We start from the raw sequence: 83,038 nt of genomic DNA on the forward strand, positions 1-83,038 counted from the left end.
CCCCCCCCCCCCCCCCCCCCCCCCCCCCCCCCCCCCCCCCCCCCCCCCCCCCCCCCCCCCCCCCCCCCCCCCCCCCCCCCCCCCCCCCCCCCCCCACCGCCATGTCTGCTTCACGCGGTCCCTCTGAGACTTTCGGCGATCTCCCGCAACGCCGCCGTCGTACGGACCAGCAGACCGGGCCCGAACGTGATGCGCGTGGCGCCGAGTCGGCCGAGATCCGACAGGGAAGGACCGTCCGGCTTCGCGCCCACATTGACGGGGCCGTCGATACCCGCCCGCAGCCGCGGCAGCACCTCGGGCGGCGCGAAGATCGGATAGACGCAGTCCGCGCCCGCCGCCACGTAGAGACGCGCCCGTTCGACGGCCTGCGCGGGGTCCGCGACACCCCGGACGAACGTGTCCACCCGGGCGTTGATGAACACCCGGTCGCCCGCGACGGAACGTACCTCCGCCAGCCAGTCCGCCTGCTCGCGCGGATCCTTCAGGGCCCCGCCCGACGAGTCCTCCAGGTTGCAGCCGACCGCGCCCGTCTCCAGGAGCCGCTCCACCAGCTCCTTCGGCGCCAGGCCGTAGCCGTCCTCGATGTCCGCGGACACCGGCACGGACGCGGAGACCGACCGCACGATCCGGGCCACCGCCGCGAACATCTCGTCCGGCGGCACCTCACCGTCCGCGTACCCCAGCGACGCCGCGACCCCCGCGCTCGGCGTGGCGAGGGCCGGGAATCCGGCCTCCTCGAAGACCCGCGCGCTGGCCGCGTCCCACGGCCCGGGAAGGACCAGCGGGTCACCGGGCGCGCGCCCCTGATGCAGCGAGCGGAAATCGTCCACGAGGCTCATGGCGTGTACCCGCCCGGCTCGATGCGGCGGCTGACCATCAGCCGGTTCCAGCTGTTGATGACGGTGATCACCCCGATGAGATGGGCGAGTTCGGCCTCGTCGAAGTGCTTGGCCGCCGCCTCGTACGCCTCGTCAGGGACGAACCCGTCCGTCAGGACGGTGACCGCCTCGGTCAGCGCGAGGGCGGCCCGCTCGCGCTCGCTGAAGAGCGCACCCGCCTCCGACCAGGCGTTGAGCAGCGCGATCCGCTTCGGCGTCTCGCCGTTCTTCACGGCGATGTCCATGTGCATGTCCAGGCAGAACGCGCAGGCGTTGATCTGCGAGGCCCGCATCATCACGAGCTCGGCGAGCACGGGGTCGCCGAGACCGCGCTTCGCGGCGGCGCTCACCCCGGCGAGGGCGGTCCCGACGCCCTTGTCGAGGTGGGAGGTCCGGGTGGGGGAGGCGTTGGCGCTCACTTGTGGTCTCCGGCCGTGTAGTGGCCCGGCGCCTGGCGCGTCGAGACGCCGAAGCGGTTCCACGCGTTGATGACCGTGATCGCGGCGATGAGCTGCGTCAGCTCCTCCTCCTTGAAGAGGGCCGCGGCCTTGTCGTACACGGCGTCCGGCACGAAGCCGTCCGTCAGGACGGTGATCGCCTCGGTCAGCTCAAGGGCGGCGATCTCCTTCGCCGTGTAGTAGTGCAGCGACTCCTCCCAGGCGCTGAGCTGGATGATCCGCTCGACGCTCTCGCCCGCCGCCAGGGCGTCCTTGCTGTGCATGTCGAGGCAGAGCGCGCAGTGGTTGAGCTGCGAGGCACGGATCTTGACGAGCTCCAGGATCACCGGGTCGACGCCCTTACGGGCGGCCGCGTCGAGCCGGACCATCGCTTTGAAGACCTCGGGGGCGTGCTGGTGCCAGTCGAGGCGGGGCGCGTGCTCGTGGAGGTATTCCGTGCTCTGTTCTTCGGTCCGTTCTTCAGTCCGTTCTTCGGTCCGGGTGTTCTCGTTCGTCGTCATGCCATCGACCGTACGACTCCAGTAGCCCAACGGTATGGTCCATTCTCATGGAAGATTCTTGGGCCACTTTGGGCGTCGACCTCCACTTGGAGACGAGCGGCGACGCGACGCGCTCCGGCGTGCGCAAGGGCCTCACGGACGCCCTGCGCGAGGCCGTGCGCGGCGGCAGGCTCGCCCCCGGAACGCGCCTGCCCTCGTCCCGCTCCCTCGCCGTCGACCTGGGCATCGCCCGCAACACCGTCGCCGACGCGTACGCGGACCTCGTCGCCGAGGGCTGGCTCACCGCCCGCCAGGGCTCGGGCACCCGCGTCGCCGAACGGGACGTGCCGCGCCCCGTCGAACCCGCACCGCGCCGCAGGGCCGCCGGCGGCCCGACGTACGACCTGAAGCCGGGCACCCCCGACCTCGCCTCCTTCCCGCGCGCCGCCTGGCTCAAGGCCGCCCGCCGGGCCATGTCCGCCGCCCCGAACGACGCGCTCGGCTACGGCGACCCGCGCGGCCGGATCGAGCTGCGCACCGCCCTCGCCGACTACCTCGCCCGAGCGCGCGGCGTGCACACGGACCCGGACCGCATCGTCATCTGCGCCGGGTTCGCGCAGGGGCTGAGGCTGCTCGGCGGTGTGCTGCGGGCGCGGGGCCTGCGGGAGATGGCGGTCGAGTCGTACGGCCTCGATGTGCACTGGAATCTGCTGAAGCGGGCGGGGCTGCGGACGAGGCCACTGGCTTTCGATGAACTTGGTACGTCTACGACTGAGTTGGGGTTGGGGTTGGGGTCCGGGGCGAGGACTGGGGCAGGCTCCGGCTCCGGTTCGGCGAAGGTGGCGCTCCTGACGCCCGCACATCAGTTCCCGATGGGGGACCCGCTGCACCCCGACCGGCGTGCGGCCGCCGTCGACTGGGCGCGGCGCGAGGGCGGACTGATCCTGGAGGACGACTACGACGGGGAGTTCCGCTACGACAGGCAGCCGGTGGGCGCGCTTCAGGGACTCGACCCCGACCGCGTGGTCTACCTCGGCACGGCGAGCAAGTCCCTGGCCCCCGGTCTCCGGCTCGGCTGGATGGTCCTTCCCGCGCCGATCGCCGCCGAGGTCATCGAGGCGAAGGGGGGCGCGGAATGGGAGTGCGGGGCGCTGGACCAGCTGACGCTCGCGGAGTTCATCACGTCGGGTGCGTACGACCGTCATGTGCGGGGCGCCCGCCTGCGCTACCGGCGCCGCCGGGACCAACTGGTCGCCGCTCTGGCCGCACGGGCGCCGGAGGTACGGGCCACGGGGATCGCAGCGGGCCTGCACGCGGTGCTCGAACTGCCGCCGGGAACCGAAAAGTCGGTGGTACAGGCGGCGAGCTGGCAACGCCTCGGAGTGCAGGGCCTGTCCGCCTTCCGCCACCCGGCCGCGCGGGTTCCGGGGCGGGACGCGCTGGTGGTGGGCTACGGGACGCCGCCGGATCATGCGTGGGCGGGGGCGTTGGACGCGTTGTGCAGGGTACTGCCGTAGGGCTTGGCACTCACTGGTGGCTGGGCCGGGATCGGGGGAACGCCCCGCAGGGATCGCCCTTACGCCCTTACGCCCTTACGTCCTTACGTCGCCTCCTCCACCGGCGAGCTCTCCGCAGGAGTCGGCGCCTCCCCGAACCGCGCCAACGCCAGCGCCCCCACCACGGCAACCACAAACCCGAGCACCGCGAGCCACTCAAGCCCGCCCCGAGTCCGATCCCCCAACCACACCACGCCCACCACCGCGGGCCCGATCGTCTCCCCGATGACCATTCCCGCGGTAGCGGTCGTCACCGACCCCCGCTGCAACGCGGAGGTGAGCAACAGAAACGCCGCGCCCCCACCCACCAGCAACGCGTAGCAGGCAGGGTTCCTCACCAACGCCCCCGGCGAGACGTCGTCGATCAGCCGCACCGCCACCTCCACGACCCCGAACCCGAGCCCGGCGCCGAGCCCCAGAGCCAGCGCCCGCCCCCGCCCGGGCAACCGCCCCGCCACCGCGCCGAGCAACAGCACTCCCACCGCCACGCCCAGCATCACGTACCGCAGAGTCGTCGACCCGACGCCCGCGCCCTCGTCCCCCGAAGCGAGCCCCAGCATCGCGAGCCCCGCGCACACCACCCCCACGGCCGCCCACTCCACCCCGCTCAACCGCACCCGCAGCAACCGCGAGGCCACCACAGCCGTGACGGCGAGGCTGGCGGCGAGCGCCGCCCCGACGGCGTAGATCGGGATGGAGCGCAACGCCACGATCTGCAGCAGGAACCCGAGCCCGTCGAGCCCGAGCCCCACGACGTACCGCCACTGCCTCACCGCGCGCAGCAGCAGCGCGGGATCGACCCCGGACCCCGTCCCCGGCGCCGTGGCGCGGGCGGCGACGGCCTGGAAGACGGAGGCCGTGCCGAAGCAGACCGCTGAACCGAGCGCGCAAATCATCCCAAGAGACACGAAGTGACTCTAGAGGAAAGGGATTCGCTTGAGCCGTTTGGCATGGCCATGGGCACCTCCCTACGCTGAGCGCCGATCACGTACGTCAACGGGGGAGAGGCAGAGCAAGTGGCAGCGGAGCAGAGGCAAGAACAGGAACAGGAACAGGAACAGAAGAGGCCGCCGCGGCGCAGGCTGCGGTCCAGCACGGTCGTGCTCGGCGGAATGGGCGTCCTCGCGGCGGCCCTGACCTCGTGCGGCTCGGATCCGGACAAGCGGTGCGTGGACCGCGACAGCTACAACTCGCTCACCGGTTACAAGATCGTCGCCGACAAGAACTGCAAGAGCGGTACGTCCTCCTCGAAGGGCAAGGGAGGCAGTTCCTACGGATCGGGCACGGGCACGGGCTCAGGCACCGGCAAGTCCGGCCGCACGGACGCCGACTGGTACTACGACAGCGACGTCGACGGCCGCTACGCCGACGACGGCACCTTCAGCCGCAGCGAGGCCGTCGACCGCGACGGCTTCGGCTGCTCGGGCAGCGGCGGCGGCTGAGACCATGGAACGCCGCACCCTCACCCCTCGCCCAGGCTGGCAGCAGACCGTCGAGGACCAGGGGCTCATCTACCCCCTCACCCGCTACCCCGACGACTCCCTGCGCCCCTACTGGGACGAGTCCGCCTGCTACGTCTTCTCGCTGCCCGAGGTCGAAGCCCTCGAAGAGGTCGTGGAGGAGCTGCACGCGATGTGCCTGGCGGCGGCCGAGCACATCGTCAAGTACGACCGCCTCACCGACCTCGGCATCACGGACCCCCGAGTGGCCGAAGCGGTCACCGAGGCCTGGCACCGCCGAGCCGAACTCCCTTCCCTCTACGGGCGCTTCGACCTGCATTACGACGGCACCAGCGGCCCGGCCAAGATGCTGGAGTACAACGCCGACACCCCCACCTCCCTGGTCGAGGCCGCAAGCCCCCAGTGGTTCTGGATGGAGGAGTGCTTCCCGGGCGCCGACCAGTGGAACTCCCTCCACGAGCGCCTCGTCGACGCCTGGAAGAAGCAGGCCTCGCTGCTCCCGCCCGGCGGTCCGCTGTACTTCGCGCACTCGGCGGGCGACGAGCTCGGCGAGGATCTGATGACGGTCGCGTATCTGCGCGAGACCGCGCAGCAGGCCGGGCTCGACACCGAGGCGATCTCCATGGAGGACATCGGCTGGGACCGGCTCTCGCGGCGCTTCGTCGACAAGAAGCTCGGCTTCATCCGCAGCTGCTTCAAGCTCTATCCGTGGGAGTGGCTGACCACCGACCGATTCGCCCCGCACGTCCTTCAGACCCTCGACAACGGCGGCGGCACCGGTTCCACCCTGTGGATCGAGCCCGCCTGGAAGATGCTCCTCTCCAACAAGGCGCTGCTCGCCATCCTTTGGGAGCTGTACCCCGGCCACCCCAACCTCCTCCCCGCCTACCTGGACGGCCCGCGTGAGCTGGCTTCCGGGCGGGGCTACGTCGCCAAGCCTCTCCTCGGCCGCGAGGGCGCCGGAGTCACGATCCATCCACCGGGCGCCGAAACCCCCGTACCCGTCGAACCCGTCGTACCCGTCGAGCCCGTCGTACGGGAGGAGGCCTGCTGCTACCAGGAGTTGGCGCCGCTGCCCGATTTCGACGGCAACCGTGTGGTGCTCGGCGCGTGGGTCGTCGAGGGCGAGGCGGCGGGTCTTGGCATCCGGGAGTCGGCGGGGCTGATCACGGACGAGTACGCGAGGTTCCTGCCGCACGTGATTCTCTGAGGTCCGGCCCACGGCCGCGCCAAGTCCCCCGAGTACGCTGCCGTTTGAACGAGATGACGCACTCGGAGGCGGAGCGACCATGGCCGACAGCAGGATCAACACCACGCAGCCTCACACGGCCAGGATCTGGAACTACTGGCTCGGCGGTAAGGACAACTACCCCGTCGATCAGGCCGCCGGGGACCAGATCCGCACGCTGCACCCCGGTATCGGCGCGTACGCGCTCGCCGACCGGCAGTTCCTCGGGCGCGCCGTGAGCCACCTCGTGACCGAGTGCGGCATCCGGCAGTTCCTCGACATCGGCACCGGCCTGCCGACCGCCGACAACACCCACGAGGTCGCCCAGCGGCTCGCCCCCGAGTCCCGCGTCGTCTACGTGGACAACGACCCGTTGGTCCTCACCCACGCGCGCGCCCTGCTCACCAGCACCCCCGAGGGCAGGACGGACTACCTCGACGAGGATCTGCGCAATGTGGAGGCGATCCTCGAACACGCGGCCAAGACCCTGGACTTCGACCAGCCGGTGGCGCTGATCCTGCTCGGAGTCGTCATCTTCATCGAGGACGACTCCGAGGCGTACGGCATCGTGCGCCGCCTGCTCGACGCGCTGCCTGCCGGTAGCCACCTGGTCCTCTCGCACACGATCACAAGCCCGGAGATGCCCGACGTGGACGAGGCGGTGGCGTTCTGGAACGAGAACGGCACACCCAGGCTCACGCAGCGCACCCCCGGGCAAGTCGCCGCGTTCTTCGAGGGCCTGGACCTCCTCGAACCCGGCGTGGTGTCGTGCAACCGCTGGCGCACGGAGAGCGCACCCGGCGTCGAGGACGTGGCCATGTTCGGCGGGGTCGGCGTCAAGCACTGACGCCGAACCCGATCACGCGATCACCCGATCACCTGATCACCCGATCGCCCCCGGAACTACGCCAGCACCCCCCGCAGCTGATCGAGCCCCCAGTCCAAGTCCTCCTTGCTGATCACCAGCGGCGGAGCGATCCGGATCGTAGAGCCGTGGGTGTCCTTGACGAGGACACCCCGGCCCATCAGCTTCTCGGAGATCTCGCGGCCCGTGCCGTGCGACGGGTCGATGTCGACGCCCGCCCACAGCCCGCGGCCCCGCACCTGTGTCACCGCGCCCGTCCCGGCGAGCAGCCCCAGTTCGGCGTGCAGATGCTCGCCCAGCTCGGTGGCCCGCTGCTGGAACTCGCCCGAGCTCAGCATGGCGACGACCTCCAGGGCCACCGCGCACGCCAGTGGATTGCCGCCGAACGTCGAGCCGTGCTCACCCGGCTTGAACACGCCGAGGACATCCGCGTCCGCCACCACCGCGGACACCGGCACGACACCCCCGCCGAGCGCCTTGCCCAGGATGTACACGTCCGGCACCACGCCCTCGTGCTCGCAAGCGAACGTCCTGCCCGTCCTGCCGAGCCCCGACTGGATCTCGTCCGCCATGAAGAGGACGTTCCGCTCCCGCGTCAACTCCCGTACGCCCGCGAGATATCCGGCCGGGGGTACGAGGACCCCCGCCTCACCCTGGATCGGCTCCAGGAGCACGGCGACGGTGTTCTCCGTGACCGCGGCCCGCATCGCCGTCAGGTCGCCGTACGGCACGATCTCGAATCCCGGCGTGTACGGACCGAAGTCCGCCCGCGCCTCGGCGTCCGTCGAGAAGCTGACGATGGTCGTGGTCCGCCCATGGAAGTTGTCGCGCGCGACAACGATCTTCGCCCGGCCGTCGGGCACGCCCTTGACCTGGTACCCCCACTTCCTGGCGGTCTTCACGGCCGTCTCCACCGCCTCGGCGCCGGTGTTCATCGGCAGCACCATCTCCTTGCCGCACAGCTCGGCGAGGCGCGTACAGAACTCGGCGAACCGGTCGTGGTGGAAGGCCCGCGAGGTGAGCGTCACCCGCTCCAACTGCTCCTTGGCCGCGTCGATCAGACGGCGGTTGCCGTGCCCGAAATTCAGGGCCGAGTACCCGGCGAGCATGTCGAGGTAGCGGCGCCCCTCGACGTCGGTCATCCAGGCGCCGTCGGCCGACGCGACCACGATGGGCAGCGGGTGGTAGTTGTGCGCGCTGTGGGCTTCGGCCGAGGTGATGAACTCTTCGGTAGTCGACACGGGGTCTCCGTTCGTCCTGCGGCGGCGGGCGGGTGTGGTGCCCAGTTTCTATCGTCGCTCGGATCGCGGACGAAGAAACCTGCCGCGGCGGCGTGCCCGCTAGGCTGGCCGCTACAGCACGGCGACTGGCGCACGGGGAACAGACCCCGGGGAAGCCGTGCGAGGCACGACCTTCGAGGTGCCGTCCGCCTGGGCACCCCGGGACCACGACCGGACACTGACCGCTCGCCCCGGAGGACGCCGTATGAGTCACCCTCTTTCCTCGGATCTCCCGAACACCCCGGACACCCCGGATGTCACGAACACCCTCAGCCATCCCGCGCTCGCCGCCGAGGACTCCGAACTGGCCGCTCTCATCGCGGCCGAGGAGCAGCTCCAGGCCGACACCCTGCGCCTGATCCCCAGCGAGAACTACGTCTCCACCGCCGTCCTCGAAGCCTCCGGCACGGTCCTGCAGAACAAGTACAGCGAGGGCTACCCGGGCCGCCGCTACTACGAGGGCCAGCAGAACATCGACCCCGTCGAGCGCCTCGCCGTCGCCCGCGCCAAGTCCGTCTTCGGCGTCGAGCACGCGAACGTGCAGCCCTACTCCGGCTCCCCGGCCAACCTCGCCGTCTACCTCGCCTTCGCCGAGCCCGGCGACACCGTGATGGGCATGGCCCTGCCCATGGGCGGCCACCTCACCCACGGCTGGGGCGTCTCCGCCACGGGCAAGTGGTTCCGCGGCGTCCAGTACGGCGTCCGTCACGACACCGGCCTGATCGATTTCGACGAGGTGCGCGACCTCGCCCTCAAGGAGCGCCCGAAGCTGATCTTCTGCGGTGGCACCGCCCTGCCCCGCACCATCGACTTCGCCGCCTTCGCCGAGATCGCCCGCGAGGCGGGGGCCGTCCTCGTCGCCGACATCGCGCACATCGCGGGCCTGATCGCGGGCGGCGCCCACCCCTCACCGGTGCCGTACGCCGACGTGATCTCCACGACCACCCACAAGACCCTGCGCGGCCCGCGCGGCGCGATGCTGATGTCGCGCGAAGAGCACGCCAAGGCCATCGACAAGGCGGTCTTCCCCGGTCTGCAGGGCGGCCCGCACAACCAGACCACCGCGGCCATCGCCGTCGCCCTGCACGAGGCGGCGCGGCCCTCCTTCCGCGACTACGCCCACGCCGTCGTCGCCAACGCACAGGCCCTCGCCGGGGCCCTGCTCGCCCGCGGCTTCGACCTGGTCTCCGGCGGTACCGACAACCACCTGATCCTGATGGACCTCACCCCCAAGGACGTACCGGGCAAGATCGCCGCCAAGGCCCTGGACCGGGCCGGGATCGTCGTCAACCACAACACCGTGCCCTACGACCCGAGGAAGCCGTTCGACCCCTCCGGCGTCCGCATCGGCACCCCCTCGCTCACCTCCCGGGGCCTGGGAACGCAGCACATGCCGGCCGTCGCCGACTGGATCGACCGAGGCGTCGCCGCGGCCCGTACCGGTGACGAGGACGCCCTGACGAAGATCCGGTCCGAGGTCGCCGACCTGATGGCCGCCCATCCCGCTCCGGGTCTGCCGACCCACTGATCCGAGGGCCCCTGAACGCACTGTGTTCCTCGTCTCACCGGAGACGAGGAACACAGTGACGGACTGGGAGAAACAGCAGCGACGGACTGGAGAAACAGCAGCGACGGGCTGGAGGAACAGCAGTACGGACTGAACGCCCAAGCGTCGGATCACAAGATCGCGGCACACCCGTCACACGACTGTTTCCGAGCTATGAGAGTCACCTGAGAGAATGAGCCTCATGGCCATTGATCGTCCTCGCGTGCTCTCCGGAATCCAGCCCACCGCAGGCTCGTTCCACCTCGGCAACTACCTTGGCGCGGTCCGCCAGTGGGTGGCGCTGCAGGAGTCTCACGACGCCTTCTACATGGTGGTGGACCTGCACGCGATCACGATCCCGCAGGACCCGGCCGAGCTGCGGGCCAACACCCGGCTCGCCGCCGCCCAGCTCCTGGCCGCGGGACTCGACCCCGAGCGCTGCACGCTCTTCGTCCAGAGCCACGTCCCCGAGCACGCCCAGCTCGGCTGGGTCATGAACTGCCTCACGGGCTTCGGCGAGGCGTCGCGCATGACGCAGTTCAAGGACAAGGCGGCCAAGCAGGGTGCGGACCGCGCCTCCGTGGGCCTCTTCACGTACCCGGTCCTCCAGGTCGCGGACATCCTGCTCTACCAGGCGAATCAGGTTCCCGTCGGCGAGGACCAGCGCCAGCACATCGAGCTGACCCGCGACCTCGCGGAGCGGTTCAACGGCCGCTTCGGCGAGACGTTCACCGTTCCGGCGGCGTACATCCTCAAGGAGACGGCGAAGATCTTCGATCTCCAGGACCCGGCGATCAAGATGAGCAAGTCGGCGTCCACCCCGAAGGGCCTGATCAACCTCCTCGACGAGCCCAAGGCCACCGCCAAGAAGGTCAAGAGCGCGGTCACCGACACCGACACGGTCGTGCGCTACGACACGGCGGAGAAGCCGGGTGTCAGCAACCTCCTCAGCATCTACTCCACGCTCACGGGCACCGGTATTCCGGAACTGGAGCAGAAGTACGCCGGCAAGGGCTACGGTGCGCTGAAGACCGACCTCGCCGACGTCATGGTCGACTTCGTGACTCCCTTCCGGGACCGCACCCAGGCCTACCTGGACGACCCGGAGACGCTCGACTCGATCCTGGCCAAGGGCGCGGAGAAGGCGCGCGCCGTCGCCGCGGAGACACTTGCCCAGGCGTACGACAAGGTGGGCCTCCTGCCCGCCAAGCACTGAGCCACACCGCCCCGCACCACCCCAGGCACAGCAGCGCCCTCTGCCCGCCGTCCGACGCCCGCCATCCGACCGACAGGAGTACGACGTGGGGACCGTAACGATCGGTGTGTCGATCGCGGTCCCGGAGCCTCATGGCAGCCTGCTCCAGGAGCGGCGCGCGGGCTTCGGGGACCCCGCGGCGCACGGCATCCCCACCCACGTCACGCTGCTGCCGCCGACCGAGGTGGACGCCACGGCGCTGCCCGCCGTCGAGGCGCACCTGGGGGCCGTCGCCGCCGCCGGGCGCCCCTTCCCGATGCGGCTCTCCGGGACGGGCACGTTCCGTCCGCTGTCGCCCGTCGTCTTCGTCCAGGTGATGTCGGGCGGCGCGGCCTGCGGCTGGCTGCAGGAGCGGGTGCGGGACGCCTCCGGGCCCATGGCGCGCGAGCTGCAGTTCCCGTACCACCCGCACGTCACGGTGGCCCACGGCATCTCCGAGGAAGCCATGGACCGGGCGTACGCGGAGCTTGCGGATTACACGGCCGAGTGGCCCTGCACCGGCTTCGCGCTCTACGAACAGGGCGCCGACGGCGTGTGGCGCAAGCTGCGCGAGTTCGCCTTCGGCGGTGGCGGCCCGGTGGTGCCTCCGCAGGCCACGGCACCGGCCGCGCACAGCAAGCTGCCCGCTCGCTGATCCGGGCCTGCCTGTACGCGCGTAGGTGGCCTCACACCGGAAGCCGCCGGAACACCGTCCGCGGCACGTGACGCAGCGCCGACATGACCACCCGCAGCGCGCCGGGCACCCACACCGTCTCCGAGCGCCGCCGAAGGCCCGTCTCGATGGCAAGCGCGACCGCCTCCGGAGTGGTCGCCATCGGAGCCTCCTCCAGGCCCGCCGTCATCTTGGAACGTACGAATCCGGGGCGCACGACCATCACGTGCACCCCCGTGCCGTGCAGCGCGTCGCCCAGGCCCTGGGCGAAGGCGTCCAGGCCCGCCTTGCTCGACCCGTAGATGAAGTTCGTGCGCCGTGCCCGCTCGCCCGCGACCGACGAGAGCACCACCAGGGAGCCGTGCCCCTGGGCCTGGAGCGAGCGCGCGCAGACCAGACCCGCGGAAACCGCGCCGGTGTAGTTCGTCTGCGCGACCCGCACCGCCGACAGCGGCTCGTCCTCGTCGCGTGCCTGGTCGCCGAGGACGCCGAAGGCAAGCAGGACCATGTCGATGTCGCCCTCGGCGAAGATCTTGCCGAGCGTGGCCTCGTGGGACTCGGAGTCGAGCGCGTCGAAGGCGACGGTGCGGACGTCCGCCCCCAGCTCGCGCAGGCCCGCGGCGGCCTCCTCCAGGCCCGGCGAAGGACGGCCGGCCAGCCACACCGTGCGGGTGCGCCGCGCGACCAGGCGGCGGGCGGTGGCGAGACCGATCTCGGAGGTGCCGCCGAGTACGAGCAGGGACTGGGGGGTGCCGAAGGCGTCCTTCATGGGACCAACTCCTTGAGGTGCTAGAGGGCGAGGCGGCGCGAGAGGTCCGAGCGGAACACGCCGCGCGGGTCGAGGTCCGCCCGCAGCGCGCGGAAGTCGTCGAGCCGCGGATACATCGCGGCGAGCATGTCGGGCCGCAGGCGGGAGTCCTTGGCGAGGTAGACGCGGCCGTCACAGGCGGCGACCTCCTCGTCGAGCTCGTCGAGGAACGCGCCGAGGCCCGGCAGGTTCGCCGGGATGTCCAGGGCGAGGGTCCAGCCGGGCATCGGGAAGGAGAGCCAGCCCGGATCGCCCTCTCCGAAGCGCTTCAGTACGGCGAGGAAGGACGGGCAGCCGCGGTCCGAGATGCGCCGCACGATGCGCCGCAGGGACTCCTCCTCGCCGTACCCGACGACGAATTGGTACTGCACGAAGCCGCCGCGGCCGTACACGCGGTTCCAGTGCGGTACGCCGTCCAGGGGGTGGAAGAACGTCGACATCTTCTGGAGTTCGCCCACCCGCAGGCGCGGTGCCCTGCGGTACCAGAGCTCGTTGAAGAGGCCCACCGACTTCCGGCCGAGCAGCCCTTCGGGCAGAAAGCGCGGGGCGGACGGCAGCTGGCCGGGGCGGAACGTCAACGGGGCTCTGCGCGCGCGTGGCGGCAGGGCGTCGAGGGGAGCGTGATCGCCGCGCGTGAGCACCGCGCGCCCCATCGACACACCGCGCGCGAGGAGGTCGATCCACGCGACCGAGTAGCGGTAGCGGTGGTCGGTGGCGGTGAGGCGGGCCATCAGGTCGTCCAGGTCGGTGGCGCGCTCCGTGTCCACCGTCATCAACGACGTCTCGACCGGTTGCAGTCGCAGCGTCGCGGCGAGGATCACGCCGGTCAGACCCATGCCGCCCGCCGTCGCGTCGAACAGGGGAGTGCCGCTCTCTACCGCCTGCACCGCGCCGTCGGCGGTGAGCAGTTCCACGGCCATCACATGGCGCGAGAACGAACCGGACCCGTGGTGGTTCTTGCCGTGGATGTCCGCGCCGATCGCGCCGCCCACGGTCACATACCGGGTCCCCGGCGTGACCGGCACGAACCAGCCGAGCGGGAGCAGCACCTCCATCAGGTGGTGCAGGGAGACCCCGGCGTCGCACAGAACGGTGCCCGCGTCCGCGTCGATGGCGTGGATGCGGTCCATGCCGGTCATGTCGAGGACCGCGCCGCCCGCGTTCTGCGCGGCGTCCCCGTAGGCCCGCCCCAAGCCTCTGGCGATGCCGCCGCGCTCCCCGCAGGCCTGGAGGGCGGCCACGGCCTCCTCGGGCGTACGGGGGCGGATCAGGCGGGCGGTGGTGGGGGCGGTGCGCCCCCACCCCGACACGGAGACGGCCTCGGCGGGCGGAGCGGAGTCGGCAGGCATAGGCGTGACCGTATCGTCCATGCAAGCGCAGTTTGCCCATATTCATCCAAGCTCTCACCGAAATGGGTGATTGATGGAGTGTCGTCGTATATTGCCGTAAATATTGAGAGGTCGCCTAGAAGAGTCGGGAGGGAGGTCAGGTCCTCGAAGTCCCCGGAGAAGGAGGCCACATGCACGACCTGGACCACCGGCTCCTGTCGGCCCTGCGCGACTGCGGCTCCGACACGCGCGTGGCCGCCGCCGCACGGACCCTGTCCTGGGCCGGCGAGCACGGTGCCCTCTGGATCGCCGCGGGACTCGCGGGCGCCGCGGTCGACCGCGGGCGGCGCGGCGCGTGGCTGCGCGGCACGGCGCTGACCGCCGCGGCGCACCTGGCCAGCATGGGCGTCAAGCGGGTCGTGCGGCGCCCGCGCCCCGGCGACACGGGCGTGCGGCCCCTCGTCAGGACCGCGGGACGGCACTCCTTCCCCAGTTCGCACGCCACTTCGGCCGCCGCGGCCACCGTCGCGTACGGCGCGCTGAGCCCCGTCGGAGCCCGCGTCGTCCCGCCGCTCGCCGCCGCGATGTGCGTCTCGCGGATGGTCGTCGGCGTCCACTACCCCAGTGACGTGGCGGCCGGCGCGGCCCTCGGCGCCCTCACCGCGCGCGTGGGCTCCGCCTGGATGAACGGGGGCCGCACGCATGGCTGACCGCACCGCCCTGCTCGAACGCCCCCAGCCGCCAGGCCCGTCGGGGCCGACGTCCCTCGCCCTGCCGCTCGGACTCCTGAAGACCGCGCGCCCCCGCCAGTGGGTGAAGAACGTCCTGGTCGTCGCGGCCCCCGCCGCCGCCGGCGAGCTCTTCTCGCGCCACTCGCTGATCCAACTCGCCGTGGTCTTCGCGCTGTTCACGGCCGCCGCGTCCGCCGTCTACCTCATCAACGACGCGCGCGACGCCGACGCCGACCGCGCCCACCCCACCAAGTGCCGCAGGCCGGTCGCCGCGGGGCAGGTGCCGGTGGCGGTCGCGTACGCGGTCGGCGGGCTGCTCGCCGTGCTCGCGCCCGTGGCCGCCGCCGCGCTCTGCACGCCCCTGACGGCGGGACTCATCGCCGCCTACGTAGTGATGCAACTGGCCTACTGCGTCAGCCTCAAGCACGTCCTCGTCGTCGATCTCGCCGTCGTCACCACGGGCTTCCTCATGCGGGCGATGATCGGGGGAGTGGCCCTCGGCATCCCGCTCTCGCGCTGGTTCCTGATCACCACGGGCTTCGGCGCGCTCTTCATGGTCTCCGCCAAGCGCTACTCCGAAGCTGTCCAGATGTCCGGGAGCGCCGAGAAGCTGGGCGCCACGCGCGCGTTGCTCACCGAATACACCACCGGCTACCTCCGCTTCGTCTGGCAGCTCGCCGCCGGGGTCGCCGTTCTCGCGTACTGCCTGTGGGCCATGGAGAGCGGCGGCACCGCCAACGGCAGCTCGCTGCCCTGGCGGCAGCTGTCGATGGCCGCCTTCGTCCTCGCGGTCCTGCGGTACGCCGTCTTCGCCGACCGGGGCACGGCGGGCGAGCCCGAGGACGTCGTCCTGCGCGACCGCGCGCTCGCCGTCATCGGCCTGGTGTGGATCGCCATGTACGGCCTCGCGGTCGCCGACTGGTGAGCGCCCTCAGGGAGCGCCTTCGGGCCATGGGCCCCGAGCTGCTCGGCTTCGCCGCCGCCGGGATCTGCGCGTACGCCGCCGACCTCGGCCTCTTCATCTGGCTGCGCGGACCCGTCGGCCTCGACCCGCTGACCGCGAAGGCGCTCTCCTTCGTGGCCGGTTGCTCGGTCGCGTACGCGGGCAACGCGCTCGGCACCTACCGGCGGCGCGAGGGGGCCGCCGTCTCGCGCCTTCGCCAGTACGGGATCTTCTTCGCCGTCAACATCGCGGGCGCCCTGGTGCAACTGCTCTGCATCGCGGTGTCTCACTACGGCCTAGGCCTCACCTCACAGCGCGCCGACACTGTTTCCGGTGCGGGAGTCGGTATGGCACTCGCCACGGTTCTGCGTTTTTGGGGTACCCGGACCTTGGTCTTCCGTTCTGTGGGCAGGGAGGCAACATGGACTGGCTGAAAAAGCTCCCCGGCATCGGACCCCAGGTGGAGCGTCTGATGCGCACGCACGCGTGGAGCGCGTACGAACGGCTCGACAGTGTGCACTGGACCCGCCTGGCGGCCGCGATGACGTTCATCAGCTTCCTCGCGCTCTTCCCGCTGATCACCGTCGCCGCCGCGATCGCCGCCGCGACGCTCTCCAAGGGGCAGCAGAACAAGCTCGAGGACACCATCTCGAAGCAGGTCCCCGGCATCTCCGATCAGCTGAACCTCGATGCCCTGGTCGCCAACGCGGGCACCATCGGTCTCGTCGCGGGCGCCCTGCTGCTCTTCACCGGCATCGGCTGGGTCGGCTCGATGAGGGAGTGTCTGCGGGCCGTCTGGGAGCTGGAGGACATCGAAGAGAACCCGGTCATGCGCAAGATCAAGGACGCCGGGGTGCTCTTCGGGCTCGGTGGCGCGGGCCTCGCATCCGTCGCCGCGTCGACCCTCGCCTCGACCGCCGTCGGCTGGAGCGCCGACCTGCTCGGGGTCTCCGAGAACGGCTGGGGCGGGGTGCTGCTGCAGGCGGTCGCGTTCGCCATCGCCGTCTTCGCGGACTTCCTGCTGCTGCTCTACGTCCTGACGCTGCTGCCGGACGTCCAGCCGCCGCGCCGGCACCTGATCACCGCCGGACTGATCGGCGCGGCAGGCTTCGAGCTGCTCAAGCTGCTGCTCGGCGGCTATATGAAGGGCGTCGCGTCGAAGAGCATGTACGGCGCCTTCGGAGTGCCCATCGCGCTCCTGCTGTGGATCAACTTCACGGCAAAGCTTCTGCTGTTCTGCGCCGCCTGGACGGCGACGCGGAAGCAGGAACGTACGGAACAGGAACGTGCAGAAGAAGAGCAGCAGGAGCAGCAGGAGCAGCGGGAGGAGGGCGGCGACGTCAGCGGCGGCTCTTCCGCCGCACCAGGTCCGGCAGCGGCATCCGGCGGCTGATCACGAACCATCCGGCGGCGATGAGCGCCAGGACGCCGCCCGCGACGCCGAGCGCGATGCCGACACCGCCCGAGCCCTTGTCGGAGGCGTGCGCCACGCTCTTGGCCGCGCTCGAATCGCTCTTTCCGGCGCCGGGAGCTCCCTTGCCGCTGCCCGTACCGGCACCCTTCGGGGCGACGAGTTCGCCCACCGGTTCGACCTTGCCCGAGGCCTTGAAGCCCCAGTCGAGGAGGCGCTCGGTCTCCTTGTAGACCGCGTGCTGCTCCCCGGAGTCGGGGTTCATGACGGTGACGAGCAGCACCTTGCCGTCGCGCTCGGCGACACCGGTGAAGGTGTTGCCCGCGTTCGTGGTGCTGCCGTTCTTGACGCCCGCGATGCCCTTGTAGGCGTCGAGACCGATGTCTCCCGTGAGGAGCCGGTTGGTGTTCTGGATCGCGAAGGACTCGCGCTTCTTCTTGCCCTTGTCCTTGCCCTTCGTGATCTTCTTGGTCTCGCCGGGGAACTGGGCGGTGGCCGTCGAGCAGTACTCGCGGAAGTCCTTCTTCTGCAGCCCGGAGCGGGCGAACAGCGTCAGGTCGTACGCGGAGGAGACCTGCCCCTTCTCGTCGTAGCCGTCCGGGCTGACCACGTGCGTGTCCAGGGCCTGCAGCTCCTCGGCGTGCGACTGCATGTCCTTGACGGTCTGCGGGACACCGCCGTTCATCGCGGAGAGGACGTGCACCGCGTCATTGCCCGACCGCAGGAAGACGCCGAGCCACAGGTCGTGGACCGAGTACGTCTCGTTCTCCTTGACGCCGACCATGCTGCTGCCCGCGCCGATGCCCGCCAGGTCGGAGAGCGCGACCTTGTGCTTCTGCGACTTGGGGAACTTCGGCAGGACCGTGTCCGCGAAGAGCATCTTCAGTGTGCTCGCCGGGGGCAGCCGCCAGTGCGAGTTGTGCGAGGCGAGCACCTCGCCGGTCTCGGCGTCGGAGACGAGCCAGGAGCGCGCCGACAGTTCCTTGGGGAGTACGGGGGCGCCCGCCTTCAGGCTCACCTGGGTGCCGGGCTCGCCGAGCTTGGCACCGCCGACGGTCGACATGGAGGCGGGTGGCTTGGGTTTGTCCCCGTTTCCCGGCTTGTCGTCCGCCCATGCGGGAGCTGTGGTCGACATGGTCAGCAATGCGGCGGAAGTGACCAACAAGGCGGTCTTTTTTAGGGCAGGCACGGACGAGAACGTACAGGGCGCTGCTGTGGAAGTCGCCGCCGAGGTGGGCTGAGTGTCGGGCTCCCCACCCCGGCGGCGCCGCGGAAGGGAGGCTCGCGATACTGAACGTATGAAGCTCAGCCGCCCGGTCTCCTGGTTCCTGCTCGCCTTCGGTGTGTGGAGCTGGTTCATCTGGATCACTTTCGTCAAGAACCTGTGGAAGGACGGCAGTGGGCTCGCCTTCGATGACGCAGGCGACCCGACCGCGTACTTCTGGGTCCACCTGACGCTCGCCGTCGCCTCCTTTGTCTTGGGGACGGTGGTAGGGACCATCGGGTTCCGCGGAGTGCGTGCTCTGCGCCGTACGTCATAGCCGTACGTCACAGCGGTACGTCAAAACCGACCGGTCACTGTTGAGGGGCTAGCTCCGTGGTCATCCTGTTCGTGCTGGCCGGTCTCGCCGCGTTCGCGGTCCTCGCCGGGATGCAGTGGTACATGTGGCGTCGCCTGGTGCGGGACACGACGGCGCGGCCCGGATTCGTCCGGCGCGCGGGCGCCGTGATCTTCGTGGTGGGGCCGCTGCTGATGTTCGCGGGGGTCGCGAGCGAGCGGGCCGGGGCGCCGTTCTGGCTGCAGAAGGTGCTCACCTGGCCGGGCTTCATGTGGATGGCGCTTTCGATCTATCTCGTGCTCGCGCTGCTTGTGGGGGAGCTCGTACGGCCCCTCTTCTTGAGGCTCCTCTTGAGGCGTCGTTCAAAACTCACCCCTACGGAGGACCCCGGTTCGGGGGAGGCCCTCTCCGTAGAGGCGGAGGCCCTCCCGGTAGAGGCGGAAGCCCGCCCCGAAGAGGGTAAAGAGGGCGAAGGGCGCGAAGAGGGCAAAGAGGGCGCAGGGGCTTCGGAGCGAACAGATCCGGCCACCCCCTCGCGCCGCCTCTTCGTCTCCCGGATCGTCGGCGGGACCGCCGCGGCCGTCGCCGTCGGAACGGTCGGCCACGGAACGTACGGCGTCCTGCGCGGGCCCCGGGTCAAGCGCGTCACCGTGCCGCTCGCCAAGCTGCCGCGCGGGGCGCACGGGTTCCGGATCGCCGTGGTCAGCGACATCCACCTGGGGCCGATCCTCGGACGCGGCTTCACCCAGCGGGTGGTCGACACGATCAACGGCACACAGCCCGACCTCATCGCGGTCGTCGGCGACCTGGTCGACGGCAGCGTCGAGGACCTCGGGCCCGCCGCCGCGCCGCTCGCACAGCTTCGGGCGCGGCACGGAACGTACTTCGTGACCGGCAACCACGAGTACTTCTCGGGGGCCGCGCAGTGGGTCGATCACGTACGCGAACTGGGCCTGCGTCCCCTGGAGAACGCCCGCACCGAACTGCCCGGCTTCGACCTCGCGGGCGTGGACGACGTGGCGGGCGAGAGCGAGGGGCACGGGCCGGACTTCGCCAAGGCGCTGGGCGACCGGGACCGCTCGCGGGCCTCCGTCCTCCTCGCCCACCAGCCGGTCGTCATCCATGACGCCGTCAAGCACGGCGTCGACCTCCAGCTCTCCGGGCACACCCACGGCGGACAGCTGTGGCCAGGCAATCTCATCGCCGACCTGGCCAACCCGACACTCGCGGGACTGGAGCGGTACGGCGACACCCAGCTGTACGTGACGCGTGGCGCCGGGGCGTGGGGGCCGCCGGTGCGGGTCGGGGCGCCGTCCGACGTCACGGTCGTCGAACTGGCCTCCCGTCAGGCGTGATCGGGCATCGGTTCGACGCGGTACGGACCTGGCTGGATCCGGTCGGACCGCACGGTGACGGTGTGACACCAAGCGCTTCCTCTGCGCAGCATTAAGTGTCGGAAGTGTGTGCGGTTATTGGCGCTTTGGTGTGCCAAAGGGGGAACGGTGTTGAGACGTCAGGCTTTCCGGCTGCCACCGCATCCGGCGTCCGTCTCGCTCGCCCGGGGCCGTGTACGTGATCATCTCGCCGCCTGGGGGCACAAGGAGGAGAGCGCGGCGCTCGACGACGCCGTACTCCTCGTCTCGGAGCTGGTGACGAACGCCGTCTGCCACGGCCGTGTCCAGGAGCGGGAGTTCGAGGTCGCGATCACCGTGCTCTCCGACGGCGACTGCTTCATCGAAGTCTCCGACGAGTCTCCGGTCGGCCCGGAGATACGGGACATGGGCCCCCTGGCGGAGAGCGGTCGCGGCCTGCGCCTGCTCGACACGCTCGCCGAGGCGTGGGGCGTCTGGCAGCGGGGGCGGAGCGGGAAGACGGTGTGGGCGCTGGTACGGGCTTGAACCGTGTACTCCTGACTGCTGTGTCCCCGGCCGCTGTACTGCCGTACTGCTGTGCCGCTGTACCGCTGTACCGCTGTACTGGGGACCCGCCGGTACGTCTCCCGCAGCACCCTCACTCCGCCGCCTGCGCGGGCAACGTGACCGTCACCGTGAGCCCCGCCCCCGGCGCGGTCTCCACCCCCACCTCACCACCGTGCGCCACGACGACCCCCTGCACGATCGCCATACCGAGCCCGCTGCCCGCACCCCCGCCCGCGCGGAAGAACCGGTCGAACACGCGCGCCGCGTCCTCCTCCGCGAGACCGGGCCCCCGGTCCGCGACGCGCAGCCGCACCACCCCGCCCCGCCGCTCCACGCCCAGCGTGACCGGCGCGTCGGCGGGTGTGTGGACGCGTACGTTGCCCAGGAGATTGCCGAGCACCTGGCGCAGCCCCGACTCGTCCGCGCGGACAAGGACCGCCCCGTCGGCGCGGACCGTCAGCGGGCGCTCCGGCTCCTGCATCCGCAGATCGTCGGCGGCATCCCGTACCAGGCGGCTCAGATCCACGTTCCTGAAGCGCAGCTCCGGCTCCTTGTCCAGGCGGGCCAGGGTGAGCAGCTCGTCGACGAGGCGTCCCATCCGGTCGGTCTCGGCGATGACGCGGCTCCACGCGCGCGTGCGCTCCGCCGGATCGCGGAGCATCCCCTTCTCGTACAGCTGGAGATAGCCGCGGATCGCCGACAGGGGCGTACGCAGCTCGTGCGAGGCGTCGGCGACGAAGCGGCGCAGCTGTGCCGAGCTGCGTTCGCGGGTCTCGAAGGCCGACTCGACCTGGTGGAGCATGGAGTTGAGGGCCAGACGCAGCTGCTCGGTCTCCATCGCCGGGGCGCGGCTCGACGGAACGCGCCGGGTCAGGTCGCCCTCGGCGATGGCGGACGCGGTCTCGACCATGTCCTCCAGGGGGCGGAGGCGGTGGTGCGCGGAGATCATCGTCAGGACGGCGAGCAGCCCCAACAGGACCACTCCGAAGGCGGCGTCGAGCTTGAGCGCCTTCTTGATGCCCGATTCCACGTTCTGCGTGGCCGCCGCCATCAGGACCGTCGTGCCGTCGGCGAGCTTCGCGCCCACCATGCGGTGCGCGTCGCCGTCCAGGGTGACGTCCTGCGGCTCGGACTCGCCCGCGACCGCTTCGGGGTCGTCGACGGCCGCGGCCAGGGTGCGCTGGCGCGGGGTCGGGGCGAGCGCTCCGATGGAGACGGCGTCGCCGCGCTCGTCCACCGCCACGAACACCGAGTCCCCGCCCGGCAGCGCGCTCGCGTGCTCCTTGCTGCCGGGCGTGAGCCTGTCGAGCGCGATCCCCAGTTCACTCAGCCGCTCGATGTCCTTCATGGTGAGCCCGGTGCTCAGCAGCGAACTGCGCGACTGCGTCAGCTCGGAGTCCACGCTGTCGAGCAGATAGTGGCGCATGCCCATGACACTCACGCCGGTCGCCACGACGACACCGAGGGCGAGCAGCGCCACGTTCACCCACGTGAGCTTGGCCCGCAGCGAGCTCATGCCGCGACGCGCACGCCTCACGCGAGGCCGTATCCGACACCACGCCGGGTCGTGATCACCGGCGGTCCGAGCGCGGCCAGTTTGCGCCGCAGATAGCTGATGTAGGTCTCCACGACGGTCGACTCGGCCGGGTGCTCGTACTGCCACACATGGCGAAGGAGCTGCTCCTTGGGCACCACACGGCCGCCGTTGCGGACCAGGAAGCGCAGCAGGGCGTACTCGGTGGGCGTGAGCTGCGCCGTGCGGCCCGCGCGGCGCACCACGTACGTCGTCTCGTCGAGCTCCAGGTCGCCGTAGCGCAGCGGCGGGCGCTGGGGGAGCACGTCGCCCGCCCTGGTGCGGCGCAGGACAGCGCCGACGCGGGCGATGACCTCGTCGATGTTGAACGGCTTGGTGATGTAGTCGTCGCCGAAGCCGAGCGCGCCCACGACCTCCGACGGCGCGTCCCGCGCGGTCAGGAAGAGCAGGGCCATCTCGGGGCGCCGGGCGCGCAGCTCCCTGGCCAGGGCGCGGCCGTCGCCGTCCGGCAGCATCACGTCGAGGAGCGCCACGTCGGGCCGGGTGCGCTCGTTGAACGCGAGGGCGTCGCGCACGGTGCCCGCCACCATGACGTCGAAGTGGTGGTAGCGCAGGGCGATGGCGAGGACGTCGGCGATGCTCGGCTCGTCCTCGACGACGAGGACGGTGGCTCCGGTGTCCGGGCCGTGGCCGTGGCCGTGGCCGTGGCCGGGTCCTGGGCCGGGTCCTGGGCCGGGGCCCACTGAAACATCTGTTCCCTGCTGGCCTTCGGCGTGGCTCATGCCCCCAGTATCGGCGCGCCCGTTGTACGAAGTCTCGGTCGGTGCCTTGGAGTTACTTGAGAATCATGGCCGCGCCGCGCCACCGGAGCCCGGCGCCGCCGATGCTGAGGCCCCTGAAGGCACGGACCCGGGGGACCTGGCGACGCGGAGGAGAGTGGATTGTGGAGGCATTGGCGCGTTGGTGCTACCGGCACCGGCTGGTGGTCCTTGTGCTGTGGGTGGGGGCCTTGTTCGGTCTGGGGGCGGCGGGGACCTCGGCGGGCACCGACTACTCGAATGTGTTCTCGCTGCCGGACACGGACTCCAAACGCGCGTACGACCTGATGACGAAAGCCTTCCCGGAGAGCGCCGGAGACACCGACACGGTCGTCTGGCGCGTCGACGAGGGTGCTTCGGCTCGTGACGCGGACGTACGTTCCCGTATCGAGCCCGCGCTCAAGGAGATCGCCGGCATGAAGGGCGTCGGCGAGGTCGCGGGCCCGTACACGTCCAAGGAGGCGGGCGCCGCACAGATCAGCGAGAACGGGCGCATCGCCTACGCCCAGGTGACCTTCGCCAAGGAGGCCAACTCGGTGCCCAAGGGCCTCGTCCAGGACGTCGTGGACACGGCTCAGCGGGCCGAACGCTCCGGCCTGCAGGTCGAACTGGGCGGCCAGGCGATCACCCGTACCCAGGAGCCGCCCACCGGCATCGCCGAAACGGTCGGCATCGCGGCCGCGGCCGTCGTCCTCTTCCTGGCCTTCGGCTCGCTCTTCGCGATGGTCCTGCCGATCGTCATCGCCGTCTTCGGAGTGGGCCTCGGCATGCTGTCGACGATGCTGCTCAGCCACGTCACGGACATCCCCGAAGTGGCCCCGCTGCTCGGCTCCCTGATCGGCCTGGGCGTCGGCATCGACTACGCCCTCTTCATCGTCACCCGGCACCGGCGCGGCATCCTGCGCGGCATGGAGCCCGAGAAGTCCGCGGTGCAGGCCCTGAACACCTCGGGCCGCGCGGTGCTCTTCGCGGGCGGCACGGTGTGCATCGCGCTCGCCGGGATGCTGGTGATGAACATGCGCTTCTTGGACGGCGTGGTCATCGCCGCATCGCTGACGGTCGTCCTGAGCGTCCTCGCGGCCATCACCCTGCTGCCCTCGCTCCTCGGGCTGCTCGGCTCCCGGGTGCTCAGCCGCAGGCAGCGGCGGCACCTCGCGGCGACGGGACCGGAGCCCGCGGAGGCGAGCGGCCTCGCGGCGCGCTGGTCCTGGTACGTCCAGAAGCGCCCGCGCTCGATCGCGGCACTCGCCGTCGTGGTGATGGCCTTCCTGGCGCTGCCGCTGCTCTCCCTGCGGCTCGGCGCGACCGACCAGGGAAACCACCAGGAGTCGACGACGACCCGGCAGGCGTACGACATGCTGGCCGACGGATTCGGTCCGGGCTTCAACGGCCCGCTACAAGTAGTGGCCGAAGAAGCCCACACCACCAACACCACCGACACCACCGAAATCGGTGGCCTGGTGGCGGCCATCCGCGGGACGGAGGGCGTGGCAAGGGTGGCGGCGGCCCCGCCCGCGGACGGCATCGCGGTCATCAACGTCGTCCCGACATCGTCCCCCCAATCCGAGCAGACGGATCAACTCATCGACCGTCTACGGGGAGAGGTGATTCCGGAAGCCGGGGTCGACGCCCACGTGGGCGGTGTCACGGCCGTCTTCAAGGACTTCGCCTCGGTGACGGGCGACCGACTGCCCTACTTCGTAGGGGCGATCATCGCGCTCGGCTTCCTCCTGCTGCTGATCGCGTTCCGCTCCTTCGTGGTGCCGCTGACGGCGGCCCTGATGAACCTGATCGCGGCGGCGGCGTCCTTCGGCGTGCTCGTGGCGGTCTTCCAGTGGGGCTGGGGCACGGAGCTCCTCGGCATCGGCAAGGAGGGCCCGATCACCGCCTTCCTGCCCGTCATCATGCTGTCGCTGCTCTTCGGGCTCTCGATGGACTACCAGGTGTTCCTGGTGAGCCGCATGCACGAGGAATGGGTGCACACGAAGGACAACGCCCGCGCGGTGAGGGTGGGTCTCGCCGAGACGAGCAGGGTCATCAACTGCGCCGCCCTGATCATGATCTGCGTCTTCTCCGCGTTCGTCCTGAGCGGCGACATGGAGGGCGCGATGGCGGGCATCGGCCTGGCGGCGGCGGTCGCCCTGGACGCGTTCATCCTGCGCACGGCTCTCGTCCCTGCCGCCATGCACCTGCTCGGCCGCTCCAACTGGTGGCTGCCCGCAGGCCTGGAGAAGCGCCTCCCGCACCTGGCGGTGGAGCCGAGGGAGCCCGGGCGGACAACCGCGTCACCGGCGGAAACCGTCCCCCACGCGCGCGTGGCGGAGTCCGACGGCGAAGGCGGCGCCTCCGTAGTGCACGGTTTCATCCGCACCGCGGAGGGCGAACCGGTGGACGGCGCGACCCTGACCCTCCTCTCCAAGGGGGGCCGCCGACTGGACCGCGTCGTCTCCCTGGCCGACGGTTCGTACATCGTCGCGGCCCCGTCGGCAGGCGCGTACCTCCTTGCCGTCTCGGCCTCCGGATACGCGGCCCGCGCGCGGCACATCGCGGTCGCGAACGAACCGCTGGTGTACGACGTGGAGCTGGCGCTCGGCGAGATGGACGCGGACGCGGTGAGCTGAACGGGGCGCTCGGGGCGTCCGGGGCCTTGTCTCAGGCTGTGGCCCGGACCGGGACCCGGACCCGGGGCAGCCCCGTCACGGACATCACGAGCGAGTAGAGCGAGGTCGTCGCCGCGATGAAGAGCCGGTTGTTCTTCGGCCCGCCGAAGGCGATGTTGGCGACGGCCTCGGGGACGGTGACGCGCCCGATGAGGGTGCCGTCGGGGTCGTAACAGTGCACCCCGTCCCCAAGGGCGGCGGCCCACAACCGCCCCCCGTCGTCGAAGCGGATGTTGTCGAACCCGGATTCCTTGGACTCGGCGAAGACGACCCCGTCCGACAGCGTGCCGTCGTCACGCACGTCAAAGGCGCGGATCTGAGCGGCGCGGGAGTCGGACACGTACAACTGCCGCTCGTCGGGCGAGAAGACGAGCCCGTTCGGCCCCTCGAAGCCGTCGGCGACGATCCGCACGGCACCGGTGACGGGGTCGATCCGGTAGACGTTGCAGCCACCGATCTCGGCGGGCGCGCGGAAGCCCTCGTAGTCACTGGTGATCCCGAAGTCGGGATCGGAGAACCAGACCGATCCGTCCGAACGGACCACGGCGTCGTTCGGGCTGTTGAACCGCTTGCCATCGAAGCGGTCGGCGAGGACGGTCACGCGGCCGTCGTGCTCGGTGCGGGTGACGCGCCGGTTGCCCTGCTCGCAGCAGATCAACCGGCCTTCCCGGTCGAGGGTGTTGCCGTTGACGTATCCGGCGGGCGTACGGAAGACGCCGACGGTGCCGGTGGCCTCGTCCCAGCGAAGGAGCCGGTCGTTGGGAATGTCGCTCCAGACGAGCTGGCGCCAGGCGGGCAGGTAGAGCGGCCCTTCGGCCCACCGGCAGTCGTCGTAGAGGACTTCCAGCTTGGAGTCCCCGTTGGCGCACCGGCCGGTGCGGAAACGCTCGTCCAGAATCTCGTACGACGTCGGGAACTTCTGGGAAGACATGAGGGCCCCTGTCTGACGCGTGAATGAATAACATTCGGCGCACAGACGATAACGCAGTACAAGATATGGTGTACACAAGTGCTACTACGCCCACTACGCCCACTACGCCTACCACCCCTACGAACCACCCCTAGGAAGCGCGGGAGCGGCACAGCTGATGGACGACACGGACCGAGAACTGCTGATACTGCTGCAAGAGGACGCCACCCAGCCCTATGCGGCCCTGGGCAAGGCGGTGGGCCTCTCGGCGGGCGCGACCCACGAGCGGGTACGCAAGCTGCGCGAGCGCGGGGTGATCCGCCGCACGACGGTCGACGTGGACCCGGCGGCCGTGGGCCAGGGTGTGCTGGCCTTCGTCATGGTCGACTCGACGGCATGGATGGGGGACAGGGCCGAGGACTTCGCCGCGATCCCCGAGATCCAGGAGGCACACGTCATCGCGGGCGCGGCGAGCGTCCTGGTGAAGGTCCGCACGTCGACGACGGGGCAGCTCCAGGACGTGCTGCGGCGTCTTTACGCGATCGAGGGCGTGAGCGGGACTCAGGCGACGGTGTCGCTGGAGACGTTCTTCGAGAGGCCGGTGTCGCCTTCCTTCGGGACGGGAGCGAACTGAACCTCTTCGTAGAGGGCTTGTTTCCGGTCGTCGACCCCGAAGCGCCGCACTCCCGGCACCGCCGCTGTCCCGGCGCAGGCGACGCCCACCACGGCCGCGGCGATCCACAGCGGGGTCGCCGCTCCCCACGCATCCGCCGCGAGCGGCCCGAGGACGTAGGCGACGGGCATCGCGGCCAGCGACAGCAGCCAGTCGTACGAGGTGACGCGGGCCAGCACGCCGGCCGGTATCGCCGCCTGGACCGACGTCTGCCAGACGGGGCTGAGGAAACCGAGGCCGGCCTGGGCGAGTCCGTAGGCGGCGATCACGGCCGGTGCGGGGGCCTCGGCCGCGAGGAGGGCGAGGGGCAGGGCGTACGTGGCGAGGCCGAGGTTGGCCACGAGGACCGGACGCTTCGGCCGGGCGCGCCCGGCGAGCAGGGAGCCGGCGAGGAGGCCGACGGCACCCACCTGGAGGACCGCGATCCAGGTGCCTTCACCGCCCAACTCCTCGATGGCGATGACGGGTCCGAGCGTCGTGAGGACGGCCGCGGCGCCGTTCCACGCGGAGTGCGCGACGAGGCTGGTCCAGTACCAGTCGCGGCTGCGCACCTCGTGCCAGCCCTCGGCGAGGTCCTGGCGAAGGGAGCGGCGCGCGGTGGGTTCTTCGGCCGTGCGGTGGGTGCGGACGGCCGCGAGGAGGCATGCGCTGACGGCGAAGGAGACGCCGTCGAGGATGAACGCCCAGCCGGGGCCCGCGACCAGGATCAGCAGCCCGGCGAGTGCGGGGCCGCCCAGGCGTGAACCGCTGCTGACGACGCCCAGGGCGGCGTTGGCCGCGTGCCGGTCCTTCGGGGCGACCGTCCCCGTGATGAGCGGCGAGAGCGTCGGCATGGCGAAGGCGGACGCGGCGCCGCCGATCGCTTCGGCCAGGGCGATGTTCCACAGCTGCGGATCACCACTGAGCAGTTGTACGCCGACGAACAGCTGGCTCGCGCATCGCACCAGGTCGGAGACGAGGGCCACGGTGCGGGCGTTGAACCGGTCGCCCACGACCCCGCCGAGCGGCAGCAACAGCAGCTTCGTTCCTATCGCGCAGCCCAGTAGCAGCGCGAGCGCGGAGGCGGACCCGGTCGCCCGGACGACGGCGAGAGCGAGGGCGGCCGGGATGACGGCGTCGCCGATGAGGGACAGGGAGCGGCCGACGAAGAACAGCCGGAAGGAGCGGTTGCGCAGCAGGGGGTGCGACAGCATGGAGAGGACTGTATTTCGGTGCCGAACTATTCGTCAACGAAATATCTGTCACCGAACCATGCCGACGTAGGCTGCGACCATGGCGAAGAGGCGCGAGAAGAACAATGCGGGCGCGGTGGACGGGGAGGAGAGGGAGAGCGGTGCGGCGCGCGACTGGACCGACGATCACGTGGAGCGCTGGCTTCCCGTACTCCCTGCGCTCGACCCGGACGTCGAGGGCGCGGTCACCCGCATGAAGAAGCTCACCGTCCATCTGCGCCGGGTCCGCGAGCAGTCCCTGGTCGACTTCGACCTGGAACGCCACGAGTTCGACACCCTCCACAAACTCGCGGGCCGGGGCGGTCGCGCGACCCCCTCCGAACTGGCCGCCGACCTGGACCTGGCCCCCGCCTCGGTGACGGGCCGCCTGGACGGCCTGGAGAAGCGGGGTCTGCTCCACCGCACCCCGTCGAAGGCGGACCGCCGCCGCGTGGACGTGGAACTCACCGACTCCGGCCGGTCGATCTGGCTGGGCGCGATGGATGTCCTCGGCCATGAGGAGTACCGCCTGATGGGCGTGCTCTCGCGCGAGGAGCGTGCTCAGTTCTCCGACATGCTGCGCCGGATCATGGTGGTGGCGGAGGAAGGCGGCGGGGCGCGCTGGGCGTGACGCGCGCCCCTCTGATGCCGCGGCTCAACTCCGCGCCAGCTCCGGCCGCTTGCGGTAGTCGGTGAACCCGACGACGTTCCCCCACGGATCGGCGACCTCGACGGTCCACCCGGTGGCCACGGAGGAGGGTGGCGCGAGCGCCTTGATCCCGGCGGCCTCCAGCGCACGCCCGGCGGCCCGCGCGTCCCCCACTTCGAGCCATACCCGAGGCGTGGCCCAGGCGGACGGTCGATGCTCGATGCCGTCCTCCACCCGCAACAGAATCCCGGGGGTCTCTTTCCCCACCTTCAGGATCGCGAGCCCGATCTCGTCGATCCGATGGCTCACCGGAAAGCCGGCACGCTCGTAGAAGCTGACGGCCTCCGCGAGATCGCCGACGGGGAAGAGGACGTTGTCGAAGCCGAGCAGTTCGGTCGACGAGTCGCTCGCCGAGGGTTGCTCACCGGATTGACGAACGGGCCGCTCAACGGACAGGCCGACCGACTGGTTGTCTGACATTCCGTCAGGGTAGGTCGAACGGTCCGAATTAAGCCGTACTGTCACTGTTTGACGGCCGTGTGGGTGTGGGTGTCACCCGCCTGGAGTGCTCGGTGGCTGATCGATTGGATCCGCTGGATGTGTCGCAACGAGCCCCTTGGCGGAGGAGCCGCCCTTGCCGCCGCTGACCCGAGCGACCTTGATGCTCGTTTTGCCGACCCCGGCGTTCAGCATGTTGTTGTCCGCGCCGCCCGAAGGCCCCGGCGGATTCTGGTTGTTCTTGTACCCGATGGCGCACGCCGCCGTCGAGGAGAATCCCAGGGCGAGGGCCGCGGCGAGCAAGTAGGTACCGGCCTTCACGGTGGTACGCACTACTTGCACACGCCCGGGATGGTCTCAAGGGAGACGGTCTGCCACACGCCCCGCGAGGACTTGGTGAGCCCGGCACGGTACTGCAGCACGGAGTCCGGAGTGTCGGGGGTGGCGGTGACCTTCTCGGTCTTGCGGTTCTTCGTGGACGACTTGCGCTCGTCGACGCAGTAGAAGAACACCGCAGCGTCCTTGCCGCTGACGTTGACCTTGGGGGCGTAGGCCTTGACCTCACCGATCAGGCTGTCGTCGGTCTCGGTGAAGCCCTTGATCCACTTGCGGGCCGTGGTGAGAGAGGAGCCCGAGTCGTAGAACGCCACCGCGTCCGAATTCGGATTTGACTCGATGATCGCCGCGTACTTCGCCCGCAGCTCCTCCTTGCCGTCGTCCAGGACCTCTTGGATCTTCGGGTCACTGTTCGTCCAGCCCGTGAAGTTCGCCTCGAACTCGGCCGGGAGCTTGATTTCTGGCCGCTCAGCCCCGCCCGGCTTTGCCGACGGGCTTGCGGAAGTCTTCGCACCCCCGCCTCCCGCCCCCTCGATCTTGTCCGGAGAGTCGCCCTCGCCCCCTGATCCGCAGGCGGTCAACAGCAGGGCCGCGGACGCGGTGAGTGTGGCCGTCAGGAGACGGATGAGGCGGTTCACTCGGGACTCCCGTGAGGTGGGGGGGGGTAACTGAAGCGAACCAACGCTATCTCTGGGGTGAGTGGGGGACACCAGGCGGATTCCGTCAGCCTGGTGTGCCTTTGTGTCGTTTGCGACCTATTGATCGACAGCCCCAGGGTCAGTGACATTTGCCTTCGCGGGCTTCGCGGGCCCCGCTGACCGGCCCCGCCCGATGACCGGCTGTCGGGCTGGCACTCAACTGCCGCCCTGCGCAGGCTTACCCGCATCCAAGACCTCCGTCACGTCCAGCGTGATCTTCGCGCCGATCGACTCGGGCAGGATGACCAGCTGGCCGGGGGCGTGGACCTGGTGGGTCGTGTACTCGCCGCCGGACGGGTCCATGAGGGTGTGGAGGCGTCCGTGCTTGCGGTCGACGATGACGTAGACCGGGATGCCGGCGTCTGCGTACGCCGTGACCTTCGCGCGGAGGTCGTTCTGGTAGTTGCTGGAGGTGACTTCCAGGACGAGGCGGAAGCAGAGGGGGTCATAGCAGTTGTTCTCGATGAGGTGCTCGTCGATGTCGGCATCGACGACGACGAGATCGGGGATCGCGTAGTCCTCGGCGCCCGTGGGAAGCCAGAGTCCGACGCCTTCGAGCACCTCGGCCTCTCCGCCGTCGAGCCCGGCCGTGGCGAAGGGGCGCCGCAGCCGGGAGAGGGCGCGGGCATGTGCCACGTCCGGGGGAGGGGTCACGGTGATCTGGCCTCCGATGATCTCGACGCGGTGGCCCGGGTTGCGATCCATGAGCAGGTTCGCCTCGGCGAGCAGGGACCGCTCGCCGGACGGGTCGCCATGGGGCCGCTCGGCAGCTGCTGCGGACATCGCGTGCCTCCTGAGGGCTGGTGTCGAGAGCATCATCGTAGGACGGGGGAGGGGGCGGAGGCCGGTCTCGACGCGTTCACCGGTATGGGTGGGCGAGGCCCTGGTCGGCTGCAGGTGCTCGCGCGTCGGCTCGTTTATCGCTCCATGCCTGGGGTGCCGAGGGCCCCTTGGCGTATCGCCTCCAGGAGAGGCGTGAGGGAGGCGGTTCGCAGGGGCAGGTTGATCGCCGGTTCGTCGGATTCGCGCAGGCGCGTTGTGTTGTCCGGTGTGGTGGTTAGTTCGACGCAGTTGCTCCCCTCGCTGCTGTAGGACGACTTCTGCCAGTGGAGGGTGGTCACTTCGCTGCCTTTCAGAGGTCGCGGATGATCGTGTGGATGATGTCGCGTGAAGCGGCCTCCTTGAGGGCTACCGCTTCGAAGTAGGTCATGAAGGTGCGGTACTTCTCCAACTGGAGGTCCGCATGCAGGAATACGGATCCATGTTCGGCGTCGAGCTGCACGGCGTCGAGCTGCACGGTGTCCAGGTGGGGGGGACAGGGCCCTCCGCGTACAGCACGGTCTGTCCCGCCCCGGGACGGCCATGCCCGAACTCGCCCTGAAGCGGCAACCCGTCTCCCACGCCGACGAAGACTGGGAGTACGCCCTCCGCATCCCCCACACCCCCCTCGGCCCCGGCATCGTCCGGGCCCACGTGCGCGCCGTCCTCACCCGCTACCGCGTACGCCCCGCCGTCCTCGACAACGTCCAGCTCGTCGCCTCGGAGTTGGTCACCAACTCCCTGGCCTGGACGTGCGATTCCGTCGCCGTGCGACTTGCCCGTACGCACAGTCGGCTCCGCCTCGGTGTCTGGGACAGCAGCCCGCAGCTACCGCCGACGCCCCTCGGAGTCAGCGACGCCGACTCCGAGGGAGGTCGCGGCCTCTGGCTCCTTCGTCGTTGCGCCGATGACTGGGGGCATTACGTCCTCATTAACGGGCTCCGCGCCACCGGCGGCAAGGAGGTCTGGGCGGAGTGGCACGCCCCGTACTCGAATGAGTGAGGCCCTGGGATTCCCGCTCGGTACTCTGAGGCGCAAGGCGAGACTCCGTCGCATGGGAGCAATCATGAGCGCCGAATCCGGGAACGGGCTCGAAGACGAGTCGGCGTACCGCTGGCCGATCCCGCCCGCCGAGGGCTGGACCGCTGACGACCTCGACCGGATCCCGGGCCTCCCGCCGCACACGGAGTTGATCGACGGGAGTCTCGTCTTCATGAGTCCGCAGACCCGGTTCCACATGCGCTGCATGCGCCTGCTGGAGCACAGCCTCCTCCAGCAGGCGCCGGATCATCTGGATGTCGACCGGGAGTTCACGATCAAGCTCGATTCCCGGAATCGACTGGAGCCTGACATCTTGGTGGTTCCTGTCGAGGCGGACGCTGGTTCGAATCAGACCTGGCACAAGCCGGAAGACGTCCTCCTCGCCGTCGAAGTGGTCTCTCCCGACTCCCGCGAACGCGACCGTGAGGTCAAGCCCCGCAAATACGCCCAAGCAGGAGTCCCGCATTTCTGGCGTGTCGAGCAGGACGAGGAGAAGGGTCTCCCCGTCGTCTACGTCTTCGAACTCGACCCTGCCACGAAGTCCTACGGGCTCACCGGCATCTTCCACGACCGGCTCAAGGTCTCCTCGCCCTTCGACGTCGAGATCGACCTGACCGCCGTGAACCGCCGCCCCGGGCGGCCCTGACGGCGAAGGCCCCGCCCCCGGTGCGAAACCAGGAGCGGGGCCCAAGTCGATCAACGTACAGACGTCGATCAACGTACAGACGTCGATCAACGTACCGACGAAGAAAGAATCAGAAGCGACGCGTGATCAGCGCCCGCTTCACTTCCTGGATCGCCTTCGTGACCTCGATGCCACGCGGGCACGCGTCCGTGCAGTTGAACGTCGTGCGGCAGCGCCACACGCCGTCCTTGTCGTTCAGGATCTCCAGGCGCTGCTCGCCCGCCTCGTCACGCGAGTCGAAGATGAAGCGGTGCGCGTTGACGATCGCCGCCGGGCCGAAGTACTGGCCGTCGTTCCAGAAGACCGGGCACGACGACGTGCACGCCGCGCACAGAATGCACTTCGTCGTGTCGTCGAACCGCTCGCGGTCCTCCGGCGACTGGAGGCGCTCGCGGGTCGGCTCGTTGCCCGACGTGACCAGGAACGGCATGACGTCGCGGTACGCCTGGAAGAACGGGTCCATGTCGACGACCAGGTCCTTGAGGACCGTCAGCCCCTTGATGGCCTCGACCGTGATCGGCTTGGACGGGTTGATGTCCTTGATCAGGGTCTTGCAGGCCAGGCGGTTGCGGCCGTTGATGCGCATGGCATCCGAGCCGCAGATGCCGTGGGCGCAGGAGCGGCGGAAGGTCAGCGACCCGTCCAGCTCCCACTTGATCTTGTGGAGGGCGTCGAGGACACGCTCCTTGGGGTCGATCTCCACCTGGAAGTCTTCCCAGGTCGCGTCCGCCGAGATCTCCGGGTTGAAGCGGCGGATGCGGAAGGTGACCGTGATGTACGGGGAGTCGGCGAAGCCGGCCTCGGGCTTGGCGTCTTCCTTGTCGAGGGTCGGGGTTGCCATCAGTACTTACGCTCCATCGGCTGGTAGCGGGTCTGCACGACCGGCTTGTAGTCGAGCCGGATCGACTCGGCGCCGTCGTCGCCTACCTCGCGGTACGCCATGGTGTGGCGCATGAAGTTGACGTCGTCGCGGTTCGGGTAGTCCTCGCGGTAGTGACCGCCGCGCGACTCCTTGCGGGCCAGGGCCGACTGCGCCATGACCTCGGCCAGGTCGAGCAGGTTGCCCAGCTCGATGGCCTCGAGGAGGTCGGTGTTGAAGCGCCTGCCCTTGTCCTGGATCGAGACGTTGAGGTAGCGCTCGCGGAGCTCCGCGACCTTCTCCACCGCCGTCTTGATCGTCTGCTCCGTGCGGAACACCATGACGTTGGCGTCCATGGTCTCCTGAAGCTCCTTGCGGAGCTCGGCGACCCGCTCGTTGCCCGAGGCGTCGCGCAGGCGCTCCACCTGGGCGACGACGAGCTCCTCGGCGTTCTCCGGGAGCTCGACGAAGTCGTTCTTCGCCGCGTACTCCGCGGCGGCGACGCCCGCGCGCTTGCCGAAGACGTTGATGTCCAGGAGCGAGTTCGTGCCCAGGCGGTTGGCGCCGTGGACCGAGACGCAGGCCACCTCGCCCGCCGCGTACAGGCCCGGGACGACCGTGGTGTTGTCCGCGAGGACCTCACCCTGGACGTTCGTCGGGATGCCGCCCATGGCGTAGTGCGCGGTCGGCTGGATCGGGATCGGGTCCGTGTAGGGCTCGATGCCGAGGTACGTACGCGCGAACTCCGTGATGTCGGGAAGCTTCGCGTCCAGCTGCTCCGGCGGGAGGTGCGTGAGGTCCAGGTACACGTGGTCGCCCTCGGGGCCGCAGCCGCGGCCCTCTCGGATCTCCGTGTAGATGGAGCGCGAGACGACGTCACGCGACGCGAGGTCCTTCATGACCGGCGCGTACTTCTCCATGAAGCGCTCGCCGTCCTTGTTACGGAGGATGCCGCCCTCACCACGGGCGCCTTCCGTAAGGAGGATGCCCATGCGCCAGATGCCGGTCGGGTGGAACTGGAAGAACTCCATGTCCTCAAGCGGCAGGCCACGGCGGTAGCAGGCCGCCTGGCCGTCACCCGTCAGCGTGTGCGCGTTCGACGTCACCTTGAAGAACTTGCCGGTGCCGCCCGACGCGTAGACCACGGACTTCGCCTGGAAGAGGTGGATCTCGCCGGTCGCGAGTTCGTAGGCGACGACGCCCGCGCTCTTCTTGACGCCGTCGACCTCCACCAGGAGCTGGTCGAGGACGTAGAACTCGTTGAAGAACTCCACGCCCTCCTTGATGCAGTTCTGGTAGAGGGTCTGGAGGATCATGTGGCCGGTGCGGTCGCCCGAGTAGCAGGCACGGCGGACAGGAGCCTCGCCGTGGTTGCGGGAGTGACCGCCGAAACGGCGCTGGTCGATCTCACCCTTGGGCGTACGGCCGAACGGCAGGCCCATCTTCTCCAGGTCGAGGACCGCGTCGATGGCCTCCTTCGCCAGGATCTCGGCGGCGTCCTGGTCGACCAGGTAGTCGCCGCCCTTGATCGTGTCGAAGGTGTGCCACTCCCAGTTGTCCTCCTCCACGTTGGCGAGCGCGGCGGCCATGCCGCCCTGCGCCGCGCCCGTGTGGGAGCGGGTCGGGTAGAGCTTCGTCAGGACCGCGGTCCGGCTGCGCTTCGTCGACTCGATGGCCGCGCGCATGCCCGCGCCGCCGGCGCCGACGATGACAGTGTCGTACTTGTGAATCTTCACTGGGTTCGCCTCGGCTTTAGCGGATGTTCGGGTCGAAGGTGAAGATCACCAGCGTGCCCAGAAGGATGGTGAACACCGTGGCGGTGTACAGCAGGCCCTTGAGCCACAGGCGCGTGTTGGCGCGCTCCGCGTAGTCGTTGATGACCGTGCGCAGGCCGTTGGCCCCGTGCAGCATCGCGAGCCACAGCATCAGCAGATCCCAGACCTGCCAGAACGGCGAGGCCCAGCGACCGGCGACGAACGCGAAGCCGATCTTGCTCACGCCGCCGTCGAGCACCAGCTGGATCAGCAGGTGACCCAGGACCAGGACGACCAGGACGACGCCGGACAGGCGCATGAAGAGCCACGCGGCCATCTCGAAGTTGCCGCGGGTCGAGCGCGGGGTCTTGGAGGTGCGCTTGCGCGGGGCCTCGATGAGGGGAGCCGGGTTGTCGGCGTCGTAGAGCGAGGCGCCTTCGACGGGACCCACTCCGGACCCGCCGGACTTCTCGAGCGTGGTGTCGGACATCAGGCGTCAGCTCCCGAAGACTTCGCGGACGGCGTGGCCGAGGACCGGGTAGAGCGCCCCGACCATCAGGACGACCCAGATGCCCACGACGGTCCAGAGCATCTGCTTCTGGAAACGCGGGCCCTTCGACCAGAAGTCGACGGCGATGACACGCAGGCCGTTCAGGGCGTGGAAGAGGATGGCGGCGACCAGGCCGTACTCAAGGAGTGCGACGAGGGGCGTCTTGTAGGTGCTGACGACATCGTCGTACGCCTCAGGAGAGACGCGGACGAGAGCGGTGTCCAGCACATGCACGAACAGGAAGAAGAAGATGAGGACGCCGGTGACTCGGTGAGCCACCCAGGACCACATTCCTTCCCGGCCGCGGTACAGCGTTCCAGCCGGCACGGCAGAACCCTCCGGGAGCGGGGATTGGGGCCAGCCGGCTTGGGTGGTCGGACGGGCCCGGCCGGGTACGGTCCACCGGCCGCTCGTCATCGTATCGACGAGTTGTCGGTTCGTTCGCGCGGGGTAGCCAGGTGTGATCAAACAGGCAATCAAACAGGCACGTACGGGCTATTCAGGTCGTGCACGAGTCGGGTGAGTCGGCCGCGGACCAGCTTCCTCAGTTCCTCGGCCGCGAGCACCCGCTCCTCCTCCGGGTCATTGGCGAGGCGGGCCCGGATTCCGGCGAGCAGATGGTTCAACGCCTGGCTCGGCCGGACCTCGTCCAGGCAGATCACGAAGACGTGACCGAAGCGGCTCTCGTACGCGGCGTGCGCGGCCCGCAGGGCGGTGTGGGCGGCGGAGTACGTGCCCTGGCCGGGCACGTACGGACGCAGAGGTTCGCAGGCCAGGGCCTCGGCGAGGTCCGCGAGCGGGAGGTCGTACGCCGCTTCGTCGGACGCGGCGAGCAGGGCGTCCAGGTCGGGGTACGGCCGGTGGGCGACCAGGCGGCGGGCCCACAGATGGCTGCCGCAGCAGGTGAGCAGCGCGGCTTCGGCCGCGTCGGGCTCTGCGCTGTTCAGCTGCTCGGGGGTGCTTGGCGAACGGTGCGGGGACAGCGGGGGCTCCTGGGCAGGGGGCATCGGCGAGGCAAGAAGTGGGGGAGGTGGGGGTTTTGTCGTAACGCTATCGAGGTGAGGTGGCGGCTGTCGGACGGATGCGTGAATTTCACCCGGATGGGAGAGTTTCGCTTCGCGTTGTGGACGGGGCGGCCACGGGCCCCGCCTTACCGTGGGCGGATGTTGGCTCTGACTGCTGCTGATGTCCCTGGCGCCCGCCCCGCCCGGCGGGGGGCTCGCTGTGCCGCCGCTTCGCGGCGGATCTCTCCCTGCCCCTCACCCGTTTGCCCCGCATCAGGCGGTAACCAGTGATCCCCCGCCGCATCGCCCTCGCCTCCGCCGCGGCCGTGGCCGCCGGAGCCGTCGCCCTGACCGTGGCCGTCTGGGCGGACGACGGGGACGGCGGGAACGGAGCGCCCTCGTCCAGTGCGTCGCCGCCCTCCGACAGCAAGTCCGCCGCCTCCCCGACCCCCTCGAAGTCGTACGCCCTCTCCAAGGCCCCCGCCACCATCCCCGCCGTACGCGAGCACACCGCGGCGCGCGGACCGGGCTGGAAGCCTAAGGACGGCGGGCGTGTCGTCGTCGGCGACGACGACCTCGCGGACGAGGGCAAGCTGCTCGCCGGTGAGCTGAAACTCAAGTACGCCGGTGACGCCGACCCCCGCAAGGGCGACGTGGAACTCGCGCTCACCCCGGAGAAGGCCGACGCCTCCGAGGGCAGGGACGAGTCGTACACCCTGTCCGTGAAGGGGCAACGGGTCAAGATCAGCGCCCCCGCCGAAACGGGCGTCTTCTACGGGACCCGCACCCTGAAGCAGGAGGTGCGCGGCGACCGGACCGCGCCCGAAGGCGTCGTACGCGACCGTCCCGCCAAGCCCCAGCGCGGATTCATGATCGACATCGCGCGCAAGCACTTCGACGCGGAGTGGATCGAGGACCGCATCCGGGAGATCGGCGACCTCAAGTACAACCAGCTCGGCCTGCACTTCTCCGACGACCAGGCCTTCCGCATCGAGTCGGACTCGCACCCCGAGATCGTCTCCCGCGACCACCTCAGCAAGGCGCAGGTCCGCCGCATCCTCAAGCTCGCGGCGAGCCGCCACATCACCGTGGTGCCCGAGATCGACTCACCGGGCCACCTCGGCGCGGTCATCGCCGCGCACCCCTCGCTCCAGCTCCGCGACACCCGTGGCGTCGCTGCGCGCGGCGCCGTCGACATCTCCAAGCCGCAGGCGGCGGAGATCGTCGACGACCTCCTGGAGGAGTACGCGGACCTCTTCCCCGGCCGCTACTGGCATCTGGGCGCCGACGAGTACCAAGCCCTCACGGTCGACAACCCGGAGGCCAGCTACCCGCAACTGGCTTCCGCCGCCCGCGAGAAGTACGGGTCCGGCGCCCGCGTCCAGGATCTGGCGACCGGCTGGCTCAACGACCGTGCCGAGACCATGCGCCCCTACGAGCGCGGGCTCAAGGCCTGGAACGACGGATTCTTCCGCGGCGGTGTCGAGAAGGCCGACGACGACCTCGAAGTCGCGTACTGGACCGGCAAGGAGATCGGGGCGAGGGAGCCGACCGAGTACCTGAAGGCGGGCCGGAAGGTCGTCAATTACAACGACGAGTACCTCTACTACGTCCTCGGCCAGCCCAACACCTTCCGCTATCCCACCGGGCAGCGGATCTACGAGCAGTGGACCCCGCGGGTGATCCGCGGGACGAAGCCGGTGAGCGCGGAGTACGACGACCAGATCCTCGGCGGCACCTTCGCGGTCTGGTGCGACCTCGCGGGGTCGCAGACGCAGGCGCAGGTCGCCCAGGGGGTCCGGATGCCGCTGCGGGCGACGTCGCAGAAGCTGTGGGATGCACGCAAACCGGGTCCGTCCTGGGGAGAATTCGTGAAGCTGGCCGACCAGGTGGGATAAGTTCCGGAGGCCGCCGACGCCCTGGGGAGGGACGTGGGCGGCCTCTGTCGTCCTGTCCGGCTGGCTTGTCCGTCCGTCTGGTCCGTCCGTCTGGTCCGTCTCTCCAGTCGGTCTGTCCAGTCGGTCTGCCTAGTGGGTCTGTCCAGTCGGTCTGTCTTGTTCGTTCTCTTGTTCCTGTGTTCCTGGTGAACCCGTGGGGGGTCGCTCAGCCATGCTGTGCACGCAATGTCAGTTCAATACGGCGACGACATCGGACGGCCTCTGCGGCATCTGTGTCACGGCCGCCGCACACGCGCAGCCGGCGCCTCGTCCCGGGTACGCGTCCAACGGGAACCTCGCCTATCTCCGCTCGCCGGTCGCACTGGCCCGGGCGACCGTCGCGCTGCTCGTCGGCGTCATCGCCGCGGACCTGTACTCGCTGTGGGCGGGCACGGTCATCCAGGGTGTGATGGACGACCTGATGAGCCTGGACCGCGGGGTGGGCTACGGGGTGGTGGGCCAGGGAACGGATCTGGTGCGGGAGGCCGAGCGCGCCGACACCCTCTACGCCGTCTCCGGCTGGCTCCAGACCGCCGTGCTCGTGGCCACCTGCGTCGTCTTCCTCTGCTGGTTCTACCGCGTCCGCGTGAACGCCGAGGTGTTCGAGCCGTACATCCACGGCAAGACGCGCGGCTGGGCGGTGGGCGGCTGGTTCGTGCCCTTCGTGAACCTGTGGGTCCCGCGCCGGATCACGCTGGACATCTGGGACGCGAGCGGCGACCGCTCCGTGGCCCTTGACCGCACGATGACCCTCGGCGACGCATCGGCCCGCGCCACGCACCCGCTCGTCAACGGCTGGTGGACGCTGTGGGTGGCGAGCATCCTCGTCGGGCGGTGGGCGTCGGCGGGGTACTGGGACGCGGAGGAGGCGGACGAGATCGACGCGGCGGTCTCCGGGATGATGTTCGCGGACGTCGTGGACATCGCGGCCGCGGTGCTTGCGATCCTCGTCGTACGCCGCCTGACGCGGATGCAGGACGCGAAGGCCAGGTCTGGGCCAGTGGCCGGCGGTGTGCACTCGGTCTGAGGGGGCGGGTCTGAGGGGTCGGGTCTGAGCGGTCAGACCTGGAGGATTTCCGGCTCAGAGAGTTCCTCTGAGAGGCCCGCGGGGAGATTCCGTCTGAGAGGCCCGCGAGATCCGCTTTCGGCTTTTTGGTGGCGAACTTGCATACGTCTGTGGTGTATTCGCCCAAAGCCGATCGAAGCCGTACACGGGGAGACGCGAGCATGGGCTACTGGGGTTACTACGTCGTGGGCAGGAGCGAGCGGCCGCTCGTGGAGCTCGCGGCGGTGGCGGCGGTGCGGGACGAGCTCAGTCTCCTCGTGCAGCGGGACGACGGCTGGCAGGTGTGGGAGGTGCCGGGCGGCGACGGCGCGCGCGACGTCGGCAACATGAACACCCTGGCCCTGGAGACGGGTTCGCCCGCGCTCTTCGGCTACGTCATGGACAGCGATTGCGTGGTCGTCGAGGCGGCGGCCCCGGAGAGCGGCGCGTGGACCACGTGCCTGGCCCGCGAGGCGATGACCGCGTACCTCGGCGACGACGGCCTGAGCCTTGACGACTACTTCCTGGAGCCGCGCGACGCTGCGGACCGTGCGGTGACGTGGGCGGCGGAGTCGGGCAGGACGGTGAAGGCGGGGCCGCTCCTGGACGTGCTGAAGGCCGCGGCGGAGCCCTCGGCGGAGGAGCTCTTCTTCCGCTTCCTCGACCGGCTCGGCGTAGTGCCGCAGTGACGTTCCTGGGCGCCCGGACGCAGTACCGAACGCAGTAGGGGACGCGCGTGGGGCGGGTGTGGGACGTGTGGGGGACGTGCACCGTCCGCGCATTGTCCGTTGCTCGTTGTCCGTTGTCCGTTGTCCGCGAACAGGAGGCGTGCACCATGGGTGGCCCGAGTCTGGTCGAGCTGATGGCCGAAGCGGACGAGAGGGGTCTGGCGGCGAGCGGGCTCGCCTGCCTCGACCGCTGCGTACCGCTTCTCGGAGGCGGAGGCGGAGGCGGAGGCGGCGGTGGCGGCGGCGGTGACGACGTACTGCGTCCGCTGTGGGCGAGCCTCGCGGAGGGCAGGGCCTGGGACGTGGCGCTCGCCGATGCCCGGATGACGCTGGGCGGTGCGGACGTACTGGAGGACTCCTCCGCGGACGAGGCCGCCACCCTCGCCTACCGCATGCTCGGCGCCGTGCCCTCCACGCGGTCCGCCGCCGAGCTGCGGGAGTGGGCCGACGCCTGCTCCGTGGCCGCGCTGCAGATCCATCGGCTGCTCGACACCGTCCTCGACGGCGGCGCCCGGCCGCTGCCCGTGAGCGCGAGGCGTGAGGGACGTACGGAGGGGATGTCGCCGCTGGTCGCCGCCGAGTTGCGGCGCCAGGTACGCATCCTGGAGCTGCTCGCCACCCCGGGCACGGCCACCGGCGCCCTGCGCCAGGCCCTGGACGTAACCACCGAGGGCCGCCGGACGCTACGGGCGGTGGTCTCACGCCGGGCCCGGGGGATGAGGGTGTGATGGCAGGAAAGTCCCGAAAACCCCGCCCGAAATCGGCGTGTTGCCGGGACTTTCCTGCAATCCCCAGAGGGACCGGGTGTTACGGCGTCAGCGTCTGGCCCAGGTGGGCCGCAGCCGGAGTGCCCAGCTGCGTTCGGCCGTAGTAGGCGCCGGTCGTCGTGGAGACGCCGGATGCGGTGCTGTCCAGCTGGAGGATGGTGCCGTTGCCCTCGTCCTCGCCGTCCACGCCGATGGCGAGGTCGGCGCGGCCGTAGCCCGACAGGTCCGCGAGCATGACCGATGAGCCCAGGCGGTCCGCCGACTCCGTGGAGCCCGTGATGCCCTCCGTGTCCTGGCTGAACGCCTGCGCGCCCGTGCCCGTCAGGCCCGACGACGTGCCCTTCAGGAGGAGTGACGTGCCCGCGTCCTTCTTCGCCGAACCGGCGCGCGTGATGTCCTCGTTCGGGGCGCCCGTCAGGACGTCCGCGTAACCGTCCAGGTTGAAGTCGCCCGCCGAGACCGACCAGCCCATCGCGTCGCCCGACTCGGCGGCGCCCGGGACTCCGGACGTGTCCTGGTGGACCGTCTTCATGCCGGTGGTCGTGAAGCCCGTCGACGTGCCCGGGACCACTGTCACCTGGCCGCCCGCGAAGGCCTTGGACTCGGCCGTGTACGGCTGGCCTATGACCAGGTCGTCGTAGCCGTTGCCGTTCACGTCGCCCACCGCCAGCGAGCGGCCGCCCTTGACCGAGAGCGAACCGACCCTGCTCAGGCCCGACTTGGTGCCCTTGAACCACTGGACCTTGCCGATTCCGGCCTGGTCGCGGTAGTTCAGGGCCACGTCCGCGTAGCCGTCACGGTTGAAGTCGCCGGACGCGGCATCGGCGTACGCGATGGCCGTGTCGCCCGACGTCAGCGTGCCGCCCACCTCGTTGCCCGCCTTGAAGCGCGCCGCCCACGAGCCGCCGGTGCCGGTGGACGCCGCGAAGACGTCCGCCTTGCCGTCCGCGTTGAAGTCGCCGACCGCCACGGCCGAGCCGAACTTGGCGCCCGCGTAGTGGAAGTCGTCCGCCAGCTGCATGTCCGTGCCGGAGTCGAAGGTGGGGCCGTAGAGGATCGTGACCGCGCCGCGGTCCTTGTTCGTGGTGTCGTCCTCGCCGGGGGCGCCGATCGCCAGGTCCGCGTGACCGTCGCCGTTGATGTCGCCCCAGGCCGTGGCCGCCGCCCAGTTGTCGCCCGCCTCGGAGGCGCCGGGGACGCCGGGGCTCGACTGGGTGAGGGTCTTCTTCGAACCGCTCACCGGGCCGTTCAGACCGCCGGGGACGACCGTCAGACTGCCCACGCCGCCCGATGCCTTGGGCGTGCCCGCCACCAGGTCCGTGATGCCGTCGCGGTTGAAGTCGGCGGTCGGCGCGGCCGAGCTGCGGCCCGCGCTCGACGCGTAACGGCGGACCTCACCGAGCTTCGCGTACAGGTTCTTGCCGGGGCACGCCGTCGCGAAGCCGTCCCGGTGGCCCGAGATCGTGTTCAGACTGGGCTTGTCGCCCTTCTTCCATACGCCCGTGTCGTCGGCCGCCGTCAGCGTGACCTTGCCCGAAGGGTTGCCCTCGTACTGGCCGAGCTTCCAGGCCGCCACGCGGGAGACGGACTGTAGGGCGGCGCGGGTCGGCTTGCCCGCCTTCTTGTACGTCTCGCCCGTGGCCGGGGACTCGTTGCCCTCGAAGTCACCGAGGACCGCGATGCCCGCGGACTCGCCGTTGAAGCCGTACGTGTGCGCGCCGCGCACCGGCAGATCGGTGCCGCCGCCGCGGCCCTCGAAGATCTGGCCGCACTTGTCCACGAGGAAGTTGTAGCCGAGGTCGTTCCAGCCCTCGGTCTCCACGTGGTACGTCATGATGCCGCGGACCAGGGACGCCGACTGGGCGCAGCTGTAGTCGTTCGTACCGACCGTGTGGTGGACGAAGACCGCCTTGACCTTGTCTATGTACTCCGGCGGGTCCTTGACCTGCGACTCGTTGGCGCCCCAGGCCGCCCTGCTGATCATGGGCGGCTTGGCGACGGTGGACGGCGGAGCCGTCGGAACCGTCGGAGTCGGCGGAACCGTGGGGTCCGGGGCCTCGGTGGAGGGGGAGGGCGCCGCGGGCGCACCCGACTCCGGTTCGCTCGGCTTCGGATCGCTCGATGTCGGATCGCTCGATGTCGGATCGTTCGGCTCCGGGGACTCCGTCTCGTCGGCCGTGAACGCCGCCGGCGTCATCGCCGAACCGTCGAGCGCCGGGTTCTTCGCCTCCTTGGAGGTCACACCCGGGTCCACGAGGTTGACCTCAAGTCCCTTGGGCAGTGCGGCACTTGAGGTGCCGTCCGCCGCGACCACGCGGACCTCGACGCCGTCCGACGGGCCGACCCACAGCGGCTCTGACGCGGCACGCGTGCCCGCCTCGGCCTTCTCGGGCAGGTGCAGCTCCAGGTCCAGGTTCTGCCAGCCGGTCCACTTGTCGCTCTCGGCGGAGCGCGTACGGACCTGAGCCGTGCCCTCCAGCTCCTTCGTGACGCCGGTCCACGAGACGCCGAGCAGCGAGAACTGCTCCGTCGACGTGCGCGGCAGCTCCCGCTCCTTGGCGCCGTCGGCCTTGAGCGCGATGTCGTGCACGCTCACCGGCCGCTTGCCTCGTGAGACGCCGCCCGGCTGATCCCCGGTCACGGGATCCGCCATCGCGTACGTGACGGCCCCCGCGCCCCCCAGCACGACGGCCCCGATCGTCAGCCACGCCCTGCGCTTGAGACTCAGCGGTCTGTACGCGTGCGTGTTTCGCGCTGATTCGCGCGTTTTGCGCGGGCTCAAATGCCCCACCCCTTAGCGGAATTGACGGTTGACCCGGTTGGCCAAAGCGAGAGCGTACGACTGCCTGAAGGGTCAAAGGGTTGTACGGAGGCTTCGTGGGAACTCCGAGCGCCATCCGGTCCAGTGACATTTCTGTGGGCCGTGGCGCAGCTCTGCGTGGGGGCATGGACACGGTGAGCTGTGCCGCATCGGTACGGATGGGAAAGCGTGGGTCGAGGAGGGGAACCCCGTCGAGCGCGGGCGGGGGACGAGGAGCTGGGCGCCGCGGTCGCGCGGGCGCAGGAGGGCGACGAGGCGGCTTTCGCGGTCGCGTACCGCCTGGTGCAGCCGGGGCTCGTCGGCTACCTGCGGGGCCTTGTCGGCCATGACGGCGAGGTCGCCGAGGACATCGCCGCCGAGGCCTGGCTGGAGATCGCCCGTGACCTGGGCCGGTTCCGCGGCGACGGCGAGGGCTTCCGCGGCTGGACGGCGACCATCGCGCGCCACCGGGCCCTCGACCATCTGCGGCGCCAGAAGGCCAGGCCGCGCCCGTCCGCCCTGGAACAGGACATCCTCGAACTCCCCGGACCGCACAGCACGTCGGAGCAGGCGCTCGAATCCATCTCTACGGAGAACGCCCTCGCGCTGATCGCGAAACTGCCGCGCGACCAGGCGGAGGCGGTGCTGCTGCGCGTCGTCGTCGGCCTGGACGCCCCGGCGGCGGCACGGGTGCTCGGCAAGCGCCCCGGGGCGGTACGCACCTCCGCGTACCGGGGTCTCAAGCGGCTCGCCGAACGGTTGGGCGATGCCCGGGGTGTGACGGATGACGGCGCCGGTCCGCTTGGGGAGTCGAGATGACCGGGGAGTCAGGATGGACGTGAACGAACGCGTGGACGCTCTGCTGGGTGAGGCGGTGCGTTCCGGCGCCGTCGACGCCGAGGCACAGCGCCGGGCGGTCGCCGCGTTCCGCTCCGCGCGGGACGAGGGCACCCACCGGGCCCGCACCCGCCCCCGCGACGACTGGCGCCCCGGAGCACTGGGCTCACTACGAGCAGCGGCGAGCACAATCCTGGCGAGCGCACTCCTTGGCAGGCCAGATGACGCAGCCCCCCAAAGGAGCGCGAGGAACGGCGCGCGCAGCCACGACCTACCAGCAGAGTGAGAGCCGGGGATGAGCGCCCCAAAGGGGCGCGGGGAACGGCGCGCGCAACCACAATCCACCCGCAGAGTGAGAGCCGGGGACCAGCCCCGAAAGGGGCGCGGGGAACGGCGCGCGTAACCACAACCCACCCGCAGCCGAAGAGCCGAGAAGAACCGCCCCAAAGGGGCGCGAGGAACGGCGCGCCCAGCGACAGCGCACCCGCGGCCGAAAAGACAGAGAAGAAAAGACAGGGACGAAAAGAAGAGCAGCGGCACCCACAGCCCCCGCCAGGCCCCTGCCAAGGTGAGCGGCCGGGGTCGCCACCCCCCACAGGAGAGACCCCGGCCGTCACGCGGACGGACCGCACGCGGCCCGTATTCCCTTCAGCGCCGCGCGTGCGTTTTCTGTCACACCGCGTTCTGTCACGCGCTAGTTGCACGTTGTACCAAACATGGACGTGGGCCCACTTCAGCCCGTAGCGTGCTGCTTCGCGCCAGGCTCTGCGGGGGCATGACCGCAACCGGTGTAGGCGCATAGGGAGAAGTTGTGCTGGGGGACGACGCGGAACTGACCGCCGCGGTGCTTGCGGCGCAGGACGGGGACGAGACCGCGTTCCGGACTGTGTACCGCGCCGTGCACCCGCGGCTGCTTGGCTACGTACGGACGCTGGTCGGCGACCCGGACGCGGAGGACGTCGCGTCCGAGGCCTGGCTGCAGATAGCCCGCGACCTCGACCGGTTCAGCGGCGACGCCGACCGCTTCCGCGGCTGGGCCGCCCGCATAGCGCGCAACCGGGCGCTCGACCACATACGCATGCGGGGCCGCCGCCCGGCGATAGGCGGCGACGAGACCGAGCTCACCGGAAAGCCGGGCGACGCGGACACCGCCGACGAGGCGATGGAGTCCCTCTCCACCGGCGACGCCCTCGCCCTGATAGCCCAGCTCCCGCAGGATCAGGCGGAAGCCGTCGTACTCCGGGTGGTCGTCGGCCTCGACGCCAAGAGCGCCGCAAAGACCCTCGGCAAGCGCCCCGGCGCGGTCCGCACCGCCGCGCACCGCGGCCTGAAGCGGCTCGCGGAACTGCTCGGCACGGAAGGCCCGTTGAACGAGGGCGCGCTCGACGCCGTACCGCCTCAGAGAGAGCGGCGAGGGCACGCGGTGTCACCTGCCGGTGTGACGCATTCGCGTGTCCGGGCGCAGAAGGACATGTGATGGCCGACGAGGATTACAGGTGGCTGGACCGCGACGCGGCGGAGCGTTTGCTGAGCGGTGAGCCCATCGACGGCGCCGACCCTCACCGGCGGGAGCAGGCCGCACGACTGGCCGAGGCCCTGGCCGCACTGGCGGCGGACGACCGCGCGGGCTCCGTCGTACCTGCCGACATTTCTTCCGAACTCCCTGGTGAAGCGGCTGCCCTCGCCGCGTTCCGGGAGTCTCGCGGCCCTGAGGCACGGGCGGCTTCTACGCGCGTGGGAGCGGGCGAGGCGGTGCATATCGGGCACCAGGTCGAGCCTCCGCGCCCCGCACCCTGGGCCCGCCCCATGCGCTACGGCCTCGCCGCCGTCCTCGCGGGCTGCATGATCGGCGGGGTCGCGGTGGCGGCCGGTACGGGCGTGCTCCCCTCGCCGTTCGGTCACCATGACACGCCGGGCCCCGCGGCCTCCGCCTCGTCCGTGGCCTCGCCCGAACCGCTCGCCTCCCCGCCCGGCGGCCGGAGCAGCTCCCCGGACGTGGAACCCGACGACGTGACCACCACCCCGGAAGGCCCCTCGACCGAGCCCGGCAGCAGCGCGCCGCCGCCGGACGCGGGGAACTCCGAAGGCCCGTCCAAGGGCGGCGCGGACACCACGAAGCCCGGCTCCGGCGACCCGCAGCGCCAGGACGAGGCCAAGGGCTGGTACCAGAAGGTGGTCGTCGCCTGCCGCGACTACCGCAGCGGAAAGCTCGAGGGCGACAAGAGGCGCCGCCTGGAGGAAGCCGCCAAGGGCTCCCAGCGGGTGACCGAGTTCTGCGGCCGCGTCCTGTACGGCTCCGGCAGCGACCGCGAGAACAACAACGGCGGCAACTACGGCGGCAACGCCGGCGGTGACGGCAAGGACGACGACGGCGACCACGACGGCGACAACGGCGACGGCGACGGATCGAACGGCGGCGGCAACGACCACTGGGGCAACGGCGGAGGCACCCTCCTCCCGCCAGTGGACGCTCCTTCGGTGCCGCACCCGGCACCCACTCCGACGTCCACTCCCAAGCCCACTCCCACCGGCTCGTACAGCGCGCAGCCCGTGCTCCCGGGCGACGATTCCCAGTAGATCGTGGCCGGTCACGGCCGGTCCTGGCCGGGTGTGACGTTTTTTGAAGCAGCGACGCAGTAAGAAGTGAGCCGACTGGTCATCGGCCCGCGCACGAGCCAGGGGTTCCCCCCGTACCTTTGGCTCCGTGCCACCAGCGTGGGCGGGAGACGTTCCCCCGATCCCGCCCACGCTGATTAATCTCCGCGGGTCACCTGTAGATCTGTAGACCTGTGGACACAGATCACTTGTAGACGCGGATCACTTGAGGACACAGATCACTTGTGGACGCGGATCACTTGTAGACGACGACCTTGTCGCCCTTCTCGACCGCCGCGAACAGGCTCGCGATCTTCTTCTTGTCCCGTACGTTCACGCAGCCGTGCGAGGCGCCGTTGTAGCCTCTCGCCGCGAAGTCCGACGAGAAGTGCACGGCCTGGCCGCCGCTGAAGAACATCGCGTACGGCATGGGGGTGTCGTACAGCGTCGAGACGTGGTGCCGGGACTTCCAGTAGACGGTGAACGTGCCGTCGCGGGTGGGCGTGTACTGCGAGCCGAAGCGCACGTCCATCGTCGACACGGCCTTGCCGTCGATCATCCAGGTCAGCGTGCGGCTCTCCTTGCTGATGCACAGGACGCGGCCGGTCATGCAGCGCTTGTCGGGCTTCGACGCCGGGATGCCACCGCCGGAGTAGAGCTGGTACTTCGTCGGCTCGCGCGTCATGCCGACCAGCTTCTGCCAGGTGACCGTGTCCGTCGTTCCCGTGCTCGGAAGGCCGCGCTTGTCCTGGAACCCCCTGACGGCGGCGGTCGTGGCCGAGCCGTACGTCCCCGTCGGGTCCTCGAAGAGCCAGGCGACCTGCCGGAGCCGGGCCTGTAGTTCCCGCACCCGGTCGCCGCGCTGCCCGGGAGCGAGCAGGGTCTTCGGGGCGGGCGTCGGAGTCGCCACCGGGGTCGGCTCCTCCTCGGGCGTCCCCCCGGACTTCTCGCCGGGCTTCTCGCCGGATTTCTCGCCGGGCTGCCCCTCGGGCGTCCCGGACGGCGCCTCGGGGCCGCCCGAATCCGTCTTCGTGGGAGAGATCCGGACCGGTTGCGCCTTGCCGTCCGCATCGACGGGCTGCGCCTTGCACCCACCGACGCCGACCAGGGCGACCGTGACCACGGCCCCCACGGCTATCGCACCTCTGCGCACAACGTCCCCCGCCATCGCTCGACTGCCCGACAGACCCACGGAGAATCCTCCCCGCGAGTGACCACCCCTGAACGTTGCCCCATGCTGGAGGAGGACCGCTATACCGGAGAAGTAACGGAGAAGGATCTCTGGCAGGAGGCACAGAGCGATGGCGCGTGCGCGAGAGTCGGAATCCGGACTGCCCGTAGAGCCCGTGTACGGCCCCGAGGCCCTCGACGGCTGGGACCCCGGGACCAGACTGGGCGCCCCCGGCGCGTACCCCTACACGCGAGGCGTCTACCCCTCGATGTACACGGGGCGCCCCTGGACGATGCGCCAGTACGCGGGCTTCGGCACGGCCGTCGAGTCCAACGCCCGCTACAAACAGCTGATCGCCAACGGCACGGCGGGGCTGTCGGTCGCCTTCGACCTGCCCACGCAGATGGGCCACGACTCGGACGCCCCGATCGCGAGCGGCGAGGTCGGCAAGGTCGGGGTGGCGATCGACTCGATCGACGACATGCGGGTCCTGTTCGACGGCATCCCGCTGGACAAGGTGTCCACGTCGATGACGATCAATGCCCCCGCCGCCCTGCTGCTCCTGATGTACCAACTGGTCGCCGAGGAGCAGGGGGTGGACGCGGGCGAGCTGACGGGCACGATTCAGAACGACGTCCTGAAGGAGTACATCGCGCGCGGGACGTACATCTTCCCGCCCAAGCCGTCCCTGCGCCTGATCGCGGACATCTTCAAGTACTGCCGGGCCGAGATCCCGAGGTGGAACACCATCTCCATCTCCGGCTATCACATGGCGGAGGCGGGTGCGACGCCCGCGCAGGAGATCGCCTTCACCCTCGCCGACGGCATCGAGTACGTCCGCACGGCGGTCGCGGCGGGCATGGACGTGGACGACTTCGCGCCGCGCCTCTCGTTCTTCTTCGTGGCGCGTACGACGCTCCTGGAGGAGGTCGCCAAGTTCCGTGCCGCGCGCAGGATCTGGGCCCGCGTGATGCGCGACGAGTTCGGCGCGCGGAACCCCAAGTCCATGATGCTGCGCTTCCACACGCAGACGGCCGGGGTCCAGCTGACCGCCCAGCAGCCCGAGGTGAACCTCGTGCGGGTCGCCGTCCAGGGCCTCGGCGCGGTGCTCGGCGGCACCCAGTCCCTGCACACGAACTCCTTCGACGAGGCGATCGCCCTGCCGACCGACAAGAGCGCGCGCCTGGCCCTGCGCACGCAGCAGGTCCTCGCGTACGAGACGGACGTGACCGCCACGGTCGACCCGTTCGCCGGGTCGTACGTCGTCGAGAAGATGACGGACGACATCGAAGCCGCGATCCTCGGCCTCATGGACCGCGTCGAGGACATGGGCGGCGCGGTGGCCGCCATCGAGAGCGGCTTCCAGAAGGCGGAGATCGAGCGCTCCGCCTACCGCATCGCGCAGGAGACCGACTCCGGCGAGCGCGTCGTGGTCGGCGTCAACCGCTACCAACTGGACGAGGAGGAGCCCTACGAACCCCTCCGCGTCGACCCCGCCATCGAGGCCCAGCAGGCGGACCGCCTCGCGAAGTTGCGGCAGGACCGGGACCAGGCAGCGGTGGACGCGGCGCTCTCGTCGCTCAAGGACGCGGCGAAGGGGGACGCCAACGTCCTCCACCCGATGAAGGACGCGCTGCGGGCGCGGGCGACGGTGGGCGAGGTGTGCGACGCGCTGCGGGAGGTGTGGGGGGCGTACGTGCCGACGGACGCGTTCTGACGTTCAGACGTTCAGACGTTCTGATGTGCTCGGGTGTCCCGGGCTTGGGTGCTGCCCCGGGTTCGGGTGCCCGGGGCTCGGGGCACGGGGTGTCCGCTGGGCGGACGTCGCGTCCGCTATGTCGTACGCGCGTGCGAGACTCCGCCCATGCTGGGTGTCACCGATCTTCCGACCTATCTCGCGGGCCTCGCCCTGATCATTCTGCTGCCGGGGCCGAACTCGCTGTACGTGATCTCCGTCGCCGCGCGCCGCGGCGTACGTACCGGCTATACCGCCGCCGCGGGCGTCTGGTGCGGTGACACCGTCCTGATGACGCTGTCGGCCGCCGGCGTCGCCTCGCTCCTCCAGGGCAACGCCGTGCTGTTCGGGATCGTGAAGTACGCCGGTGCCGGATATCTGACCTGGCTCGCGGTGGGGATGCTGCGGGCCGCGTGGGGGATGTGGCGCGCACGGCGCGAGCAGGTCGTGGAGCAGGGGAAGGGCGGTCAGGACGACTCGGGGGAGCGGCCGTTCCGCAGGGCTCTGGTGATCAGTCTGCTCAATCCGAAGGCCATCCTCTTCTTCATCGCCTTCTTCGTGCAGTTCGTCGACCCGGGGTACGCCTATCCCGCGCTCTCCTTCCTCGTGCTCGGGGTCCTCGCCCAGGTGGCGAGCGTCCTCTACCTCACCGCGCTGATATTCGGCGGCACCAAGCTGTCCGCCGCCTTCCGCCGCCGCAAGCGGCTCTCGGCGGGAGCCACCTCGGCGGCGGGCGCGCTGTTCCTCGGGTTCGCGGCGAAGCTGTCGCTCGCCAGTGGCTGAGCAGTCCAGTGACTGAGCAGTACTGAGAAAGGGGCGGGGCGGCCGGCAGGTCGGTCGTCGGGGCGGCCGTCGGTCGGTCGTCGGGGCGGTCTCAGTGGTGCCAGGCCGCGCCTCCCACGTTGTGGATCATGCGCTGGAGCACCTTGAGGGTGCGGATGTACTCCTCCTCCGGGATGCCCTCGTGGATCTCCGCGCGGATCTTCCGCTGGCGCGCGGCGGTCTCGTCCCGGAGCGCGCGCCCCTCGGCGGTGATGCGGAGGCGGCCGCCGACGTCCTCGGTGAGCAGGGCGCGGTCGTGCAGGGCGCTGATGTCGTGCTGCAGGGCCCCGTCGCCGACGCTCAGGTAGCCGCGCAGGGTGGCCACCACGTCTTCCTTGTCACGGCCGCCGTCCGCGACGATCTGGTTCAGGATCCACCACTGGGGCTGGGTGAGTCCGGACTCGGCGAGCATGGTGCGGACGTGGTGGACGACGGCTTCGCCCGCGGCTGTCGCCCAGTAGCCGATGGGCTGGTCGATGAGGTTCTCGTCGCTGTGGGAGTACGTGAAAGTGTCCATGACCAGAAGGTAGAACCTCAAGCTTGATTGAGGTCAACTGCCTCGACCGCATGACCGATGAGCCTGAAGTAGTCCGCGAGGCCCGTCGCGTCGTCGCCCGCCCAGCCGACGTACCCGTCGGGGCGCACGAGGAAGAGGCCGTCGCCGTAGGGCGGGTAGGAGGCGATGCGGTGCACGTGCGCCAGATCCGGGTCCGGCGACGGGACTTCCCGATCCGTGCCGACCGCGAGCAGCGTGAAGTGCGGGCCCCTGAACGCGTCGAACAGCCTTCCTCCGGCGTACGGCCCGTCCGGCGCGCGGTCGCCCGCCCGCAGCGCCTCCTCCGGAAGGTCCGCGCGGGTCTCCACCGCCAGGGGGCTGTCCCGGTAGCCCAGGCCCAGTTGGCGGGTCGCGCCCCCACGCCGCTCCTGGCCCCGGTGGATGCGGGTGGAGAGGCCCAGCATCTGCGCGGCGTTGGGCAGCCGCTCGGCCTCGTACGTGTCGAGGAGTGCCGCCGGTGCGCCGCCCCGCAGGACCGCGCCCAGCTTCCAGCCCAGGTTGTACGCGTCCTGCACGCTGGTGTTGAGGCCCTGCCCGCCCGCCGGTGAGTGCACGTGCGCCGCGTCCCCGGCGAGGAACACGCGGCCCTCGCGGAACCGGTCCGCCATCGCCGCGCGCGGCCGGAAGTCGGAGGCCCAGCGCACCTCGGTCACCGCGTCGGCGGCCAGATGCGTACGGGCGGCGACGACCTTCCGTACGCCTTCGAGCGAGGTGTCGGGCTCGGTCCCGTCCGTGAACTGTGCCGTCAGCTGGAAGTCCGCGGTGCCCGCCAGCGGGCAGATCGCCAGGAAGCCCGCACCCGCACCCTGGCCCCCGCCAGCACCCTGGCCCGCGCCCGCGCCCGCGCCCTCGGAGGTGGGCGGGAACATGTGCCAGTTGTCGCGGTCCAGGGTGGGGATGCGGACGTCGGCGACCAGGACCGGGTTCGGGTCGACGGTCTCACCCGTCATGCCGATGCCCAGCGCCGCGCGCACGGTCGAACGTCCGCCGTCGGCCGCAACGGCGTACGCGGCGCGGACGTTCCGGCCGTCCGCGAGTCGGGCGGTGACGCCCTCGCCGTCCTGGGCGAGGTCGGTCAGACCGGCGCCGAACAGGATGTCGTCGCCGCCGAGTTCCTTGAGGCGGGCGTACAGGATCTCCTGCGTACGCCACTGGGGGAGCATCAACGGCCGGTTGTACGGGGCGTCCTCCGTCAGCTCCTGCTCGTCGAACATCCGGTGCTCGCCCTGCCGCTCGCCGCCCTGCCAGACCATGCCGACCGGGTAGGTGCCGCCCGCCGCCTCGGCCGCCGCGATGATCCCGAGGTCGTCGAAGACCTCCTGGGTGCGGGGCTGGATGCCCTTGCCGCGCGATCCGGGGAAGAGGGTGTCGGCCCGCTCCACGATCAGGGCGCGCACCCCGCGCCGGACGAGGTCGCAGGCGAGGGTCAGGCCGGTGGGCCCCGAGCCGACGACGAGTACGTCGGTCGTGAGGGTGCCCGTGGTCGTGAGGGTGTCCGTCAGGGAAGAAGCGTCCTTAACGCTGTTAAGTTCCATGTTCAGAGCCTGCGCTTAACGGTGTTAAATTGTCAAGGTGGCTACGACACCCCTGGACCGCACCCGCGTGGCGCGCACCGCCCTGAAGCTTCTGAACGAGACGGGCCTCGACGGCCTCTCCCTGCGTGCCATCGCCAAGGAGCTGGACGTCAAGGCACCCGCTCTGTACTGGCATTTCAAGGACAAGCAGGCGCTGCTCGACGAAATGGCGACGGAGATCATGCGCCGCATGAACGAGGAGCTTGAAGCGGGCGCGGCCCCTGACGCCGACTGGCGGAGCGCGCTCACCGCCGCACTGCGGGGTCTGCGGCGCCATCTCCTGATGTACCGCGACGGCGCGAAGGTCTACAGCGGCACGCACTTCACCGACCTGTCGTACGCCGCGCCCATGGAGGCCCACCTGCGCACGCTCATCGGCGGGGGTTTCACGCCGGGCGAAGCGGCCCGTGCTTGGTTCACGGCGTACAGCTACACGATCGGATACGTGACCGAGGAGCAGTCCATGGGCCCCGACCCCGCGAAGGGGGAAGGCGGGAGCTACGACCTGGCGGCCCGCGCGGAGCGCCTCGCCGCGTATCCCCTCGCGGCAGCGGCGGGCGGCGAGATGTTCCGTGACTTCGACGCCGGGTTCGAGAAGGGGCTCGCCGCGGTGATCGCCGGGATCGGGGCGACGATGCTGGAAACGTAGTCTTGGCCCATGAGCGAAGACCCGGGTGAGACCTTGGACCGGCTTGTCCAGGAACTGGCGGACGCGATAGGGGAGGCCGAGGTCGTCATGGGCGAGGCGATGGTCGTCGCCCGCGCGGTGGCGGGCGACGCCGAGGCCGGTACGGAGGCCGGTACCGGTACCGGCGGTGCTACTTCCGGTTCATGAGCCCGTTCCGGATCAGCGGCGTGAGCCGCTCCTCGACGAAACGGTTCAGCAGCCACGCCAGGGTCAGCATCGCCACGATCGTCAGACCGAAAGTCGCGTACGACGGAAGCCCGAGCCCCCGGTGCAGCGCGGTCACCGTCACCCAGCCCAGATGCTCGTGCACCAGGTAGAACGGGTACGTCAGGGCTCCCGCCACCGTCAGCCACTTCCAGTCGACCCGGTGCAGGGCGCCGAGCGCGATCAGCAGAACCGCGGCGAAGCCCGCCGTCACGACGGCGATGATGCCGAAGGACGTGCGGTAGGAGAAGAAGTCCGGGTTCGGGGCGTGCCAGAGGCGGTCCACCGCGTAGTGCTGGCCGATCAGCCAGCTCACCCCCACGATGCCCCAGGCCGTGAGGTCCTTGCGGTCGCGGTGGACGAGGTAGATGCCGATGCCGCCGATGAAGAAGGGGGCGTACTCGGGCATGAGGACGAGGTCGAGCAGCGGCTCGTTCGCGCCCTCCGCGATGGCCGCGGCGAGGGTCCACACCGCGCAGAACAGGATCACGCGGGCCCGGTTCGCGCCCGGCATGACGACGCAGAGCGCGAAGAGGGCGTAGAAGCGCAGCTCGGCCCAGAGCGTCCAGCAGACCCCCAACACCCGGTCCACACCGAGCGGTTGTTGCAGCATGGTCAGGTTCACCAGGGCGTCGCTGGGCGAGACCGCGTCGTACGCCACCACAGGAAGCGCGAAGACCGCCGTCACCAGGACGATCGCGGCCCAGTACGAGGGGAAGAGCCGCGAGACGCGCGAGGCGAAGAACGCGCGCAGCGGACGGCCCCAGCCGCTCATGCAGATCACGAAGCCGCTGATGACGAAGAAGATCTGCACGCCGAGGCAGCCGTACGCGAACCAGCTGTGCGCCGAGGGGAACTGGAGCCGCGGTGAGCTGCCCCAGGCCTCCGAGATCTCGCCGTCGCGGCCGCCGTAGTGGTAGGCCGCGACCATCAGGGCCGCGATGAGCCGCAGGCCGTCCAGGGCCCGGAGGCGGGGCCGCGCGCGCTTGGCGGCCGAAGCCGAAGCCGAAGCCGAAGCCGGATCAGGGGGCGAAGCCGAAGCCGGATCAGGGGTCGCGGTCGTGTGCGCGAGGGCGTTCGTGTCGTCCGGCCCCGGGGTGTGCTTCGGGAGCGTGGTTCCGGGAGAGGTCATCCGAGTGCGGTCCGCTTGATGGAGCGCTGGACCGAACGGGCGCGGCGCGCGACCCGGCGTACGGCCGCGTTGCGCGGGATGAACGCGAGCTGCGAGGGCAGCGCTCCGGGCAGGGCGAGGGCGGTGAGGCGGCGCCGCTTGAAGTAGCGCCAGGTGCGCGGGGTGAGGTGCGTCGAGAGGTACCGCTCGGCTGCCGTGCGCCGGCGCGGATAGATCTGCGGCTGCATGGCGAAGCCGACGGCGACGAGCAGCTCGCCCAGGTCGGCGACCGGCATGCCGGGGCGGCCCTCGGTGACCGCGGCCTTGTCGGCGAGGTCGGGAATCAGCGCGTCCACGATCGTGACCGGGACGCGGTTGCTGTTCTGGTAGGGCGCGAGGCGCTCCAGAAGGGGCTCCGTGCCGGTGCGGGCCACCGGCAGGTCGTAGAGCGCGGATGCGGTGAGCAGCGCGGTCGAGAAGCAGCCGACGACGAGCGCGGGGCGCATCCGCTGGTAGAGGACCTCGGCGAGGACCGGCGAGTCGAGGACGGTCAGCTCCACGCCGATCGCCTCCGCCTCTTTCTCGAGCATGCGCGACCAGCGTGCCGGGGCGGTCGGGTGCGGCTTGAACACCACGTGCGTATGGCCGAGTTCGGCGACGCCGCGCACCATGCGTACGTGCAGCTCCTCCTCTTCCTCGGCGGTCAGGATGCCGAGGGCGGAGAGGTACTGGCCGAGGAGCAGGGCGGGCTCGGCGATGTCCGGGATGTCGGTGTAGGTGTGATTGGTGCTGGTGCTGGTGCTGGTGCTGGCGCTGGCGCTGGCGGTCTCGGCGGGGTCGGCGAGACTGCCGAGCACCTTTACGAACGCCTCGGTCGGCACGATCTCCGGCTCGACGTCGAACTCGGTCAGGAGCAGCGGGGTGAGGCCCGGCACCAGGTCGAGGTGCAGCAGGCGGCGCACCCGCGTACCGACCAGCGGGTCGATCTTGTTGCGGGTCGGGCCGTAGCTCATCAGGCCGTCCGCGTAGACGTCCACGGGCGCGCCCGTGAAGATCTGCGTCAGGGCCAGGGCCGGATTGACCTGGATCGACTCGACGGCCAGTTCGATGTCGTCGTCACCGAGGTCCCACAGGAGCCGGATGTACCGCTCCCACATCGGGATGTCGTCCGCACGGGGAGCCCAACCGCCCGGATGAAAAGGGGAGATGGCCTCGTTCCAGGAACGTACGTCGTCGAAGCGGTCCCGAAGGCGCGCGAAGCCAGGCATCTCGTCCACGGAGACCGTCGTCTCCGGCGTCGCCGCGTTGTTGCTGACGAGCAGCAGCCGCCGGTCGGCGGGGCCGAAGCGGTCGGCGTCGATCGCGGCGGCGAGCGTCGCGGTGCCGTACAGCGTGGACGCGAGGAAGATCTGCGTCGTCGCCATTACGCGGCCACCTCCGCCGACACCGGGCGCCGACGCAGCCGGCGAAGGCGTGTCGCCCGCTGTATGTCCATGGAGTCGAGGGCGTCGTCGAGAACGCCCTGCGGCATCCGCTTCAGGGCGGCCGCGCTCAGTGACTTCAATTTCCGCGCCACTTGTGGCTCGAACCTTTCGATGGATCCCAGATGGTGGGAAATGATCGCGCAGTAAGTACGGACTGCCTTCGGCAGGAGTTTGTCGGCGTCGCGGTCCTCGGCGGTTTCACGCACCACCTGGTCGAATGCGCGGATGAAATCGAGCTGCCGCACGTCGCCGATCTGGGTGAGCGACGAAGCGACTCCGCGCCGGTAGAACACGCCGAGGTGGCCCACAGCGGCGAAGGATTCCGCCTCGCGGTGAAGGCGCCAGATCCAGGGCCGGTCCTCCGCGGTGCGCAGGCCGTCCGTGAAGTGCAGCAGGCCCCGGTCGGCGAGGCGCCGGTGGTAGATGCCGGCCCAGGCGTACGCGTAGTCGACGGACGTCGAGCGGTCGGCGGGCAGGATGACGTCACGCGGCGCCATGACGACATCGCGCCTGCCGTGCGGGACGCGGTGGATCGTGCGGGCGCGTGCTGTGCACTGCACATGATCGGTGCGTACGAAGTCGCAGCCCAGCTGCTCTATGGACTCGACGAGTCGCGCGTAGTAACCGGGGGCGAGCCAGTCGTCACCGTCCAGGAAGGTGAGGTACTCGCCGCGCGCCGCGTCAAGGCCGGTGTTGCGGGCGGTCGCCAGACCGCCGTTCGTCTCATGTCTGAGATGGACGGCGCCGGGCAGCTCGCGCGCGGCACGCTCCAGGATCTCTGGAGTCTCATCCTTCGAACAGTCGTCGACGAGAATGAATTCGAAGTCGTCGCGTGCGTTCGCTCGCAGACTCTTCAATGTGTCGGGCGCGTATTGCTGCACGTTGTAGAACGGCACGATGACGGAGAGCTTAACCACGTGGGTGACGTTAGGTGTCGGCCCGGCATTCGTCTTGGCCGAAGGTGAGATGTCAGGTGAACGAAGCATGGCGGAACGGTTAACCCGCCTGCTTACCGGCGGTTTCCCGGGCTGATTCGCCATTCGTCGGCGTGCTGTTAACCGTTTGTTGCACCTGAGTTGGGCCGCCAATCGAAATGCCTTCCTAGCGTCTTGGCTGTGCCAGCAAGCAACAGCGGGACGACACGGATCACCGTGCTCGCCGACTCAGACACCCGGTGGAAATGGGGTGCGCTCACCGCGAGCCGCCTCACGAGCCGCCTCACGGGTGAGGGGGCGGACCAGGGCGGGGGAGCGGTCCAGGGCGGGGGAGCGAACACGCGCCTCGACGGACGCCTTCTCCGAGGCCGGGCCACGCCCACCGTCCGCCAGCTCGAAGAGGTCGGTGTGCGCGCGGACTCGCTCCGCGAAGTCACCGCCGTCGAGTTCCTGCGCGAGGTGGAGCGCGAAGCACCCGACGTGATCGTGCTCGCCCTCGTGGGCGGCGCGGTCCAGGCGGTCCTTCACGGGCTCGCCCGGATGGCGGCGGACAGTCCCGGCAAGCGTCCCGTGATCGTCACCGGCTACGTAGGCGTCGTCTACGAGAAGCTCGCCGACGGCCTGCTGCTTCGCCACGGCGCGGACGTCGTCCTCGCCAACTCCCGTCAGGACGCGGAGCGTTTCCGCGCCGTGTACGAAGGAGTGGGCGCCGACGCGTCGAGTGTCGTGGAGAGCGCGCTGCCGTTCCTCGGCGGCGCGGCGTACCTCGAAAAGGACCAGAAGCACGACCCGTACACGGTCGTCTTCGCCGCGCAGCCCTCCGTGCCGGACAGCCGCGCACACCGCACGTACCTGCTGAGGCGCATGGTCGAGCACGCACGCCTGCACCCGGACCGCGAAGTCCTGATCAAGCTGCGCAGCAAGCCCGGCGAACACACCACGCACATCGAGGAACTGCCCTACCAGAAGCTCGCCAAGGCCGAGGAGCTGCCGCCCAACTGCCGTCTCGTGTACGGGAACATGGGCGAGGTCCTCGACCGCACCGACCTGCTCGTCACGGTCAGCTCCACCGCCGCGCTCGAATCCCTGCACCGCCGCATCCCCACCGCGGTCCTCACCGACCTCGGGGTGCGCGAGGCACTCGGCAACCACCACTTCATCGGCTCCGGATGCCTGGCGTCCTGGGACGAGATCGACGCGGGGTACAGCCCCGAGGCCGCTCCGGAGTGGGTCGCACGGCAGGGCGTCGCGCCGGACGGGGCGTACGAGACGGCGTTCGACGCGGCACGTGAGCGCGTCGCGAGCCTCCTCGCACGGCCCCAACTTCCCCCCATCGCCCCGTACTACAGCCTCACCACCGCCCCCGGATACCTCCCCGGCATCCTGGCCCGCCACCACCTCGGCCCGGACGGCGGCCCGCTGCCCGGCGCACCCGCGGCGGACCGCGAGCCGGGCCCGGTGCGCCAGGCGGTCCGCAGCGCGGCACGCGGCGCCTACCGGCACGGCGTGCAGCGCGTCGCGCCGGTGATCCGACGGATGGGCGAGCTGTGAACGGCGGGCCTGATGCGAACGGCGGGCGTGATGTGAGCCGTGAGCGTGATGCGAACCGCGGGCGTGATGTGAGCCGCGGGCGTGATGTGAGCCGTGAGCGTGATGTGAACCGCGTGCGTGATGCGAACAGCGGGCGGCCTGCGAGCAGCGGGCGAACCGCGATCCCCCACCCCTCTCAAGGAGCCCCCATGTCCCATCCCGCCCCAAGGAGCGCGCCCGACCACCGCGTCCTCGCCGTCATTCCGGCCCGCGGCGGCTCCAAGGGCGTGCCCGCCAAGAACCTCGCCCCGGTCGGCGGCGTGCCCCTGGTGGCGCGAGCCATCCGGGAGTGCCTGGCCGCGCGGCTCGTCACGGACGTCGTCGTCTCCACGGACGACCACGTGATCGCCGAGGCGGCGCGGGCGGCGGGCGCCGAAGTGGTGCTTCGCCCCGCGGCGATCGCGGGGGACACCGCGACCAGCGAGGCGGCGGTCCTGCACGCGATGGACGAGCACGAGACGCTGCACGGCAAGGCCGTCGACGTCGTCCTGCTCGTACAGTGCACCAGCCCCTTCATCGTCCGCGAGGACGTCGACGGCGTGGTCGGCTCGATCATCGAAGGCGGCGCGGACACGGCGCTGACCGTGGCGCCCTTCCACGGCTTCGTCTGGCGCGACGCCGACGACGAGCCCGCGGTCCTCGACGCGCGGCGCACCGGCGAGATGGGCGGCACCACGAAGGTCGCCAACTCGACGGCCACCGACGGCGGTTACGGCGTCAACCACGACAAGTCCTTCCGCCCGCGCCGCCAGGACCGCCCCCAGGACCTCCTGGAGACGGGCGCGGTCTACGCCATGGACGTGGCGGGCTTCCGCGAGCACAAGCACCGCTTCTTCGGCCGCACCGAGCTGGTCCGCACGGACCCGGCGCGCGTCCTGGAGATCGACGACCCGCACGACCTCGCTCGTGCGCGGGCGCTCGCGCCCCTCTTCGACTCCGGCCGGGCCGACGCCCTTCCGACCCGCGACGACATCGACGCGGTCGTACTCGACTTCGACGGCACCCAGACCGACGACAGGGTGCTGATCGACTCCGAAGGACGGGAGTTCGTCTCCGTACACCGCGGGGACGGCCTCGGCATCGCCGCCCTGCGCGATGCGGGCATCCCGCTGCTGATCCTGTCCACGGAGAAGAACCCGGTCGTCGCCGCGCGGGCCAGGAAGCTGAAGCTTCCCGTCCTGCACGGCATCGACCGCAAGGACCTCGCACTCAAGCAGTGGTGCGAGGAGCAGGGCATCGCTCCCGAGCGCGTGCTCTACGTCGGAAACGACGTCAATGACCTCCCGTGCTTCAGCCTCGTCGGCTGGCCCGTGGCGGTCGCGAGCGCCCACGACGTCGTACGCGGCGCCGCACGCGCGGTCACCGCTCTCCCCGGTGGTGACGGCGCGATCCGAGAGATCGCCGCATGGATCCTCGGCCCCTCCCTCAACAAGTAAGGAACGTTCCTGCCATGAGCTCTACGATCTCCAACTCCCGCCTGCGCACCTTTGGTTCGAAGACGGCCGGACCCGGTCAGCCCGTGTACATCACCGGTGAGATCGGCATCAACCACAACGGCGAGCTCGACAACGCCCTCGCGCTGATCGACGTGGCCGCCGACGCCGGCTGCGACGCGGTCAAGTTCCAGAAGCGCACCCCGGAGATCTGCACCCCGCGCGACCAGTGGGACATCGAGCGCGACACCCCCTGGGGCCGGATGACGTACATCGACTACCGCCACCGTGTGGAGTTCGGCGAGTCCGAGTACCAGGCCATCACCGAGCACTGCAAGAAGCGCGGCATCGACTGGTTCGCGTCGCCGTGGGACACCGAGGCCGTCGCCTTCCTGGAGAAGTTCGACCTCCCGGCCCACAAGGTCGCCTCGGCCTCGCTGACGGACGACGAGCTGCTCCGCGCCCTGCGCGCCACGGGCCGCACGGTCATCCTCTCCACGGGCATGTCGACCCCGAAGCAGATCCGCCACGCGGTCGAGGTGCTCGGCTCGGACAACATCCTGATGTGCCACGCCACGTCGACGTACCCGGCGCAGGCCGAGGAGCTCAACCTCCGCGTCATCAACACCCTCCAGGCCGAGTACCCCAACGTCCCGATCGGCTACTCCGGCCACGAGACGGGTCTGCAGACGACGCTGGCGGCTGTGGCGCTGGGCGCCACCTTCGTGGAGCGCCACATCACCCTGGACCGCGCCATGTGGGGCTCGGACCAGGCGGCGTCGGTGGAGCCCCAGGGGCTGACGAGGTTGGTGCGGGACATCCGCACCATCGAGGCCTCCCTCGGTGACGGCGTCAAGAAGGTCTACGAGTCGGAGCTCGGCCCGATGAAGAAGCTGCGCCGCGTCGCGGGCGTCGTCGCCGAGGCGGACGCTGCCGAGCGGGAGCCGGTTGCGGTCTGAGCGCGGGCTTAGCGCGGCTGAGCGCGGGCTGAGCGTTTGGGCCGGTTGCGGTTTGAGCGCGGGTTGAGCGCGGCCGAGCGCGGGCTGAGTGCGAGCCGGTCGCGGTTTGAGTGCGCTGATGCTCTTAACGGGACCTTTCACCGGGAGTCCCGTGGCTCCGGGGATCCTCGGGGCCCTTGGGACCCCCCCCACAAGGACAGGACACGGTCATACGACGATGAGCCCCCGACCCGGGCCGACGGCCCCCACCGATGCGGCGCCCACCACTCTGGCGTTCGTAGAGAGCCCTGTGCAGCTCCTCAACGTCCTTGAGTGGGCGCATTCGGCCGGGACGACAGGCCCGGCCGGGGGTCTCACCGTCGTCGTCCTCTCCCCGAACGACCCCATGACCCGGGGCCAGTTGCGCCGCATGGCCCAGCTGGCCCGCGACGAGGGCCTGAACGTCCGCTGGGAGGAGGCGCGCGGCGGCGCGGCTGCTCCCTTCCACACGATCGGCGGCCTGACGGGTGCGCTGCGTGCGGCGGACCGGATCGTGATCGGCGACCCGTTCTCACGCTACGTACAGCTGCTCCTGACGATCACACGGGCCCGCTCCCTCGTGGTCGTGGACGACGGCACGGCGACGATGGAGTTCGTGGCCCAACTGGCGGCGGGCGAGCGCTTGGTGCGCTGGCACCGGAGGGGCGGTCGGCCCGGTCTCCGGGACCTGGCCTTCGCTCCGGTCTCGGCGTCGGCCCGCCGCCGCCTGACGCCGGGCGGCAAGCGAACGGTGGAGATCTTCTCCTCGATGCCGATCGAATCGGCACCGGACGGGGTGCGGGTGACGGGCAACAGCTTCGCCTGGACGAGGGAGCGTTTCGGTCCGCCGCGCGTGTCGAAGGGTGCGGACCTGGTAGGCACCTCGCTCGTGGAAACGGGCGTGGTGGACCCGGACCGCTATGTGGAAGCGGTCCGTACGTTGTCCCGCGCCCACGGCGCCACACGCTACTTCGCCCACCGCCGCGAGAGCGCGGAGAAGCTGCACCGCCTGGCGGTGGAGACGGGCCTACAGGTGGTCCGCCCCGACCTCCCCCTCGAACTGATCGCCCGCCGGGGCCCGATCGGCCGCACGATCCTGAGCTTCCCCTCGACGGTGGTGCACACGCTGCCGTTGGCGTTGGCGGGCACGGAGGTGCGGGTCGCGGTGTGCGACATCGACCCGGCCTGGCTGACGGAGAACGCGTCCCCACGGGCGGAGGGCTTCTTGTCGGGCGTCACGGGCACGGCGCGGGATGTGCATCGGTTGGCGTCGGTGGCGTCGGTGGCGTCGGTGGCGTCGGTGGCGTCGGTGGCGTCGGTGGCGTCGGTGGCTTCGGCTGTTTCGAGTTCGGGTTCCGCGGCGCAGGGGGTCGCGGCTACGGCGTGACGAGCTGTGGTGGGCCGGTGTTGGTCAGGTTGCCGGGGCCGTCCGGTGGTCCGGAGTTTGGCGGTTACGGGCCGGGCGTCAAGGGCGCTCCTGCGTCGCGTCGGCTGCGCCGATGGCCCTTCGGGCCACCCTTGACTCCCGTCCCTCCACCGCGTGAGGGAAGACGACCGGACGGCCCAGGGGCGGGACTCTCGGGACGGCTATGCGGGGTCGTCGGTTTTGACGCCGGGTGCGGGCTGGTTCGTTGGGGGCGGCGGGGAGTGGGTGAGGTGCGCGGCTGGTTCGGGGAGGGGTGCGGGTCTCGTCAAGCGTCCGGCGGCCGGATCGTTGGGGGTGGCCGTGGAGGGGTGGTGGAGGGGCATTGGGGGAGTGGGTTGCAGGAAAGTCCCATCGGAGGCCTCTGAAACGGGGGCTGGGGTGGGACTTTCCTGCGATCCGCCTCGTGGTCCTCTAGGGGCGGTTGCTCTCGGCTCTGATGGCGCTGCCGTTAGGGGATGTCGATCAAGACTCGGCCCACCACGCCCTTTTCGAGGGCTGCGTGGGCGTCTGCGGTGTGTTCCAGTGTGAAGCGGTGCAGTGGCAGTCCTGCCTCCTCGCCCACCCGCAGCGCGCCCGCGTCCACTGCCGCCGTGACGTCGGTGAGCGCCTGCTGTTTCGCCGCGGACGGCACGGTGTAGACGAAGACGCTCTGCCAGCGCAGGTTCGATGACAGTGAGGTGAGTACGGGGATGGACAGGTGCTCGTTCTCGCCGCCCGAGTAGTACGCCACCACTGCACCCTGGGCGGCCACCGCGATGTCGAGAGCGGCGTTGGCGCCCGGTGCGACCTCCACGATGATGTCGACGCCCTTGGGCGCGAAGGCCCGGATCTCCGCGACCGTGTCTTGCGTGCGGTAGTCGATCACCAGGTGGGCACCCGCCGCGTGTGCCAGTGCGGCCTTGGCGGGGCTGCTGACCGTGGTGATCACGCGGGCTCCCGCCCAGCGGGCGAGTTGGACGGCCGCGTTGCCTACCGCGCCGGCGCCGCCCGCCACCAGTACGGTCGCGCCTTGCAGAGTGCCGGGCGCTAGTCGGCCCGGGCCGCCGTCGTGCACGGTCAGCGCGCGGTGGGCGGTCAGGGCCGGGATACCGAGGGCGGCGCCGAGTGCGAACGGGGCGTGGTCGGGCAGGGCGACGGCGTGCTGATCGGGGACGAGCGTGTACTGCTGTGCCGTTCCCCAGGGCCGCTCCCAGGCGGCCTCCCAGATCCACACCCGCTGCCCGACCCGCGCCGGGTCGACCTGCGGACCCACGGCATCGATCACTCCGGCCCCGTCCTGGTGGGGCACCTCCTCGCGCACACCCGGCGGCAGCTCCCGCCGGCGGCTGCGCCAGTCGGTCGGATTGACGCCGGAGACGTGCACACGGACCCGCACCTCACCGACTCCGGGCTCGGGCACCGGACGATCGACGAACTGAAGAACCTCAGGCCCACCGGCACCCGTCCGGACAATGGACTTCATCTCTCTCACGCCCACACTCACATTCGTTCCTCGGAGGCGTCCCCGGCTCAGGCGGTACCCTCCTTCGAACTATGGGCCGGAGCGCCGTATTCCGTCGGTTGGCGAGGGGGTGGGGTCGACGGCCGACTGTGCATGACCCCGCCCCTCCGTGGTACCTGTGGAGGATGTCCCGGAGTGCGTACGTCGCTGCGTACGCATATGACCAGTGCCTTATTGCCCGAAAAGGCGGAGAGTTTACCCACCTCAAGTGGCGCTTATGCGCCACGCGGCCACCTTTTCTTACCCTATCGGGCTGAACTTTTGTTGATCGTGGGTCAGTTGGCACATGGCTCGCCCTACCCTTCAGAGGGTGAACCAACTGATGTCACGAGATTCCGAGCGAGGGTCCGAGCGAGGGTCCGAGGTTGATCTGCCCGGGGAAGCAGCGGGGGACGCCCCCGGGGAAGCGGTACTTCCCGGTGTGCTCCCGGACGACTTGCGCAGCGAACTCGTCGCCTTCCGGCGCGACTTGCACATGCACCCCGAGCTCGGCAACCAGGAGTTCCGCACCACCGCGGCCCTCAAGGCCCGGCTCGAGCAGGCCGGTCTTGAGCCTCGTGTGCTCGACATCGGCACGGGGCTCGTCTGTGACATCGGCATCGAGCGGTGGGACGGCGTACGCCCCATGCTCGCCCTGCGCGCCGACATCGACGCGCTGCCCATCCCGGACACCAAGCTCGGCGTCCCGTACCGCTCCACCGTGCCCGATCGCGCTCACGCCTGCGGGCACGACGTACACACCACGGTGGTGCTCGGGGCCGGGCTCGTGCTCGCCGATCTCGCGAAGCAGGGGCAACTGCCCTGCCCCGTGCGGCTGATCTTCCAGCCCGCGGAGGAGGTCCTGCCCGGCGGTGCGCCCGACGCCATCGAGTCGGGGGTGCTCGACGGGGTCGGGCGCATCATCGGCGTGCACTGTGATCCTCGCGTGGACGCCGGGAAGATCGGGCTGCGGCACGGCGCCATCACCTCCGCCTGCGACCGGCTTGAGATCTCCCTCGACGGGGCAGGGGGCCATACCGCCCGCCCCCACCTCACCACCGACCTCGTCACGGCCGCCGCCAAGGTCGTCACCGAGGCCCCCGCCCTGGTCGCCCGGCGTATCGACGCCCGCTCGGGGCTCGCGGTGACCTGGGGACGTATCGAGTCCGGGCACACCTGCAACGTCATCCCGCAGCACGCCGAGCTCTCCGGCACCGTCCGCTGCCTGGACCTCACCGCCTGGCGGAAGGCGCCCGACCTGGTGCACGGCGCCGTCCAGGAGATCGCCGACCTGTACCGCGCCAAGTCCGTGGTGAATTACATCCGCGGCGTGCCGCCCGTCGTGAACGACCCTGAAGTCACTGACCTGTTGCGTGACTCCATGGAGCTGCGGCGCGGCACGCACTCCGTCGAGGACACCGAACAGAGCCTGGGTGGCGAGGACTTCTCCTGGTACCTGGAGCACGTGCCCGGAGCCATGGCCCGCCTCGGCGTCCGTACGCCCGGCGAGCGCACCGTCCGCGATCTGCATCAGGGCGACTTCGACGCGGACGAGTCGGCGATCACGGTGGGCGTCGAGCTCTTCACCGCCGCCGCTCTCCTCGACAGCACCCGGTGACCGGCGGGAAGCAGTAAGCACCGCTATCGGCCGGTTACGGCGGAACCGTTCACGCGGACGTAACCGGCCCTCGGCACGAATAGGTAACGGCAGTGCGAAACCCCGTTCCCCTCCCTTTCTACGCGCGTTACTGTGCGCCGAAATCAGGCCCGTCAAGGGTGCTTCGGGGAACGTAAGGGGTGCGTCCTATGCGTCTTCGTCAAGGATCTCGTGGAGCCCGGGGAACGAGGCTCTGCCAAGTGGCCGTGGCGGTGGCGTCCGTCGCCCTCGCGGCCTCCGCGTGCGGCAAGACCAGCAGCGAGGCCTCCTCGGACGATGAGGGCAAGGACAGCAAGTCCGGGGGCTCGTCGGAGTACGACGACAAGGGCATCGGCCTCGCGTACGACATCGGTGGCCAGGGCGACCAGTCGTTCAACGACGCCGCCTACGCCGGATACGCGAAGGCCCGCAAGGACTTCAAGATCGGCGGCGTGGACATGGAGCCGGGCGACGGCGAGTCCAGTGCCGACAAGGTGCAGCGCATCGAGCAGCTGGCCAAGCAGGGCTACAACCCGGTCGTCGGCGTCGGCTACATCTACGCTCCCGCGATCAAGGAGGTGGCCGCGAAGTTCCCCAAGACCACCTTCGGGATCATCGACGACAACACCGTGAAGGCGGACAACGTCGCCGACCTGGTCTTCCACGAGGAGCAGGGGTCGTATCTGGCGGGCGTCGCCGCGGCCAAGGTCACCAAGGCCGATCACGTCGGATTCATCGGCGGTGTGGACATCCCGCTCATCCACAAGTTCGAGGCGGGGTTCGTGCAGGGCGTCAAGTCCGTCGACCCCAAGATCAAGATCGAGAAGCAGTACCTGACCGAGAAGCCCGAGGACGGCGGCTTCTCCAGCCCCGACAAGGGGCAGAACGCGGCGAGCGGCCAGATCGAGTCGGGCGCCGACGTGCTGTACCACGCGGCGGGGCTCTCCGGGCAGGGCGTGATCCAGGAGGCCGGTTCCCAGAAGGTGTGGGCGATCGGCGTCGACTCCGACCAGTACAAGCAGAAGGCCCTGGCCAAGTACAAGGACTACATCCTCGGCTCGGCCCTCAAGGACGTCGGCGGGGCTGTGTACGACCTGACGAAGTCCGTCGTCAAGGGCAAGCCGATCACGGGCGAGCAGCGCTACGACCTGAAGTCGGGCCGGGTCGGGTTCGCCGACTCGAATCCGAAGTACACGGCGATGAAGGACGTGGTCGCCGCCGTGCAGAAGGCCGAGAAGGACATCGCCGACGGCAAGGTCGAGGTCAAGACCACTCCGTAGCCCGCGCCGACGGCCCGACGTACGCGGCACGTACGACAGGTGGGGCACCCCTTGCGTGAGGGGGGCCCCACACTGCGTACACGCTCGCGCAACCTCGCGGCCACAGCTCGATAACGGAGAGGACGGAAGGGTTCTTATGTCAGGTCTACGCGCGTTACGCTGCGGCGAAATCAGCGCCAGGTGAGGCGCTCGTACGTGCTTTTGCTTGCTTGTACATAAGGAGTTCCTCTCTATGCGCCGGGTTTCCCGAATTGCCGCAGCGGGTGTAGCGACCGCCGCACTCGCCGTCTCCGCCACCGCCTGCGGCGGCACCTCAAGCGACGCCGCCGGTTCCGGCGACGGCAAGAGCAAGGGCGTCGCCATCGCGTACGACGTCGGCGGCAAGGGCGACCAGTCCTTCAATGATGCCGCGACCGCCGGTATGGACAAGGCCGCCAAGGACCTGAAGATCGGCAAGAAGGCCGTCGAGCCGACGGACGGCGAGTCCGACGCCGACAAGGCCCAGCGCCTCACCGAGCTCGCCAAGCAGGGCTACAACCCGGTGATCGGCATCGGCTACGCCTACGCCCCCGCCGTGAAGGAAGTCGCCGCGAAGTTCCCGAAGGTCAACTTCGGCATCGTCGACGACGCCACCATCGAGGCGGACAACGTCTCCGACCTGGTCTTCAACGAGGAGCAGTCCTCGTACCTGGCGGGCGTCGCCGCCGCCAAGGCCACCAAGAGCAAGACCGTCGGCTTCATCGGCGGCGTGAACAACCCGCTGATCCGCAAGTTCGAGGCCGGCTTCGTCCAGGGCGTCAAGGCCACCGACAAGTCGGTCAAGATCAAGCGCCAGATGCTCACCGAGAAGGCCGAGGACGGCGGCTTCTCCAGCCCGGACAAGGGCAAGGAAGGCGCCAACGGCCAGATCGAGGACGGCGCCGACGTGGTCTACCACGCGGCGGGTCTCTCGGGGCAGGGCGTGATCGAGGCGGCCGCCGCCAAGAAGGTCTGGGCGATCGGCGTCGACTCCGACCAGTACGAGCAGAAGGCCCTGGCCAAGTACAAGAAGTACATCCTGACTTCGGCGACCAAGGACGTCGCCGGAGCGGTGTACAACCTGACGAAGTCGGTCCAGGATGACAAGGCCAAGGGCGGCGTGGTCCGTGCGGACCTGAAGTCCGGCGGCGTCGCGCTTGCCGACTCGAACCCCGAGTACAAGAAGATGAAGGACCTGCAGGCCGCCGTGGAGAAGGCCGAGCAGGACATCACCAGCGGCAAGACCAAGGTCAAGACCACGCTGTAACCGGTACCACGCTGTAACCGGGACTCGCTGTCACCAGTACTGCGCTGCAACAGCGAAGTCACAGCCGCGAAACGGGGTGTGGGGGACGATGGTTCCCCCGCGCCCCGTTCGCGCGGCCCACTGCTCAACTCCCGTCGAACCAGGGGCGCTACGCGCGTAGGTGGCCCCTTTCCTGAGGATTTCCGAGGAGAGTGCGCCATCGACGCGTCCACCAGCCCTCCGCCCACCGCACAGGCCGTTGCCGTTGAACTCACCGGCATCACCAAGCGCTTCCCGGGCGTCGTGGCCAACCATGACATTCGCCTGATCGTCCGCAAGGGCACCGTGCACGCCCTCGTCGGCGAGAACGGCGCGGGCAAGTCGACCCTGATGAAGATCCTCTACGGCATGCAGAAGCCGGACGAGGGCACCATCTCGGTCGACGGCGCCCAGGTGACCTTCGCAAGCCCCGCCGACGCCATCGCGCGCGGCATCGGCATGGTCCACCAGCACTTCATGCTCGCCGACCAGCTCACGGTCCTGGAGAACATCGTTCTCGGGAGCGAGAAGCTGCACGGCATCGGCGCCGCCGCCCGCCGCAAGATCGCGGAGATCTCCGACCGCTACGGCCTCGGGGTCCGCCCCGACGCCATGGTCGAGGACCTCGGCGTCGCCGACCGGCAGCGCGTGGAGATCCTCAAGGTCCTCTACCGCGGCGCCACCACGCTGATCCTGGACGAGCCCACCGCGGTCCTCGTGCCCCAGGAGGTCGACGCGCTCTTCGACAACCTGCGCGAGCTGAAGTCCGAGGGCCTGTCCGTCATCTTCATCTCCCACAAGCTGGGCGAAGTCCTCTCCGTGGCCGACGACATCACCGTCATCCGGCGCGGCACGACCGTCGGCACGGCGATCCCGTCCGAGACGACCCCGCGCCAGCTCGCCGAGCTGATGGTCGGCAGCGAGCTGCCCACCCCCGAGACGGCGGAGTCCACGGTCACCGACCGGGCGATGATCGAGGTCGACGCGCTCAGGCTGCTCGCCGACGGCGAGTCGGGCCGTGCCCTCCTCGATGACATCTCCTTCACGATCCACGAGGGCGAGGTGCTCGGCCTCGCGGGCGTCGAGGGCAACGGCCAGACCGAGCTGATCGACGCGCTCATCGGCCTCAAGCACGCCGACTCGGGCGTCATCCGCATGGCGGGCCAGGACATCACGGAGCTGGCCACGCGCCACCGCCGCGAGCAGGGCATCGGCTACATCCCCGAGGACCGCCACCGTCACGGCCTCCTCCTGGAGTCGCCGCTCTGGGAGAACCGCATCCTCGGTCACGTCACCGAGAAGCCCAACTCCCGCGGCAAGGGCGGCTTCTGGCTCGACCCCAAGGGCGCGCAGGCCGATACCCGGCGCATCGTCGAGGAGTACGACGTCCGTACCCCCGGCATCGACGTCACGGCCGCCTCCCTCTCCGGCGGCAACCAGCAGAAGCTGATCGTCGGCCGCGAGATGAGCCACAAGCCCCGCTTCCTGATCGCCGCCCACCCCACCCGCGGTGTGGACGTCGGCGCGCAGGCCCAGATCTGGGACCAGATCCGCGAGGCCCGTCGCGAAGGACTCGCCGTCCTGCTCATCTCGGCGGACCTGGACGAGCTGATCGGCCTCTCCGACACCCTCCGCGTGATCTACCGCGGACGGCTCGTCGCCGACGCCGACCCGGCCACCGTCACGCCGGAGGAGCTCGGTTCGGCGATGACGGGTGCGGCGTCCGGCCACCTCGAACACGTAGAAGAAGAACCCGAAGAGGGCTCTGCCGAGACCGAGACTTCGGAGGACGAGGCCCGATGAAGAAGTTCGACAAGGAGCGCCTGCTCCTCGCGGTGGCCGGACCGGTCATCGCCCTCGTCGTGGCCGTGGCGCTGACCTCGGTCGTGCTGCTCGCCTCGGGCAAGAACCCGATCGAGCCGTACACCCTGATGCTGGAGCAGATCAGCTACTCCGACATCCAGGTCCTGACCATCAACCAGGCCGGCATGTACTACCTGGCCGCGCTCGCGGTGGCCGTCGGCTTCCGCATGAACCTGTTCAACATCGGTGTGGACGGGCAGTACCGCCTCGCCGCGATGGCCACCGCCGTCGTCGGCGCGCACGTGGCGCTCCCCGCCGCGCTCCAGATCCCGCTCCTGATGCTGGTCGCCATGCTCACCGGCGCCTTCTGGGCGGGCATCGCGGGCATCCTCAAGACCACGCGCGGGGTCAGCGAGGTCGTCGCGACGATCATGCTCAACGCCATCGCGACGAGCGTCATCGGCTACATGACCCTCACCGAGAACTTCGGCGTCCCGGTCGGCAACAACCAGACCACCGGCGAGATGCACGAGTCCGGCTGGTTCCCCGGCATCAGCATGGGCGACTCCGGCGAGATCTACGGCTTCGTGATCATCGCCGCTCTCGCGGGCGTCCTGTACTGGCTGGTACTCAACCGCACCCGCTTCGGCTTCGACCTGCGTGCCACCGGCGCCTCCGAGTCGGCCGCCGCGGCCTCCGGTGTGAACGCCAAGCGCATGGTGCTCAGCGCGATGCTGATCTCCGGCGCGGTCGCGGGCCTCGCGGGCATGCCGATCCTGCTCGGCGACACCCACACCTACAGCCTCAGCTTCCCCGCGGGCCTCGGCTTCACGGGCATCGGCATCGCGCTGCTCGGCCGCAACAGCCCGGTCGGCATCGCGTTCGCCTCGCTGCTCTGGGCCTTCCTGGACAAGGCGTCACCCGCTCTCGACTACGCGACCCCGGTCGCGTACGACAAGGAGATCGCGGTGATCATGCAGGGTCTCATCGTGATCGCGGTCGTCGTCTCCTACGAGGCCGTACGCCGTTGGGGCCTGAGCCGTCAGCAGCGCCGCGTCGGTGAGGAACTGGCCGCCGCCCGCGACGACAGCAACGGCGACAACGGCAACAACGACACCGTGAAGGAGGTGGCTGCCCGATGAGCTCGGCAACCGTAGCCAAGCCCCTGGCCAAGCAGCCCGCGCCGGGCCGCCGCCGCATCTCGCTCCCCGTCCTCCTGCTGATCATCGCGGGTGTCCTCGTCCTGACCTCCGTGGTCCGGCTGATCACCGGCGCGGACGGCATCACCTCCACCGGGCAGATGTCCACCGCGCTGCGGCTCGCCGTGCCGATCGGCCTCGCGGGTCTGGGCGGTCTGTGGGCCGAGCGCGCGGGCGTGGTCAACATCGGCCTCGAAGGCATGCTCATCCTCGGCACCTGGTTCGGCGCGTTCGCCGGTTACCAGTGGGGCCCGTGGGTCGGCATCCTGTTCGGCCTGCTCGGCGGCGCGCTCGGCGGACTGCTTCACGCGATCGTCACGGTCACCTTCAACGTCAACCACATCGTCTCCGGTGTGGCCATCAACATCCTCGCCCTGGGCGTCACCCGCTACCTCTCCACCTTCGCCTTCGAGGGCAAGGAAGGCGGTACGTCGAAGCAGTCGCCGCCGGTCGAATCGCTTGGCAGCTTCTCCGTCCCCGGCCTCTCCGACTGGCTGCAGGACCTGAACGAGAAACACTGGTTCCTCGTCTCGGACATCGCGGGCCTGCTCGGCGGCCTGTTCACGGATCTCTCGCCGCTCACCGTCATCGCCGTCGCGATGGTGCCGCTGAGCTGGTGGGTCCTGTGGCGCACGTCGTTCGGTCTGCGCCTGCGCTCCTGCGGTGAGAACCCGGTCGCGGCCGAGTCCCTCGGCGTGAACGTCTACAAGTACAAGTACCTCGCCGTGGTCATCTCCGGCGCTCTCGCCGGGCTCGGCGGCGCGTTCCTCTCGCTGGTCGGCTCGAACATCTACCTGGAGGGCCAGACCGGCGGACGCGGCTACATCGGCCTCGCCGCGATGATCTTCGGCAACTGGATGCCGGGCGGACTCGCGCTCGGTGCGGGCCTCTTCGGTTACACCGACAGCCTGAAGCTCCGTGGCGGCGGCACGAACGTGCACGCGCTGCTCCTGCTGCTCGCGATCCTGCTGGTCATCGGCGCGGTCTACCTCGTATGGCGCAAGCGTTACGTCCCCGCGGCGATCATCGCGGCCGTCTCGGCGCTCATGTTCGCGTGGTACGGCTTGACCGACGAGGTTCCCAACCAGGTCGTCACCGCCACGCCGTACGTCGTTACGCTCCTTGTGCTCTCGCTCTCCGCCCAGCGGCTGCGCATGCCGAAGGCGGACGGCCAGCCCTATCGAAAGGGACAAGGAACGTGACCGAGACCGAGAGTGACCCCGAGTCCGAGTCCAAGTCCGAGAGCGAGACCGAGCCCGACTGGGACGCGCTGCGGGAGGCCGCACGCGAGGCCATGTCCCGTTCCTACGCTCCCTACTCGGGCTTCCCGGTCGGCGCCGCGGCCCTCGTGGACGACGGCCGCACGGTGTCGGGCTGCAACGTGGAGAACGCGTCGTACGGCCTCGGCCTGTGCGCCGAATGCGGCCTCGTCTCGCAGCTCCAGCTCACCGGGGGCGGCCGTCTGACGCACTTCACCTGCGTCGACGCCAAGGGCGAGATCCTGATGCCGTGCGGTCGCTGCCGCCAGCTGCTCTACGAGTTCGGGGGCGCGACGCTCCTTCTTGAGACGGCGGCCGGCATCCGGACACTGGGGGACATGCTCCCGGACCCGTTCGGCCCGGAGCACCTCAACTGACGCACGGCCCCTTCCTGTTGCTGTGCGACGGGGAGGGGCCGTCTTCATCCTGCGGCTCTATGCGCGTAGAGTCGCCTCACCGTTTTAAGGCGCAAAGAGGGGTTATGCCATGGACGTCATCTCCGTGATTCGTACGAAGCGGGACCGCGGCGAGCTGAGCGGCGAGCAGATCGACTGGGTCATCGACGCGTACACGCGCGGCGTGGTCGCCGACGAGCAGATGTCGGCCCTTGCCATGGCGATCCTGCTCAACGGCATGAACCGCGGCGAGATCGCCCGTTGGACGGCCGCGATGATCGCGAGCGGCGAGCGCATGGACTTCTCGTCCCTGTCCCGCCCCACGGCCGACAAGCACTCCACGGGCGGCGTCGGCGACAAGATCACGCTGCCGCTCGCCCCGCTGGTCGCCGCGTGCGGCGCCGCGGTTCCGCAACTGTCGGGCCGGGGTCTCGGTCACACGGGCGGCACCCTGGACAAGCTGGAGTCGATCCCGGGCTGGAAGGCTCTCCTCTCGAACGAGGAGATGCTGTCCGTCCTGGAGGGCGTCGGCTCGGTCATCTGCGCGGCGGGCGACGGCCTGGCCCCCGCGGACAAGAAGCTGTACGCGCTGCGGGACGTCACGGGCACGGTGGAGGCGATCCCCCTGATCGCCTCGTCCATCATGTCGAAGAAGATCGCCGAGGGCACGGGCTCGCTGGTCCTCGACGTGAAGGTGGGCACCGGCGCCTTCATGAAGAACATCGACGACGCCCGCGAACTGGCCTCCACCATGGTCGAGCTGGGCACCGACAGCGGCGTGCGTACGGTCGCGCTGCTCACCAACATGTCCACGCCGCTGGGCCTGACGGCGGGCAACGCGCTCGAAGTCCGCGAGTCGGTGGAGGTCCTCGCGGGCGGCGGCCCCTCCGACGTCGTCGAGCTGACCCTCGCGCTGGCCCGCGAGATGCTCGACGCGGCGGGACTGAAGGACGCCGACCCGGAGAAGGCCCTCGCGGACGGCTCGGCGATGGACGTGTGGCGCCGGATGATCTCCGCCCAGGGCGGCGACCCGGACGCGACCCTGCCGGTGGCCCGCGAGACGCACGTCGTCACGGCGCCGTCCTCCGGCGTCCTGACCCGCCTCGACGCGTACGACGTCGGCGTCGCCGCCTGGCGGCTCGGCGCGGGGCGTGCGCGCAAGGAGGACGTGGTCCAGGCGGGCGCGGGCGTCGAACTGCACGCCAAGCCGGGCGACTCCGTCGAGGCGGGCGCCCCGCTGCTGACCCTGCACACGGACACCCCGGACCGTTTCGCGTACGCGCTCCAGTCCCTTGAAGGGGCGTACGACGTCGCTCCCGCCGGGACGGATTTCTCGCCGGAGGCGATCGTGCTGGACCGGATCGGCTGACAGCTCGGGCGGGCCTGTGGGGTGCCGACTGCGTGTGCGTCGTGGTTGTTCGCGCAGTTCCTCGCGCCCCTTGCGGGGTCTGCCCTCATGGGCCGGCACTGTGCCCTTCCGTACCTGGTCCCCGCCCGCCCGTGCCGCGTATTCAGGGATGAGTCGCATCCTGCGCGGGAGGGGCAACCTTGCACGACCATGACCACGATCACGCCAAAGCCGCCGGTGCCGGGCCCGCCCGTGGCCCGGCCCGGCGGACCGCGGGTGCGGCGGCGCCCGGAGGGCTCATCGGCCTGCATCGCGACGCGGGGAACGCCGCTGTCGTCCAGATGCTGCGCCAGGCCGGCCACCCGCACGCGGGCGACGCGGGCGACGCACACCGGCACGGCGAACAGATCCACGTGCAGCGCTACGCGAGCGGCCAGGTCAAGAGCCTGGTCAGCGAGCAGGGCGAGGGCCCCTACTTCGAGTCGCAGTCATCGCAGGGCGCCCTGGTCCCGGACCCGGAGCAGATCTCGAAGCACTCGGTGGACCACCTCGGGGCCCGTACCCACGACCCGTTCCAGCAGGACGTGGCGGAGGAGACCGGCGTCGAGCCGGACCCGCCGCTCGGGCTGCCCCTGAGGGTCGCGGGCGACGGATCCCTCGCCGTGCACGACACCGCGCGCGAACCGAAGGAGTTCTACGCGACTCCGGGCGTCATCGAGGCGAGCAACGCGTCCCTGACGGACGTCGGCAGCAACTACACGCTGGCGGTCCGCGGAGCGCAGATCTCCGTGGAGAAACCGTCCGGCGACGGGTCCGTCGTCCTCAAGCGCGTACAGCCCCAGACGCGGGAGAACCCCAAGAACGCCGAGTCGGGCTTCGCGAACCTGCTGAAGTCCGAGTGCATCGACGTGGCCCGGGAGCTGATGGGCGGCGGCAGGCAGACGGACGTCGTCCTGACCGGGCGGGACGCCATGCCCTGGGAGGACAAGACCGTCGACAGCGTGGCCGACGGCCTCGCCGACCGCGCGGGCGCACCGCAGGGCGCCCCCACCCCCGAGCGCTACGGCGGCGCCCTGCGCGAGCACCCCGAAGAGATGGACGCCGCGGCAGCGGACCTCGGGGTGAACAAGGCCGCGGCCCCCGCGGTGGGCGAGGGCTATACGACCGTCTCCCTGGGGCAGAGCGCCAAGCTCGACTTCGCCGAGTCCGCCACCCCCGAGGCCAAGCCCCAGGACATCTGGGGCTTCCACTTCGCGGGCGTCGCGGCGCTCAGCGCGAACGGCGAGGACCGCGTCACCCTGGAGAACTACACCCGCACCGCCAACTCCGGCGACGCGCTGCAGGAACTGCTCCCCAAGCTGGTGGAGGAGTTCAAGACCAAGACCGCCATCCCTCTGCTCCGCTCCAAGGGCAAGCCCGCACCCGGGGGCTCCGAGATGGACCAGGTGAACAAGCTGCTCAAAGAACTCGCCGGAAGCGCCCAGCGCGGCACCGAGGAGTTCAGGCGGCTCTCGGAGGCGAAGAACGAGTGGAACAGCAAGTGGTTCTTCCGCATGTACGGGTCGGGAGCGGGCCAGTCGTTCCACGAGCAGCAGTACGACAGCGGGCAGGGTGACTTCGTGAACGCCCTGACCCTGCGCGTCCGCAAGCGGCCTCAGGCCTGACCGGGGCGGCTGACGGCGTACGGCGGCGCGGGGCGGCAGGCGGCGGTGCGGGGCGGCAGGCGGCGGTGCGGGGCGGCAGGCGGCGGCGCGGGGCGGCCGTACCGATGAGTTCCGGCCGTCCCACCGGTCAACCCTGCATGGCTGCTCCCGAAGAGAACCTCATCCGAATCGAGGGCCCCCTGCGCGCAGGCGACATCCCGCACCTGTGCGACCGGGTGGCCGCCGCCCGGCACCGCCCCGGCGACGACGACGTGATCTGCGACGTCGCCGCCGTCACCACCGCCGACCTCACGACGGTCGACGTCATCGCCCGGCTGCACCTCGCAGCCCGCCGGGCCGGGGGCCGGATCCGTCTCAGAAATCCGTCCCCCGCCCTGCTGGCCCTGCTCGGCCTCGTCGGCCTGGTCGAACTACTCGGCCTTGTCGTCGAGATGGAGCGGCAGGCCGAACAGCGGGAACCACCGGGGCGTGTCCAGGAAGCAGTGGAAGCCCGCGATCCGCCCCTCTGAGATCTCGATGACCTGAACCGCCCACGGCGCGAACCCACCCTTCTCCGGGTCGGGCTTGTAGTGGGCGAAGCCCGGCGTGCCGTTGACGTCGACCGGGAACAGGCGGCTGTTCGCGCAGGAGGCGCCCATGGTCGACATGAACCCGGTGATGTCGGCGGTGCCGCGCAGCCACAGGTCGAACGGGGGCATCGTCATGATGGCGTCCTCGTGCAGCAACGCCGTCAGCGCCGTCATGTCATAGCCCTCGAAGGCCGCGACGTACCGCTCGAGGAGCTTCTGCTGCTCGTCGTCCAGCGGATCGGAGACGGCGGTGTCGTCGGCAGGGGCTTCGGCGAGGGTCGCCCGCGCCCGCTGCAACGCGCTGTTGACGGAGGCCACCGAGGTGTCGAGGAGCTCGGCCGCCTCGCTGGCCTTCCACGCGAGGACCTCGCGCAGGATGAGCACAGCCCGCTGCTTGGGCGGCAGTTGCTGCAGGGCGGCGACGAAAGCGAGCCGCACCGACTCCTTCGCCACGGCCGCCTCCGCCGGGTCGCTGAGCGACGGCAGCATGCGGGCGTCCGGCATCGGCTCAAGCCACACGTTGTCAGGGCGCGGGGTGAGCGCGGCCTGGGCGAGGGGCGCCGCCGCGGTCAGGTCCATGGGGCGTGCGCGGCGGTTGCCCGCGTTCAGCATGTCCAGGCAGACGTTCGTCGCGATCCTGTACAGCCACGACCTGAGGCTGGAGCGGCCCTCGAACTTCTCGAAGCTCCGCCAGGCCCGCACCATCGTGTCCTGCACCGCGTCCTCGGCCTCGAAGGCCGACCCCAGCATGCGATAGCAGTACCCGGTCAGTTCGACCCGGTGTTTTTCGAGCGTGACGTCCAGTTCCGACGTCGTACCTGCGATGTCAGTCATCCCAACCCACCCCTGCGGCTGCCACGGAAGTCCCCAGCACTTCGGAAGCTACCGCAGCCCACTGACAACGGCCCCCGGAGTCGGAAAACCCGCAGGCGGGAGAGGACCGTCCGGTACGGCTGGTGCGCCGCCACGAGCCCCGTACGGCTAGTGCGCCGCCACGAGCCCCCGCCGCTCCTGGGCGCGAGCCGCGTGCGACCCCCAGACGGTGATGGACGCGACGCCGAGCACCGCGAGCAGACCCAGGCCGACCGTCCCGGCCCAGCCTCCCGCATGGAAGGCGACCGCGCCGAGCGTGCCGCCCGCGCTGGAGCCCAGGTAGTACGCGGACTGGTAGAGCGCCGAAGCCTGCGCCCTCCCTGTGGTGGCCGTACGGCTCACGGACGAGGAGGCGACCGCGTGTCCCGCGAAGAAGCCCGCGGTGATCAGGACGAGCCCCAGAAGGACCATGACAAGGGCGTCGGACAGGGAGAGCAGCAGACCGCCCGCCGTCGTGCTCACCGCCAGGTACATCGCCCCGCGCCTGCCGAGCCGCGTCACCAGCTTCCCCGCGGCGGCCGACGAGACCGTACCGACGAGGTAGACCAGGAAGATCGAGCCGATGATGCCCTGGGGGAGGGAGAAGGGTGCCTCGGTGAGGCGGTATCCGATCACGGTGTAGACGGCGCCGAACACCGTCATGAACAGGGCGCCGATCGCGTACAGCCTGCACAGCAGCGGGTTGGAGAGGTGCGAACGGATGGTCCTGCCCAGCGCCTTGGGGTTGAGCGAGCCCGGAGTGAAGTGGCGCGGCGCGGGGAGCAGCGCGCGGAAGGCGAGGGCGCACAGGACGGCCACGACACCCACCACGCCCACGGCCACGCGCCAGCCCCATGCCTGCGCGACCCAGCCCGTGATGATGCGCCCGCTCATGCCGCCGATGGAGTTGCCCGCCACGAACATGCCGATCGCGGCGACCAGCGCCTTGGGCCTGACCTCCTCCGCGAGGAAGGCCATCGCCGACGCAGGAAGCCCGGCGAGGGCGGCGCCCTGCACGGCACGCAGCGCGATCAGTACGCCGATGGAGGGCGCGAAGGGGACGAGGAGGCCCACCACCACCGCGACCGTCAGCGAAACGGTCATCAGCGTCCGCCGCCCGAACCGCTCGCTGAGCGCGCTCAGGGGCAGCACGAAGAGGGCGAGGGCGCCCGTGGCGGCCGACACCGTCCAGCTCGCCGAGCTCGCGCTGACACCGAAGTCGGCGGAGACGAGGGGGAGCAGCGCCTGCGTGGAGTAGAGGAGGGCGAAGGTGGCGACACCCGCGAGGAAGAGGGCGAAGCTCATCCGGCGGTAACCGGGACCGCCGGGGTTCAGGCGTGTGTCGGCGACATCGGTGACGTCGGTGTCCGGGGACGACGGGGTGTGGGCGTCCGCGTGGATGACGGACGCCCCGCTACTGGCAGGAGGCATGTGTCGAACGTAGGCACACATGACTCATCCGTCCAATGCATGGACTGGCCATAATCGTTCCCATGGTGCATGAGAGCAGTTCAGAGCGGCGTCTGTCGCAGAGCAGTTACGTAGGAGACATCGGCGCGGCAGCGTCGGGGCCGGCCGAGCTGACCCCGGAGTCCTGGTCCGCGCTGCTCTCGCCGCGCCTCGCGTACTTCGCGGGCGTCGCACGGACGGAGCATGTGACGCGGGCCGCACAGGAGATGCAGGTGCCGCAGTCGACCCTCTCGCGTGCGCTCGTACGCCTCGAACAGGACCTGGGCGTCGACCTGTTCGCGCGGCACGGCCGCACGGTGTCACTGACCCCGGCGGGCCGTACGTTCCTCGCCTCCGTCGAACGGGCGCTGGGCGAGGTGGAGCGGGCGGCGGAGTCCGTACGGGCGGACGCGGACCCGGCGTCGGGCAAGGTGGCCTTCGGATTCCTCCACACCATGGGGTCGGAGACCGTGCCCGGCCTGATCCGCGCCTTCCGCGCGGACCATCCGCGGATCCGCTTCAGCCTCGTACAGAACTACGGGGAAGCGATGATCGAGCGCCTGCGGGCGGGGGAGCTCGACCTGTGTCTGACCTCGCCCGTGCCGGACGCGCCGGACCTGGTCGCCCGCCGCCTGGACGAGCAGCGGCTCCGCCTCGTCGTGCCCGACGACCACCGCCTCGCTTCCCGCAAGCGGGTCCGTCTCGCTGAGGCGGCGGACGAGGCCTTCGTGACCCTCGAACCCGGCTACGGCCTGCGCCGCATCACGGACGACCTCTGTCAGGAGGCCGGCTTCAAACCGCGGATCGCGTTCGAGGGGGAGGAGGCGGAGACGCTGCGTGGCCTGGTGGCGGCGGGCCTCGGCGTAGCCCTGCTTCCGCCACCGGCCGTCCCCAGGCCGGGAGTCGTGGAGCTGACGGTGACGGGGCAGCGGGCGGTGCGTGAGATCGGCGTGGCGTGGCTGGACGGCCACCCGGACACTCCACCGGTGGCGGCGTTCAAGAAGTTCCTGCTGGGGCGGAGGGGGCGGCTGCTGCCCGAATAGCCAGGGCCGTCACCGCCGCTCTCCTCTAGCGGCGTTCTCCCGCACCGCGGCTCTCCTCGCCGACCTGCGGCTGGCGGCCGTCTCCCTCGCGCGCTGAACAGCCCACAGGCCCCCCACGCCCCGCACAACCGCTCAGCGCTTCAGCGACCGCCCGAAGCCGGATGCGAGCGGCATCCGCAGCCCCAGCGGCGGCGGAGCCGCGAGTGCGTCCTCCAACGGACGTGCGTACGCGTGGCCGAACAGCGACCCCATGACGAAGTCCGATGCCAGCGCCTGGACTTCATCATGGTGCTGGTGCAACCGGTGCCCGTCAGAGTGGACTTCGAACCGGCACACCTCCCGGTTCGCCTTCTTCGCCCGCTCCGCGAGCCGGAACGAGAGCTCCGGATCGGTCCGCTCGTCGTTCGTGCCGTGCACGATCAGGACCCGCCGCCCCACGAGCTGCTTCACCGGCTCGGGGGGCGCGGCCATATCGTCCTCGGGCAGCCAAGGGGCCAGCGCGAGGACGGAGTTGACCGCGTCGTGCCCACTGGCCCGCAGCGCGGCCCGGCCACCCATGTCCATGCCGACGAGGCAGATGGAGACATCGCCGTAGAGCCGGGTGACCTCGTCCGCCGCCCACTCCGCGTCCCGCGCGAGCTGCGCCTGCGCCCCGTTCCACCCGCGGTAGCGGTAGTGCACGACGTGCGCGGCGAGTCCCTCGCCGCGGCCGTCCTGGGCGAGTTTGCGGCCGAGCGCGCGCACCGCGCCTGCGGCGAACGGGGACGGCTTGCGGGCTGAGGTCTCGTGGCCGCCGGGGAGCAGCAGCACCGCGCCGCTGACCGCCGAAGGTCGGGTGCCGATCACGCGCCCGAGCCTGGCCGCGCGCGCGGAATCGGGCGTCGCTTGCTGTGCCATGACAGAACAGTGTCAGAAGCGATGGTGTACGCCACCCGTCCGCGGGGTCACTGTTACGTATCGACCCGTGAGATCTACGCGCGTAGGCGCTAGAGTGCCGAGATGACGAGCCAGACCACCAAAGCCGGTCAGACGGACCGCGAAACGCCCAGCGCCGAACAGATCCGCCGCTCCCCGAAGGTGCTCCTCCACGACCACCTCGACGGCGGCCTGCGCCCCGGCACGATCGTCGACCTCGCCCGTGAGTCGGGTTACGAGGGGCTGCCCGAGACCGACCCCGACAAGCTGGGGATCTGGTTCAGGGAGGCCGCCGACTCCGGTTCGCTGCCGCGCTATCTGGAGACCTTCGCGCACACCTGCGCGGTGATGCAGACGAAGGACGCCCTCAAGCGCGTGGCGGCCGAGTGCGCCGAGGACCTGGCGGAAGACGGCGTCGTCTACGCCGAGATCCGGTACGCCCCCGAGCAGCACCTGGAGCGGGGCCTCACCCTCGAAGAGGTCGTCGAGGCCGTCAACGAAGGCTTCCGGGAAGGCGAGCGGCGCGCGAAGGAGGCGGGACACCGCATCCGCGTGGGCGCCCTGCTCACCGCCATGCGGCACGCGGCCCGCGCCCTGGAGATCGCCGAACTCGCCAACCGCTACCGCGACCTGGGTGTCGTCGGCTTCGACATCGCGGGCGCGGAGGCGGGCTTCCCGCCCACCCGTCACCTCGACGCCTTCGAGTACCTCAAGCGCGAGAACAACCACTTCACGATCCACGCCGGTGAGGCCTTCGGGCTGCCCTCCATCTGGCAGGCCCTGCAGTGGTGCGGCGCCGACCGGCTCGGCCACGGCGTGCGGATCATCGACGACATCCAGGTCGCCGACGACGGCACCGTGAAGCTTGGCCGCCTCGCCAGCTACGTACGGGACAAGCGCATCCCCCTGGAGATGTGCCCCAGTTCCAATCTCCAGACGGGCGCGGCGAGCTCGTACGCCGAGCACCCCATCGGTCTGCTGCGAAAGCTGCACTTCCGGGCCACGGTGAACACCGACAATCGTCTGATGTCCGGCACCAGCATGAGCCGTGAATTCGAGCATTTGGTCGGCACATTCGGCTACACGCTCGACGACATGCAGTGGTTCACAGTCAATGCGATGAAATCAGCGTTCATTCCTTTCGATGAACGCCTGGCCATGATCAGCGACGTGATCAAGCCCGGATATGCCGAGTTGAAGTCCGAATGGCTGTTCCGTCAGACCGCCTCCACCAGGGCTTCTGTCGATGTGTAACAGAAATTGAGGCGATGCGGGCGCGGGGGGGGGGGGGGGGGGGGGGGGGGGGGGGGTTGGGGGGGGGGGGGGGGGGGGGGGGGGGGGGGGGGGGGGGGGGGGGGGGGGGGTGGAGGTAC

General features: G+C 70.2%; 81 protein-coding genes and 1 riboswitch. Of the genes, 47 read left to right on the plus strand and 34 right to left on the minus strand.

The features are described 5' to 3' along the window. Positions 1-110: 110 nt before the first annotated feature. The 3 genes from ACZ5CR_RS13450 to ACZ5CR_RS13460 are packed head-to-tail and all read right to left on the minus strand — an operon-like array spanning position 111 to position 1,836. Complete coding sequence (locus ACZ5CR_RS13450; RefSeq protein WP_468856944.1) at positions 111-839, minus strand: isocitrate lyase/PEP mutase family protein; 729 nt, start codon at positions 837-839, stop codon at positions 111-113. Then, on the minus strand, positions 836-1,297 hold the full coding sequence (locus tag ACZ5CR_RS13455; RefSeq protein ID WP_468856946.1) for a carboxymuconolactone decarboxylase family protein: 462 nt from the start codon (positions 1,295-1,297) through the stop codon (positions 836-838). The genes ACZ5CR_RS13450 and ACZ5CR_RS13455 overlap by 4 nt, the downstream gene beginning before the upstream one ends. Beyond that, complete coding sequence (locus tag ACZ5CR_RS13460) at positions 1,294-1,836, minus strand: carboxymuconolactone decarboxylase family protein (protein ID WP_468856948.1); 543 nt, start codon at positions 1,834-1,836, stop codon at positions 1,294-1,296. Before ACZ5CR_RS13460 ends, ACZ5CR_RS13455 begins: the two co-directional genes overlap by 4 nt. A 47-nt stretch (positions 1,837-1,883) precedes the next feature. Between ACZ5CR_RS13460 and pdxR the strand changes: the two genes are divergently transcribed. Then, positions 1,884-3,332 (plus strand): MocR-like pyridoxine biosynthesis transcription factor PdxR, encoded by a 1,449-nt coding sequence (gene pdxR / locus ACZ5CR_RS13465; RefSeq protein ID WP_468856949.1) that lies wholly within the window; start codon positions 1,884-1,886, stop codon positions 3,330-3,332. A gap of 83 nt (positions 3,333-3,415) precedes the next feature. Here the strand turns inward: pdxR and ACZ5CR_RS13470 are convergent, their stop codons facing one another. Beyond that, on the minus strand, positions 3,416-4,267 hold the full coding sequence (locus tag ACZ5CR_RS13470) for a DMT family protein (RefSeq protein ID WP_468857459.1): 852 nt from the start codon (positions 4,265-4,267) through the stop codon (positions 3,416-3,418). 216 nt (positions 4,268-4,483) lie between these two features. Here ACZ5CR_RS13470 and ACZ5CR_RS13475 point away from each other — a divergent pair, with 216 nt between their 5' ends. From ACZ5CR_RS13475 to ACZ5CR_RS13485, 3 genes are all read left to right on the plus strand, one after another. Next, complete coding sequence (locus tag ACZ5CR_RS13475) at positions 4,484-4,813, plus strand: hypothetical protein (protein ID WP_468857461.1); 330 nt, start codon at positions 4,484-4,486, stop codon at positions 4,811-4,813. A 4-nt stretch (positions 4,814-4,817) separates the two neighbouring features. After that, a complete protein-coding gene (locus ACZ5CR_RS13480) occupies positions 4,818-6,041 on the plus strand; it encodes a glutathionylspermidine synthase family protein (protein ID WP_468856952.1) in 1,224 nt (407 codons plus the stop codon). A gap of 79 nt (positions 6,042-6,120) precedes the next feature. Beyond that, positions 6,121-6,906, plus strand: coding sequence for an SAM-dependent methyltransferase (locus tag ACZ5CR_RS13485; protein WP_468856955.1), 786 nt, complete (start codon positions 6,121-6,123; stop codon positions 6,904-6,906). A gap of 56 nt (positions 6,907-6,962) precedes the next feature. Here ACZ5CR_RS13485 and rocD read toward each other — a convergent pair whose 3' ends face one another. Next, on the minus strand, positions 6,963-8,165 hold the full coding sequence (rocD, locus tag ACZ5CR_RS13490) for an ornithine--oxo-acid transaminase (RefSeq protein WP_389904155.1): 1,203 nt from the start codon (positions 8,163-8,165) through the stop codon (positions 6,963-6,965). Positions 8,166-8,276: 111 nt separating this feature from the next. Then, positions 8,277-8,367: riboswitch (ZMP/ZTP riboswitch) on the plus strand. A 42-nt stretch (positions 8,368-8,409) separates the two neighbouring features. On the opposite strand from rocD, the gene ACZ5CR_RS13495 reads away from it, so the two are divergent. The 3 genes from ACZ5CR_RS13495 to ACZ5CR_RS13505 all read left to right on the plus strand — a co-directional run bounded on the left by ACZ5CR_RS13495 (position 8,410) and on the right by ACZ5CR_RS13505 (position 11,639). Continuing rightward, positions 8,410-9,732 (plus strand): serine hydroxymethyltransferase, encoded by a 1,323-nt coding sequence (locus tag ACZ5CR_RS13495; protein WP_468856958.1) that lies wholly within the window; start codon positions 8,410-8,412, stop codon positions 9,730-9,732. 220 nt (positions 9,733-9,952) lie between these two features. Then, entirely contained in the window at positions 9,953-10,966 is a 1,014-nt protein-coding gene (gene trpS / locus ACZ5CR_RS13500) for a tryptophan--tRNA ligase (protein WP_468856961.1), read from the plus strand. 85 nt (positions 10,967-11,051) lie between these two features. Next, entirely contained in the window at positions 11,052-11,639 is a 588-nt protein-coding gene (locus tag ACZ5CR_RS13505; protein WP_468856963.1) for a 2'-5' RNA ligase family protein, read from the plus strand. A 31-nt stretch (positions 11,640-11,670) separates the two neighbouring features. Here the strand turns inward: ACZ5CR_RS13505 and ACZ5CR_RS13510 are convergent, their stop codons facing one another. Both ACZ5CR_RS13510 and ACZ5CR_RS13515 read right to left on the minus strand, forming a co-directional pair. Then, positions 11,671-12,426: a decaprenylphospho-beta-D-erythro-pentofuranosid-2-ulose 2-reductase gene (locus ACZ5CR_RS13510; RefSeq protein WP_468856966.1), complete on the minus strand. Its 756-nt coding sequence runs from the start codon at positions 12,424-12,426 to the stop codon at positions 11,671-11,673. A 20-nt stretch (positions 12,427-12,446) separates the two neighbouring features. Next, positions 12,447-13,814, minus strand: coding sequence for an FAD-binding protein (locus ACZ5CR_RS13515; RefSeq protein ID WP_468856969.1), 1,368 nt, complete (start codon positions 13,812-13,814; stop codon positions 12,447-12,449). A gap of 170 nt (positions 13,815-13,984) precedes the next feature. On the opposite strand from ACZ5CR_RS13515, the gene ACZ5CR_RS13520 reads away from it, so the two are divergent. Genes ACZ5CR_RS13520 through ACZ5CR_RS13535 form a run of 4 tightly spaced genes read left to right on the plus strand, consistent with a single transcriptional unit; the run spans position 13,985 to position 16,860 of the window. After that, positions 13,985-14,503, plus strand: a complete 519-nt coding sequence (locus ACZ5CR_RS13520; protein WP_468856971.1) for a phosphatase PAP2 family protein — start codon at positions 13,985-13,987, stop codon at positions 14,501-14,503. After that, positions 14,496-15,449 carry a decaprenyl-phosphate phosphoribosyltransferase gene (locus ACZ5CR_RS13525; protein WP_468856973.1) on the plus strand — a complete coding sequence of 318 codons (954 nt, stop codon included), beginning with the start codon at positions 14,496-14,498 and terminating at the stop codon, positions 15,447-15,449. Before ACZ5CR_RS13520 ends, ACZ5CR_RS13525 begins: the two co-directional genes overlap by 8 nt. Before the next feature lie 26 nt (positions 15,450-15,475). After that, positions 15,476-15,901: a GtrA family protein gene (locus ACZ5CR_RS13530; RefSeq protein WP_468856975.1), complete on the plus strand. Its 426-nt coding sequence runs from the start codon at positions 15,476-15,478 to the stop codon at positions 15,899-15,901. Beyond that, the gene (locus tag ACZ5CR_RS13535; RefSeq protein WP_468856977.1) at positions 15,889-16,860 is read left to right on the plus strand and encodes a YihY/virulence factor BrkB family protein; all 972 of its coding nucleotides are present in this window, start codon (positions 15,889-15,891) and stop codon (positions 16,858-16,860) included. Before ACZ5CR_RS13530 ends, ACZ5CR_RS13535 begins: the two co-directional genes overlap by 13 nt. On the opposite strand, the gene ACZ5CR_RS13540 is transcribed toward ACZ5CR_RS13535, so the two are convergent. After that, positions 16,808-18,013, minus strand: a complete 1,206-nt coding sequence (locus tag ACZ5CR_RS13540) for a D-alanyl-D-alanine carboxypeptidase family protein (RefSeq protein ID WP_468856978.1) — start codon at positions 18,011-18,013, stop codon at positions 16,808-16,810. The genes ACZ5CR_RS13535 and ACZ5CR_RS13540 overlap by 53 nt on opposite strands. 163 nt (positions 18,014-18,176) lie before the next feature. Here ACZ5CR_RS13540 and ACZ5CR_RS13545 point away from each other — a divergent pair, with 163 nt between their 5' ends. The 3 genes from ACZ5CR_RS13545 to ACZ5CR_RS13555 all read left to right on the plus strand — a co-directional run bounded on the left by ACZ5CR_RS13545 (position 18,177) and on the right by ACZ5CR_RS13555 (position 20,335). Then, entirely contained in the window at positions 18,177-18,419 is a 243-nt protein-coding gene (locus ACZ5CR_RS13545) for an SCO4848 family membrane protein (protein ID WP_383268708.1), read from the plus strand. A gap of 56 nt (positions 18,420-18,475) precedes the next feature. Beyond that, on the plus strand, positions 18,476-19,792 hold the full coding sequence (locus tag ACZ5CR_RS13550) for a metallophosphoesterase (protein ID WP_468856980.1): 1,317 nt from the start codon (positions 18,476-18,478) through the stop codon (positions 19,790-19,792). 147 nt (positions 19,793-19,939) lie between these two features. After that, positions 19,940-20,335, plus strand: coding sequence for an ATP-binding protein (locus tag ACZ5CR_RS13555; RefSeq protein ID WP_468856982.1), 396 nt, complete (start codon positions 19,940-19,942; stop codon positions 20,333-20,335). 112 nt (positions 20,336-20,447) lie between these two features. Here ACZ5CR_RS13555 and ACZ5CR_RS13560 read toward each other — a convergent pair whose 3' ends face one another. Further along, on the minus strand, positions 20,448-21,872 hold the full coding sequence (locus tag ACZ5CR_RS13560) for a sensor histidine kinase (RefSeq protein ID WP_468856985.1): 1,425 nt from the start codon (positions 21,870-21,872) through the stop codon (positions 20,448-20,450). Positions 21,873-21,889: 17 nt separating this feature from the next. Continuing rightward, a complete protein-coding gene (locus tag ACZ5CR_RS13565; RefSeq protein ID WP_468856988.1) occupies positions 21,890-22,672 on the minus strand; it encodes a response regulator transcription factor in 783 nt (260 codons plus the stop codon). Positions 22,673-22,842: 170 nt separating this feature from the next. On the opposite strand from ACZ5CR_RS13565, the gene ACZ5CR_RS13570 reads away from it, so the two are divergent. Further along, a complete protein-coding gene (locus ACZ5CR_RS13570; protein ID WP_468857462.1) occupies positions 22,843-25,329 on the plus strand; it encodes an MMPL family transporter in 2,487 nt (828 codons plus the stop codon). Positions 25,330-25,360: 31 nt separating this feature from the next. Here ACZ5CR_RS13570 and ACZ5CR_RS13575 read toward each other — a convergent pair whose 3' ends face one another. Then, on the minus strand, positions 25,361-26,299 hold the full coding sequence (locus tag ACZ5CR_RS13575) for an SMP-30/gluconolactonase/LRE family protein (protein WP_468856991.1): 939 nt from the start codon (positions 26,297-26,299) through the stop codon (positions 25,361-25,363). 157 nt (positions 26,300-26,456) lie between these two features. Here ACZ5CR_RS13575 and ACZ5CR_RS13580 point away from each other — a divergent pair, with 157 nt between their 5' ends. Next, positions 26,457-26,912: an Lrp/AsnC family transcriptional regulator gene (locus ACZ5CR_RS13580; RefSeq protein WP_468856992.1), complete on the plus strand. Its 456-nt coding sequence runs from the start codon at positions 26,457-26,459 to the stop codon at positions 26,910-26,912. Here the strand turns inward: ACZ5CR_RS13580 and ACZ5CR_RS13585 are convergent. Beyond that, positions 26,840-28,144 carry an MFS transporter gene (locus tag ACZ5CR_RS13585; protein WP_468856994.1) on the minus strand — a complete coding sequence of 435 codons (1,305 nt, stop codon included), beginning with the start codon at positions 28,142-28,144 and terminating at the stop codon, positions 26,840-26,842. The two genes, ACZ5CR_RS13580 and ACZ5CR_RS13585, sit on opposite strands and share 73 nt — an antisense overlap. A 79-nt stretch (positions 28,145-28,223) precedes the next feature. Here ACZ5CR_RS13585 and ACZ5CR_RS13590 point away from each other — a divergent pair, with 79 nt between their 5' ends. Continuing rightward, on the plus strand, positions 28,224-28,793 hold the full coding sequence (locus ACZ5CR_RS13590; protein ID WP_468856997.1) for a MarR family winged helix-turn-helix transcriptional regulator: 570 nt from the start codon (positions 28,224-28,226) through the stop codon (positions 28,791-28,793). A gap of 24 nt (positions 28,794-28,817) precedes the next feature. On the opposite strand, the gene ACZ5CR_RS13595 is transcribed toward ACZ5CR_RS13590, so the two are convergent. From ACZ5CR_RS13595 to ACZ5CR_RS13620, 6 genes are all read right to left on the minus strand, one after another. Next, complete coding sequence (locus ACZ5CR_RS13595) at positions 28,818-29,291, minus strand: VOC family protein (protein WP_468857000.1); 474 nt, start codon at positions 29,289-29,291, stop codon at positions 28,818-28,820. A 72-nt stretch (positions 29,292-29,363) separates the two neighbouring features. Continuing rightward, positions 29,364-29,630, minus strand: a complete 267-nt coding sequence (locus ACZ5CR_RS13600; RefSeq protein ID WP_468857002.1) for a hypothetical protein — start codon at positions 29,628-29,630, stop codon at positions 29,364-29,366. A gap of 11 nt (positions 29,631-29,641) precedes the next feature. Further along, complete coding sequence (locus ACZ5CR_RS13605) at positions 29,642-30,283, minus strand: hypothetical protein (RefSeq protein WP_468857005.1); 642 nt, start codon at positions 30,281-30,283, stop codon at positions 29,642-29,644. A 216-nt stretch (positions 30,284-30,499) separates the two neighbouring features. After that, positions 30,500-31,126, minus strand: a complete 627-nt coding sequence (locus ACZ5CR_RS13610; protein WP_468857008.1) for a Uma2 family endonuclease — start codon at positions 31,124-31,126, stop codon at positions 30,500-30,502. A gap of 134 nt (positions 31,127-31,260) precedes the next feature. Continuing rightward, positions 31,261-31,464, minus strand: a complete 204-nt coding sequence (locus ACZ5CR_RS13615; protein WP_468857010.1) for a DUF397 domain-containing protein — start codon at positions 31,462-31,464, stop codon at positions 31,261-31,263. A gap of 11 nt (positions 31,465-31,475) precedes the next feature. Next, positions 31,476-31,640 carry a hypothetical protein gene (locus ACZ5CR_RS13620; RefSeq protein ID WP_468857012.1) on the minus strand — a complete coding sequence of 55 codons (165 nt, stop codon included), beginning with the start codon at positions 31,638-31,640 and terminating at the stop codon, positions 31,476-31,478. 65 nt (positions 31,641-31,705) lie between these two features. Here ACZ5CR_RS13620 and ACZ5CR_RS13625 point away from each other — a divergent pair, with 65 nt between their 5' ends. Together ACZ5CR_RS13625 and ACZ5CR_RS13630 are read left to right on the plus strand one after the other, a co-directional pair. Continuing rightward, positions 31,706-32,164: an ATP-binding protein gene (locus tag ACZ5CR_RS13625; RefSeq protein WP_468857014.1), complete on the plus strand. Its 459-nt coding sequence runs from the start codon at positions 31,706-31,708 to the stop codon at positions 32,162-32,164. Positions 32,165-32,228: 64 nt separating this feature from the next. Further along, entirely contained in the window at positions 32,229-32,849 is a 621-nt protein-coding gene (locus ACZ5CR_RS13630; RefSeq protein WP_468857016.1) for a Uma2 family endonuclease, read from the plus strand. A 109-nt stretch (positions 32,850-32,958) separates the two neighbouring features. Here the strand turns inward: ACZ5CR_RS13630 and ACZ5CR_RS13635 are convergent, their stop codons facing one another. From ACZ5CR_RS13635 to ACZ5CR_RS13655, 5 genes are all read right to left on the minus strand, one after another. After that, the gene (locus ACZ5CR_RS13635) at positions 32,959-33,729 is read right to left on the minus strand and encodes a succinate dehydrogenase iron-sulfur subunit (protein WP_468857018.1); all 771 of its coding nucleotides are present in this window, start codon (positions 33,727-33,729) and stop codon (positions 32,959-32,961) included. Further along, entirely contained in the window at positions 33,729-35,483 is a 1,755-nt protein-coding gene (sdhA, locus tag ACZ5CR_RS13640; protein ID WP_468857021.1) for a succinate dehydrogenase flavoprotein subunit, read from the minus strand. Before sdhA ends, ACZ5CR_RS13635 begins: the two co-directional genes overlap by 1 nt. Positions 35,484-35,499: 16 nt before the next feature. Beyond that, positions 35,500-35,991: a succinate dehydrogenase hydrophobic membrane anchor subunit gene (locus ACZ5CR_RS13645; protein ID WP_363208840.1), complete on the minus strand. Its 492-nt coding sequence runs from the start codon at positions 35,989-35,991 to the stop codon at positions 35,500-35,502. A gap of 6 nt (positions 35,992-35,997) precedes the next feature. After that, positions 35,998-36,378, minus strand: a complete 381-nt coding sequence (gene sdhC / locus ACZ5CR_RS13650) for a succinate dehydrogenase, cytochrome b556 subunit (protein WP_283779093.1) — start codon at positions 36,376-36,378, stop codon at positions 35,998-36,000. Between the two features lie 149 nt (positions 36,379-36,527). After that, entirely contained in the window at positions 36,528-37,058 is a 531-nt protein-coding gene (locus ACZ5CR_RS13655; RefSeq protein ID WP_468857024.1) for a 2-oxo-4-hydroxy-4-carboxy-5-ureidoimidazoline decarboxylase, read from the minus strand. A gap of 284 nt (positions 37,059-37,342) precedes the next feature. Between ACZ5CR_RS13655 and ACZ5CR_RS13660 the strand changes: the two genes are divergently transcribed. The 4 genes from ACZ5CR_RS13660 to ACZ5CR_RS13675 all read left to right on the plus strand — a co-directional run bounded on the left by ACZ5CR_RS13660 (position 37,343) and on the right by ACZ5CR_RS13675 (position 41,493). Next, positions 37,343-38,953, plus strand: coding sequence for a beta-N-acetylhexosaminidase (locus ACZ5CR_RS13660; RefSeq protein WP_468857026.1), 1,611 nt, complete (start codon positions 37,343-37,345; stop codon positions 38,951-38,953). A gap of 211 nt (positions 38,954-39,164) precedes the next feature. Continuing rightward, positions 39,165-40,019, plus strand: a complete 855-nt coding sequence (locus ACZ5CR_RS13665) for a DUF4328 domain-containing protein (RefSeq protein WP_468857029.1) — start codon at positions 39,165-39,167, stop codon at positions 40,017-40,019. Positions 40,020-40,219: 200 nt separating this feature from the next. Further along, entirely contained in the window at positions 40,220-40,726 is a 507-nt protein-coding gene (locus ACZ5CR_RS13670) for a hypothetical protein (protein ID WP_468857031.1), read from the plus strand. Positions 40,727-40,872: 146 nt separating this feature from the next. Beyond that, positions 40,873-41,493: a hypothetical protein gene (locus ACZ5CR_RS13675; protein WP_468857034.1), complete on the plus strand. Its 621-nt coding sequence runs from the start codon at positions 40,873-40,875 to the stop codon at positions 41,491-41,493. Between the two features lie 79 nt (positions 41,494-41,572). On the opposite strand, the gene ACZ5CR_RS13680 is transcribed toward ACZ5CR_RS13675, so the two are convergent. After that, a complete protein-coding gene (locus tag ACZ5CR_RS13680) occupies positions 41,573-44,314 on the minus strand; it encodes an FG-GAP-like repeat-containing protein (protein WP_468857037.1) in 2,742 nt (913 codons plus the stop codon). 207 nt (positions 44,315-44,521) lie between these two features. On the opposite strand from ACZ5CR_RS13680, the gene ACZ5CR_RS13685 reads away from it, so the two are divergent. The 4 genes from ACZ5CR_RS13685 to ACZ5CR_RS13700 all read left to right on the plus strand — a co-directional run bounded on the left by ACZ5CR_RS13685 (position 44,522) and on the right by ACZ5CR_RS13700 (position 47,746). Further along, positions 44,522-45,151 carry an RNA polymerase sigma factor gene (locus ACZ5CR_RS13685; RefSeq protein ID WP_468857039.1) on the plus strand — a complete coding sequence of 210 codons (630 nt, stop codon included), beginning with the start codon at positions 44,522-44,524 and terminating at the stop codon, positions 45,149-45,151. 13 nt (positions 45,152-45,164) lie between these two features. Further along, positions 45,165-45,455: a hypothetical protein gene (locus tag ACZ5CR_RS13690; RefSeq protein ID WP_468857041.1), complete on the plus strand. Its 291-nt coding sequence runs from the start codon at positions 45,165-45,167 to the stop codon at positions 45,453-45,455. A 525-nt stretch (positions 45,456-45,980) separates the two neighbouring features. Then, positions 45,981-46,646 carry an RNA polymerase sigma factor gene (locus ACZ5CR_RS13695; protein ID WP_468857044.1) on the plus strand — a complete coding sequence of 222 codons (666 nt, stop codon included), beginning with the start codon at positions 45,981-45,983 and terminating at the stop codon, positions 46,644-46,646. Further along, on the plus strand, positions 46,646-47,746 hold the full coding sequence (locus ACZ5CR_RS13700) for a hypothetical protein (RefSeq protein ID WP_468857047.1): 1,101 nt from the start codon (positions 46,646-46,648) through the stop codon (positions 47,744-47,746). The genes ACZ5CR_RS13695 and ACZ5CR_RS13700 overlap by 1 nt, the downstream gene beginning before the upstream one ends. Before the next feature lie 274 nt (positions 47,747-48,020). Here ACZ5CR_RS13700 and ACZ5CR_RS13705 read toward each other — a convergent pair whose 3' ends face one another. Then, positions 48,021-48,932: a L,D-transpeptidase family protein gene (locus ACZ5CR_RS13705; RefSeq protein ID WP_468857050.1), complete on the minus strand. Its 912-nt coding sequence runs from the start codon at positions 48,930-48,932 to the stop codon at positions 48,021-48,023. Between the two features lie 133 nt (positions 48,933-49,065). Between ACZ5CR_RS13705 and ACZ5CR_RS13710 the strand changes: the two genes are divergently transcribed. Further along, positions 49,066-50,652 carry an acyl-CoA mutase large subunit family protein gene (locus ACZ5CR_RS13710; RefSeq protein ID WP_468857052.1) on the plus strand — a complete coding sequence of 529 codons (1,587 nt, stop codon included), beginning with the start codon at positions 49,066-49,068 and terminating at the stop codon, positions 50,650-50,652. Between the two features lie 147 nt (positions 50,653-50,799). Further along, positions 50,800-51,453 (plus strand): leucine efflux protein LeuE, encoded by a 654-nt coding sequence (gene leuE, locus ACZ5CR_RS13715; RefSeq protein ID WP_468857054.1) that lies wholly within the window; start codon positions 50,800-50,802, stop codon positions 51,451-51,453. Positions 51,454-51,544: 91 nt separating this feature from the next. On the opposite strand, the gene ACZ5CR_RS13720 is transcribed toward leuE, so the two are convergent. Together ACZ5CR_RS13720 and ACZ5CR_RS13725 are read right to left on the minus strand one after the other, a co-directional pair. Then, entirely contained in the window at positions 51,545-52,009 is a 465-nt protein-coding gene (locus tag ACZ5CR_RS13720) for a MarR family winged helix-turn-helix transcriptional regulator (RefSeq protein ID WP_468857056.1), read from the minus strand. Positions 52,010-52,026: 17 nt separating this feature from the next. Continuing rightward, on the minus strand, positions 52,027-53,583 hold the full coding sequence (locus ACZ5CR_RS13725) for an FAD-dependent monooxygenase (RefSeq protein WP_468857058.1): 1,557 nt from the start codon (positions 53,581-53,583) through the stop codon (positions 52,027-52,029). 28 nt (positions 53,584-53,611) lie between these two features. Between ACZ5CR_RS13725 and ACZ5CR_RS13730 the strand changes: the two genes are divergently transcribed. Beyond that, entirely contained in the window at positions 53,612-54,271 is a 660-nt protein-coding gene (locus ACZ5CR_RS13730) for a TetR/AcrR family transcriptional regulator C-terminal domain-containing protein (RefSeq protein WP_468857464.1), read from the plus strand. Between the two features lie 9 nt (positions 54,272-54,280). After that, positions 54,281-54,457, plus strand: a complete 177-nt coding sequence (locus ACZ5CR_RS13735; protein WP_468857061.1) for a hypothetical protein — start codon at positions 54,281-54,283, stop codon at positions 54,455-54,457. On the opposite strand, the gene ACZ5CR_RS13740 is transcribed toward ACZ5CR_RS13735, so the two are convergent. Genes ACZ5CR_RS13740 through ACZ5CR_RS13750 form a run of 3 tightly spaced genes read right to left on the minus strand, consistent with a single transcriptional unit; the run spans position 54,441 to position 58,026 of the window. Then, positions 54,441-55,646, minus strand: coding sequence for an acyltransferase family protein (locus ACZ5CR_RS13740; RefSeq protein WP_468857063.1), 1,206 nt, complete (start codon positions 55,644-55,646; stop codon positions 54,441-54,443). The two genes, ACZ5CR_RS13735 and ACZ5CR_RS13740, sit on opposite strands and share 17 nt — an antisense overlap. Next, the gene (locus tag ACZ5CR_RS13745) at positions 55,643-57,049 is read right to left on the minus strand and encodes a polysialyltransferase family glycosyltransferase (RefSeq protein ID WP_468857066.1); all 1,407 of its coding nucleotides are present in this window, start codon (positions 57,047-57,049) and stop codon (positions 55,643-55,645) included. The genes ACZ5CR_RS13740 and ACZ5CR_RS13745 overlap by 4 nt, the downstream gene beginning before the upstream one ends. Further along, entirely contained in the window at positions 57,049-58,026 is a 978-nt protein-coding gene (locus ACZ5CR_RS13750; RefSeq protein ID WP_468857067.1) for a glycosyltransferase family 2 protein, read from the minus strand. Before ACZ5CR_RS13750 ends, ACZ5CR_RS13745 begins: the two co-directional genes overlap by 1 nt. Positions 58,027-58,224: 198 nt before the next feature. Here ACZ5CR_RS13750 and ACZ5CR_RS13755 point away from each other — a divergent pair, with 198 nt between their 5' ends. The 4 genes from ACZ5CR_RS13755 to ACZ5CR_RS13770 all read left to right on the plus strand — a co-directional run bounded on the left by ACZ5CR_RS13755 (position 58,225) and on the right by ACZ5CR_RS13770 (position 63,431). Further along, positions 58,225-59,595: a DUF6716 putative glycosyltransferase gene (locus tag ACZ5CR_RS13755; protein ID WP_468857070.1), complete on the plus strand. Its 1,371-nt coding sequence runs from the start codon at positions 58,225-58,227 to the stop codon at positions 59,593-59,595. A 188-nt stretch (positions 59,596-59,783) separates the two neighbouring features. Further along, on the plus strand, positions 59,784-61,070 hold the full coding sequence (locus ACZ5CR_RS13760) for a cytidylyltransferase domain-containing protein (RefSeq protein ID WP_468857071.1): 1,287 nt from the start codon (positions 59,784-59,786) through the stop codon (positions 61,068-61,070). A gap of 26 nt (positions 61,071-61,096) precedes the next feature. Continuing rightward, positions 61,097-62,026 carry an N-acetylneuraminate synthase family protein gene (locus tag ACZ5CR_RS13765; RefSeq protein ID WP_389904453.1) on the plus strand — a complete coding sequence of 310 codons (930 nt, stop codon included), beginning with the start codon at positions 61,097-61,099 and terminating at the stop codon, positions 62,024-62,026. A gap of 217 nt (positions 62,027-62,243) precedes the next feature. Continuing rightward, positions 62,244-63,431: a hypothetical protein gene (locus ACZ5CR_RS13770; protein ID WP_468857074.1), complete on the plus strand. Its 1,188-nt coding sequence runs from the start codon at positions 62,244-62,246 to the stop codon at positions 63,429-63,431. A 487-nt stretch (positions 63,432-63,918) separates the two neighbouring features. Here ACZ5CR_RS13770 and ACZ5CR_RS13775 read toward each other — a convergent pair whose 3' ends face one another. After that, the gene (locus ACZ5CR_RS13775; protein WP_468857077.1) at positions 63,919-64,869 is read right to left on the minus strand and encodes an NADPH:quinone reductase; all 951 of its coding nucleotides are present in this window, start codon (positions 64,867-64,869) and stop codon (positions 63,919-63,921) included. Between the two features lie 424 nt (positions 64,870-65,293). Between ACZ5CR_RS13775 and ACZ5CR_RS13780 the strand changes: the two genes are divergently transcribed. The 10 genes from ACZ5CR_RS13780 (at position 65,294) to ACZ5CR_RS13825 (ending at position 77,346) form a co-directional block, all read left to right on the plus strand. Further along, positions 65,294-66,568 carry a M20 family metallopeptidase gene (locus ACZ5CR_RS13780; RefSeq protein WP_468857079.1) on the plus strand — a complete coding sequence of 425 codons (1,275 nt, stop codon included), beginning with the start codon at positions 65,294-65,296 and terminating at the stop codon, positions 66,566-66,568. Positions 66,569-66,756: 188 nt separating this feature from the next. Further along, entirely contained in the window at positions 66,757-67,866 is a 1,110-nt protein-coding gene (locus ACZ5CR_RS13785) for a BMP family lipoprotein (protein ID WP_468857081.1), read from the plus strand. Between the two features lie 232 nt (positions 67,867-68,098). Beyond that, positions 68,099-69,151 carry a BMP family lipoprotein gene (locus ACZ5CR_RS13790; protein WP_468857083.1) on the plus strand — a complete coding sequence of 351 codons (1,053 nt, stop codon included), beginning with the start codon at positions 68,099-68,101 and terminating at the stop codon, positions 69,149-69,151. Between the two features lie 198 nt (positions 69,152-69,349). Then, on the plus strand, positions 69,350-70,972 hold the full coding sequence (locus ACZ5CR_RS13795; protein WP_468857466.1) for an ABC transporter ATP-binding protein: 1,623 nt from the start codon (positions 69,350-69,352) through the stop codon (positions 70,970-70,972). Next, a complete protein-coding gene (locus ACZ5CR_RS13800; RefSeq protein WP_468857085.1) occupies positions 70,969-72,114 on the plus strand; it encodes an ABC transporter permease in 1,146 nt (381 codons plus the stop codon). Before ACZ5CR_RS13795 ends, ACZ5CR_RS13800 begins: the two co-directional genes overlap by 4 nt. Continuing rightward, positions 72,111-73,373, plus strand: a complete 1,263-nt coding sequence (locus tag ACZ5CR_RS13805) for an ABC transporter permease (protein ID WP_468857087.1) — start codon at positions 72,111-72,113, stop codon at positions 73,371-73,373. The genes ACZ5CR_RS13800 and ACZ5CR_RS13805 overlap by 4 nt, the downstream gene beginning before the upstream one ends. Then, entirely contained in the window at positions 73,370-73,807 is a 438-nt protein-coding gene (locus ACZ5CR_RS13810) for a cytidine deaminase (RefSeq protein WP_468857089.1), read from the plus strand. The genes ACZ5CR_RS13805 and ACZ5CR_RS13810 overlap by 4 nt, the downstream gene beginning before the upstream one ends. 109 nt (positions 73,808-73,916) lie before the next feature. Continuing rightward, positions 73,917-75,194, plus strand: a complete 1,278-nt coding sequence (locus ACZ5CR_RS13815; protein WP_468857092.1) for a thymidine phosphorylase — start codon at positions 73,917-73,919, stop codon at positions 75,192-75,194. Between the two features lie 179 nt (positions 75,195-75,373). Next, positions 75,374-76,837 carry a hypothetical protein gene (locus ACZ5CR_RS13820; protein ID WP_468857093.1) on the plus strand — a complete coding sequence of 488 codons (1,464 nt, stop codon included), beginning with the start codon at positions 75,374-75,376 and terminating at the stop codon, positions 76,835-76,837. A 137-nt stretch (positions 76,838-76,974) separates the two neighbouring features. Beyond that, the gene (locus ACZ5CR_RS13825) at positions 76,975-77,346 is read left to right on the plus strand and encodes an STAS domain-containing protein (RefSeq protein ID WP_468857095.1); all 372 of its coding nucleotides are present in this window, start codon (positions 76,975-76,977) and stop codon (positions 77,344-77,346) included. Here ACZ5CR_RS13825 and ACZ5CR_RS13830 read toward each other — a convergent pair. Both ACZ5CR_RS13830 and ACZ5CR_RS13835 read right to left on the minus strand, forming a co-directional pair. Next, positions 77,248-78,240: a sigma-70 family RNA polymerase sigma factor gene (locus ACZ5CR_RS13830; protein WP_468857097.1), complete on the minus strand. Its 993-nt coding sequence runs from the start codon at positions 78,238-78,240 to the stop codon at positions 77,248-77,250. The genes ACZ5CR_RS13825 and ACZ5CR_RS13830 overlap by 99 nt on opposite strands. 147 nt (positions 78,241-78,387) lie before the next feature. Next, entirely contained in the window at positions 78,388-79,689 is a 1,302-nt protein-coding gene (locus ACZ5CR_RS13835; RefSeq protein WP_468857099.1) for an MFS transporter, read from the minus strand. A gap of 62 nt (positions 79,690-79,751) precedes the next feature. Here ACZ5CR_RS13835 and ACZ5CR_RS13840 point away from each other — a divergent pair, with 62 nt between their 5' ends. Continuing rightward, on the plus strand, positions 79,752-80,750 hold the full coding sequence (locus ACZ5CR_RS13840) for a LysR family transcriptional regulator (protein WP_468857102.1): 999 nt from the start codon (positions 79,752-79,754) through the stop codon (positions 80,748-80,750). Between the two features lie 132 nt (positions 80,751-80,882). Here the strand turns inward: ACZ5CR_RS13840 and ACZ5CR_RS13845 are convergent, their stop codons facing one another. Beyond that, entirely contained in the window at positions 80,883-81,647 is a 765-nt protein-coding gene (locus ACZ5CR_RS13845; RefSeq protein ID WP_468857105.1) for an alpha/beta hydrolase, read from the minus strand. 102 nt (positions 81,648-81,749) lie between these two features. Between ACZ5CR_RS13845 and ACZ5CR_RS13850 the strand changes: the two genes are divergently transcribed. Next, entirely contained in the window at positions 81,750-82,919 is a 1,170-nt protein-coding gene (locus ACZ5CR_RS13850) for an adenosine deaminase (RefSeq protein ID WP_468857107.1), read from the plus strand. Positions 82,920-83,038 lie beyond the last annotated feature (119 nt).

Source organism: Streptomyces sp. NPDC031274 (assembly GCF_055570235.1).

What these genes read in the sequence shown, in the direction of transcription:
- ACZ5CR_RS13705 (WP_468857050.1), bottom strand. Translation starts at nt 48,932, where the DNA reads ATGGCGGGGGACGTTGTGCGCAGAGGTGCGATAGCCGTGGGGGCCGTG.
- ACZ5CR_RS13670 (WP_468857031.1), top strand. Translation starts at nt 40,220, where the DNA reads ATGGGCTACTGGGGTTACTACGTCGTGGGCAGGAGCGAGCGGCCGCTC.
- ACZ5CR_RS13830 (WP_468857097.1), bottom strand. Translation starts at nt 78,240, where the DNA reads ATGACTGACATCGCAGGTACGACGTCGGAACTGGACGTCACGCTCGAA.
- ACZ5CR_RS13475 (WP_468857461.1), top strand. Translation starts at nt 4,484, where the DNA reads ATGGGCGTCCTCGCGGCGGCCCTGACCTCGTGCGGCTCGGATCCGGAC.
- ACZ5CR_RS13565 (WP_468856988.1), bottom strand. Translation starts at nt 22,672, where the DNA reads ATGAGCCACGCCGAAGGCCAGCAGGGAACAGATGTTTCAGTGGGCCCC.
- ACZ5CR_RS13805 (WP_468857087.1), top strand. Translation starts at nt 72,111, where the DNA reads ATGAGCTCGGCAACCGTAGCCAAGCCCCTGGCCAAGCAGCCCGCGCCG.
- ACZ5CR_RS13525 (WP_468856973.1), top strand. Translation starts at nt 14,496, where the DNA reads ATGGCTGACCGCACCGCCCTGCTCGAACGCCCCCAGCCGCCAGGCCCG.
- ACZ5CR_RS13700 (WP_468857047.1), top strand. Translation starts at nt 46,646, where the DNA reads ATGGCCGACGAGGATTACAGGTGGCTGGACCGCGACGCGGCGGAGCGT.
- ACZ5CR_RS13720 (WP_468857056.1), bottom strand. Translation starts at nt 52,009, where the DNA reads ATGGACACTTTCACGTACTCCCACAGCGACGAGAACCTCATCGACCAG.
- ACZ5CR_RS13580 (WP_468856992.1), top strand. Translation starts at nt 26,457, where the DNA reads ATGGACGACACGGACCGAGAACTGCTGATACTGCTGCAAGAGGACGCC.
- ACZ5CR_RS13825 (WP_468857095.1), top strand. Translation starts at nt 76,975, where the DNA reads ATGGCTGCTCCCGAAGAGAACCTCATCCGAATCGAGGGCCCCCTGCGC.
- ACZ5CR_RS13470 (WP_468857459.1), bottom strand. Translation starts at nt 4,267, where the DNA reads ATGATTTGCGCGCTCGGTTCAGCGGTCTGCTTCGGCACGGCCTCCGTC.
- ACZ5CR_RS13510 (WP_468856966.1), bottom strand. Translation starts at nt 12,426, where the DNA reads ATGAAGGACGCCTTCGGCACCCCCCAGTCCCTGCTCGTACTCGGCGGC.
- ACZ5CR_RS13800 (WP_468857085.1), top strand. Translation starts at nt 70,969, where the DNA reads ATGAAGAAGTTCGACAAGGAGCGCCTGCTCCTCGCGGTGGCCGGACCG.
- ACZ5CR_RS13590 (WP_468856997.1), top strand. Translation starts at nt 28,224, where the DNA reads ATGGCGAAGAGGCGCGAGAAGAACAATGCGGGCGCGGTGGACGGGGAG.
- ACZ5CR_RS13675 (WP_468857034.1), top strand. Translation starts at nt 40,873, where the DNA reads ATGGGTGGCCCGAGTCTGGTCGAGCTGATGGCCGAAGCGGACGAGAGG.
- ACZ5CR_RS13480 (WP_468856952.1), top strand. Translation starts at nt 4,818, where the DNA reads ATGGAACGCCGCACCCTCACCCCTCGCCCAGGCTGGCAGCAGACCGTC.
- ACZ5CR_RS13595 (WP_468857000.1), bottom strand. Translation starts at nt 29,291, where the DNA reads ATGTCAGACAACCAGTCGGTCGGCCTGTCCGTTGAGCGGCCCGTTCGT.
- ACZ5CR_RS13630 (WP_468857016.1), top strand. Translation starts at nt 32,229, where the DNA reads ATGAGCGCCGAATCCGGGAACGGGCTCGAAGACGAGTCGGCGTACCGC.
- ACZ5CR_RS13690 (WP_468857041.1), top strand. Translation starts at nt 45,165, where the DNA reads ATGGACGTGAACGAACGCGTGGACGCTCTGCTGGGTGAGGCGGTGCGT.
- ACZ5CR_RS13665 (WP_468857029.1), top strand. Translation starts at nt 39,165, where the DNA reads ATGCTGTGCACGCAATGTCAGTTCAATACGGCGACGACATCGGACGGC.
- ACZ5CR_RS13635 (WP_468857018.1), bottom strand. Translation starts at nt 33,729, where the DNA reads ATGGCAACCCCGACCCTCGACAAGGAAGACGCCAAGCCCGAGGCCGGC.
- ACZ5CR_RS13710 (WP_468857052.1), top strand. Translation starts at nt 49,066, where the DNA reads ATGGCGCGTGCGCGAGAGTCGGAATCCGGACTGCCCGTAGAGCCCGTG.
- ACZ5CR_RS13610 (WP_468857008.1), bottom strand. Translation starts at nt 31,126, where the DNA reads ATGTCCGCAGCAGCTGCCGAGCGGCCCCATGGCGACCCGTCCGGCGAG.
- ACZ5CR_RS13515 (WP_468856969.1), bottom strand. Translation starts at nt 13,814, where the DNA reads ATGCCTGCCGACTCCGCTCCGCCCGCCGAGGCCGTCTCCGTGTCGGGG.
- ACZ5CR_RS13845 (WP_468857105.1), bottom strand. Translation starts at nt 81,647, where the DNA reads ATGGCACAGCAAGCGACGCCCGATTCCGCGCGCGCGGCCAGGCTCGGG.
- ACZ5CR_RS13770 (WP_468857074.1), top strand. Translation starts at nt 62,244, where the DNA reads ATGAGCCCCCGACCCGGGCCGACGGCCCCCACCGATGCGGCGCCCACC.
- ACZ5CR_RS13780 (WP_468857079.1), top strand. Translation starts at nt 65,294, where the DNA reads ATGTCACGAGATTCCGAGCGAGGGTCCGAGCGAGGGTCCGAGGTTGAT.
- ACZ5CR_RS13495 (WP_468856958.1), top strand. Translation starts at nt 8,410, where the DNA reads ATGAGTCACCCTCTTTCCTCGGATCTCCCGAACACCCCGGACACCCCG.
- ACZ5CR_RS13520 (WP_468856971.1), top strand. Translation starts at nt 13,985, where the DNA reads ATGCACGACCTGGACCACCGGCTCCTGTCGGCCCTGCGCGACTGCGGC.
- ACZ5CR_RS13450 (WP_468856944.1), bottom strand. Translation starts at nt 839, where the DNA reads ATGAGCCTCGTGGACGATTTCCGCTCGCTGCATCAGGGGCGCGCGCCC.
- ACZ5CR_RS13790 (WP_468857083.1), top strand. Translation starts at nt 68,099, where the DNA reads ATGCGCCGGGTTTCCCGAATTGCCGCAGCGGGTGTAGCGACCGCCGCA.
- ACZ5CR_RS13725 (WP_468857058.1), bottom strand. Translation starts at nt 53,583, where the DNA reads ATGGAACTTAACAGCGTTAAGGACGCTTCTTCCCTGACGGACACCCTC.
- ACZ5CR_RS13535 (WP_468856977.1), top strand. Translation starts at nt 15,889, where the DNA reads ATGGACTGGCTGAAAAAGCTCCCCGGCATCGGACCCCAGGTGGAGCGT.
- ACZ5CR_RS13760 (WP_468857071.1), top strand. Translation starts at nt 59,784, where the DNA reads ATGTCCCATCCCGCCCCAAGGAGCGCGCCCGACCACCGCGTCCTCGCC.
- ACZ5CR_RS13545 (WP_383268708.1), top strand. Translation starts at nt 18,177, where the DNA reads ATGAAGCTCAGCCGCCCGGTCTCCTGGTTCCTGCTCGCCTTCGGTGTG.
- ACZ5CR_RS13540 (WP_468856978.1), bottom strand. Translation starts at nt 18,013, where the DNA reads ATGTCGACCACAGCTCCCGCATGGGCGGACGACAAGCCGGGAAACGGG.
- ACZ5CR_RS13840 (WP_468857102.1), top strand. Translation starts at nt 79,752, where the DNA reads ATGGTGCATGAGAGCAGTTCAGAGCGGCGTCTGTCGCAGAGCAGTTAC.
- pdxR (WP_468856949.1), top strand. Translation starts at nt 1,884, where the DNA reads ATGGAAGATTCTTGGGCCACTTTGGGCGTCGACCTCCACTTGGAGACG.
- ACZ5CR_RS13735 (WP_468857061.1), top strand. Translation starts at nt 54,281, where the DNA reads ATGAGCGAAGACCCGGGTGAGACCTTGGACCGGCTTGTCCAGGAACTG.
- ACZ5CR_RS13655 (WP_468857024.1), bottom strand. Translation starts at nt 37,058, where the DNA reads ATGCCCCCTGCCCAGGAGCCCCCGCTGTCCCCGCACCGTTCGCCAAGC.
- ACZ5CR_RS13575 (WP_468856991.1), bottom strand. Translation starts at nt 26,299, where the DNA reads ATGTCTTCCCAGAAGTTCCCGACGTCGTACGAGATTCTGGACGAGCGT.
- ACZ5CR_RS13815 (WP_468857092.1), top strand. Translation starts at nt 73,917, where the DNA reads ATGGACGTCATCTCCGTGATTCGTACGAAGCGGGACCGCGGCGAGCTG.
- ACZ5CR_RS13460 (WP_468856948.1), bottom strand. Translation starts at nt 1,836, where the DNA reads ATGACGACGAACGAGAACACCCGGACCGAAGAACGGACTGAAGAACGG.
- ACZ5CR_RS13645 (WP_363208840.1), bottom strand. Translation starts at nt 35,991, where the DNA reads ATGTCCGACACCACGCTCGAGAAGTCCGGCGGGTCCGGAGTGGGTCCC.
- ACZ5CR_RS13745 (WP_468857066.1), bottom strand. Translation starts at nt 57,049, where the DNA reads ATGGCGACGACGCAGATCTTCCTCGCGTCCACGCTGTACGGCACCGCG.
- ACZ5CR_RS13485 (WP_468856955.1), top strand. Translation starts at nt 6,121, where the DNA reads ATGGCCGACAGCAGGATCAACACCACGCAGCCTCACACGGCCAGGATC.
- ACZ5CR_RS13530 (WP_468856975.1), top strand. Translation starts at nt 15,476, where the DNA reads ATGGGCCCCGAGCTGCTCGGCTTCGCCGCCGCCGGGATCTGCGCGTAC.
- ACZ5CR_RS13850 (WP_468857107.1), top strand. Translation starts at nt 81,750, where the DNA reads ATGACGAGCCAGACCACCAAAGCCGGTCAGACGGACCGCGAAACGCCC.
- leuE (WP_468857054.1), top strand. Translation starts at nt 50,800, where the DNA reads ATGCTGGGTGTCACCGATCTTCCGACCTATCTCGCGGGCCTCGCCCTG.
- ACZ5CR_RS13740 (WP_468857063.1), bottom strand. Translation starts at nt 55,646, where the DNA reads ATGACCTCTCCCGGAACCACGCTCCCGAAGCACACCCCGGGGCCGGAC.
- ACZ5CR_RS13625 (WP_468857014.1), top strand. Translation starts at nt 31,706, where the DNA reads ATGCCCGAACTCGCCCTGAAGCGGCAACCCGTCTCCCACGCCGACGAA.
- trpS (WP_468856961.1), top strand. Translation starts at nt 9,953, where the DNA reads ATGGCCATTGATCGTCCTCGCGTGCTCTCCGGAATCCAGCCCACCGCA.
- ACZ5CR_RS13835 (WP_468857099.1), bottom strand. Translation starts at nt 79,689, where the DNA reads ATGCCTCCTGCCAGTAGCGGGGCGTCCGTCATCCACGCGGACGCCCAC.
- ACZ5CR_RS13560 (WP_468856985.1), bottom strand. Translation starts at nt 21,872, where the DNA reads ATGAGCTCGCTGCGGGCCAAGCTCACGTGGGTGAACGTGGCGCTGCTC.
- ACZ5CR_RS13585 (WP_468856994.1), bottom strand. Translation starts at nt 28,144, where the DNA reads ATGCTGTCGCACCCCCTGCTGCGCAACCGCTCCTTCCGGCTGTTCTTC.
- ACZ5CR_RS13785 (WP_468857081.1), top strand. Translation starts at nt 66,757, where the DNA reads ATGCGTCTTCGTCAAGGATCTCGTGGAGCCCGGGGAACGAGGCTCTGC.